General features: G+C 52.2%; 115 protein-coding genes, 2 rRNA genes and 4 pseudogenes (1 of these 121 running past the window's edge). 52 read left to right on the top strand and 69 right to left on the bottom strand.

What is annotated here, in order from left to right; all coding sequences use genetic code 11:
- Positions 1 to 370, top strand: partial view of a ribonuclease E activity regulator RraA gene (gene rraA / locus J4614_RS20135; RefSeq protein ID WP_000872918.1) — the 3' portion only. The gene continues 116 nt to the left of window position 1, outside the view; 370 of the gene's 486 nt are visible here — the last part of the coding sequence; the start codon falls outside the window, past its left edge; it ends in the stop codon at positions 368 to 370.
- 221 nt (positions 371 to 591) lie between these two features.
- Here the strand turns inward: rraA and zapB are convergent, their stop codons facing one another.
- The gene (gene zapB / locus J4614_RS20130) at positions 592 to 831 is read right to left on the bottom strand and encodes a septal ring assembly protein ZapB (RefSeq protein WP_000051370.1); all 240 of its coding nucleotides are present in this window, start codon (positions 829 to 831) and stop codon (positions 592 to 594) included.
- 398 nt (positions 832 to 1,229) lie between these two features.
- Between zapB and J4614_RS20125 the strand changes: the two genes are divergently transcribed.
- The 4 genes from J4614_RS20125 (at position 1,230) to fpr (ending at position 5,569) form a co-directional block, all read left to right on the top strand.
- Positions 1,230 to 2,075: an MIP/aquaporin family protein gene (locus J4614_RS20125; RefSeq protein WP_000084285.1), complete on the top strand. Its 846-nt coding sequence runs from the start codon at positions 1,230 to 1,232 to the stop codon at positions 2,073 to 2,075.
- 20 nt (positions 2,076 to 2,095) lie between these two features.
- Positions 2,096 to 3,604, top strand: coding sequence for a glycerol kinase GlpK (gene glpK, locus J4614_RS20120; RefSeq protein WP_001523753.1), 1,509 nt, complete (start codon positions 2,096 to 2,098; stop codon positions 3,602 to 3,604).
- Between the two features lie 111 nt (positions 3,605 to 3,715).
- Positions 3,716 to 4,726, top strand: a complete 1,011-nt coding sequence (gene glpX, locus J4614_RS20115) for a class II fructose-bisphosphatase (protein ID WP_001250624.1) — start codon at positions 3,716 to 3,718, stop codon at positions 4,724 to 4,726.
- A 96-nt stretch (positions 4,727 to 4,822) separates the two neighbouring features.
- Entirely contained in the window at positions 4,823 to 5,569 is a 747-nt protein-coding gene (gene fpr, locus J4614_RS20110; protein ID WP_208293297.1) for a ferredoxin--NADP(+) reductase, read from the top strand.
- 106 nt (positions 5,570 to 5,675) lie between these two features.
- Here fpr and J4614_RS20105 read toward each other — a convergent pair whose 3' ends face one another.
- Positions 5,676 to 6,104, bottom strand: a complete 429-nt coding sequence (locus J4614_RS20105) for a DUF805 domain-containing protein (RefSeq protein ID WP_000155237.1) — start codon at positions 6,102 to 6,104, stop codon at positions 5,676 to 5,678.
- A 100-nt stretch (positions 6,105 to 6,204) separates the two neighbouring features.
- Here J4614_RS20105 and J4614_RS20100 point away from each other — a divergent pair, with 100 nt between their 5' ends.
- Together J4614_RS20100 and tpiA are read left to right on the top strand one after the other, a co-directional pair.
- Positions 6,205 to 6,801 carry a YiiQ family protein gene (locus J4614_RS20100; RefSeq protein WP_000802241.1) on the top strand — a complete coding sequence of 199 codons (597 nt, stop codon included), beginning with the start codon at positions 6,205 to 6,207 and terminating at the stop codon, positions 6,799 to 6,801.
- A gap of 112 nt (positions 6,802 to 6,913) precedes the next feature.
- Positions 6,914 to 7,681, top strand: coding sequence for a triose-phosphate isomerase (tpiA, locus tag J4614_RS20095; protein WP_017441865.1), 768 nt, complete (start codon positions 6,914 to 6,916; stop codon positions 7,679 to 7,681).
- A gap of 109 nt (positions 7,682 to 7,790) precedes the next feature.
- Here the strand turns inward: tpiA and J4614_RS20090 are convergent.
- The 31 genes and pseudogenes from J4614_RS20090 to J4614_RS19940 all read right to left on the bottom strand — a co-directional run bounded on the left by J4614_RS20090 (position 7,791) and on the right by J4614_RS19940 (position 35,940).
- Positions 7,791 to 9,095 (bottom strand): annotated as a pseudogene (locus tag J4614_RS20090) (SLC13 family permease).
- A gap of 97 nt (positions 9,096 to 9,192) precedes the next feature.
- Positions 9,193 to 9,915: a GntR family transcriptional regulator gene (locus tag J4614_RS20085; protein ID WP_001535809.1), complete on the bottom strand. Its 723-nt coding sequence runs from the start codon at positions 9,913 to 9,915 to the stop codon at positions 9,193 to 9,195.
- 62 nt (positions 9,916 to 9,977) lie between these two features.
- The gene (locus J4614_RS20080; RefSeq protein WP_000557882.1) at positions 9,978 to 11,018 is read right to left on the bottom strand and encodes an ADP-ribosylglycohydrolase family protein; all 1,041 of its coding nucleotides are present in this window, start codon (positions 11,016 to 11,018) and stop codon (positions 9,978 to 9,980) included.
- A 9-nt stretch (positions 11,019 to 11,027) separates the two neighbouring features.
- Positions 11,028 to 11,987, bottom strand: a complete 960-nt coding sequence (locus tag J4614_RS20075; protein ID WP_000646494.1) for an aminoimidazole riboside kinase — start codon at positions 11,985 to 11,987, stop codon at positions 11,028 to 11,030.
- Positions 11,988 to 11,997: 10 nt separating this feature from the next.
- Positions 11,998 to 13,332 carry an MFS transporter gene (locus J4614_RS20070; protein WP_000777309.1) on the bottom strand — a complete coding sequence of 445 codons (1,335 nt, stop codon included), beginning with the start codon at positions 13,330 to 13,332 and terminating at the stop codon, positions 11,998 to 12,000.
- Positions 13,333 to 13,594: 262 nt separating this feature from the next.
- Positions 13,595 to 14,350, bottom strand: coding sequence for a CDP-diacylglycerol diphosphatase (locus J4614_RS20065; RefSeq protein WP_000750757.1), 756 nt, complete (start codon positions 14,348 to 14,350; stop codon positions 13,595 to 13,597).
- A gap of 100 nt (positions 14,351 to 14,450) precedes the next feature.
- Positions 14,451 to 15,440: a sulfate ABC transporter substrate-binding protein gene (locus J4614_RS20060; RefSeq protein WP_000758713.1), complete on the bottom strand. Its 990-nt coding sequence runs from the start codon at positions 15,438 to 15,440 to the stop codon at positions 14,451 to 14,453.
- A 203-nt stretch (positions 15,441 to 15,643) separates the two neighbouring features.
- Positions 15,644 to 16,606 (bottom strand): 6-phosphofructokinase, encoded by a 963-nt coding sequence (gene pfkA, locus J4614_RS20055; RefSeq protein WP_000591793.1) that lies wholly within the window; start codon positions 16,604 to 16,606, stop codon positions 15,644 to 15,646.
- A gap of 184 nt (positions 16,607 to 16,790) precedes the next feature.
- On the bottom strand, positions 16,791 to 17,693 hold the full coding sequence (gene fieF / locus J4614_RS20050; protein ID WP_001077326.1) for a CDF family cation-efflux transporter FieF: 903 nt from the start codon (positions 17,691 to 17,693) through the stop codon (positions 16,791 to 16,793).
- A 787-nt stretch (positions 17,694 to 18,480) separates the two neighbouring features.
- Positions 18,481 to 20,205: a hypothetical protein gene (locus J4614_RS20045; RefSeq protein ID WP_000802618.1), complete on the bottom strand. Its 1,725-nt coding sequence runs from the start codon at positions 20,203 to 20,205 to the stop codon at positions 18,481 to 18,483.
- Between the two features lie 7 nt (positions 20,206 to 20,212).
- Positions 20,213 to 20,755: a hypothetical protein gene (locus J4614_RS20040; protein ID WP_000083770.1), complete on the bottom strand. Its 543-nt coding sequence runs from the start codon at positions 20,753 to 20,755 to the stop codon at positions 20,213 to 20,215.
- Positions 20,727 to 21,449, bottom strand: a complete 723-nt coding sequence (locus J4614_RS20035) for a hypothetical protein (protein WP_023198655.1) — start codon at positions 21,447 to 21,449, stop codon at positions 20,727 to 20,729. The genes J4614_RS20040 and J4614_RS20035 overlap by 29 nt, the downstream gene beginning before the upstream one ends.
- Positions 21,439 to 22,026 carry a tail fiber assembly protein gene (locus J4614_RS20030; RefSeq protein WP_023198656.1) on the bottom strand — a complete coding sequence of 196 codons (588 nt, stop codon included), beginning with the start codon at positions 22,024 to 22,026 and terminating at the stop codon, positions 21,439 to 21,441. Before J4614_RS20030 ends, J4614_RS20035 begins: the two co-directional genes overlap by 11 nt.
- The gene (locus J4614_RS20025) at positions 22,026 to 23,972 is read right to left on the bottom strand and encodes a phage tail protein (protein ID WP_023198657.1); all 1,947 of its coding nucleotides are present in this window, start codon (positions 23,970 to 23,972) and stop codon (positions 22,026 to 22,028) included. Before J4614_RS20025 ends, J4614_RS20030 begins: the two co-directional genes overlap by 1 nt.
- A gap of 11 nt (positions 23,973 to 23,983) precedes the next feature.
- A complete protein-coding gene (locus J4614_RS20020) occupies positions 23,984 to 24,577 on the bottom strand; it encodes a phage tail protein (RefSeq protein WP_000134369.1) in 594 nt (197 codons plus the stop codon).
- On the bottom strand, positions 24,570 to 25,754 hold the full coding sequence (locus tag J4614_RS20015) for a baseplate J/gp47 family protein (protein ID WP_023198658.1): 1,185 nt from the start codon (positions 25,752 to 25,754) through the stop codon (positions 24,570 to 24,572). The genes J4614_RS20020 and J4614_RS20015 overlap by 8 nt, the downstream gene beginning before the upstream one ends.
- The gene (locus J4614_RS20010) at positions 25,747 to 26,082 is read right to left on the bottom strand and encodes a DUF2590 family protein (protein ID WP_000102748.1); all 336 of its coding nucleotides are present in this window, start codon (positions 26,080 to 26,082) and stop codon (positions 25,747 to 25,749) included. Before J4614_RS20010 ends, J4614_RS20015 begins: the two co-directional genes overlap by 8 nt.
- Complete coding sequence (locus tag J4614_RS20005; RefSeq protein ID WP_023198659.1) at positions 26,079 to 28,193, bottom strand: phage tail tape measure protein; 2,115 nt, start codon at positions 28,191 to 28,193, stop codon at positions 26,079 to 26,081. Before J4614_RS20005 ends, J4614_RS20010 begins: the two co-directional genes overlap by 4 nt.
- Before the next feature lies 1 nt (position 28,194).
- Positions 28,195 to 28,374, bottom strand: coding sequence for a hypothetical protein (locus J4614_RS20000; RefSeq protein ID WP_023198660.1), 180 nt, complete (start codon positions 28,372 to 28,374; stop codon positions 28,195 to 28,197).
- A gap of 8 nt (positions 28,375 to 28,382) precedes the next feature.
- On the bottom strand, positions 28,383 to 28,652 hold the full coding sequence (locus tag J4614_RS19995; protein ID WP_000042652.1) for a putative phage tail assembly chaperone: 270 nt from the start codon (positions 28,650 to 28,652) through the stop codon (positions 28,383 to 28,385).
- Positions 28,653 to 28,754: 102 nt separating this feature from the next.
- Positions 28,755 to 29,138: a hypothetical protein gene (locus tag J4614_RS19990; RefSeq protein WP_023198661.1), complete on the bottom strand. Its 384-nt coding sequence runs from the start codon at positions 29,136 to 29,138 to the stop codon at positions 28,755 to 28,757.
- Positions 29,138 to 29,476 carry a M15 family metallopeptidase gene (locus J4614_RS19985; protein ID WP_023198662.1) on the bottom strand — a complete coding sequence of 113 codons (339 nt, stop codon included), beginning with the start codon at positions 29,474 to 29,476 and terminating at the stop codon, positions 29,138 to 29,140. Before J4614_RS19985 ends, J4614_RS19990 begins: the two co-directional genes overlap by 1 nt.
- Positions 29,463 to 29,774, bottom strand: a complete 312-nt coding sequence (locus J4614_RS19980) for a phage holin (protein ID WP_023198663.1) — start codon at positions 29,772 to 29,774, stop codon at positions 29,463 to 29,465. Before J4614_RS19980 ends, J4614_RS19985 begins: the two co-directional genes overlap by 14 nt.
- A gap of 4 nt (positions 29,775 to 29,778) precedes the next feature.
- The gene (locus tag J4614_RS19975; RefSeq protein WP_000140062.1) at positions 29,779 to 30,234 is read right to left on the bottom strand and encodes a phage protein; all 456 of its coding nucleotides are present in this window, start codon (positions 30,232 to 30,234) and stop codon (positions 29,779 to 29,781) included.
- 3 nt (positions 30,235 to 30,237) lie between these two features.
- Positions 30,238 to 31,380, bottom strand: coding sequence for a DUF2586 domain-containing protein (locus J4614_RS19970; protein ID WP_023198664.1), 1,143 nt, complete (start codon positions 31,378 to 31,380; stop codon positions 30,238 to 30,240).
- A 2-nt stretch (positions 31,381 to 31,382) separates the two neighbouring features.
- The gene (locus J4614_RS19965; RefSeq protein ID WP_047020810.1) at positions 31,383 to 32,039 is read right to left on the bottom strand and encodes a phage protein; all 657 of its coding nucleotides are present in this window, start codon (positions 32,037 to 32,039) and stop codon (positions 31,383 to 31,385) included.
- A 35-nt stretch (positions 32,040 to 32,074) separates the two neighbouring features.
- Positions 32,075 to 32,551 carry a phage tail protein gene (locus J4614_RS19960; protein WP_000080428.1) on the bottom strand — a complete coding sequence of 159 codons (477 nt, stop codon included), beginning with the start codon at positions 32,549 to 32,551 and terminating at the stop codon, positions 32,075 to 32,077.
- Positions 32,548 to 33,021, bottom strand: coding sequence for a head completion/stabilization protein (locus J4614_RS19955; RefSeq protein ID WP_023198666.1), 474 nt, complete (start codon positions 33,019 to 33,021; stop codon positions 32,548 to 32,550). Before J4614_RS19955 ends, J4614_RS19960 begins: the two co-directional genes overlap by 4 nt.
- Positions 33,022 to 33,123: 102 nt before the next feature.
- Positions 33,124 to 33,825: a phage terminase small subunit gene (gene gpM / locus J4614_RS19950; protein ID WP_023198667.1), complete on the bottom strand. Its 702-nt coding sequence runs from the start codon at positions 33,823 to 33,825 to the stop codon at positions 33,124 to 33,126.
- Positions 33,826 to 33,827: 2 nt separating this feature from the next.
- On the bottom strand, positions 33,828 to 34,850 hold the full coding sequence (locus J4614_RS19945; RefSeq protein WP_023198668.1) for a phage major capsid protein, P2 family: 1,023 nt from the start codon (positions 34,848 to 34,850) through the stop codon (positions 33,828 to 33,830).
- 28 nt (positions 34,851 to 34,878) lie between these two features.
- Entirely contained in the window at positions 34,879 to 35,940 is a 1,062-nt protein-coding gene (locus J4614_RS19940; RefSeq protein WP_023198669.1) for a GPO family capsid scaffolding protein, read from the bottom strand.
- Between the two features lie 177 nt (positions 35,941 to 36,117).
- Between J4614_RS19940 and J4614_RS19935 the strand changes: the two genes are divergently transcribed.
- The 3 genes from J4614_RS19935 to J4614_RS19925 are packed head-to-tail and all read left to right on the top strand — an operon-like array spanning position 36,118 to position 39,301.
- Positions 36,118 to 37,929, top strand: a complete 1,812-nt coding sequence (locus J4614_RS19935) for a terminase family protein (RefSeq protein ID WP_023198670.1) — start codon at positions 36,118 to 36,120, stop codon at positions 37,927 to 37,929.
- On the top strand, positions 37,926 to 38,987 hold the full coding sequence (locus tag J4614_RS19930; protein WP_023198671.1) for a phage portal protein: 1,062 nt from the start codon (positions 37,926 to 37,928) through the stop codon (positions 38,985 to 38,987). The genes J4614_RS19935 and J4614_RS19930 overlap by 4 nt, the downstream gene beginning before the upstream one ends.
- A gap of 47 nt (positions 38,988 to 39,034) precedes the next feature.
- Positions 39,035 to 39,301, top strand: coding sequence for an ogr/Delta-like zinc finger family protein (locus tag J4614_RS19925; protein WP_052765805.1), 267 nt, complete (start codon positions 39,035 to 39,037; stop codon positions 39,299 to 39,301).
- A 30-nt stretch (positions 39,302 to 39,331) separates the two neighbouring features.
- Here J4614_RS19925 and J4614_RS19920 read toward each other — a convergent pair whose 3' ends face one another.
- From J4614_RS19920 to J4614_RS19895, 6 genes are all read right to left on the bottom strand, one after another.
- Positions 39,332 to 39,940 (bottom strand): MAE_28990/MAE_18760 family HEPN-like nuclease, encoded by a 609-nt coding sequence (locus tag J4614_RS19920; protein ID WP_126489749.1) that lies wholly within the window; start codon positions 39,938 to 39,940, stop codon positions 39,332 to 39,334.
- Positions 39,941 to 39,944: 4 nt separating this feature from the next.
- Positions 39,945 to 40,994, bottom strand: coding sequence for a DUF262 domain-containing protein (locus J4614_RS19915; protein ID WP_001656626.1), 1,050 nt, complete (start codon positions 40,992 to 40,994; stop codon positions 39,945 to 39,947).
- A 222-nt stretch (positions 40,995 to 41,216) separates the two neighbouring features.
- Complete coding sequence (locus J4614_RS19910) at positions 41,217 to 43,832, bottom strand: replication endonuclease (protein ID WP_023198675.1); 2,616 nt, start codon at positions 43,830 to 43,832, stop codon at positions 41,217 to 41,219.
- 14 nt (positions 43,833 to 43,846) lie between these two features.
- Positions 43,847 to 44,851 carry a Dam family site-specific DNA-(adenine-N6)-methyltransferase gene (locus J4614_RS19905; RefSeq protein WP_023198676.1) on the bottom strand — a complete coding sequence of 335 codons (1,005 nt, stop codon included), beginning with the start codon at positions 44,849 to 44,851 and terminating at the stop codon, positions 43,847 to 43,849.
- 70 nt (positions 44,852 to 44,921) lie between these two features.
- Positions 44,922 to 45,305: a hypothetical protein gene (locus J4614_RS19900; RefSeq protein ID WP_170317524.1), complete on the bottom strand. Its 384-nt coding sequence runs from the start codon at positions 45,303 to 45,305 to the stop codon at positions 44,922 to 44,924.
- 21 nt (positions 45,306 to 45,326) lie between these two features.
- Positions 45,327 to 45,548: a phage filamentation protein Fil family protein gene (locus tag J4614_RS19895; RefSeq protein WP_023198678.1), complete on the bottom strand. Its 222-nt coding sequence runs from the start codon at positions 45,546 to 45,548 to the stop codon at positions 45,327 to 45,329.
- 137 nt (positions 45,549 to 45,685) lie between these two features.
- Between J4614_RS19895 and J4614_RS19890 the strand changes: the two genes are divergently transcribed.
- A complete protein-coding gene (locus J4614_RS19890; protein WP_023198679.1) occupies positions 45,686 to 45,964 on the top strand; it encodes a hypothetical protein in 279 nt (92 codons plus the stop codon).
- A 220-nt stretch (positions 45,965 to 46,184) separates the two neighbouring features.
- Here the strand turns inward: J4614_RS19890 and J4614_RS19885 are convergent, their stop codons facing one another.
- Together J4614_RS19885 and J4614_RS19880 are read right to left on the bottom strand one after the other, a co-directional pair.
- Positions 46,185 to 46,655 carry a hypothetical protein gene (locus J4614_RS19885; protein ID WP_023198680.1) on the bottom strand — a complete coding sequence of 157 codons (471 nt, stop codon included), beginning with the start codon at positions 46,653 to 46,655 and terminating at the stop codon, positions 46,185 to 46,187.
- A 16-nt stretch (positions 46,656 to 46,671) separates the two neighbouring features.
- Positions 46,672 to 46,956 (bottom strand): Cox family DNA-binding protein, encoded by a 285-nt coding sequence (locus J4614_RS19880; protein WP_023198681.1) that lies wholly within the window; start codon positions 46,954 to 46,956, stop codon positions 46,672 to 46,674.
- An 81-nt stretch (positions 46,957 to 47,037) separates the two neighbouring features.
- Here J4614_RS19880 and J4614_RS19875 point away from each other — a divergent pair, with 81 nt between their 5' ends.
- Both J4614_RS19875 and J4614_RS19870 read left to right on the top strand, forming a co-directional pair.
- Entirely contained in the window at positions 47,038 to 47,391 is a 354-nt protein-coding gene (locus tag J4614_RS19875; protein WP_226302889.1) for a helix-turn-helix transcriptional regulator, read from the top strand.
- 84 nt (positions 47,392 to 47,475) lie between these two features.
- On the top strand, positions 47,476 to 48,459 hold the full coding sequence (locus J4614_RS19870; protein ID WP_023198683.1) for a tyrosine-type recombinase/integrase: 984 nt from the start codon (positions 47,476 to 47,478) through the stop codon (positions 48,457 to 48,459).
- A gap of 185 nt (positions 48,460 to 48,644) precedes the next feature.
- Here J4614_RS19870 and cpxP read toward each other — a convergent pair whose 3' ends face one another.
- A complete protein-coding gene (gene cpxP / locus J4614_RS19865; protein ID WP_001233463.1) occupies positions 48,645 to 49,145 on the bottom strand; it encodes a cell-envelope stress modulator CpxP in 501 nt (166 codons plus the stop codon).
- A 150-nt stretch (positions 49,146 to 49,295) separates the two neighbouring features.
- On the opposite strand from cpxP, the gene cpxR reads away from it, so the two are divergent.
- Positions 49,296 to 49,994: an envelope stress response regulator transcription factor CpxR gene (cpxR, locus tag J4614_RS19860; RefSeq protein ID WP_001033731.1), complete on the top strand. Its 699-nt coding sequence runs from the start codon at positions 49,296 to 49,298 to the stop codon at positions 49,992 to 49,994.
- Positions 49,991 to 51,364 carry an envelope stress sensor histidine kinase CpxA gene (gene cpxA / locus J4614_RS19855; protein WP_000580402.1) on the top strand — a complete coding sequence of 458 codons (1,374 nt, stop codon included), beginning with the start codon at positions 49,991 to 49,993 and terminating at the stop codon, positions 51,362 to 51,364. The genes cpxR and cpxA overlap by 4 nt, the downstream gene beginning before the upstream one ends.
- Before the next feature lie 50 nt (positions 51,365 to 51,414).
- On the opposite strand, the gene J4614_RS19850 is transcribed toward cpxA, so the two are convergent.
- The 3 genes from J4614_RS19850 to sodA all read right to left on the bottom strand — a co-directional run bounded on the left by J4614_RS19850 (position 51,415) and on the right by sodA (position 53,201).
- Entirely contained in the window at positions 51,415 to 51,810 is a 396-nt protein-coding gene (locus J4614_RS19850; protein ID WP_000133441.1) for a nuclear transport factor 2 family protein, read from the bottom strand.
- A gap of 11 nt (positions 51,811 to 51,821) precedes the next feature.
- Positions 51,822 to 52,511, bottom strand: coding sequence for a 6-hydroxyaminopurine reductase (yiiM, locus tag J4614_RS19845; RefSeq protein WP_165801002.1), 690 nt, complete (start codon positions 52,509 to 52,511; stop codon positions 51,822 to 51,824).
- A gap of 69 nt (positions 52,512 to 52,580) precedes the next feature.
- Positions 52,581 to 53,201: a superoxide dismutase [Mn] gene (sodA, locus tag J4614_RS19840; protein ID WP_000122632.1), complete on the bottom strand. Its 621-nt coding sequence runs from the start codon at positions 53,199 to 53,201 to the stop codon at positions 52,581 to 52,583.
- Between the two features lie 328 nt (positions 53,202 to 53,529).
- Here sodA and J4614_RS19835 point away from each other — a divergent pair, with 328 nt between their 5' ends.
- Genes J4614_RS19835 through J4614_RS19825 form a run of 3 tightly spaced genes read left to right on the top strand, consistent with a single transcriptional unit; the run spans position 53,530 to position 56,347 of the window.
- Complete coding sequence (locus J4614_RS19835) at positions 53,530 to 54,513, top strand: TRAP transporter substrate-binding protein (RefSeq protein WP_001661631.1); 984 nt, start codon at positions 53,530 to 53,532, stop codon at positions 54,511 to 54,513.
- 18 nt (positions 54,514 to 54,531) lie between these two features.
- Positions 54,532 to 55,047 (top strand): TRAP transporter small permease, encoded by a 516-nt coding sequence (locus J4614_RS19830; protein WP_001091413.1) that lies wholly within the window; start codon positions 54,532 to 54,534, stop codon positions 55,045 to 55,047.
- On the top strand, positions 55,040 to 56,347 hold the full coding sequence (locus J4614_RS19825) for a TRAP transporter large permease (protein ID WP_000566800.1): 1,308 nt from the start codon (positions 55,040 to 55,042) through the stop codon (positions 56,345 to 56,347). The genes J4614_RS19830 and J4614_RS19825 overlap by 8 nt, the downstream gene beginning before the upstream one ends.
- Before the next feature lie 157 nt (positions 56,348 to 56,504).
- Here J4614_RS19825 and J4614_RS19820 read toward each other — a convergent pair whose 3' ends face one another.
- A complete protein-coding gene (locus J4614_RS19820; protein WP_000378716.1) occupies positions 56,505 to 57,188 on the bottom strand; it encodes an oligogalacturonate-specific porin KdgM family protein in 684 nt (227 codons plus the stop codon).
- A gap of 618 nt (positions 57,189 to 57,806) precedes the next feature.
- Here J4614_RS19820 and rhaT point away from each other — a divergent pair.
- On the top strand, positions 57,807 to 58,841 hold the full coding sequence (gene rhaT, locus J4614_RS19815) for an L-rhamnose/proton symporter RhaT (protein WP_000063541.1): 1,035 nt from the start codon (positions 57,807 to 57,809) through the stop codon (positions 58,839 to 58,841).
- Here the strand turns inward: rhaT and rhaR are convergent.
- The gene (rhaR, locus tag J4614_RS19810) at positions 58,838 to 59,686 is read right to left on the bottom strand and encodes an HTH-type transcriptional activator RhaR (RefSeq protein WP_000013292.1); all 849 of its coding nucleotides are present in this window, start codon (positions 59,684 to 59,686) and stop codon (positions 58,838 to 58,840) included. The genes rhaT and rhaR overlap by 4 nt on opposite strands.
- Positions 59,687 to 59,838: 152 nt before the next feature.
- Positions 59,839 to 60,675 carry an HTH-type transcriptional activator RhaS gene (gene rhaS, locus J4614_RS19805; RefSeq protein ID WP_000217115.1) on the bottom strand — a complete coding sequence of 279 codons (837 nt, stop codon included), beginning with the start codon at positions 60,673 to 60,675 and terminating at the stop codon, positions 59,839 to 59,841.
- A gap of 287 nt (positions 60,676 to 60,962) precedes the next feature.
- Between rhaS and rhaB the strand changes: the two genes are divergently transcribed.
- The 5 genes from rhaB to rhaM all read left to right on the top strand — a co-directional run bounded on the left by rhaB (position 60,963) and on the right by rhaM (position 66,244).
- Entirely contained in the window at positions 60,963 to 62,432 is a 1,470-nt protein-coding gene (rhaB, locus tag J4614_RS19800) for a rhamnulokinase (protein ID WP_001631580.1), read from the top strand.
- On the top strand, positions 62,429 to 63,688 hold the full coding sequence (rhaA, locus tag J4614_RS19795; RefSeq protein WP_080086741.1) for an L-rhamnose isomerase: 1,260 nt from the start codon (positions 62,429 to 62,431) through the stop codon (positions 63,686 to 63,688). The genes rhaB and rhaA overlap by 4 nt, the downstream gene beginning before the upstream one ends.
- 142 nt (positions 63,689 to 63,830) lie before the next feature.
- Positions 63,831 to 64,658 carry a rhamnulose-1-phosphate aldolase gene (rhaD, locus tag J4614_RS19790; RefSeq protein ID WP_001179697.1) on the top strand — a complete coding sequence of 276 codons (828 nt, stop codon included), beginning with the start codon at positions 63,831 to 63,833 and terminating at the stop codon, positions 64,656 to 64,658.
- Between the two features lie 126 nt (positions 64,659 to 64,784).
- Positions 64,785 to 65,933: a lactaldehyde reductase gene (fucO, locus tag J4614_RS19785; RefSeq protein ID WP_000009253.1), complete on the top strand. Its 1,149-nt coding sequence runs from the start codon at positions 64,785 to 64,787 to the stop codon at positions 65,931 to 65,933.
- Entirely contained in the window at positions 65,930 to 66,244 is a 315-nt protein-coding gene (gene rhaM, locus J4614_RS19780) for an L-rhamnose mutarotase (RefSeq protein WP_000619478.1), read from the top strand. Before fucO ends, rhaM begins: the two co-directional genes overlap by 4 nt.
- An 88-nt stretch (positions 66,245 to 66,332) precedes the next feature.
- Here the strand turns inward: rhaM and J4614_RS19775 are convergent, their stop codons facing one another.
- A complete protein-coding gene (locus tag J4614_RS19775; protein ID WP_001517951.1) occupies positions 66,333 to 66,881 on the bottom strand; it encodes an XRE family transcriptional regulator in 549 nt (182 codons plus the stop codon).
- Between the two features lie 100 nt (positions 66,882 to 66,981).
- On the opposite strand from J4614_RS19775, the gene J4614_RS19770 reads away from it, so the two are divergent.
- Entirely contained in the window at positions 66,982 to 67,641 is a 660-nt protein-coding gene (locus tag J4614_RS19770; RefSeq protein ID WP_000683586.1) for an AzlC family ABC transporter permease, read from the top strand.
- Positions 67,641 to 67,964: an AzlD domain-containing protein gene (locus J4614_RS19765; RefSeq protein WP_000527675.1), complete on the top strand. Its 324-nt coding sequence runs from the start codon at positions 67,641 to 67,643 to the stop codon at positions 67,962 to 67,964. The genes J4614_RS19770 and J4614_RS19765 overlap by 1 nt, the downstream gene beginning before the upstream one ends.
- Positions 67,965 to 68,318: 354 nt before the next feature.
- Here J4614_RS19765 and J4614_RS19760 read toward each other — a convergent pair whose 3' ends face one another.
- Together J4614_RS19760 and fdhD are read right to left on the bottom strand one after the other, a co-directional pair.
- A complete protein-coding gene (locus tag J4614_RS19760) occupies positions 68,319 to 69,419 on the bottom strand; it encodes a YiiG family protein (RefSeq protein ID WP_000828036.1) in 1,101 nt (366 codons plus the stop codon).
- Between the two features lie 192 nt (positions 69,420 to 69,611).
- Positions 69,612 to 70,448: a formate dehydrogenase accessory sulfurtransferase FdhD gene (fdhD, locus tag J4614_RS19755; protein ID WP_001059742.1), complete on the bottom strand. Its 837-nt coding sequence runs from the start codon at positions 70,446 to 70,448 to the stop codon at positions 69,612 to 69,614.
- A gap of 194 nt (positions 70,449 to 70,642) precedes the next feature.
- Between fdhD and fdnG the strand changes: the two genes are divergently transcribed.
- Genes fdnG through fdhE form a run of 4 tightly spaced genes read left to right on the top strand, consistent with a single transcriptional unit; the run spans position 70,643 to position 76,166 of the window.
- Positions 70,643 to 73,693, top strand: coding sequence for a formate dehydrogenase-N subunit alpha (gene fdnG / locus J4614_RS19750; protein WP_077248424.1), 3,051 nt, complete (start codon positions 70,643 to 70,645; stop codon positions 73,691 to 73,693).
- 12 nt (positions 73,694 to 73,705) lie between these two features.
- Positions 73,706 to 74,608: a formate dehydrogenase subunit beta gene (gene fdxH / locus J4614_RS19745; RefSeq protein ID WP_000331364.1), complete on the top strand. Its 903-nt coding sequence runs from the start codon at positions 73,706 to 73,708 to the stop codon at positions 74,606 to 74,608.
- On the top strand, positions 74,605 to 75,240 hold the full coding sequence (gene fdoI, locus J4614_RS19740) for a formate dehydrogenase cytochrome b556 subunit (protein ID WP_000829025.1): 636 nt from the start codon (positions 74,605 to 74,607) through the stop codon (positions 75,238 to 75,240). Before fdxH ends, fdoI begins: the two co-directional genes overlap by 4 nt.
- Positions 75,237 to 76,166, top strand: coding sequence for a formate dehydrogenase accessory protein FdhE (gene fdhE, locus J4614_RS19735; protein ID WP_000027730.1), 930 nt, complete (start codon positions 75,237 to 75,239; stop codon positions 76,164 to 76,166). Before fdoI ends, fdhE begins: the two co-directional genes overlap by 4 nt.
- A 46-nt stretch (positions 76,167 to 76,212) precedes the next feature.
- Here fdhE and J4614_RS19730 read toward each other — a convergent pair whose 3' ends face one another.
- Positions 76,213 to 76,503: a DNA-binding transcriptional regulator gene (locus tag J4614_RS19730; RefSeq protein ID WP_000362052.1), complete on the bottom strand. Its 291-nt coding sequence runs from the start codon at positions 76,501 to 76,503 to the stop codon at positions 76,213 to 76,215.
- Entirely contained in the window at positions 76,504 to 76,815 is a 312-nt protein-coding gene (locus tag J4614_RS19725; RefSeq protein WP_001159630.1) for a cytotoxic translational repressor of toxin-antitoxin stability system, read from the bottom strand.
- A gap of 217 nt (positions 76,816 to 77,032) precedes the next feature.
- Between J4614_RS19725 and J4614_RS19720 the strand changes: the two are divergent.
- The 3 genes and pseudogenes from J4614_RS19720 to J4614_RS19710 all read left to right on the top strand — a co-directional run bounded on the left by J4614_RS19720 (position 77,033) and on the right by J4614_RS19710 (position 78,801).
- A pseudogene (locus J4614_RS19720) lies at positions 77,033 to 77,961 on the top strand (alpha/beta hydrolase).
- An 85-nt stretch (positions 77,962 to 78,046) separates the two neighbouring features.
- On the top strand, positions 78,047 to 78,358 hold the full coding sequence (locus tag J4614_RS19715) for a type II toxin-antitoxin system HigB family toxin (RefSeq protein ID WP_000558166.1): 312 nt from the start codon (positions 78,047 to 78,049) through the stop codon (positions 78,356 to 78,358).
- Positions 78,355 to 78,801 carry a type II toxin-antitoxin system HigA family antitoxin gene (locus tag J4614_RS19710; protein WP_001259009.1) on the top strand — a complete coding sequence of 149 codons (447 nt, stop codon included), beginning with the start codon at positions 78,355 to 78,357 and terminating at the stop codon, positions 78,799 to 78,801. Before J4614_RS19715 ends, J4614_RS19710 begins: the two co-directional genes overlap by 4 nt.
- A gap of 14 nt (positions 78,802 to 78,815) precedes the next feature.
- On the opposite strand, the gene fabY is transcribed toward J4614_RS19710, so the two are convergent.
- The 6 genes from fabY to J4614_RS19680 form a co-directional block, all read right to left on the bottom strand.
- Positions 78,816 to 79,757 (bottom strand): fatty acid biosynthesis protein FabY, encoded by a 942-nt coding sequence (gene fabY / locus J4614_RS19705; protein WP_001518251.1) that lies wholly within the window; start codon positions 79,755 to 79,757, stop codon positions 78,816 to 78,818.
- Between the two features lie 44 nt (positions 79,758 to 79,801).
- Entirely contained in the window at positions 79,802 to 80,239 is a 438-nt protein-coding gene (gene dtd, locus J4614_RS19700) for a D-aminoacyl-tRNA deacylase (RefSeq protein WP_000560969.1), read from the bottom strand.
- Positions 80,236 to 81,108: a virulence factor BrkB family protein gene (locus J4614_RS19695; protein ID WP_000921423.1), complete on the bottom strand. Its 873-nt coding sequence runs from the start codon at positions 81,106 to 81,108 to the stop codon at positions 80,236 to 80,238. The genes dtd and J4614_RS19695 overlap by 4 nt, the downstream gene beginning before the upstream one ends.
- The gene (gene yihX, locus J4614_RS19690; RefSeq protein WP_000965695.1) at positions 81,102 to 81,701 is read right to left on the bottom strand and encodes a glucose-1-phosphatase; all 600 of its coding nucleotides are present in this window, start codon (positions 81,699 to 81,701) and stop codon (positions 81,102 to 81,104) included. Before yihX ends, J4614_RS19695 begins: the two co-directional genes overlap by 7 nt.
- A 190-nt stretch (positions 81,702 to 81,891) precedes the next feature.
- Positions 81,892 to 82,695 carry a DeoR/GlpR family DNA-binding transcription regulator gene (locus tag J4614_RS19685; RefSeq protein ID WP_000059693.1) on the bottom strand — a complete coding sequence of 268 codons (804 nt, stop codon included), beginning with the start codon at positions 82,693 to 82,695 and terminating at the stop codon, positions 81,892 to 81,894.
- 33 nt (positions 82,696 to 82,728) lie between these two features.
- Positions 82,729 to 83,625 (bottom strand): sugar kinase, encoded by an 897-nt coding sequence (locus tag J4614_RS19680; RefSeq protein WP_001528888.1) that lies wholly within the window; start codon positions 83,623 to 83,625, stop codon positions 82,729 to 82,731.
- 164 nt (positions 83,626 to 83,789) lie between these two features.
- Between J4614_RS19680 and yihU the strand changes: the two genes are divergently transcribed.
- The 11 genes and pseudogenes from yihU to J4614_RS22210 all read left to right on the top strand — a co-directional run.
- Positions 83,790 to 84,686, top strand: coding sequence for a sulfolactaldehyde 3-reductase (gene yihU / locus J4614_RS19675; protein ID WP_000268257.1), 897 nt, complete (start codon positions 83,790 to 83,792; stop codon positions 84,684 to 84,686).
- 22 nt (positions 84,687 to 84,708) lie between these two features.
- Positions 84,709 to 85,587: a sulfofructosephosphate aldolase gene (yihT, locus tag J4614_RS19670; RefSeq protein WP_001067409.1), complete on the top strand. Its 879-nt coding sequence runs from the start codon at positions 84,709 to 84,711 to the stop codon at positions 85,585 to 85,587.
- A gap of 15 nt (positions 85,588 to 85,602) precedes the next feature.
- On the top strand, positions 85,603 to 86,844 hold the full coding sequence (gene yihS / locus J4614_RS19665) for a sulfoquinovose isomerase (protein WP_000870940.1): 1,242 nt from the start codon (positions 85,603 to 85,605) through the stop codon (positions 86,842 to 86,844).
- 71 nt (positions 86,845 to 86,915) lie between these two features.
- Entirely contained in the window at positions 86,916 to 87,818 is a 903-nt protein-coding gene (locus J4614_RS19660; protein ID WP_024131638.1) for an aldose-1-epimerase, read from the top strand.
- Between the two features lie 88 nt (positions 87,819 to 87,906).
- Positions 87,907 to 88,782 (top strand): sulfite exporter TauE/SafE family protein, encoded by an 876-nt coding sequence (locus J4614_RS19655; RefSeq protein ID WP_000345334.1) that lies wholly within the window; start codon positions 87,907 to 87,909, stop codon positions 88,780 to 88,782.
- A 123-nt stretch (positions 88,783 to 88,905) separates the two neighbouring features.
- The gene (locus J4614_RS19650) at positions 88,906 to 90,942 is read left to right on the top strand and encodes an alpha-glucosidase (protein WP_000107275.1); all 2,037 of its coding nucleotides are present in this window, start codon (positions 88,906 to 88,908) and stop codon (positions 90,940 to 90,942) included.
- A 45-nt stretch (positions 90,943 to 90,987) separates the two neighbouring features.
- Entirely contained in the window at positions 90,988 to 92,370 is a 1,383-nt protein-coding gene (locus J4614_RS19645) for an MFS transporter (protein WP_208293296.1), read from the top strand.
- A gap of 45 nt (positions 92,371 to 92,415) precedes the next feature.
- Entirely contained in the window at positions 92,416 to 93,834 is a 1,419-nt protein-coding gene (locus J4614_RS19640) for an MFS transporter (protein WP_001112785.1), read from the top strand.
- A gap of 67 nt (positions 93,835 to 93,901) precedes the next feature.
- Entirely contained in the window at positions 93,902 to 94,594 is a 693-nt protein-coding gene (gene ompL, locus J4614_RS19635; protein ID WP_000838828.1) for a porin OmpL, read from the top strand.
- A 156-nt stretch (positions 94,595 to 94,750) separates the two neighbouring features.
- Positions 94,751 to 94,858 (top strand): annotated as a pseudogene (locus J4614_RS19630) (cytoplasmic protein); the annotation flags it as partial.
- Positions 94,859 to 94,930 (top strand): annotated as a pseudogene (locus J4614_RS22210) (hypothetical protein); the annotation flags it as partial. It lies immediately after the preceding pseudogene.
- Between the two features lie 54 nt (positions 94,931 to 94,984).
- Here the strand turns inward: J4614_RS22210 and typA are convergent.
- Complete coding sequence (typA, locus tag J4614_RS19625) at positions 94,985 to 96,808, bottom strand: ribosome-dependent GTPase TypA (RefSeq protein ID WP_000572060.1); 1,824 nt, start codon at positions 96,806 to 96,808, stop codon at positions 94,985 to 94,987.
- 375 nt (positions 96,809 to 97,183) lie between these two features.
- Here typA and glnA point away from each other — a divergent pair, with 375 nt between their 5' ends.
- The 4 genes from glnA to J4614_RS19605 all read left to right on the top strand — a co-directional run bounded on the left by glnA (position 97,184) and on the right by J4614_RS19605 (position 101,558).
- Positions 97,184 to 98,593 carry a glutamate--ammonia ligase gene (gene glnA, locus J4614_RS19620; RefSeq protein ID WP_001271699.1) on the top strand — a complete coding sequence of 470 codons (1,410 nt, stop codon included), beginning with the start codon at positions 97,184 to 97,186 and terminating at the stop codon, positions 98,591 to 98,593.
- Between the two features lie 274 nt (positions 98,594 to 98,867).
- Complete coding sequence (gene glnL, locus J4614_RS19615) at positions 98,868 to 99,917, top strand: nitrogen regulation protein NR(II) (protein ID WP_000146194.1); 1,050 nt, start codon at positions 98,868 to 98,870, stop codon at positions 99,915 to 99,917.
- An 8-nt stretch (positions 99,918 to 99,925) separates the two neighbouring features.
- Positions 99,926 to 101,335, top strand: coding sequence for a nitrogen regulation protein NR(I) (gene glnG / locus J4614_RS19610; protein WP_001188781.1), 1,410 nt, complete (start codon positions 99,926 to 99,928; stop codon positions 101,333 to 101,335).
- A 112-nt stretch (positions 101,336 to 101,447) separates the two neighbouring features.
- Positions 101,448 to 101,558 (top strand): YshB family small membrane protein, encoded by a 111-nt coding sequence (locus J4614_RS19605; protein ID WP_001578131.1) that lies wholly within the window; start codon positions 101,448 to 101,450, stop codon positions 101,556 to 101,558.
- A gap of 89 nt (positions 101,559 to 101,647) precedes the next feature.
- On the opposite strand, the gene hemN is transcribed toward J4614_RS19605, so the two are convergent.
- From hemN to J4614_RS19590, 3 genes are all read right to left on the bottom strand, one after another.
- Positions 101,648 to 103,021, bottom strand: coding sequence for an oxygen-independent coproporphyrinogen III oxidase (gene hemN / locus J4614_RS19600; RefSeq protein WP_000003520.1), 1,374 nt, complete (start codon positions 103,019 to 103,021; stop codon positions 101,648 to 101,650).
- A gap of 188 nt (positions 103,022 to 103,209) precedes the next feature.
- Entirely contained in the window at positions 103,210 to 103,725 is a 516-nt protein-coding gene (yihI, locus tag J4614_RS19595; RefSeq protein ID WP_000743297.1) for a Der GTPase-activating protein YihI, read from the bottom strand.
- Positions 103,726 to 103,843: 118 nt separating this feature from the next.
- Positions 103,844 to 104,068 (bottom strand): hypothetical protein, encoded by a 225-nt coding sequence (locus J4614_RS19590; RefSeq protein ID WP_001541209.1) that lies wholly within the window; start codon positions 104,066 to 104,068, stop codon positions 103,844 to 103,846.
- A gap of 239 nt (positions 104,069 to 104,307) precedes the next feature.
- Here J4614_RS19590 and yihA point away from each other — a divergent pair, with 239 nt between their 5' ends.
- Complete coding sequence (yihA, locus tag J4614_RS19585) at positions 104,308 to 104,940, top strand: ribosome biogenesis GTP-binding protein YihA/YsxC (RefSeq protein WP_000183327.1); 633 nt, start codon at positions 104,308 to 104,310, stop codon at positions 104,938 to 104,940.
- Positions 104,941 to 105,273: 333 nt separating this feature from the next.
- On the opposite strand, the gene polA is transcribed toward yihA, so the two are convergent.
- A complete protein-coding gene (polA, locus tag J4614_RS19580) occupies positions 105,274 to 108,060 on the bottom strand; it encodes a DNA polymerase I (protein ID WP_138020039.1) in 2,787 nt (928 codons plus the stop codon).
- 387 nt (positions 108,061 to 108,447) lie between these two features.
- Here polA and J4614_RS19575 point away from each other — a divergent pair, with 387 nt between their 5' ends.
- Positions 108,448 to 109,356 carry an acyltransferase gene (locus tag J4614_RS19575; protein ID WP_000196900.1) on the top strand — a complete coding sequence of 303 codons (909 nt, stop codon included), beginning with the start codon at positions 108,448 to 108,450 and terminating at the stop codon, positions 109,354 to 109,356.
- A 12-nt stretch (positions 109,357 to 109,368) separates the two neighbouring features.
- Here the strand turns inward: J4614_RS19575 and dsbA are convergent, their stop codons facing one another.
- From dsbA to J4614_RS19560, 3 genes are all read right to left on the bottom strand, one after another.
- Positions 109,369 to 109,992, bottom strand: coding sequence for a thiol:disulfide interchange protein DsbA (gene dsbA, locus J4614_RS19570; protein ID WP_138020038.1), 624 nt, complete (start codon positions 109,990 to 109,992; stop codon positions 109,369 to 109,371).
- A 16-nt stretch (positions 109,993 to 110,008) separates the two neighbouring features.
- Positions 110,009 to 110,995, bottom strand: coding sequence for a serine/threonine protein kinase (locus J4614_RS19565; protein ID WP_000999260.1), 987 nt, complete (start codon positions 110,993 to 110,995; stop codon positions 110,009 to 110,011).
- A gap of 76 nt (positions 110,996 to 111,071) precedes the next feature.
- Positions 111,072 to 111,341 carry a YihD family protein gene (locus J4614_RS19560; protein ID WP_000649858.1) on the bottom strand — a complete coding sequence of 90 codons (270 nt, stop codon included), beginning with the start codon at positions 111,339 to 111,341 and terminating at the stop codon, positions 111,072 to 111,074.
- 69 nt (positions 111,342 to 111,410) lie between these two features.
- Here J4614_RS19560 and mobA point away from each other — a divergent pair, with 69 nt between their 5' ends.
- Positions 111,411 to 111,995, top strand: coding sequence for a molybdenum cofactor guanylyltransferase MobA (gene mobA / locus J4614_RS19555; protein ID WP_001046880.1), 585 nt, complete (start codon positions 111,411 to 111,413; stop codon positions 111,993 to 111,995).
- On the top strand, positions 111,992 to 112,507 hold the full coding sequence (gene mobB, locus J4614_RS19550; RefSeq protein ID WP_023892294.1) for a molybdopterin-guanine dinucleotide biosynthesis protein MobB: 516 nt from the start codon (positions 111,992 to 111,994) through the stop codon (positions 112,505 to 112,507). The genes mobA and mobB overlap by 4 nt, the downstream gene beginning before the upstream one ends.
- Before the next feature lie 302 nt (positions 112,508 to 112,809).
- Here mobB and rrf read toward each other — a convergent pair.
- Positions 112,810 to 112,925 (bottom strand): 5S ribosomal RNA (rrf, locus tag J4614_RS19545).
- 201 nt (positions 112,926 to 113,126) lie between these two features.
- A 23S ribosomal RNA gene (locus J4614_RS19540) occupies positions 113,127 to 113,219 on the bottom strand; the annotation flags it as partial.

The following is a 113,219-nucleotide window of genomic DNA, read 5'->3' as shown; positions in this document are numbered from 1 at the left end:
AAAATGTTTCGAGGACAACGGGTTGCTGTACGATCTGCTCGAACAAAATGGCCGTGGTCGGGTTCTGCTGGTCGATGGCGGCGGTTCTGTCCGTCGTGCATTAGTCGATGCGGAGCTGGCGCGTCTGGCTACGCAAAATGAATGGGAAGGGCTGGTTATCTATGGCGCGGTGCGTCAGGTGGACGATCTGGAAGAGCTGGATATCGGCATTCAGGCGATCGCCGCCATTCCGGTTGGCGCCGCAGGTGAAGGCATTGGGGAAAGCGATGTGCGCGTCAATTTCGGCGGCGTGACGTTCTTCTCCGGCGATCATCTCTATGCCGACAACACCGGGATTATCCTTTCCGAAGACCCGCTTGATATCGAGTGATCAAAAAAGGCGCCGTAAGGCGCCTTTTTTATGCGTTGTCGCTGATTGCCGGATGGCAGCTTACGCCTTATCCGACCCACCGGTATCCGCATTCTAAATCCTCTATAGATTTCGCGTCAGGGCAAGGCGGCAAGTAAGTGAATCCCCAGGAGCATAGGCCACTATGTGACTGGGGTGAACGCACGCAGCCAACGCCGCCATAACGTGAAATATGACGAGGATTAGACTTCTTCCATACGACCAAGCAGCGCCTGCAAACGTTCCTGCCAGCCGCTCTGCTGTTCCTTCAGAGAATTATTTTCACGCTCGAGTTCTTCACGCTGATGCTGTGCAGACTGCACTTCCTGCGTCAGGCTGTTGTTCTTTTCTTTCAGCTCTTCAATTTCCATCTGTAACAGGGTGATGGTGTCAATCGCCTGCTGTACTTTTGCTTCCAGTTTCTCAAACACTTCTAAAGACATGATCTTACCTCTCCTGAATTGCAAGGCGACGCTTCACGTAAACGCGCACAATATATAGTGTCGATTGTATGAAGCCCCGCTCTCGCTGTCCAGCGACATACCGCGTAGATCGCGGTTTGCAGCAATTTTCATCCATCTCCTGGTAACATTCATTCAATAACTTAAAAGTGTTAACATATTGGTTAATGAAATGATTCAATTCACTCTCTTCTGCTGTCTCAAAATGCGCCTCATGGCGCGATAACGCTCATTTTATTGACGCAGTACACACATTTTGATTTCGATATTTCTCGTTTTTGCTCGTTAACGATAAATTAACAGTGTGCCTACAGGGCATCGTGGATGTCCATGACCTCCTCGCATATCAATAATCATTACATACTCTTCAGGATCCGATTATGAGTCAAACATCAACCTTAAAAGGCCAGTGCATTGCTGAATTCCTCGGTACCGGGTTGTTGATTTTTTTCGGTGTGGGTTGTGTCGCTGCGCTTAAAGTTGCCGGAGCTACTTTTGGACAGTGGGAAATCAGCGTCATCTGGGGTCTGGGGGTGGCGATGGCTATCTACCTGACGGCAGGTGTTTCTGGCGCACACCTGAACCCGGCAGTGACCATCGCACTCTGGCTATTTGCCTGTTTCGACAAACGTAAAGTTGTTCCTTTTATTATTTCTCAAGTTGCCGGCGCCTTTTGCGCAGCGGCGTTAGTTTACGGGCTTTATTACAATCTTTTTGTGGACTTCGAACAAACCCACCATATCGTCCGTGGCAGCGTTGAAAGTCTCGATCTCGCAGGCATTTTCTCAACTTACCCGAATCCTCATATCAATTTTGTGCAGGCCTTCGCGGTTGAAATGGTGATTACCGCTATTCTGATGGGGCTGATTCTGGCGCTGACCGACGACGGCAACGGCGTACCTCGCGGTCCGCTTGCGCCACTGCTCATTGGTTTACTGATCGCCGTTATCGGTGCCTCTATGGGGCCGTTGACCGGATTTGCGATGAATCCGGCGCGTGACTTTGGCCCCAAAATGTTCGCCGGGCTTGCCGGCTGGGGTGAAATTGCATTTACCGGCGGTAGAGACATTCCTTACTTCCTGGTGCCGCTGTTTGGCCCCATCGTCGGCGCCATTCTGGGCGCGTTTGCTTATCGCAAATTTATTGGCCGTCATTTGCCGTGCGATACCTGCGTCGTGGAAGAGAAGGACTCCACCGCGACCACACAACAAAATGCTTCGCTGTAATCTGATTACGGGACAAAATTATGACTGAAAAAAAATATATCGTTGCGCTCGACCAGGGCACCACCAGCTCCCGCGCGGTCGTTATGGATCATGACGCGAATATCGTCAGCGTATCACAGCGCGAATTTGAGCAAATTTATCCTAAGCCAGGCTGGGTAGAACACGACCCGATGGAAATTTGGGCGTCCCAAAGCTCAACGCTGGTAGAAGTGCTGGCCAAGGCCGATATCAGTTCCGATCAGATTGCCGCTATCGGTATCACCAACCAACGTGAAACCGCGATCGTCTGGGAACGTGAAACCGGCAAACCGATATACAACGCTATTGTCTGGCAGTGCCGTCGTACCGCCGATATTTGCGAACAGCTTAAACGCGACGGCATGGAAGATTACATCCGCGACAATACCGGTCTGGTCGTCGACCCGTACTTCTCTGGCACTAAAGTGAAATGGATCCTTGACCATGTGGAAGGTTCGCGCGAACGCGCGAAGCGTGGCGAGCTGCTGTTCGGTACGGTGGATACCTGGCTTATCTGGAAGATGACGCAGGGCCGCGTCCACGTTACGGATTACACCAACGCCTCACGAACCATGCTGTTCAACATCCATGATTTGGACTGGGACGATAAGATGCTGGACGTGCTGGATATCCCACGCGCGATGCTGCCCCAGGTACGTAAGTCCTCCGAAGTCTACGGCCAGACCAATATTGGCGGTAAAGGCGGTACACGTATTCCTATCGCCGGGATTGCCGGGGATCAGCAGGCCGCGCTATTCGGCCAACTGTGCGTAAAGGAAGGAATGGCAAAGAACACCTACGGCACCGGCTGCTTTATGCTGATGAACACCGGCGAGAAAGCGGTAAAATCGGAAAACGGCCTGCTGACCACCATCGCCTGCGGCCCAAGCGGCGAAGTCAACTATGCGCTGGAAGGCGCGGTGTTTATGGCGGGAGCGTCCATTCAATGGCTGCGTGATGAAATGAAGCTCATCAGCGACGCGTTCGACTCCGAATATTTCGCCACGAAAGTGAAAGATACCAACGGCGTCTACGTGGTTCCGGCCTTCACCGGTCTGGGCGCGCCGTACTGGGACCCGTATGCCCGCGGCGCCATTTTTGGCCTGACTCGCGGCGTGAACTCTAATCACATTATCCGCGCGACGCTCGAATCTATCGCTTACCAGACCCGCGACGTACTGGAAGCGATGCAGGCCGACTCCGGTATCCGCCTGCATGCTTTGCGTGTGGACGGCGGCGCAGTGGCCAACAACTTCCTGATGCAGTTCCAGTCAGATATTCTCGGCACGCGGGTGGAACGCCCGGAAGTGCGCGAAGTGACCGCGCTGGGCGCCGCCTATCTGGCTGGTCTGGCCGTCGGTTACTGGCAGAACCTGGACGAGTTGCAGGAAAAAGCCGTCATTGAACGAGAATTCCGCCCCGGCATTGAAACCACCGAGCGTAACTACCGTTACAGCGGCTGGAAGAAAGCAGTTAAACGCGCAATGGCGTGGGAAGAGCACGACAAGTAAGGTCGCCATCCGGCAAAATCTTTGTGCGGGGGCAACTCCGCACACACATCAATTATTCCCTCCTTCCCCTGTGCTACACTGCGCGCCACTCCTTTTTGCTACGAGTTTTTTATGAGACGAGAACTTGCCATCGAATTTTCCCGTGTAACCGAAGCGGCGGCGCTGGCTGGCTACAAATGGCTGGGACGCGGCGATAAAAATACCGCGGACGGCGCGGCGGTCAACGCCATGCGTATCATGCTCAACCAGGTCAACATTGACGGCACCATCGTGATTGGCGAAGGCGAAATCGACGAGGCCCCGATGCTCTATATCGGCGAGAAAGTCGGTACCGGCCACGGCGATGCGGTAGATATCGCCGTCGATCCGATTGAGGGCACGCGCATGACGGCGATGGGTCAGGCGAACGCGCTGGCGGTGCTGGCGGTCGGCGATAAAGGCTGCTTCCTGAACGCGCCCGATATGTATATGGAAAAACTGATTGTCGGTCCGGGCGCCAAAGGGGCGATCGATCTCAATCTGCCGCTGGCGGATAACCTGCGCAACATCGCGGATGCGCTGGGTAAACCGCTTGGCGATCTGACCGTGACCATTCTGGCAAAACCGCGTCATGACGAGGTCATCGCAGAGATGGCCAAACTGGGCGTACGCGTGTTTGCCATTCCTGACGGCGACGTCGCGGCCTCAATTCTGACCTGTATGCCGGATAGCGAAGTCGACGTGCTGTACGGGATTGGCGGCGCACCAGAAGGCGTGGTATCCGCAGCGGTGATCCGCGCGCTGGACGGCGATATGCAGGGGCGTCTGCTGGCGCGCCATGACGTGAAAGGCGACAGCGAAGAAAACCGCCGCATTGGCGAACAGGAACTGGCGCGCTGCAAAGCAATGGGCATTGAAGCGGGCAAGGCGTTATGCCTGGGCGACATGGCGCGTAGCGATAACGTTATTTTCTCCGCGACCGGCATCACGAAAGGCGATCTGCTGGAAGGAATTAGCCGGAAAGGCCATATTGCCACGACGGAAACACTGCTGATCCGCGGCAAATCACGCACCATCCGCCGCATTCAGTCGATCCACTATCTTGATCGTAAAGATCCGGATGTACAGGCACATATCCTCTAGCGCATTTGTTAGTTAGAGCCTTCCAGCCTCGCGGGGCTGGAAATCTTTCTCCTGACGAACGAAGATAAGGTTAGCGATTCAGAACAGGAGAAAACCATGGCCGATTGGGTAACAGGTAAAGTCACTAAGGTGCAAAACTGGACTAACGCACTGTTCAGCCTGACCGTTCACGCCCCCATTAATCCTTTTACTGCAGGCCAATTTACCAAACTCGGACTGGAGATCGATGGCGAGCGCGTTCAGCGCGCGTATTCCTATGTGAATGCGCCTGACAATCCGAATTTAGAGTTTTATCTGGTGACGGTTCCGCAAGGAAAGCTCAGCCCACGGCTGGCGGCGCTAAAACCTGGCGATGAGGTACAAGTGGTCAGCGACGCGTCGGGTTTCTTTGTACTGGATGAAGTGCCTGACTGCGAGACGCTATGGATGCTGGCGACCGGAACCGCTATTGGCCCGTATTTGTCTATTCTGCAATATGGCCAGGATGTCGCGCGCTTTAAAAATCTGGTCTTAGTCCACGCCGCACGCTTCGCCGCCGATTTAAGCTATCTGCCGCTAATGCTGGAATTGCAACAGCGTTATGAAGGCAAGCTGCGCATCCAAACGGTGGTCAGCCGGGAGAGCGTGCCAGGCTCGCTTACCGGACGCGTGCCAGCGCTCATTGAAAACGGCGAGCTGGAAAAAGCCGTTGGGTTGCCGATGGATAAAGAGAGCAGCCACGTCATGCTGTGCGGTAACCCGCAGATGGTGCGCGATACGCAGCAACTGCTGAAAGAGACCCGACAGATGACTAAACATCTGCGCCGCCGACCGGGGCAGATGACGGCTGAACATTACTGGTGATGTTTTACCGAATGGCGGCTAGGGCTTATCCGGCCTGCAAATCATCACCAATCTGTAGGCCCGGTAAGCGTCAGCGCCACCGGGCAAATTACGGTTTACCGCCCGTTTACGGTTCTGCTTTAAACTTCACGTCCTGTGTCGCTTTCCCAAACTTATTTTCCCCCTGAACACCGACAAACGCGCCCAGATCGATAAGCATCATCACCAGGATCAGCGTCGGAATAAATCGCCCGACGACCCACTGCCACATCCCCGGCAGCATCACCCAGTTTCCGGCCAGCAGCATCCACGCCAGAATCATTAGCAACGCCCACGCGCCGGATCGCCCCCGGTCATGCAGACGTTTGACCATGACGGCGGCGGTCGGCCACAGCAGGCACACCAGGCAAAATGCCGCCGTTTGGATATCAAGCAGATTTTTCCCCGCCAGCGAAAATAGCGCCAGCATCCCGGCAAACCAGAGGCCGATCCAAATCCAGAAATCACGGCGTCCGATACGCCCTTTAAATGAGAATAACCATTGCTGTATGGTCATGTAAGTTCCTTATATTTTGCCTTCCGCTACAGTTTACCCTTTTGACAAGCCCGACAGTTATCGTTTTAATCGTGAGCAGTCCTAACGAAAGGTAAGATTGATGAAGCCAGGATGTACTCTGTTTCTACTGTTGTTTTCTGCTCTCACCGCCAGCATAACGGCGCACGCGCAGCTCTCTTCATCGACCACGACAGCGCCCTATCTGCTGGCGGGCTCGCCAACCTTTGATCTTTCTATTAGCCAGTTTCGTGAGAACTTTAACCGCCAGAATCCCGATCTGCCGCTCAATGAATTTCGCGCCATTGAGAATAGCCGCGATAAGGCGAATCTGACCCGCGCCGCCAGTAAGATTAACGAAAATCTGTATGCCTCCACGGCGTTGGAGCGCGGTACGCTCAAAGTGAAAAGTATGCAGATTACCTGGCTGCCCATTCAGGGGCCGGAACAGAAAGCGGCGAAAGCGAAAGCGCTGGAATATATGGCCGCCATTATTCGTACTGTCGCCCCGTTGCTGACAAAAGAGCAAAGCCAGAAAAAACTGCAAAAGATGCTTATCGCCGGTAAAGGTAAACACTATTACGCCGAGACCGAAGGCGCGGTACGTTATGTTGTCGCAGATAACGGCGAAAAGGGGCTGACCTTCGCGGTTGAACCGATTAAGCTGGCGTTATCTGAAAATCTGGAAGGGGCGAATTGATGACAAAAAGCAAAGCCTTTCCGGGGATGAATCTCTATACTGTTTCACAGACCATGCTGCTCTGACGAGCGGCCATCTTCCTTAATTCGCTGACTAAGCGTGGAGAAATGAAATGCGACATCCTTTAGTGATGGGTAACTGGAAACTGAACGGCAGCCGCCACATGGTAAACGAACTGGTGGCTAACCTGCGTAAAGAACTGACGGGCGTAGCAGGCTGCGACGTGGCAATCGCTCCGCCGGAAATGTATATCGATCTGGCGAAACGCGCTGCTGCCGGCAGCCACATCATGCTGGGCGCGCAGAACGTTGATCTGAATCTGTCTGGCGCATTCACCGGTGAAACTTCGGCTGAAATGCTGAAGGATATCGGCGCGCAGTACATTATTATCGGCCACTCCGAGCGTCGTACTTATCACAAAGAATCTGACGAGCTGATCGCCAAAAAATTCGCCGTACTGAAAGAACAAGGTCTGACGCCGGTACTGTGCATCGGTGAAACCGAAGCGGAAAACGAAGCGGGCAAAACAGAAGAAGTGTGCGCACGCCAGATCGACGCGGTACTGAAAACGCAGGGCGCGGCAGCCTTTGAAGGCGCGGTTATCGCTTACGAACCCGTATGGGCGATCGGTACCGGCAAATCTGCAACTCCTGCGCAGGCGCAGGCAGTGCACAAATTCATCCGTGACCACATTGCTAAAGCTGACGCGAAAATCGCTGAACAGGTCATTATCCAGTACGGCGGTTCTGTTAATGCCTCCAACGCAGCCGAACTGTTCGCGCAGCCGGACATCGACGGCGCACTGGTTGGCGGTGCATCCCTGAAAGCTGACGCTTTCGCGGTGATCGTGAAAGCAGCAGAAGCTGCTAAAAAAGCGTAATTCGCTTTAGCGGGTCTTTCCCCGGTCGCGCTTCGCAACCGGGGTTATCGCCTGGTAGCCCGGACAGGAGCGTAGCACCGCCTCCGGGAAAATCCCCAAGCGGAACAGGCTACAGTTTCCCCAACGCCTGATACCACAGGTAGTCCAGCGGCAGCAGAATCAAATAGCTCACCACCGCTAGCGCGATACATAACAGCATTCCCGCCCGCGCAGGAACTTTCCCTAGTCCCATCGCCACCACAATCGGTGACGCCTGATACGGCAGCAGCGGCGTGGAATACCCCAGTACTTGAATCATGATCGCGCTCAATAGTGGAAAACCGGTAGCGTCGGAAAAGCTCTGCGCGAAGGTGGTATACAGCGCCGGTACGCCATTAGCGGTCATAATAAAGTTCAGCGCGCTGGTAATTCCGGTCAGCGCGAGGAAGCTGGTAAACGGACTCTCTTTATCCAGCGGCATAATATGCAGCAGCGCATTTCCCACGACGCTGCCAATACCCGTGTGAGTGACGGTGATCGCCAGCCCCAGAATCCCGGCGACGTAAATACAGGTACGGATATTCACGCCGCTGGAAAACTCGTCGCCGTTGATAAAACCAACGCGCGGCAGAAGCGTTATCACCGCCGCCGCCAGCCCCGTCCAGGCTGGCCCCACGCCGTGCTAGCTTTCAGTCACCCAGAGCGTCAACACCACCGCCAGCAGCCATGCCAGGCGCTTCTCATCATGGCTCATCGGCGGCAGCGGCGTCATGTCGCGCGGCGGATGCGGTTTACCGGGAAACAGCCAGCATATCAGCGCAATCAGTACCGCCCCTTTTAGCCAACCGAGCACCGGCGTATGCAGAAGTAAATAAGGTACATAATTCAGATGGATGCCGTATGAACCTTCCGCCGCGCCGCTCATCACCAGATTCGGGACGTTAGCAGGCAAAATGGTGGCCGACAGCTGGAAAGTACCGAATCCCACCGCCAGCGCCAGCCCATACCAACCGCGTGTGCCATCCTCAATCCCCGCGCGTTTCGCCATGGCCGCCACAATCGGCATCAGCAGCGCAATGCGCCCCATATTTGAAGGCATAACAAAGGCCAGGGCATAGCTGAGCAGCACCACGCTGCCAACCATCAGCGGCCATGAGTCGGTGAGCCGCGACGAAAGCACCCGCGCCGCCCTGTCCGCCAGCCCGGTTTTGCGAATCGCGATCCCCAGCACAAAGCCGCTGAACACCAGCCAGAAGGCCGATGAAGCAAAGCCGCCGAAGATAACCTCCGGCGGCGCGATTTTGGCGATCATCGCCACAGCAAAAAATAGCAGTGCGGTCATAAACTCCGGCAGTAGCGAAGTCGCCCACAGAAGGATAGTAACGCCAACGATGATGGAAGGGAGGAAAAGAGGATGGGACAACCAGAGCGACATACCTGTCTCCTGTCGATTTTTTCAGCAAGAATACGACGGACAGTCAGGCAGGTAAACGCCAGATATAGTGAGGTTATCGCAGGATTAAGCGGACAGATCAGTGATAATGAATTTCACCAAAGTATTCAGACAGCACGTAATAGCGGCAATACTCAAAAGGGCTGTCCTTCCCGGCCTGAAACGTCTGTCTGGCGACAGATAACAGCGGTTTATTGGCGGCGATTTGCAATTTTTCGCACAGGTCAGCGGAAGGTAAAATCGCCTCAACTTTTTCTATCGCCGAGTCGCTTGTGACGTTTAATAACGAATAAAGCGACGTATGCTCCAGCGCCTGCGGTGTGAGTTGCAGATCGGGAAAGAAGCTAAGATCGAGATAAATTTTCTCATGGTTAAATGGACGGTTATTCAGGCAACGAATACGCGAAATATAGAGATAGTGATGCTGTGCGGGCAGGCTCAAGCCGTCTGCCTGAGCGTCGCGCGCGCGGCGCGGCGCGATTTCCAGAATACGGTTCTCAATCGCCACGCTGGCGTCCTGGAGATCGCGGGTAATACCGCGAAACGTGTGCCCGTAGCTCACGCCTTCCGGCACCGAGCACACCACCGAACCACTCCCGCGCTGCGACGAAATAATGCCCGCATTGATTAATTCGCTCCAGGCCTGTTTAACCACAATCAGCGAGACGTTGTAGGCTCTGGCGATCTCTTTTTGCGTCGGCAGTTGACTACCTAAAGGCAGGGATCCATTTTGGATCTGCTGACAGATGATAAAAAATAGTTGCTTATAAAGCGGAGTAAAGCTCGTTTTATCAACCTGCAAGCTGCGCACCTCACGTCTTCGCCAGCAGGGGACGTTTTACCGTCCCCGGCAGGGTGAATTCGCTACCCTGCGATTTGCCTGGCCAGTTCTGCCAAATCGAAATGATTCATACGATCCAAAGTCGTTAAATAATCGGCGGGAAAAGCCTCCACGCCATGGAATGCGCCGGAAATCGCCCCGACCATGGTGGCGACAGTATCAGTATCATTGCCGATATTAACGCCGGAGATAATAGCATCTACGGCAGAATTCGGACAACACGCGAACAGGCCAAAGGCCGCTGGCACCGCTTCACTCACGTGCAGCCCGGAGCCAATAATATCAGCAAGTTCCACCACCGCCGTTTCCCAATGGCGATGACGTTTACCGATATCTACGGCCAGCTCAATGCGTCGGGCAACGGAAGGACCTGCCACCATCATCGCACCTTGCTCCTGCGCCAGCAGATAGCCTCTTTGCGCACCGTAAATACCGGCGGCAATAATGCTGTCTGCGTTGGTCTGCGCTCTTAACGCCTCGCTGGTTGCCGCCGCCATCGCCGCTGCGCCGGACATCGCCAGCACGTTATTATGGGTAAAGCGGCAAATCTGCAGCGCGCAGTCAATCGCCGCGTCAATATCACCCGGATGCAGCACCGCCGCTGGCCAAATCTTCATGGCGGCGCCGTTCGTTGCCTCCGCGTTACCCTTATTAATAATCTGTACCGACTGTTTCTCGCCTTCCAGCTCACCCTGTAAAGAGGCACGGTTATCATTGAATATTGCCTTCATTGCCGCACGCGTCGTCGGGCCGGTAAAGTTGGCGTAGTACGGGTAATCCAGCCACTGCTGAAAAGCCTCGCGCATCGCCTCGTCGCTGACCTGGCGTTGATGGCGCAGCAGCGCGTCCATAATGTACTTCGCCTGAATAAAATCATCCGTGCACATCCCTGCTTCGTTGCAGCGGCCAAACGTGTCCGCAGGCGGTTTTTGAAAGGTCGTCACCCAGCCGCCAAAATAGTCTTTTATTTGCTGCTGGGTGCGTACTTCCGTCGCGGCTCCCATCGCGTCCGCGGCGGCGGCACCCACCAGGCATCCCAGTATTTTGTTTTGATCAACGTGCATGATGACTCCTTATTTCACGGTCATGGCTTGCGCCAGCGAATGGCTGGACAGAAAAGTGTTTAGCTGGTCGGGAAACGGTAAAGCGGTCATTGCGCCCTTTGCCGTTACCGCCATGGCGCCGCAGGCGTTGGCATTGCTGATGGCCTCCGCCAGCAGGGCATGGTTCCAGCAATTTGCGCGGGAAAGGGTGAACAGCAGGCCGCCGACAAAAGCATCACCTGCCCCGGTGGTATCGACGACATCGACGCGCGGTGCGGGGAAATGGAATTCCCCCTCGGCGGTAATCAACAGCGCGCCATCGGCCCCCAGCGAAATGATCGTGGTGTCACAGCCTAGATCGCGCAGGTAATAACGCGCATCCTGCCAGTGACTGGCCCCGCTGAGCTGGCACAGCTCATCTGCCGAGACTTTGCAGATAGAAGCCAGCCCGGCGGACCGGGCGATCAGTTCAGGGATTTCATCGGTATTGCGCCACATCTTGCTGCGTAAGTTGACGTCGAATAACACGTAGCCACCGGCTTCTCGCATGCGTCTCGCCCCTTCCAGACATGCTTCGCGAGCGGGACTGTCGGTGAGGCCAATTGAACTGAAGTAAAACCATTCGTACTGCCTGAACGGCGGCAGGTCCTGCGGCGAAACGTAGGTATCAGCCCCCGGATGCACCAGATAGGTAAAGCTGCGCTCCCCATCAGCAGTCAGGTTGACGATCAGCACCGCGCTGGTCAGGTCAGCATCCAGCCGCAGCGAAGAGACATCCACGCCGTTATCCTGGAAAACCTGGCGCAGGAAGCGACCGGCGTCATCGTCGCCAAGACAGCCAATAAAACCGCACTCTCCGCCCAGCCTGGCAACGCATACCCCCACGTTCGCCGACGCTCCGCCGGGACATTTCAGATAGCTGTTCTGCTTTTCCGGTACCAGGTCAACGGAGGCATCGCCGATAACCCAAACCTTATTCATGGCCTTCATTTGCGCCTCCTTATGCCTGTTTCTGCGCCAGGGCGAGCTGAATATCACGATAATATTCGTTGTTAATCAGATACTTTTTCATCAGCAGTCCAACCGCAAGGTGGAACAGAGCCGGAATGAGCGTCATCATCAGCGCAATACCGGTGAGCGAACGTGCGCTCTGTTCAACATCGGCCTGATAGCCAAAGTGGCTCAGCAGGAATCCAAGTATCCCGCCCGCGATCCCCATCCCAAACTTCTGGAAGAAGAGGATGCCGCCAAACGCCAACCCGGAAACGCGCAGACCGGTTTTCTTTTCGCCGTAATCCACCGCTTCGGCGATAGAGGACCAGAACACCGGCATTTGCATATCGCAGAAGAAATTAATAAGAAAATAAAACGCAAACGCCAGGACAAGATTTTCACGCCCGACGGAGAAATACATCAGCGCGCTCAGGATAAAGGTAATAATCTGGGTGTAGCGGAACATCTTAATTTTGTCCCAGAACTTGGTTATCCAGGTGGTGGCGATCATCGCTAAAATTGAAGCGATGACGCCGGTAGTCAGGAAGGGTGAAATCAGGCTATCTCCGCCGTTCAGATAATACTTAGCGTAATAAGCGGCAACGGAACCGCGAATAACATAACCGCACATCAGCAGCAGAATAACAACGCCGAGAATAATCCACTGATCGTTACGTAACAGATATTTAAACTGTTTCCCCACCGATAGCGAGGTAATTTCCGGCTCGCTGCGTTCACGCGTGGTAAGAAAACAGAAGATAAACAGCAGGGCGCCCATCGCCCCCATCAGCCCCATCGAAAACTGATAGCCCAGCGCCTTGTTGCCCTGCCCCAGCCAGACGGCAAGCATCGGTACGACGATAGTCACCAGGAAAGCGGCAATCTTGGTCATCACAAAACGATAACCGTTGGCGCTTAACCGTTCGACGGGGTCGCTGGTAATCACGCCAATCATCGAAATATAGGGAATGGTGATCGCGGTATAGACCAGGGTCATAAGAATATAGGTGCCATAGGCCCATGCCAGTTTGGCCATATAAGCCATATCAGGCGTAATAAACATCAAATAAACGGCGAAGCCAAAAGGAATGGCAAACCACAGCAGCCACGGGCGGTAACGCCCCCAGCGCGTGTTCAGTTTATCGGTCAGAACCCCCATGGCCGGATCGATAATGGCATCAATCATCCGCACAACCACAAACAGTACGCCAACATCAGCGGCGCTCAGGCCGTAGATATCGGTATAGAAATAGGCGAGGAGCAGCTGCATGGCGATAATCACAACGTTTATCGCCATATCTCCCGCGCCGAAGCCGATTTTTTCCACGATAGAAAGTTTCATGTTGATATTCCTTTACGCTTAACAGCGCAAATCTGGTGAACAATTAATGATGTCACTACATGAAATAAAAACGTTTTTATATAAGCCATCCACCAGACAATCTATGGAGGCTATGAAGAGAGTGTAACTAACCACAAAAAGATATAAAGGTATACCTTTATATCTTTTGATCGGTTTCACATATTTTTATAGACACGATCTTACCCCAGTTTTAAACCGGGATAAGAATCAATAAGATAATGAGCAGGGGGTGGAACGAAAATCAGCGGGAAGACAAAATGGCGCAACTATGGTCCTGAATCTCTTCCGCCGATGCGCGGTTGAAGGTCAGTAAATTACGCTCGGTCGCCAGCAGGACAAAAGAGCCATCGCTTTGGCGTACCACCGCCAGCCCATAGCGTCCCATATGATCGCGCGCTTCCGGCACCTCTTCCGCCAACATCATAAACGGACTACGCTGCGCCAGTTCGCTCTCGGTTACCCGGCGCGCCAGGTATTCATGCCCCATCAGGTCGCCCGGTAGCGGAAGCCAGCGAGTGCTGATGCGCGTGAGATCGTTATCCAGTTGTTCCCGAACGTCAGGACGGATGCAAGAAATATGGATATGCAAATGGTCCTGTGAACGACCAAGCCGCGAATTAATCGCCAGCGAGACTGCGCTATCCGGAATATCATGCCCGTATTTTTTACTCATATAGCCGCGAGCCTGCCAGGCCAGCCAGAAAAAGTTGGGCGTAGCGGGTTCCAGCAATAGCGGGCTTTCTGTACCGTTGATACGGTAGGTGGGCATCAATAAATATTGCAACGGACCGTGACGATCTTTAAAGACGACATAGCCGGCGCGAGGTTTGACTTCCGCGCAAGGCGCTGGATTTTGATGCTGTAACTGATCGGGCAGGCATTGTTCAAGCACGATTTCCCGTAATGCATCAGGATTGCCGGAAAATTTCCAGTAACCGACGCCCGCCGCGGCAACAATCACTATCACCGCCAGTAAAAAGTAACCTGTTTTTTTCATGTTATGCGTTCCCTGTGACCCATAGACGGGGAAGAGTAACGCAAAATTGTGGCAAAGAAAAAACCCGGTAACATAATACGTTACCGGGTTTATAAACGGTTTAGCGTTTGCTGATTTGGTCGAACGTACCACCATTAGCGAAGTGATCTTTTTGCGCCTTCGCCCAGCCGCCAAACACCTCGTCAATGGTGAAAAGCTTCAGCTTCGGAAACGCATCGTCGTATTTTTTCACCACGTCAGCATCGCGCGGACGGTAGAAGTTTTTCGCTGCTATCTCCTGCCCTTCCGGCGAGTAGAGATACTTGAGATACGCTTCCGCTACCGCTTTGGTGTCTTTCTTTTCCACCACTTTGTCGACCACGGAAACGGTCGGCTCTGCGAGAATAGATTCACTCGGGGTCACTATCTCGAATTTATCTTTACCCAGTTCATTCGTCGCCAGTAGCGCTTCGTTTTCCCAGGCGATCAGCACATCACCGATACCGCGTTCAACGAAAGTATTGGTTGAGCCACGCGCACCGGAGTCCAGCACTTCAACGTTTTTAAACAGGGCTTTGACAAAGTCCTGCGCTTTGGCCTGATCGTTATTGTTGTGGTGCAGGGCGTAGCCCCATGCTGCCAGATAGTTCCAGCGTGCGCCGCCGGAGCTTTTCGGGTTTGGCGTAATCACCGACACACCCGGTTTAATCAGATCGTTCCAGTCATGAATTTGTTTTGGATTGCCTTTACGGACCAGGAAAACGATGGTGGAGGTGTAAGGTGCTGAGTTATCCGGCAGACGCTTAATCCAGTTTTTATCGATACGACCACGTTCCGCAATAGCGTCCACATCGTAAGCCAGCGCCAGCGTCACGACATCGGCTTCAATGCCGTTAATAACGGAAGTCGCCTGTTTACCCGAACCGCCGTGCGATTGACGGATCACGACGTTGTCGCCGGTTTCCTGCTTCCAGTGCGCGCTAAACGCTTTGTTGTACTGCTCGTACAGCTCACGCGTTGGATCATACGATACGTTAAGTAGCTGAATATCCTTTGCCAGAATGCTGGTTGACGCCAGCAATAATGTGAACCCCACGCCCCACTTTTTCATCGCCCGACTCGCTTATGTTGTGTTGTGATGAGCAAAGCGTGCCAGAAAGAGATCCAAACATTAAAGAATAAAAAAAGATTGGCTATAACTTCGAGGAATAAATCTGAGGGATTGCCGGATGGCGGCTAGCGCCTAATCCGGCCTACACGTTTCTGCAACCTGTAGGCCTGATAAGCGTAGCGCCATCAGGCGCGCAAAAACAATCAGTACAGTTTTTTCGCGCACTCCATCCAGTCGCTTTTGAACGGACGCTTCATGTTTTCAATCGCATCGATGATGTCATGATGAACAAGCTGCTCGTTCTGGATACCGACACAACGACCGCCATGGCCTTCCAGCAGCAGGTCAATAGCATACGCGCCCATACGGGAAGCCAGAATGCGATCGTAAGGTACCGGGGAACCACCGCGCTGAATGTGGCCGAGCACCGTCGCACGCGTTTCACGGCCCGTTTCTTTTTCAATAAAGTGCGCCAGTTCGTCAACATCGCACATATGCTCAGTAATAGCGACGATAGCGTGTTTTTTCCCTTTCGCGATCCCGGCTTTGATTTCCGCCACCAGATCTTCGCGATTAAATTCAACTTCCGGCACCACGATAAACTCACAGCCGCCAGCAATAGCCGCCGCCAACGTCAGGTCGCCGCAATAACGGCCCATCACCTCAACGATAGAGATACGCTGGTGAGAAGAGGAGGTGTCACGCAGACGGTCAATCGCTTCCACTACAGTGCCGAGAGCAGTGAAGTAGCCGATAGTGTAGTCGGTGCCTTTGATGTCGTTATCGATAGTGCCTGGCAGACCGATGCACGGGAAGCCCATTTCAGTCAGACGTTTTGCACCCATATAAGAACCGTCGCCGCCAATAACTACCAGCGCATCGATACCGCGTTTTTTCAGGTTTTCGATCGCGACAGCGCGAATATTTTCGTCACGGAATTCCGGGAAACGGGCGGAACCGAGGAAAGTACCGCCACGGTTGATCATGTCAGATACGCTGTAACGGTCAAGCTGAACCATACGATCTTCATACAGGCCCAGATAGCCGTCATAAATGCCCATGACTTCCAGCCCTTCCGTCAACGCTGCGCGCACAACACCGCGGATTGCCGCGTTCATGCCCGGCGCATCACCGCCGCTTGTCAACACACCGATTTTCTTAATCATGACTACCTCTGAACTTTGGAATGCAAAATGAAATCTATTGCCGGAAGCCGATTTCGCACTTCGAAACGATCCAACGAATATACAGATAGTATAACAATCCCTTCCTGCTGAATTGATTCAGGTCAGGCCAAATGGCGGTAATTTATACACAAAATGCTGGCCTGGCTCACTTTTTAACAATCAATTATACAAGCTCAAACTTCTTGCCTTCCGTGGGGACGACTGAACAGGGATCCTGATGAATAATGACATCTGAACCCGGAAAACGCCGCAAAATCGCCTGCTCTACCTGTTCAGCCACTAAATGCGCCTGAACGAGCGGCAGATTATCTTCCATTTCCAAATGAATCTGAATAAAGCGGGTCGGCCCTGACTGCCGCGTGCGGAGATCGTGCGCGCCGCTGACTCCCGGCCATGACGTCACGATATCAATAATTTCCTGTCGTTCCGTATCGGGCAGCGCGCGATCCAATAATGACTGCACCGCCTCATACCCCATACGCAACGCGCTATACAAAATATAGATGCCGATACCTAACGCAAACAGAGCATCCGCACGATGCCAACCGTACCAGGATAATCCAAGCGCGATAAGAATCGCTCCGTTCATCATAACATCAGACTGATAATGAAGCATATCCGCCCGTACCGCCTGACTTTGGGTCTTGCGTACCACCCAGCGCTGAAACGTGACCAGTATAATAGTGCATATCAGAGCGATGACGGTAACGCCAATCCCCACGCCGGGGTCGTTCATTGGCGTCGGCTTAATCAGATTCTGGATACTGGTCAAAAACAGAAACAACGCCGAACCGGAAATAAACATACTTTGCGCCAGTGCCGCCAGCGACTCCGCTTTACCGTGACCAAACGTATGTTCATCATCTGCGGGTTGCAGCGAATAACGCACGACCAACAAATTCGTCAATGACGCGGCAATATCCACCAGCGAGTCCACCAACGCCGCCAGAATACTCACCGATCCCGTATACCACCACGCAAAAATTTTGATCAAAAGTAACACTGATGCCATCGCTGTTGCCGCGATAGCCGCCCGGCTAACCAGCCGTCCATAGGTTTGATTCATAAATACTCCCGCTATCTTCTGCCGGTAGTATAACGGATGGTTTAAAACAGTAAGCTAATAACAGAATGACAAACTGGAGATAAAAAAAACCCCCACATCATGTGGGGGAAGACAGGGATGGTGATTTCATTTTCCCTGTAATCATTAGAAACATAAGGATTTGTTTCTTTCAGTGTCCACAAAGCGTCCACACATCGAGGACCGCGTCTATCAAACGCACCCAAAAACCCCTGCTTTTTTGCGGGGTTTTTTTCATTCCGCATTAGATCTTTTTTTCATTCTGCTGCGCCATGTTTTGCAAGACCATGAATTGAAGCAATCAACCTCCATCCCGCGCCTCGTAAGGCTTTGACATATCCGCGCCAAAAAATCACCGGATGCACCCGAATCATTTTGATCGTCACGGAAACTAAAACGATCCTTTTAAAAACATCATGTTATCCAGTCGGTTAGCGCCTGGCGGCGCGGCGACTTTTGCAAAGAGCTGCAAATATTTGCGCAGCGTGCAAACGCCCGCAGGATGCAAAAGCCCAGCAGTGGCGCAGGCTGGCGGGGTGCTTTGCTCAAAATTTCTTTTGCAAAATTTTTTAGATCCAAATAGCGCAGGCGGGTGCGGTGTAGCGCCGTTTCCGTCCTGGATCCGCTTCCGTCTGCCTGCTGTCGCTTACGCTGTGGGCCGCTGTTGAACGAACGAAAGAAAGGCCGCACGGTGGCGGCCTTTAATATTTGCGCCTGCTGTGGCGCGTTCTGTGGTGTCTGGTTAGGTGTGCGGTTATGCCGCTTTTTGTCAGGCTATCAGGGGACCGTATTTGCTTTTCAATTTGTCGGTTTTAGTGGCCGTTGCGCTGAACTGCGCAGCCTGCCCGCTGGCCCCCGTATTGGGGTGAGTATGTGACGCGGCAGTCTCTGCCAGTTCCCTCACCACGTCCAAGGTGTCGGTGAGTAGTGTCAGGACGTTAATCTCTTCGCTTCCCAGTTTTACCACCGGGGCAATCAGCTGTTGCGCCTGGGCCACGCTTCGGCGGATGCCGCTGATTTTTTCAGTCAGTGCGCCACTGACGTTTGACGTGACATTCCCTTTAACGTCGTCTGTAACATTGCCCGCGACGTCCCGTTTCACGTTCCGGCCAACACTGACGGAATTGTCCTTGCTGCAGGTTACTGTCAGGTTGCCGGATGTGCCGACGCTGTAATCCCCCTCGCTGATATGAACGACCGCCCCGGCCAGAAGTGTGGCCGTGCCAAGCACGGTTGTTTTATCCGTTGCCTGGACCGTAGTTTCACGGACAACCACTTTGCGGATCTCTTCGTCGGTGGTGACTTCGCGAATCATGGAGTTTTCGCGGATTGTCTGGTCTGTCTGGCGTTCCCAGTCTCCGGCAACCGTCACGCGCTGAGATACACCATCGCGCTGTTGCTGCAACTGCTCGCCGGGTTTAACTGCTGGCAGGTTATGACCCTCCGCCATAATCTGGCGCACAAATGGCTTATCCTGCCGCCCCTCCGCGAATCCTACTTCAACCAGCGTGCCAGGGGGCGGAAACTGAAACATTCCCGACTCACTGCCCGCCATTGGCACAGGTAGTGGAACGGCAGAATAAACCGGCGTATTTGCGGCGGGCTTGCCGTCTTCGTCAAGCAGCTGGAGATCCACGGCATAGCGCGGGCGGAATGGATCGGCAATATTTCCCCGTGAAACATCCTCGCTTGGTGCTTCCACCCTGGCGAACTTTGGAAGATGCAGGCCGCTTGCCAGCTCCGGGAATGCGTTTTCAATCTGCCGCTGAATCGGTGATTTTTGCAACGGCTGGCCGTTGGCTTTGTTGCGGGGCTGCCAGGTGATTGCCATATCGTCGTTATTTAGCCGGACCTGGTTCAACCGCTGGCCGTTCACCTCAGCACCAGGGCGCAGGCTCTGAATCATCGGCACAACCATTGAATTGCCGCCTGCCGATGCCTGGCTAAATTCGTGCGGGATCTCTACTGGTTTACCCGCAAAAAGACTATGCTCCGCAGCGCCGACGAAGACATCCCCGTCCGGCAGCTGATACCAAAGATAATCCGTCACTGTAAATGCGCGGCCCAGACTGGCAAGAAGCTGATAGCCCGTGCCGCTATGCGTAAAGTGGGGGATCGGTTTATCTGCATAAGCAGCGCCGACCGGCGTTGTGACGGTCAGCCCGCTTTGCTCACTTATCCAGTCAGTAATCTGGCGAAGCGTTGGATGCTGGAAAGAACACGGCCACAATTTATCAAAGATGCCGACAAGCTCACGCACGAACAACCGGCATGTTCCATTATCAGCAGGCTGTGACCGTTCGACATACCCGGTAAACCAGCGCAGGACCAGACCATCATAGCCAACATCGATACGCACCATTTTGCCAGTGTAATCTGTCTCTGTCCCCGCAGTAATAAACCCCCGACCGCACGCGTTCAGCTCCAGCACGATATTGCAGTCAATCAGATGGACCGGATCAGTGGAAAGGTACAGGCGTTTAATTGGTTTCATCGTTTAATTACCCCAGCGCATCGTTGACCGGCTTTAAGACCTTTTCTTCAAACCAGCTCATTTTGTCGGCTGGCTCATCAGCACCGGCAGCCGAACCCGCGCCCTTTGACCCCGTTTGCTTCGTGCTGGCCGTCGCGTTACCTTTTCTGGCCTGTCGTTTTTCCGGGACGCTGCCTTTTTCACGCAGGGTGAAACTTACCTGCCAGGCAAGACGATCCTCCTGCGGTACGGCATCAATCTGACCGGTGAACGTGGCTTCACGAAGATTAATAGCCGTTGCCGTCGCATTGGCGACGCGGTACTTTTTCAGTGCTCCGCTGGCTTCGGTTGCGGATGCCAACTGGAAAAGCCGCTGTAAAACGGCTTCGTCGTCGAATGTCACCAGACCCGACACACGCAACTCTTTGGCCTTGATACCCTGTTCAGCATTGGCCGTGCTCGATGTCTGGCCCGACTGGTCCTTTTCCTGAAACTGCATGGAAGGTGAAACCAGCATGTTCTGCATGGCGATCCCTTCACCATCAAGCGCGAGTAATGCGGTCTGGCTCATGTAGCATCTTCCCTAAGTCAGATAACGAATCCCCGATAAACATCATCGCGGCGGTATGCACTGCCGTTGTTTGCGGGATGCCTTTCAACAATTCAGTGGCAGCAACGGCATAACTCCCGCTGTAACTGAATGAAAAAATATTCGCACTGGCGGCTTTCAAGTCTTCCAGTCCCTGGCTGAGTGAGGACAGCAAACCGGCCCGTTCCTGAATAAATCCCGTAATCTGATTTTTTAGATCTGTTGTGGTGGTACTGACTGCGGCGGCCAGCTGCGCGGCGGCAACACGCTGGGCATTCAGCGCCAGCCGGTTGGTTGAGACTGATAACGGCGCACTGGCAGGCAATACATCGTCTTTAACCGGCAACTGCATTTTTACCGTGCTGAGTTCTGCGGCGGCGGCTGCCATGCGGCTTACCTGCGTAAATGCGGGGGCCGGAAATACGGTGGACAGTTTATTCAGCCCCTGCATAAAAGCATCATGGGTATTCTCCGCCACCATCATGACGATAACATCACCGCGACCGCCAGCGAATAACAGCTTTTTAGCAAGGTATCCCATCGCATTGGCCGGACTGAGATAACCGCCTGAATCCGTGTTCTGTCCCAGCCCGTAAACCCAGGGATGCGCTGGCACAATGGAACAGGCCAGCGCCACCATATCGTCAGCAATCTTTACAACCGATTCACGCCACATCGCCCAGAACCTCCGGCCAGTTAATATCTGGCGCATCGGCAGGATTAATACGATTGATCAGAACGCGGTGTTTTTTCCACTCCAGCAAAAGCGCCGCTTCCGAATCTGTCGCAATACCCAAATCAACAGCATCCTGTAGCGGTCCAATCTTTGATGCAGCCAGCGTCAGAAGACCTTCTTTTTGCTGCGTCGCCTGAGTAACCTGCGCCACTTTTTCCGCCTCCGTGTCGTGTACCCATTTTTTCCCGTCCCATTTCACAAAATGGCCTTCGGGCGCAATGGAAACAACATCATCAGGTAGTGCGCCTAGCTGGTTAATTGTGATGGCTTCCCCCGTTTTGATGTTGTAGACAACTTTCCCTCGATGGTCTTCAACAAGTGACCATTTTTCTGACTCAGAATTAAATACAGCGACGAATCCATCCTTCGCTGCTGGCGGTGCAATATCTGTACTGTACGCGGGCAATCCTGTATTTGCCGGAATATATGCATCACCTGCCCCAATAAATTCGTTTGTATCTGAACGCAGATTGAAAATTTTAATTGTCTGCGCTTTGCTGCTCATTTTAAAAGTCATTATGCCAGCCTCACAATATAGTTAAACGCGATATTCTTCACTGTGGTTTCCGCATTACCGTCTGCGTCCACAATAACGACGTGTCCGTGTGGACCTATATACATCGTGTGCTCGTGTCCTCCGATATAAACTGTATGCGCATGGTCGCCAGCGGCCTGTGTCCACGCACCACCTCCAGGCTGAAATGAGGTGTGATTGGAATCTCCCCAGTATGAATTGATATAACCGCCGAACTGGTGAGTATGGTTGCCCGTGGTATTGGTCGATTTCGTACCGTAATCAAATGACGACGTGCCTTTCGTTCCCAGATCGGTATCCAGCGCCCGCGCGCCGTGGCTGTGCGATTTGTTACCGTCCATTTCCTGAGACAGTACAGCCCGCCCGCTGGCGGGCTTACCTTTGATTGTCCAGCCTCGCATGTCAGGGATGACACCGGACGGATACGCTATAGCCAGTAACGGGTAAGCAGATTTATCAAATGCTTGCCCCTGCATCAGGGCGTAACCGGCTGGAGTAGCATCAGACGGCCATGCAATCGCCGCCCCTACTGGATGCGAATCCGGTGGCGGGTTTAGTGTGGTGTAGAGCATTGCCCATTCGGACCACTCAGCCTCGGCGTTATCTCTGTGGCTGCGAATATATGCAGGCGCAGGAGCACCATTAACCCCGCTCCATCCGATCAATATCTCCCCGTCACCGGTTCCGGTCAGACGTAAAATATTCCCGTATTGTGTTGGATAGCCATTGTTGTAAACCTCGCCCATTATCAGGCCGCTATCGCTGCCTCTTGTCGCACCAGTCAGTGCCGGAAGCGCACCGCGTGATGCCAGTCTGTTCGCTGCAACAGCCGTACCGTTGGCAGGAAGTGCTCCGATATTACGCACAAATAAACTTTTGTCCGGAATGTCATCGCCGTTCTGGTCTTTAACCAGTCGCTTATCTGCGTTGTCATTAGCCGCTTTTACTGCCTTTGGCGTGGCGGCCAGCTTTTCGGAATCGCTGTCTATTGCACTGCTTAACTGCACAAATCCTTTTTCATCGGTTGATGCATCAGGGTGATTGCGCGATTTTTCATGCTCACTCAGCGCATTGCTGGCCGCCTGGTCGTTAAGCGTGCCTTTCGGGCGCAGGTCTGTGATATTTCCGGCAGCATCAATACTCGCCACCGCAAAGACATAATGCTGTACACCGCCCAGCACATAATCGGCAAGATCTGCGGCAACGATGATTTTGCTCTGTACTGCCCATTCGCTCGTTAACGTCCCGGTCCAGCTGACATCAAGCCAGACTTTTGTCGGCTTCGCAGATGCGTTGATGTTCAGGTCTGCGGGCAATTCAGTGCGTAACCCGGCGACGTATCCCACCCCTTTTGTGACAAAGAACTGATTACCGGACTTTGCGACCAGATAACCCGAATCAAAGAATGCCGCGGCACCATACAGATCGATATTTTCGCGGCGCTGGCGTTCATCCATTGCCGAAAGGCGGGCAGTGAAATCAATCTGCCATGTCTCTGCCGGGGTGGTAATTTCTGTTGCTTCCCTGGCTCCGCTGTATTCCATCAGCATGGAACGAACCAACACGTTTCCCTGCTGGCCGTTCGCATTTTTAATTTTGCGCTGAGTCGGGGCGTGAATAATCATCGCCAGTGTGCCGGTGGCTTTATTTGCCAGCCCGATCCAGTTGAAATTATAATCGCCCACATCCGCCCCCAGCGTGACGGAATAAACGACAGAATTTTCATTCACAACGCCGGTTTTACTTACCGGCAGGCGATCAACAATTTTATCCGCTGCGGGCATTGTCTCGGTATTATCAATCGGTTTATCAGCATCCAGTCCCGGAATATACGCGAAAATAAATTCATCCAGCGTGACGGGCTGATTATTAATTGCCTGCTGGGCTTTCCACTCTGTAAATGCTTTTGTAATAACAGCCTGTGACATAGGTCTTTCCTCTACTTCAAACTTGCGCTGTATGTTGCTTCTGGCTGGTTATTCACATCACCCAGGGTGGCAGGCCAGCAAATATATTCCCCCTGATACCAGCCAATATTGATATTCAGCGGCAGGGCGGTGATCACTTCAAACTGGTAACGGCGGCATGTGCGCCCGTATTTGCGGATGATTTCCAGCAGGAGATCGCCATTTTCCGCAATCTGGCTGTTTGTCACCCGAACGACGATCACGTCCCAGTCGAGTCCGTCCTGTCGTTCCAGTAATTCAACGTAACCAATCCCCAGTCGCTCAAAAATGGCAATAAAGCCCGCCACCTCTCCAGCCTGCTGCGCATTGATAAATGCGTAATTCACCCGTTTGCGAAAGATGTCGAGCGGTTCCCCCTTAAACCGATCGATGTCGCGTTCCCAGGCAATCAGGTTTAACAGCGGTTCTGGGCAGACCAGCGGGTCAAACTGCTTTAACGGCCAGGTGATCCACCCGTACACCTGCGACCAGAACTTCACGCAGGCCCGCAGCAGCCTGGTGGGGTCGCCTTTGTTCAGCCACGACGGCAATTTCAGACCGGCAAGCAACTTTGAAAACTCAGTCATTTTCAATCTCCACCGTTAACCCTGACAGGCGCGGGACTGACAGTTCGCTGACAATATCCGTCAGTGAAAAATGCAGTGAATCGACAACCGGAAAAGCCTTGTGGATCTCGCGGCCCAGATTCGAAAAGGAATAGCGCGAATAGGGCTGCGTCTTTTTAACGTCGTAATTGGCGTTCTCTCGAAACGCGCAACGAATCAGGTCGGTAATACCGGTTTTTAACGCGCTCAGGTCTTCCGCCTCCATGTTTTCCACGCTTTTGACGTAGACCGTAACCGCCAGGGTGTGGCTGGTTTCCGGCATGGCATAACACTGCAGATCATCACCGTGTCCGTGGTGGCCCTGGGTATTCACATAGTCGTTAACCGCATCAATAAAGGGCTGTGATATTTCGCCGCTGTCCAGTAACAGGTAAGCATTTGCCGTACCCGGCCCACGCGGGGCATCGTGCAAAAAGTAAATGCGATCAACGCTCAGGCCCAGCACGCTGGCAATCATGCTGCGGTAGATAGCGTCAGAATGGTAATTGCCTACCAGATTAAACTGGTTGCGGGTGCGGTCGCGCAGCTCGTCGTCGCTTTCCTCGTTAGCCCCTGGCGTAATCAGCCATTCGTCCTCATTGACCGCACTGGCGATCCCAGCCACCGCAACGGGTAAGATCCGGTAATAGCCGGGCGCAAGGTTATAGCCGCTGCCGGTGCCGGTCGCCGTGACGGGAACCAGCCCGCTTTCAACCCCGGCTGGCAGCGTCACGTCTTCATTCACCGCCAGCACGTAAACCACGCCGTTAATACGCTCGGTTTGCACCTGGGTTCCGGCAGGCACGACGACCACATCCGCCGCGTTCAGCTTGTAGAATCGCAGCACGCCAGCGGCAGCGCTGGCCGGTTTAGGCACAATATGGACCGCCCAGGCCAGCAGGCGCAGCATGGGACCGGTGGCCGTCGCGACAAACATATTGCGCAGAACCACATCGATCAGCGCCGCCCGCAGCCATAACACCGGCGTGGTGACAATTTTCGAAATCAGCCGCCAGAAAGGTGACATTCTCGACGTATTTGTGACGAACCCTTCCGCCTGCACGGTGGCTTTAAACGCTGCCGTAATTTCGGCCTCTGTCGCGGGCATCCCGCTGTCATTCAGTACCTTTTCAAAATCAACGTCGGGTTTCTCAGTCATAGTTAACCTCTGTACTGACAGGGCCGAAATCGTAGGTTTCCGCCGTGATATACAACCGCGAAAGGGTTTCTTCGGTGATCACTATGGTGCCGGGGACCAGACGTTCGTCGCTTTCCACCAGTAAGGACAGTTGCGTCAGCACGTCACCGCGCATTGTCGGGCTGCGTTCACCGATCAGGCGGGTGGTGATACCGCTTTCCAGAATGCTGTGAATAATGTCCTGGGTGATGCTGTCGCGGTTATCGCAACGGCGCGGCTCGTTGCCGCTGTCCAGCGTGAAATCACCGTCAGTGATCAAAAGGTCGATGTATAACGGTTCGGTACTCATCCTGCGTTAAGCTCCTGCCATTCAGCCAGCTGGGCCGGGGTGATTCCATTGGGGGCGTTGATGTAGGTATCGCCCCACGATTTACGGTTATCCACGGCGGTTTTGCTGTCGGTTTTAACCTGACTCATCAGGCCGCCGCGTGGGATGTCTGCATTAATTCGGTTCCCCGTCAGCACGGACGGGCTGTTCAGCTTCGACGAACCTGCAGCACTGTCAGGAATGACCGCGTTTGCCGGAACGGCAGCCGCTGCCGGTGGCGAAACGGTTTTCAGGTCGATATTGACGCCGGGGATCTTGTTTAACTTCTCAACAATCCAGTTATAGGTAGACGCAAAGGTATTTTTGAGGACGTCAAAAAGTTTGCTGAATACCCCGCCGATGGTCTGTGCGAACCCTTCAAAGGTGGCGAGCGGGGAAAGACCAGCAAAGAAATCAACCACCACGGCCCAGCCGTCAGTGATGGATTGCCAGACCTGCGCAAACACCTGGCCCACCTGTTCAGCGACGGACATCACCCAGGCAAAAGCCGCCGTATCCATGATCGCTGCCGCCAGTTCTTCCCAGTGGGTGACGACATACCAGACCCCCACGGCCAGAAGCGCCAGTCCGGCAATAATCAGGGTGATCGGACTCATCAGGAATTGCATTGCAGCCCCGGCAAACATGGTCGCCGCACCGTAAACCCGCATGGCAATGGCCCCGGCCTTTAACGCGATATTCCATGCAGCAAGCGCGATGCGGCAGACACCCGTCCACAGCGCCAGTAATTTTGACTGGATCCACAATGCGGCCAGACCAATGCGGGTTGTCAGCAGGGACGGACGCAACAGGTTGAGCGTCCATAACAGGAGTTTCCATGCACCGCCCAGCACCTTAGTGATTGCGGCCAGCCCCGTCATGGTGAAGCCAAAGACCCCCATCACGATATTGACCGCCGCCCCGGCCAGCCCGAAGGACAGCACGCCCAGGGTGATGTAACCCAGCCAGCGGGCAATATTCGGGAACATATCAAGCCAGCGGGCAAATTTTGCCCCCACGTCGGCAATACGGTTCATCAGCGGCGACAGGATAGGGATCAGCGTGTTACCAATCGCCACGCGAATGGCAAAGAATGTCGCTTTGATACGCTCCCACGGCTCGGCCATTCGTTCGGCCATTTCCTGGGCGCGTTTCATCCCGTCATTTCGGCCCAGCTCGGTAATGCTGCGGTTTAATTTATCCTGCTGGCCGTAAAGCTTTTTGATAACGTCAGCACCGCCACCGAACGCGGCGTCCAGCGCCTGCTGTGCCTTGACGTTCCCTTCAATGCTCTGCCCGTATTTGCTCTGGAGTTTTTGCAGAATGTCACCCATCGGCAGCATTTTGCCGGTGGCATCGACAAAGCTCATACCCAGCTTTTCAGCGGCAGCCGGGGCGCTGCGTAAAAACTGCTCGTAGATCCCGCTGGCCTCAGTACCCAGCGTGCGCGAAAGCGTACCCAGGACGGCGAACTGTTCATCCAGGCTGACGCCAAAGTCAGCACCGGCGCTTTTCGTCCCCTCGATAAGCTCCTGCATGGTCTGCATTTTCACGCCGAAGTTTTGCACCATGTACGCCGTTTTTCCTGCCAGTTCTTCGGCAAAACGCACATGGCCCAGACTGGACAACTCCGCGTTGAAACGTGACGCCATTGCGCCGATGTATTCGCCCGCCTCTTCGCCGCTGGCCTTGACGCCTGCCGCCAGGGTATTGGCCGCGATGGTGACGCGGGGCAGGTCCATATCGGACAGGCCCGCCATTGCGCCTTTCATCGCGTAACTTGACCGGACCACATCAACGGCCCCTTTGCCGTAGCGCATACTGAATCGCATGGCTTCGCCGGACAGACGTTTCAGCGCATCCTCTGCCACGCCTTTGGAACCCACTTCTGCAAGTGCGGCGTTCATCTCATACGCCGGACCCACCACGCCCGCGATGGACTGTGCCACGCCCCAGACAGCCGCCGCACCGATCCCGATTTTTGTAAAAGACGCCTGCGATTTTTCAGCAAAGCCGGACAGCGAAGACTGGGCCGTCTTTAACGGCCGCGTCAGCTTGTCAATCAGGCTCAGGGTAAAATCCAGGTGGCTCATATCAGTTTCCGTTAAATGCGATGGCTATCCCTTCCGCCGTCTTGCTGGCGCGGGTCTGGGCGAAATACTCGTCCAGCCACAGGGCGCGGGCGATGCTTTCTTCGTCGTCGGCTTCGTGCGGGAGGTAGTAGCGGCGCAGGGCAAGGTATTGCTCCAGGGCATTTGTGCGAATGGCCGCCACCCGCGCCGTCAGTTTTTTACTTCGATCTCAAGTTTTGGGGAGTAAATCTCGTTAACCTTCTCGACGATCTGCATTTCGCAACCCGGATAATCTTCCATCAGCTTGTTAAGCGCCTCTTTACACTCGGCATCAACAATGCGGCCCAGATACGTCACCATAGGGGCAACCTTATTGGTCATGGTCATTTCGTTAAGCAGGTTGTTAAACGCGGTTTTATTCGGCTCAAAGCTCAGATTTACGCCCGCCACGGTCATGGCGATTTTTTTCGGTTTACTCATTGTGCTAATTCCTTACGTTGTCGAATGATGCCCACCAGGGCGTTATGTCGGGCGGCGCAGTCGGTATACATCTGCCGGTAGGCTGTCAGCGCCGCGTCAAAGTCATTTCCGGTCGGTCCGGCCAGACGTGGCAACGTGACCGGGCAAAGTGTCAGCTGGTTTTCCTGATAATTTTCGTTCGGCTTGATCTGCACTTTCGTTGAACAACCGGACGTAATCATCAGAAGCACAAACATTGCTAAAAACCGGTTTAATGGTTTCCGTGCGGATAACCCGTTCCGTGTGAATTTCATTGGCCCTCAGCTCCGCGAGTTTTGCTTCCAGCGCTTCACCAGACTGTTGCGTCACCTCAACAACAATCTGGCGCGTTTGTTCTGCCGCTTCACTGGCAGCGAGTTTCAGCTTTGCGTCGTGCCAGTCATGCGCCTGCCAGCCCGCTGACATTGCAGCGACCAGAATCAGCAAAAGACCCAGCAAATTGCGCATCAGCGAACCCCGTTATGCTCAAGACTGAAATGGTTCCCGTCCGGCTTACTGAAACGGCCCCCCCACGATCCGCCGATAGATTCCCAGTATTCGCCCAGGGGGCGATAGGCGGCGCTGTTGGTCTGGTACTCGCCATTAACAAACAGGTTAAAATCCACCGCCAGGCGCTGGGTATGCAGGCTGTTAGCAATGCCGCTCCCTTTTTTTGCGTTAAGCGCGGCCTGTTCTGGCGTGCGGTACGCTTCGCCAAACGTCAGGCGATAGCCCTTTTCTTCGGCAAAATGAATCAGGTTGGCGATCATCACCGTGAAAAGTTGCTGTTTTTCACTCAGTTTCATTGCGCTTGTTCCCCCATCGCTTGATATACATGTCCAGGCAGCGCTTTAACCCCGCCTCAATAAACGCGCTTCCCAGAATGCCCAGGGCGCAGGCCAGCCCAATGACGACCAGTTCCGGCATATCGGGGAATTTCAGCAGCGGGATTGCGGCCAGCGGTGCGACCGCAGATCCCAGAATCATCCGCCCGACCAGCAGGCGGGTTGTGATTCGCTCATTGCTGACCATCAGTTGCCCCAGGCCAATCACGGCCCCGATAAGCAACAGCTTTTCAAGTAGTGACGTTTCTCCGTTCATCATCGTGTCAGCCTTTCAAATCGCGAGTGTCGCGGGCTGACAGGTACGGCACGCCGTCAATCGCGACAAAGTCCGGGCTTGTCACCATGAATTTAATTTTCTTCGTGGTTTTGCTGGCCTCGTTGGGGTTGATGTTGACGATGTCGGACAGCGTCGGAACGCAGCCAAACACCTCGATTTTTTCTTCGTCGTCCCCGGCGTTGGCGTAGAACAAAAAGTCCTTTGCCGGAATGGCTCGCCAGGAACCTGCGGCGCGGGCCACGGCGGTAAACTTTTTAAAGTTCTGGGAATCGACTTCGACTTCCACATCCGCCGAAACGGATCCTTTCGTGTGCCCGTTCGGGATGCCACGCGACTGCGCAACCGCGCTGTTGTCCGTAATGGTGACGGTGGCGTTTTCGACGTGAATCATGATGCTGTCGTAGTTCACATCGAACGATCCGCCGCTGATACGTTCAGTCATTGATTAGCTCTCCAGTGAGGTGTCCAGTTCGATGCTGACGCTGATTTCTTTCGCGCTCTCATATGGTCGAACCACAAGGTAAATCTGTACCGCTTCGCTACTGGTCCAGGTGATGGTGATGTCACCGTCCTTTGGCGGCTTCACTTCGCCCGGAAATTCGACGCCATTGATCTGGGTTGAAATCGCCATTTCACGCAGCGGCTTGCCGAAATAGGTTTCATGCGCGGCGATGCTGCCCGGTGTGCTGTTCAGCGAACGATCGGCAATTTTAGGGATTGCACGCAAACGGACACGGCGGGAGGCTTTATCAACCACGCGCACGTTTTCAATCACCTGATAATCACCGCCTTCAACGTCCAGGGTGCGACCGTCAGCCCAGTAGATGCCGTCATAATCGTGATACCACATCGGCACGCTGTAGCGGTTCGCCTGCAAAGACTGCAACACGGCCAGATCAATTTCTGCGCCCGTCCCGTCCACCGGCAGGCCATCGCGCCCCAGCGCGGTGACTGCGCCGGTTGCAACGCGGGCGGGGCTGTCTGCCACCGTCACCGAACGGTTACACAGGCGACCGACCAGGACGCCGGGTTCGTTGCCCCACAGACGCGGGACCAGTTGCACCCCAGGTGATGCAATACCGTCCTGGAGTGTTGCCAGGCGCGTCACATAGTCGCTCCATGCTTCGTCCTTTTCCGGCCCGCCCACAGCAAGAGCAAACCAGATAAAACGCCCAAAACTGGCCTGTAAGGTGACGCGCATTTCCGTTGCGCGGTTAATGGTGGCTGCGTCGGCGGTATCAAATGCCAGGACAACCCCTTCCACGGATGCCACGCTCTGGGCCTGTTTGACCGCGTTCATCCAGTCTTCGTCTGGTTTGTAGCCCTCGGCGCCCTTGTCTGGCTCTGCCAGCACATGCACGTAAGCAAACCAGTTCTGACCGGCGTTATTGGCCGCTGCGGCTACCATATTTTTTAACGGGCTGTCTTTGTCGCCCAGGGCTTTATCCAGATCGCTGCCGGTATTCAGCGACTGGGTTTTCCCGATGTTAGTGTCGCCGTAACCCACAAAGAGGATGACGCGCTCGACGTCGTTCGTTGTGCCGTTGAAGCGGTTTTTCTGACTGACGTTGACATTCGGCCAGGTCATTTTTACCCCCTGATTTGCTGCGCGTTGACGTCCCAGCCGAAGCCGATTGCCTGCATTTGCCGCGCAATAATTTGGTTAAATTCGTCGTTGCTCACCCCCAGAAAAACGCGCCCAGGAATATCAATGGTCCATGTGCGTTTTGAGGGTGTGCCTTTCAGTTTTCGAATCAGTAATCCCGCCTGGGCCATGCTCATGGTTTCCATGATTTGCTTGCTGGACGGCTTAACCCAGCGCTTACCCTTGCGGGTTTTGTAGCCAAGCGCCCGCAGGCGCTTGGCCTGTCTCGGTAGCGCTGGCTTGTCAGCCTGCGGCTTGCGCGGGGCGTTACTGGCTTTCATCTGGATCCTTGCACCGTCCTGCTGGACCGCACCGACCAGACCCGCCGCAATGGGCTTCGTCCCGTTCCGGTAGTTCCCGCCCTTGAGGTAAATTCTTACCCCCTGAATCTCCGGCATTTCACGCACGGCCAGCAGTTTTGGCAGCCCTTTTAACATCTTCCCTTTGCCACGCTTGCGCGGCTCCCACGGCGTACCGTCCGGGGCCGCCTGCTGGCGCTGGTGACGTTTTGCCGCTGTGACAATGCCCAGCTTTGCAATACGCCATAAAAGGCGCTGGCGCTTACGCGGGGGAAGGTCAGCTTTTGCCAGCGTTTCCCGCATCTGCTTTAGCTGTTGTTGGTTCAGCTCCCCACGGATCACGACGCGTCACCACGCTGGACAATAAATTCCAGTTGCGACGCCTCCCAGATTTCGGGATTTACGATGTCCCATTTCTTACCCTTGAAGGGGATCGGCCCTTTTTCCACTTCACGCAGGACCAGCGGATCAACCAGCGGGACAACCACATCCAGAATGCATGACCCTTCGTCGTCGAACTCCGGATCCACGGTGGGATCGGCTAACTTCAGCTCGTCGCGCAGCTCGTTGGCGAACTCATCCACCCAGGCCAGCACCAGGGCATAAATCAGCCCCGGCGAATATTTGCGGTAGGGGAAGTCATCCCACGACAAACGGGCGGTGTAAGTCAGCACTCCGATCCGGCGCTGGTTGTTCCCCAGCGCTTTGGCGTTGCGTACCAGCTCGCAATCCTCCATTGAACTGGAAAACATCTGCATGGCATCAGGCGGCAGATTTGCCGTAATAAACGCCGTCAGGCTTTCAAGCTGGCTCATATCAAATGCACCCCAACGCGTGGTTGTCGCAGCATGTTTCGCATCACGTTGGCCGCCTCGGCCAGCAGGCTGGCGCGGGTGTCCTGGCTTTCCTGCCCCGGATGCGATTCACGCCGCCCGATGGTGGCGAACTCCCCCAGTAAATCGGCCTTTGCGCGGGCGTAGACCGCTTTTTTGTACTGGGCTGTTAACTGGGTTTCGTTGCCCATCTTTGCACCCGGTACATCTGCGGCCCGCTCGCAGGCTTTCGCGCTCCAATACGTCACCACGTCGGCCAGCGCGTCGTTTACCTCCGCAATGGCGGCCAGCAGGGCCACGCCTGCCGTTTCTGGCGGCAGGTCAGCGGGCAGCGTGCGCACCTTCTGAAACTCGGCCAGATCCAGATCGGGCCAGAACGCCACGCCGTTGGTGATCGCTGTTGGCGTCACCGTCACCGGCTTGCCGCTGATACTGAAACTTGGGCCACTCATTGGCGTACCTCGGTTTTGCAATAGAAACGGGCTAACGGGTTCCACGGCCAACAACCGCATGGTTGATGCCTCCCCCGCGCCCGTCCCGGCTGGCGGGAGTCGTTAAAGCTGGGTCAGGCCGTTAATCCGGGCGCGGATTTTTTCGCGCATGGTCTTAACTCCGGCGTTTTTGTTGTACGCCGCCGCCTGGGCCAGCAGGGCGTCGGCCTGCTCCAGCGTATTCACATCATCCACGGCAGTGGCACGCGGCTGGCCCTTCTCGTCGCGCAGCAGGTAAAGACCGGCGAACTTGAACCACTTCGCGTTAATGTCTTCGTGCAAACGCCACTTTTCGCGGATGTTTTCAAACGTGCGGCTGAAATAGGGTTCGATGCTGTGACCGGCTTCCGCCTGCATGATCGCCCACTCCAGCACCGTGTCGGCCACAAAGGCTGGCAGGTTGCTTTTGAAGTTTTCCGGCGTGGCCTGGTTCTCACTGATAGCCACGTCAGCCCAGTCCAGCGCCTTGCCCATTTCCCCCGTATCGAACAGCCAGATCACGCAGTAAACCAGGGCCGGATTGGCAAAGCGGGCATCACCGGCAAGATATGTCTCAACGGTCGGCATCCAGCGCGGCAAAAGGACATCGCGCTTCATGTCCATGCGTTCTGCACGCGTCAGACTACGAAGCCGTTCAACATCCTTTTTCAGCTCCAGCATTTGAATGTGAAAGCTGACCGGCGATGCCGTCAGGGCTTCGCACTTATCCAGTGCCTTTGCGGCTTTCACGCGTGCTCGGTGTCGCTGACACGGGGTCATAGCCATTTTTACGCGCCCCCTCCTGGTGCAACTTCGCCGGTCGCAAGGGTGATTTTGTCGAATGCCGCGTACAGCTCGTCATGCTCGACGCCGTAACCTTCCATGCGCAGATAGTTATTCTCGAAGCGCTTGCGGTCGTCGTTCCATTCCGCTTTACGCTTACGTGTCCCCTGCTGGGTGTAGATATGCAGGTTGTCCAGCGTGGTGACGATAAGGCGGCCCTCCGGCATAAACGGTGGGGTGTACACGGTACGGCCAGCAATCTGGCGGCCAATAAGCTGCGCGGCGACTTTCTCAGTCGGGCGATCAATCTTATTCATCATCGTGGTGGCGTCGTTGCCGATAAGGTCAGCGGAAGCCAGCACAACCAGGCGCGGGTCATTGCGGAATGGCTCATAAATGCAGGTGTGTACCAGGTCAGTGACTGCCGCATCCAGACCAATAAAGTCAGCACCCGACGCGCCGATAGTGACGGCATCAGAAATAATCTGTTCAGACGAACGGGCCTTAACGATTTGGTGCCAGCCGATGTTAACGTCTTCGCCGTTCGGGTTGGTTTCCGGGTCGGTGTCGTCTGCAACACTTGTACCGTTAAACGCCACGCGCAGCATATCCAGCGCGAATGACTCGTTGCTGAATGCCTGAATACGCTGGAAGAATTCCTCTTCACTGCCCGCGTTAGCCCAGACAACCAACAGGGAGTAAGGCAGATACGAACCGGAATCCGTTTCTACAAGCTTGTATTCATTCCCGGTAACACCCAGGGGGCGAGAGAAACGACCATCCTTTTTGCGCCCGGTATAAATACCCGGCTTACCAGTACTGACCACCTGGCCGGTGATCTGATCCACATCCAGCACGTTAGGCAGCAGGCGCAGGAACTCAGATTGTTGCAGCAGAGCATTGCGCAGCTGGGTTTCTTTCGGATTGGTCAGCGAGAAGTAGCGCGACGTGTCCACCTGGCCGTTAGCTTTTGCCAGGCCAGCAGTAAACTTACGCAGCATCTGCTCTGCTTTTGGGGTTAATTGCATAATCTCTTATTCCTGAAAAAGTTGGCGATTACATGAATTCAAACGGTTCTTTGCTTCCGCCTGGCGCACTGCCGGGGCGGCGCGTATTACCGTTTTCCATCGCTGACAACTTGGTCAGGACGGTAGTCAGCTGCGTGGCAAGGTTGTCCATCTGGTTGCCAGCTGGCTGGCGACGGGCGGAAAAGTCACGGCGACGGCTGGCGCGTGGGCGCTTCGCTGGCGTCACATTGAATGACTTCATGACTTTTGCCAGGTTGGCTTTGGCGGCGCTGAATTCTTCCGCTTTGACTTCGTCTTCCGGGTTTTCGATAACGTCCTGTGCCAGCTCGGCCACCTCGTCGGCAGCATCAGCGATCTGGGCGGCAACATCTGCCACCACATCGGCGGCCTGTTCTGGCGTATCAACCGTGTCAGCGTCACCCGCTGCGGCGTCTTTACCGCTTTTAAGCAGATCCAGCATTTGCTGAATGAGCGCTTTTAATTCTTCCATTTTTTCTCCGTCGCCCTCGGTGGGCTTATCAGTGTTTGGCTCTGGCGTTGGCGTAAAATCTTTACTGGCCGAAAATAAACGCGACCAGAAAGAATCTTTTTTATCTGGTTTACTTGTCTGTAATTTCCCTAAGCTGAATGTTTCCAGACTCCCGCGCTCGGCGTCTTTTTCTTCACCGGCTAAAACAAATTTAAGTTTTTCCGTTCCCAGACTTGCCGGAATATCCGTCACAGCAAGCCCAAAAAGATATTCACGACCACTACCTGCAAAATCAGTGACAAATTCTGCTGACGTAAATAACTTTTGCCCCTGCCGATTGGCTTCAATTAAAAATTGATTCGGAATTAACTGGGCATATAACTTCGTGACATCACCTTCCGTTTCCACTTTCAGCGCGTCCACTTCCCCCAGATTGCAGGTAAACTCACGCTCGCTGATATCGTATTGCGGGTGGTGCGGCCAAATCATGGCGGTATAGGTTTTGCGGGTGTAGGTTTCTGCCGCATCAATCAACCATTGCGGTTCAATGGTGCGACCGTCCACAGCCTGTCCAGATGTGGCAATACATAGCCAATCCGTGCGGTAATGAGATTGCGGCATAACTGACCTTTAATAATGAATTTAAATAACAATGATTCGTTTGTGGTGGTCAGTATTGCGAATTGATTAAAACAGCGCGACCGCTTTATTTCTTATGTATTCGGTTATAACTGGATAACCACTTTTTACCGATAATTAATTATCAATTCCGCAAAATAATCCCGCCATAATAGCCGCATGGCTAAATATTCCGATGAATTAAAAGAAGCGGCCCGCACGCTTTATATAAAAAGCTGGACGCCGAAAGATATTGCGCAGGAACTGAATATTCCACCGCGTACAATTTACCACTGGGCTGACGTCGGGAAGTGGGCATCACTGCTGCCTGTTGAATCGGTGGAAAATGTCATCGCCCGCCGTATCGACCAGCTCTCCCGCCGCGAGAAAAAAACAGCACTGGAACTGGAAGAACTGCGCGATCTGATTGCTCACCATGTGAAACTCATGGCGCAGCGCAACAAGCACGCCGAAAAGCTGGCAGAAATTCAGGCTCAGAAAGCGGCTTATGATGGTGAAGGGTACTGCCTCAGCAGCGCAGGCGGGGAACCAGGGGAAAGAAAGCGCCGGTATAAGAAAAACGACGTTTCCGGTATTACAGCGGAAATGCTCGACACCTGGGCGCGGGAACATCTCTTCGAGTACCAGCTGCACTGCCGCGAACATAAAGGCGAAGACTGGCGATTCATTCTGAAAAGCCGCCAGGTGGGTATGACCTATTATTTCGCCTGGGAAGCATTCGAAGACGCCGTCATTACCGGTGATAACCAGGTCTTTTTCTCTGCAAGCCGCTCCCAGTCGGAAATCTTCCGCGAATACATCGTCCAGATCGCCCAGAACCATTTCGGCGTGACGCTGACGGGTAAAAATATCCGCCTCAGTAACGGCGCAATACTGCGCTTTTTGTCCACGAACGCCAGCACCGCGCAGGGCTTTAACGGCCACCTGTATGGGGATGAGGTTTTCTGGATCCCGAAATTCACGCGCCTGCACGAAGTTGCCAGCGCAATGGCGACGCATAACAAATACCGGACGACCTACTTTTCGACGCCCAGCGCGAAAACGCACCAGGCTTACCCGGTCTGGACTGGCGAAGCCTGGCGCGGGGACGACCCGAAACGCAAAGGTGTGAAGTTCCCGAACGAAAGCGAAATGCGCCAGGGCATTCTTTGCCCGGACCAGATCTGGCGCTACATCATCACGATGGAAGACGCTATCGAAGGCGGCCTCGGGGCGCTTGTCGATATTGAACGGTTGCGCAACAAATACAGCCCGACCGCGTTCGCCATGCTCTACATGTGCCAGTTTGTTGACAGTAAAGACGCGGTTTTCAAGTTCTCCGCGCTTGTTGGCTGTGAAGTGGACTGGGCCACATGGGGCGACTTTGATCTGACCGCTGCGCGGCCCTTCGGCAATCGCGAAGTATGGGCAGGTTTTGACCCGTCGCGCTCCGGCGACAACTCAACATTTGTGTTAATCGCGCCCCCTGTAGAGGACGGCGAGCGCTTCCGCGTGCTGGCCGTCTGGCAATGGCAGGGTTTTAACTTCAGCTGGCAGGCCGACCAGATAAAGCAGCTTATGCGCCGCTTTAACATCACTTACATCGGGATCGATACAACCGGCATAGGTAAAGGCGTTTATGACCTTGTCAGCAAATTTGCGCCACGCGAAGCCACACCAATTCTTTACAGCGTCGAAAGCAAAAACCGCCTGGTGATGAAGATGATCGATGTTGTCGAGCGTAAGCGCATCGAATGGGCAAAAGACGCCGTAGACGAAACGAACAAAGAGCGCGTCGAAATTCCGGCCAGCTTTATGGCTATCCGGCGCACGACAACCAACAGCGGCAACGCGCTGACGTTTGTTGCCGAACGTTCAGACGCGACCGGCCATGCAGATGTTTTCTTCGCTATCTCGCACGCCGTAATTAACGAACCTATCGATCACGAATATGACCGCCCATCGGGCTGGTACTTTGGGAAAGCAGCATGACAAAGAAACAGCGTAATAATAAAAAATTCAGGTCCATGACCGGCAGCAAGGTTGAAACCTTCACGCCAGGGCGCGGAAGCGTGATCACCTTTGGCGAACCAGAACCCATCCTGACGACCGGCACTGATTATCACAATATCTGGTATGACAATGAGTATGACCACTGGCGACTCCCGATTGATCGCCTGGCGCTGGCCCAGTTGCCGAACCTTAACGGCCAGCACGGCGGGGTACTGTATGCGCGGCGCAATATGGTGGCCGGTGGCTATATCGGCGGCGGCCTGACGCCTGACCAGGTCGAACAGGCTGTCTTTGATTACCTGCTGTTTGGTGACGTCGCAATCCTGAAAATTCGTAACGTATTCGGGGAAGTGATCGACCTGCTGCCGTTGCCGTCGCTGTATTTGCGTTGCCGGAAAGACGGCTCGTTTGCTGTTCTGCAGGAAGGGCCCGCGCTTATTTATGACCCGGAAGACATCGTCTTCTTTAAAATGTATGACCCGCGCCAACAGGTGTATGGCCTGCCTGACTATATCGGCGGCATCCATTCGGTGTTACTCAACAGTGAGGCAACCATCTTCCGGCGTCGTTACTACAACAACGGGGCGCACATGGGCTTTATTCTCTATACCAGCGATCCCAACCTCACGCTGGAAATGGAAAACGAAATCAAAGAGAAGATCGCCCAGTCCAAAGGGCTGGGTAACTTCCGAAATATGTTTATCAACATCCCGAAGGGCGACCCGGAAGGGGTTAAAATCATGCCAGTGGGCGAAGTCAGCGCAAAGGATGAATTTGCCAACATCAAAGGGATCACCGCGCAGGATATCTTTACCGCTCACCGCTTCCCTGCAGGTCTGGCAGGTATTATCCCGACCAACGGCGCGATAATGGGTAATCCTGAAACGGCCCGCGCAACCTATCGCAAGGATGAAGTTATCCCGTTACAGCGCAAACTAATGAACGGCGTCAACAATGACCCGGAGATCCCGCCACATTTGCACCTAGTTTTTGACGTGGATATCCCAGCAATTACCGCCGAAAAGGGCGAAAAATGAGCGCCGATAAGTTAAAATCATCCCCATTGTTAGCAATGGCGTGCGGGATGGTGAACATGCGAGTTTTTAAAATTAAATGTCCTGAATGCGGCTCACCGGCCATCATTCGTAAATCTGACTGGAAAGACAAAAAACTGGCTGATTTATACTGCGCCTGCACGGAAGTTGAATGCGGCCACACCTTTGTTTTTAATGCCCAGTTTTCACATACTCTCAGCCCCAGCGGGCTGACCGGCAACAAGCTGGTTAAATTTCTGATTGACCGGCTCAAGCCGGAAGAACGCCAGATAGCTTTGGAATTACTTCAACAATAAATACTCCGCCTTTAAGGCGGAGTATTTATTTTAGGCTTGCTGTTTATATAAATAACTTTCTTGCGTTAAAAATAAGTCAATTTCTTCTAACATGATATCAATTGCTGCTTTCACTGCATCGATGTATGACTCAATATTTTCCTGAGTTGGTAAAATCGAGTTTTCTCCATGTGCAATACAGTTTCTCACTTGAACAAGACGGTCTAGAGTAACAGTTACATCACTAAACTTTTCAAAATCAAAAGCAAACATTTGACATAGTTCTTTCAATACACCACTATGCAAATTCGATTTAGTTTCAATTTTCGTCTTAAATTGAATGGTATTTTTTAATAACTCATTAAATTTATCAGTGAACTCACATCGTTGTTCAAATGATTGCTTCCCACTTAAACTTCTATAGGTATCACCTAATCCAACTACAACTAATCTAGTAGGTATTTGTAATGGGGTTAGTTCTAATTTATTTAAATGCTTTAAAAGCATTTTTAACGAACTAACTACAAAACCCTCCCAGTTTGCATAAATCATCGGTACACACATCCGCCCCCATAAAACAGGGTCTACTTGATGGGGGTTGACTCTAAATTTAGCAAACTCCCCATCTCGCCAGGAGTTTGTTTCATAAATTTCAGTCACTAAACTATGCACTTTTGAAAATCTCTAAGGCTCGATCCATCCGATTACGAGTACGTGCAGTTGAAAACGTGAGCACGCTAATACTTTGATATTTTTCGTCAGTAAGCAATGTATTTATAGCTTCTGTAATTTTTTGCTCATTACCAATGACAGTATTGAATACTTTTGGCAAAGCGTATGATATAGAATCAAAAAGATGTAAGGCAAAAGGTCCATTAGGCCTAAATAACTCCTTACCACCATGAGCGATTAAGAAATCAATTAACTCAACAAATGATTTTTTTTCACCATCTAAATCAAAAGCAATGTCACCTTTCGACACGGAACGCATGAAGTCTGAAAGGAAATTAGGAACAGTTGTATTAAAATCACCATCAAAATGTTTAAAAGCAAAATAGCGAAGCACTAACTCTTCTAAAAACATTTCTTCTTTTTTAGCTGCTGAAGGGTTAATCAACTCAATGAAATTTGGCATAACTGCAATTTCACGCAATATTTTATTTAAATCAACAGGGTATGATCTAAAAATACAATTTCTTATCTCTTGATCAGATAACGGGCTAGCCCCTGTATTCAGTCGATTAAATAGCTCATATCTAATATCTTCGTTACTATCCCAGCGAACAATCTCAACTCTACAAACTGCTCTTTTAATGGTTGTTTTTAATCTGATTGGAAGAGCGTCAATAGTTATATTGTCTAACTCAGCAACCATTTCTCCTTTGCATAGTTTCAGGTTGTTTTTTTCTGGGAGATTCGTAAGAACACCAAAAAATGAAAAAATTGTTGATATACGCTGTAAGCCATCAACAACCTCCCATTTTCCCTTATCATCTTCTGCTACAAAAATCGGAGGAATGGGTATCCCCAATAAAACAGACTCAATAAACCTTGTTTGTTGAAAGTTAGACCAACGAAATGCCCTTTGATATTCAGGAGTGATGAATAAATCTCCGTCTTCAAACATATTCATCAATTCACCAAAAGACATATCTAAACGATCAGCCTTTAATGAATTTCTTTTCTTAGTAATAACTTCTTCTATATCAATCATTATTGCTCCATCAAAATCTGGCTTACCTGAAAGATAATCGGTAGTAGGTGAAATACCATAGCATTATTACAGTTTCTATCTAGCAGAAACAATACCTTTTGAGGCATATTGGACATAGCATTCCTTTCAAGTGGCTAAATTGACTACCGGGCTCTTTGCCGCCCGCCCCCGCAGAATCACGCCAACCGACGCAACCAGTTGCGATGGCCAGCGCGATTGCATTTATTCTTTTGAATGTCGATTTTCCACACCTGCCAGCATTTTTTGATACTCCCCGACTGGATCAAACCGCAGGCGCGTAGCATCAATGCCGTGGTTATCCCGCAGGCGTTCCCATAATTTATTCACCGTCCGTGACTCATCGGGTAATTGACGCGTTATCAACTGGCCGCCAGCACTGGCCCGATAAACTTTGCCGCCAATCTCCAGACGGCTCCCCATTAACAGCGAAACGGCCTGAATCTCCGAAATCTCAACCGAACACAACGCCGCATCAGCCAGCAGACTGGCAACCGCAGGGGCAAGCGCTGCCCGCCTGGCTTTATCAGCCGCCGATCTGGCCTCGGTTTTTTCAACGGCAGAACGCCAGGCAACATCTAATTCGCTCCCTGGCTCATAAGGTGATCCGCTTTGCTGCCTTTTGAATGGTGCTTCACTTAATCGCCGCATCAATTTGCGCCGCGTTGGCTGGTCCATATTTTCAAAATCGACGATTTCCTCTTCTGATTCTTCTGTCATACCCTCCACATCAGGCGAAAAATCGGTGATTTTTTCGTCTTCCGTAGAGTTATTGACAGAACTCCAAGCGTCGCCGGCTGGCGACGGCAAAAGGTCCCCCCCCAAACCGGGGCCGTTTTTGGCCCCGGTGGTAGCTTTGGATTTGGCGCGGATTTTCCACTTAACCAGACGGGTGCAAATACGGGAGGCATCACCCAGACGCGGCGACCAGACCCCGAAAACCTTTTCGGGGATCTCACAATAAGCATTCATTTCATCAGCTGGCTGATAGGCCAGACGGACGACATAGTTTTCACGCGGGATCAAAACACCACCCTGGCGGATGATGTAGGTAGCAAAGCACCCGACATCGGCAGCGGCGCAAACCGCATCCATTGCAGGATCCACAAGCAACGGCGCACCGCGCTTGAAGGTATTGTCAATTTTCTGGCGGGTCGTGATCTGATTGCTCAGTTTGCGCAGCTCGCGGTAAACCGATATGGGCGGCTGTCCGATGGGCTGAAACTGGCGGATGCGGTGAAGTGACGCCCAGGCCATTGCATATTTGGCTGTTTCATTCAGCGGCTTGCCGCTTTCGTCGTCCAGTTCACCGGCCAGCGCGTGACCGTCGATATTCTTCGAAATGTATTTGGCGATATACGCCGTTGCTGACCCTTTCCGTGGGTCCATTTTTTTTGACTTGAAACGAGCACCGGTATTGCGGCCCAGCTCGTCGCGGTCTTCCGCAATGAAGTAGGCGCGAAGGATCGCAACCGTGGCTTTAACCTGCTCTTGTGGCATAAATAGCAACGCGTGCCAGTGTGGTGTCCCATCGTGATGCGGTTCGGCGACGCGGAAGCCATAAGGGCGCAAATCTTCGCGTTTCAGTTTGGCGGTTGCCCGGTTCCATACACGGCATAAATAGCGTTGCGCCTGTGCAACCGTGTCGTAGTTCCATTTTGCGTTATGGTGGCCGGACGCAATATTGCCGTGATATTTCGACGGGCAAGTGATGGTCAGGAAGATGCCAACATCGCCACGACTCTGGGCGACAAGCTCCACGCCAGCCATACGGGCCATAAGCTCATGACGACGAATTGCAGGGTTAGACGTGGATTTGTTAATCATGTCCTCAAGCGACGAAACGTTGCCGTCTTCGTCTACCAGTTCATGACTTTTGAAGAAATTACGGTTTTTACGTCGCTGTTCCTGCCATTCCATCAGGCTTGATGCGCTGATATACGGATGCGCTTTTTTATTTACCGCACCAACAGCACGCAGCTGGTTTTCGCGCCAGTCACAACGCAGGCGCCAGATTTTGCGCCCCCACCAGTCAGGCGAAGCCATACGCAAAATGGCCGTGCATATGCGCTCGCGTTCCCACGGCGCATACCATGCAGGCGGCACAATGCGAAGCGCCAGCATTTCACGGCCCAGGTGGCAATAAAGCCAGTCCAGTTCTTCGACGTTCATGTCTGAAACATTCCGTCCCAGGGCTTCGCATTCCGTCCCCAGCATTTCAGCCATGCGGCTGGCGATCTCATTAGCGGCGCTTAGGGCTTCCCGCTTTGTGAAATCAGCCAGCCGTTGCCAGCGCCCGAACCAGTACGCGGCCAGTTCGCCGGTGATATCAGGCGAAACGCCTTGCCTTGTGCGCACAACATCAAGACGCAGCAATGATTTTTTCACGGTCCCCATAAGAAAATCATTGGTGTGTCTGGTTTCACGGTTGGCCCGTAACCATTCAATTTTTTTGCGCCAGACTTCGCGAATGAAGAACGGCTCAGACAACAAACGCGCTTCGACACCTTCCGGCGTATTGGCCCAGGCAGCCGCCGCTGCTTTGGCGGCTGCACTTTCCTGCCGGATGATATTTTGTTGGGCGGCCAGTGGCAGGCCGCACGGTTCGTACCTGTCCAGCGACTGGATCAGCGCGTCACGGTCGCGAACGTCGTCGGGGTTGTAACCGGCGCGTTTGAAGATGTGATCGATGTGTTTTTTTACGGCAGGATGATGCACCACCGCCCCGGCAAGCGGGGCGATTTTTTTCGGTTCGTAGGTGTACAGACCAACGGCTGGGCGCGGCGCGTTCCAGGGCCATGCAAAAGCGGCGTCAGACATTGGATGCCTCGCTATTACCACGTTCCCGGGTTATCGGACGGCTCGCAAATATCGCAATTGCCTCGACAATCAAACGACCATCCCTCCTCACATGCGGCGATACCTGGGCAACATTTCGCACAGTGACCACCTTCATAGCGCCCGCAGCCATCACAGACAGGCAGCACGCCTATCACTTCACTGGCGGCCCCTCTGGTAATGGCGTTCGCGCTGACAGAACGGTTAACGCTGATTTCCTGGAAGTTGAAAGAGTGATAAATCTCGCGGGTAGCTGGGGTGTCGCTGTTGGACAAGATCACCGGCGAACCAGTAAGGCGGTTAATATCCAGCAGGGCGGCAGCTAACTGGCGATGCTCTTTAATGCCAAACGGGGCGGTGTGGTATTGGGTGAAATTAGCGGTGTCGCTTGCTGGCAGGTATGGCGGATCGCAGTAGATAACCGCGTCACTACCAATCATGATTTTTAACGTGCTCTGGAAATCGCAGCACACGAAAATAGCTTTCGTGTCGTTAGCTTTTTCAGAGAATAAACGCATCTGTTCTTCCGGGAAGTAAGGCGGGGTTTTGTGTCGCCCAAAGGGAACGTTATATCCACCCTGTTGGTTGTAGCGTACTACGCCGTTATATCCGTGACGGTTCAGGTAAAGAAATTGTGCTGCACGAAGAATCTTGCCCGTGTCCGGTCCATCCTCAAACACATTGCGCGATGACAGAAGGTCATGGGCGCGGGCGTTGAAATCGCCGCGGATCCACTTATAGCCGTCTTTATCGCCATACACTTTAAACAGCTGGCGAGCAGCGTCGATCACCGCATCAGGCCAGCGGGTTATCTGGCGATACAGGTTAATTAAATCAGGGTTGATATCACCCAAGATATAACGGCGATATTCAGTATTGAGGAAAACAGAAGCACCGCCGACAAACGGTTCCACCAGACAATCGGCTTTCGGCAGAATCGGCAGCAAATCAGACATAACGCGGCCTTTACCACCGGGCCATTTAACGAGAGATCGAATCATTTTTACTTTCTCCAGGGTGCAAGAAGCCCGACGCGTTAGCGCCTGTTTCTTTTTTGTAGGTAGTTAATTGTTAATTGACTGCGTTATCTGGCGCGGGTGGTTTGTCGCGTATCGCCTGAATTTCGGCGCGTGGTGCGGCGTAGTCCTCAAATTCCCACGGCATTGATGCTGCAAATTCTGAAAGGCGCTTAATGCCCATCAAAAGGCACGTTTGCTCCTTTTCAGTTAGATTTTCATAAGTGCAACCCAACTGTTTGGCGGTCAGTTTCGGCATTCCGGCTATGTATCTGGACGCATCGTTTGCCAGGATGAAAATCACCTTTTTGCAGGCATCATCCAGGCGGTTAAAACGGGTTGCAGTGTCATTTACGCGTGAAGCGTTCAAACTGGCTTGCAGCCGCGCCCGTTGCTCTAAGAACTTGCGGCGGCCCGGCTGTTGTCCTGTCTTATCCATCAACATAACCACCTCCCCAAACTACGCGAAGATACCCATTAAGCGGGAAAACCAGCGGCGCTTATTACGCGGGCGCGACATAAACGGTAAACGACTGTTTTTAACAAATTGAACATCTGCCGCTTTAGGCTGGAAGAAACGCCCGTCCGGAGTTTCAATCCAGCCGCGTTGATGCTGACGGTGGGTGATCTGCTGGCCGTGGGTGAGCAGGCTGGCTAGTGAAGGGCATTGTGTTAAGTCCATGTTGATCTCCGTCAAATTGAAAAAGTGCCGGGATATAACCCCACGCCCGGCGCGTGTTTCCTGTGCTAACATCGCTATGCCTGTGAAACTTTGAGAGGTGAATCAGGCATAACAATCACCAACACAGAGGAAAGCGAATGAGTCGCGAAACTGAATTCGAAGATACCGACATCACTAATAACTTTATTGAAGTCCACGATGTCAAAGTCGCACCACTTGAAGCGCCGAACGGTGATAAAAGAATCATGTTTGTAATTGACTACGATCTTGAAAGTGGTGATGTATTACCCGCAGCTAATGAGATTTATCACTGCCTCGCACCGCAGCAAGCGCGTCAGATGATCGAATGTCTTCAACAATCTCTTGATGAACTCGATCACGGTGTTTCATCATTTCAAAAAATTCACAAACACTAGGTGTTAATTTCATCCTGAATCTTCCGCCAGAAGATGCTGGTACTCTGGCGGTGCTTCTTAGCAAACACTGCGAAACCCCATCAATCTCAAAGCGCATTTCAGTGGCGATACTTTCATTGCTTATTTTTGTGGTTAATTCGACTTCTTTTCCATTGATGATTCGTGTTTCTATTTTTTTCATAATTTTTTTCACCTTCTCCGCCAGATAATGACTTCAAACCTATTGGTAATTTTGTTTAAAAAACCGTTCCCACTCCGCTTTCTGCTCCTGTGTTAACTTTAATGAGTTATTTATTGTTATTGTTCCGAAACAAGAGCGGTGTTTTGGATGAAGTCGTGAAATAAGATCGTTAAGACAAGATTCAAAATCAGCCTTTAATTCCTCCGCCCAGCTTTTTACCCCTTCAAACGCTTCAATTCGGAAATAAATATTTCCCGCGTGAACACCATTGCGATAATAGGAGCGGCGAAAAACAGTGCCGGATTCTCCCTTTTTCGCGTTATTGACTGGGCTTTTTGCTTTTAACTGTTCCAGCAGGGAGTCGATAATCTCCTGTTGCTGACTTGCCGCGTCAACGAGATTGCATAAGGCTTTGTGAATGCCATTATCGATCAGGCGCTCCGGGTTGCTGTTACGCAAAAATTCATTCACAGCGGAAATAAGTTCGTTTACTGATTTGCTGTTTTTCATTTAATACCCCCCACCTCTATAAACCCAGCCATTCAAGCCACGCCCTAACTAATGGTTTTGGCTTGCTGTAATACGCCTTTTTAAGCCCTTCGTTATAGGCGGGGATATAAACGATTTTTTCACCCCTTGAGTTAGGTTTTGCCGGATCACGCATTTCAACAAACGGCAGCTTATTGTTCCTAATCATCATTTCGATAGCATTGGCAGACTTGCCAACCAGTTCCCCAAACTTTGCGGGCGTAACCCCGTCAATGGGGTACTGAACCAGCGTGTTTTCAATCGGGTTAAGTTCTTCCCGCATGTGTTATCCTCCAATTCGCAGACCCTTCTAGACGGCTCAAGACTCTTTGAGACGCTCCTTAGTGTTTGCAATGTTCCACATATGCCACATTTACAGATGGAGGATATTCTCAACATGGCACATATGTCAAGTATGGGTAAGAAGTTTCGCTTAATTCGCAAGGCCGAAGGGATGACACGGCAAGAGTTCGCGGATGCAATTGGTTTACCTTACGGAACCATAACCAACTATGAAACAAAGGGTATACAAGTAACGGAAGGCGCTTTCACGAAAGTTACCAAGCACCCCAGATTTAAAAAGTATGCTTATTGGTTGTCTACAGATGAAACGATGCCGGAGGTTGGTCAAATATCGCCCTCTCTCTCCCCTGATGGGTCCGAAAATTCGGAAGCTGCTCAGGTTTCAATCAAAACCACAGCAAAATCTCACCGTTAAGACCGGAGAACTGGTTAGACCTATATTTTATTTATGCTGAATGTCTGTGGTCGCAGGCAGGAAGCTACATCGGAGGGCTTCGCTATGGCGATTAAGAAGCTCGATGATGGACGTTATGAACTGGACACAAGAACTGGCGGGCGCGGAAGTAAGCGCGTGCGTAGGATTTTTAACAGGAAGGCTGACGCCGTAGCGTATGAAAAGTATATGCTCGGTAAGCTGGGGCGCAATGAATGGCAGGTTGTCTCTAAAGCTGACAGGCGGCCTCTTAGCGAAATACTTGAACTCTGGTATTTTTGCCACGGGCAAGCGCTGAAAAACGGTGAAATTGAAAACCGGCAACTACTCAAGACGATTAATGATCTGGGTAACCCAGGAGTTCATGAAGTGAACAAGCGAATGCTGATTATACATCGCAGCCGCAGACTCTCGCAGGGGATAAGCGCATCAACCATCAACCGCGATATGTACCGGTTGTCTGGAATGTTTACCGCCCTTATCAAACTCGACGAGTTTTCTGGTGAAAACCCGATGCGCGGTTTACCACCGTTACCGGAAAAGAACCCCGGAATGACGTTCCTGACCACGGAAGAAATCAGCGATCTGCTTGATGTTCTCAAAGGCGATTACCGTCTTGTTGCATTGCTAAGTCTCAGCACAGGGGGGCGGTGGAGTGAAGTCAGTACCCTGACCGCTGCACAGATAGCCCAGCGTCGTGTCATATTCCTTGAGACCAAGAACGGTAAAAAACGCGTGGTGCCTATTTCCGGCGAACTGGAAAAGGAGATCGCAGAAAATGCCAGCGCGTCATTGTTTAAGGTTGACTATGAGAACTTCTGCCGAAAGTTGCGTAAAGTTAAGCCTGACCTGCCGCGAGGGCAGGCTACACATGTACTGCGCCACACGTTTGCCAGCCACTTTATGATGAACGGCGGGAATATTATTGCGTTACAGCAAATTCTGGGGCACGCCACTATTCAGCAGACGATGGCCTATGCACATCTGGCACCTGATTACCTGCAAAATGCGGTGATGCTTAACCCGCTGAAAGGAGGAATCACGGTGTAATTTTTCCGTCCACAACCGTCCACCGATGCCAGTTTCGGGACGCCTTGAGACCCCTGTAAACTGAAATGTGGACAGTTGTGGACACTTTTAAGCGGTTGTTTTAGTTGTAAGTGATTGATAAAAAAAACCCCCACATCATGTGGGGGAAGACAGGGATGGTGTCTATGGCAAGGAAAACAGGGTTGTTACTGGGAACGTGAGTTGCTACTACTCAATAATTTCAACGATGAACTTTTTTGCCATTGCGCCACGTCGCGCAGTTGCTCCATTCGTTGCTGATGCTTTTCATTCAAAACCGCTTGCTGCTCCGGCGTTAACAGGCGATACATCTGGTTACGCACGCGGGCCATTTCGACCTGGCGGGCGACCTGCTCTTGCGCCATTTTTTCTGCCTGAGCGCGCACAGCGCTTTCATCAAATTTTTCTGCGGTGACAAGCCGATGCATTGTCTCCATTTCGCTAACATTAACAGGAGGCTGTTCGTGCCTTGCCTGTTGCATAAGATCTCGCATCTGCTGACGCTGATGTTCGGTTAAACTTATGCCGTCAAACATATGATTTTGCGCGCTACGCTGCGTGGCCCCGTCACCGGGGTGCCAGTTATCGCTTGTAACAACTTCAGCTGCGTGGCTTAAAAAACTGAATGCCAGCGTTGAGGCCATAACAGCAGCGGTAACTTTGCGCATCGCTTGCTCCCAAAATCTTTTCTGTCGCGATTCAACGAGAGACAGTTTACGATTCGGGCTGCAAACATGCGTCAGGGGGTGTAAAACAACGTAAAGTCATGGATTAGCGACGCCTGATGACGTAATTTCTGCCTCGGAGGTACGTAAACAATGAATAAAATCCTGTTAGTTGATGATGACCGAGAGCTGACTTCCCTGTTAAAAGAGCTCCTCGAAATGGAAGGTTTTAATGTCCTGGTGGCCCACGACGGCGAGCAGGCGCTTGAGCTTTTGGATGACAGCATCGATTTACTTTTGCTTGACGTCATGATGCCGAAGAAAAACGGTATCGATACGTTGAAAGCGCTTCGCCAGACACACCAGACGCCTGTCATTATGCTGACCGCGCGCGGCAGCGAGCTGGATCGCGTTCTCGGCCTTGAGCTGGGCGCGGACGACTATTTGCCCAAACCGTTTAACGACCGCGAGCTGGTAGCGCGCATCAGGGCTATTTTGCGCCGTTCCCACTGGAGCGAACAGCAGCAGAGCAGCGACAACGGCTCGCCGACGCTGGAAGTCGATGCGCTAAGCCTTAATCCGGGCCGCCAGGAAGCCAGTTTCGATGGCCAAACGCTGGAGCTGACCGGTACGGAGTTCACCCTGCTCTATTTGCTGGCGCAACACCTCGGCCAGGTGGTTTCCCGTGAACATTTAAGTCAGGAAGTGCTGGGCAAGCGCCTGACGCCGTTCGATCGCGCTATTGATATGCATATTTCTAACCTGCGCCGCAAACTGCCGGAACGCAAAGACGGTCACCCGTGGTTTAAAACATTGCGTGGTCGCGGCTATCTGATGGTTTCCGCTTCATGATAGGAAGTTTAACCGCGCGCATCTTCGCCATCTTCTGGTTGACGCTGGCGCTGGTGCTAATGCTGGTACTGATGTTGCCCAAGCTCGATTCACGCCAGATGACCGAGCTGCTGGACAGCGAACAGCGCCAGGGATTGATGATAGAGCAACATGTAGAAGCTGAACTTGCGAACGATCCGCCCAACGACCTGATGTGGTGGCGTCGCCTGTTCCGCGCGATCGATAAGTGGGCGCCGCCTGGACAGCGGTTATTACTGGTGACCTCTGAAGGACGCGTGATCGGCGCTGAACGCAGCGAAATGCAGATCATTCGTAACTTCATTGGTCAGGCGGATAACGCCGATCATCCGCAGAAGAAAAAATATGGCCGCGTAGAGATGGTGGGGCCGTTCTCCGTTCGCGACGGAGAGGATAATTACCAGCTTTACCTGATTCGACCGGCCAGCAGTTCGCAATCCGATTTTATTAATCTGCTGTTTGACCGCCCGCTCCTGTTGCTCATTGTCACGATGCTGGTCAGTTCGCCGCTCTTGCTATGGCTGGCATGGAGTCTGGCGAAACCGGCGCGTAAGTTGAAAAACGCGGCTGATGAAGTGGCGCAAGGCAACCTGCGTCAGCATCCGGAGCTGGAGGCGGGTCCGCAGGAGTTCCTCGCCGCTGGCGCCAGTTTTAACCAGATGGTGACGGCGCTGGAACGGATGATGACCTCGCAGCAGCGTTTGCTGTCAGATATCTCCCATGAGCTGCGAACGCCCCTTACGCGCCTGCAACTGGGTACCGCGCTGCTGCGTCGTCGTGGCGGCGAAAGCAAAGAGCTGGAGCGTATTGAAACCGAAGCGCAGCGTCTGGACAGCATGATCAATGACCTGCTGGTGATGTCGCGTAACCAACAGAAAAACGCGCTGGTCAGCGAAACGATGAAAGCCAATCAGCTATGGGGCGAAGTGCTGGATAACGCCGCCTTTGAAGCCGAACAGATGGGCAAGTCGTTAACGGTAAATTATCCGCCGGGGCCGTGGCCGCTTTATGGCAACCCAAACGCGCTGGAAAGCGCGCTGGAAAATATTGTTCGTAATGCGCTGCGCTATTCACATACGAAGATTGAAGTCGGCTTCTCGGTGGATAAAGACGGTATTACGATCACGGTCGATGACGACGGGCCGGGCGTCAGCCCTGAAGACCGTGAGCAGATCTTCCGTCCGTTCTATCGCACTGATGAGGCGCGCGACCGCGAGTCTGGCGGCACCGGGCTGGGGCTGGCGATTGTTGAAAGCGCCATGCAGCAGCACCGCGGCTGGGTTAAGGCTGACGATAGCCCGCTCGGCGGGTTGCGGCTCACGCTGTGGCTACCGCTGTACAAGCGAACCTAAAAACCATCGGCCTGCGAATGCAGGCCGATTTTTTATCTCGCCGTCGAGATTTACCGGGAAATGTCTGGCGCCAGAATCCACTCAGCGCTGTCATTCCACACGTCCATCCGGGTAATTTTGCCATCGCGCACTTCGAAGCGGTCGATAAAGCGGTTATCGGCAAACGGGCGACCGTCGGGCCATTCGCCATACAACGTACCGTTGGAATAAATCACAACGTAATCATCATGCTGCACCGCATCAAACTCGCCCAGCGCCTTCTTCACCCACTTGTAGCGAGCGCCGTTAAACTGCGCGATATCTGCCGCGCCCGCCATCGCCCGGCCTCCGGTGAAGGTAATTTTCACCTCCGGGTGCATATACGTTGCGGCGCGTTCAGCATCAGGAATCATCGAGGCCACCAAAAATTCTTTTACGATCGCCACCGCATTTTCAGCTTCAGTCATAACCCTTCCTTTCATTTTGGCGGAGTTTTATCACCCCACAGCCGTCTGGCGCTATCTTCAATTTTGCCGCTCAAACGACGCTTCTGCATGGTGCGGCTCCAGCTCGCCGACAGCCCGGCGGCGCTCAGCAGCCGATGATATTGTTCGTCATCAAACGGCATAGACCAGGCGATAACACCCGCTTCATGAATCGAGACATCGCTCAGACGCGACGCCAGTTCCAGCGGCGCATCGCTGGAGACTTTACCTGGCGCAATGACCCGATACAGCCAGCCGGTTTTTCCGCTGTTCTGCATAAGGAGGGCCATGTCGCTGATGGCAAAGTGGAAATTAAGTTTAAAGCATGGAGAGCGCGGCTGAGTGACCTGGATCAACGCCTCGCCCCAGCGGTAGATATCGCCAATAAACACGTTGTATTCGGTCATTCCGTCCGTCGACAGATTCTCGCCAAACGCCGGGGCGCAAAACAGCGTCGCCTGCTCGGGGAACTGGCGAATCCAATCAGCATAGTGTTCGCGGGGGTAATGGCATAGCGCGCGGTCGGGGCCGCCATGGATTTTCTTTTCGGCCTGCTGATCGCCTGCCAGACCCAGCTCGGTCAGCATAAGTTCGCCGTCGATTTGCACCTTGGCGATAGCGCTCGGGCGGCTGCCGTCATAGTCACGAATTTTGCCAATAAACACGTCAACCGGATAATGCATCTGCTGCTCCTTACGCGGATACAAAAAAAGCGAGTCATCAGACTCGCTTCTACAGACGTGCAATGCAAATTATTTTTTAGCGGCGAAACGCGCTGCTGCTTCGTCCCAGTTCACCACGTTCCAGAACTCTTTGATGTAGTCCGGGCGGCGGTTTTGGAATTTCAGATAGTAAGCGTGTTCCCACACGTCCAGACCCAGGATCGGGAAGCCGGAAGCGCCGGAAATGGCTTCACCCATCAGCGGGGAATCCTGGTTTGCGGTAGAAACCACAGCCAGTTTGTCGCCTTTCAGCACCAGCCACGCCCAGCCGGAGCCGAAACGGGTTGCTGCTGCTTTTTCGAATTCAGCTTTGAAGTTGTCAACGGAACCGAAGTCACGCTCGATAGCCGCTTTCAGGTCGCCCTGCAGAGTGGTGCCTTTTTTCAGCCCTTTCCAGAACAGGCTGTGGTTAGCGTGGCCGCCGGCGTTGTTACGCAGCACGGTTTTTTTGTCCGCTGGCACCTGGTCCAGTTTAGTAATCAGTTCTTCAACCGGCAGGTCAGCAAACTCAGGCAGGTTTTCCAGCGCCGCGTTAGCGTTGTTGACATAGGTTTGATGGTGTTTGGTGTGGTGAATCTCCATCGTCTGCTTATCGAAGTGCGGTTCCAGTGCATCATAAGCGTACGGCAGGGATGGCAGTGTATAACTCATAATCATCTCCATTATTGTCGAGCGGCACAGTGTTAACGCCGCGTAAGCAGTTGGTTCATTATAGTTAATTAAATGATATTGAAAATGATTATCAATGCCGCACTTTTTCCAGGGTTATAAACGTTACGGCATCCGCTGAAAAAAACCGTTTTTTACGCCTCCAACCGAAACCGCCTGTTGATGAATTCCTGGAAATCAGGAAATGTGAAACAGGGTTTCAAAATCTTTCTTTTGGTGCCAAATTTTGTCATCGGTGGCAAAATCAAGAAGGTTATAATTTCACCATGCAATTACATTCCCGGTAAATTATTACAATTGCGAGGGAATTATGAAGCAACCTGGTTTTATACGTCTGGCTACGTTGGCCTTACTCTCCACACTCTCTTTCTTCTCCCACGGCGAAACCATTTTGCGCCTGGCCTACGCTGAAAATAGCCAGCCGGTAAAAGATGCGTTGCACTTCCTGGGGCAGCAAGTTGAAGAGAAAACGGGCGGCGATATCAAAGTACAGTACTTCCCGGACGGACAGCTTGGCGGCGAGCGCGAACTGGTGGAGTTGACGCAGGTCGGCGTCGTCGACATCACTAAAGTGTCGTCCGGGCTGATGGAGAGTTTTTCGCCTGAGTACGGCGTGTTCTCACTTCCCTACCTGTTTGCCAACGTCGAGGAATACTACCGCGTAATGGATAACCCACAGGTGATGGAGCCTGTCTATCAGTCCACCGCCGCGCAGGGGTTTGTCGGCGTAGGCTGGTATGATTCCGGCGCGCGTAATTTTTATATGAGCAAAGCGCCGGTTAAACGCATTGAGGATTTACGCGGGAAGAAGATCCGCGTCATGCAGAGTGAGACGGCGATCCAAACTCTCAAACTGCTGGGCGCTTCGCCTATCGCCATGAGCCAGGCGGAGGTCTATACCTCGTTACAACAAGGCATACTCGACGGCGCGGAAAACAATGAGTTCGCTCTCACCATCGCCCGCCACGGTGAAGTCGCCCGTTATTACACCTACGATATGCACACCCGCATTCCCGATATCCTGTTAATGAGTACCCTCACGCTGGAAAAGCTGACGCCGGAACAGCAGCGCATCGTCGAAGCCGCCATCAAGGCGTCGATCGAATTTGAGAAAGCCGCATGGGACAAGGAAATAGAGAAAACCAGGCTGGCGGCGGTAAAAGATTTCAACGTTGAATTCTACGAGATCGACAAAAAGCCCTTCCAGAAGGCAGTACAGCCTATTTACGACGGTCTGAAAAACAAGCCGCGGCTTTACGGGCTGTATCAACGTATCCAGACAGCAAAAAATTAATCTAATCAGGAAATTAAGATGAACACATTCAGAAAAGGACTTGATTTATTGCTGGGCGCTATCTGTTGCCTGGTGCTGGCGATAATGGTTGGCATCGCCTGCTGGCAGGTGGTGAGCCGCTACATTCTGGGCGTTCCCAGCACCCTTACCGAAGAGATGCTGCGATTTCTCCTGGTGTGGGTATCAATGCTGGGCATGGCTTTTGTCGCCGGTCAAAAACAGCATATCAGCCTGACTCTCTTACTGGATAAGGTGTCGCCGACGATTCGCGGCTGGTGGGATATTATTCTGCAGGTCATTTTTATCGCGTTTTCCATTTGGGTATTGATTATCGGCGGCTTAAAGATTTCTGCGATTTCTATGCTGCAAATCTCCCCTGCGCTGGGCATTCCGATGGGGAAAATTTATTACGCGCTCCCCTGCGCGGGCGTACTGATCATCCTCTATGGGCTGCTGAATATCGTTGACGCCCTGAAAGCTATCCATTCCGCCACGGATACCACTGAGCACACTCTGGAGAAATCACATGATTGACCCTATTTTTGCGTCCTGTACGCTAATTGCCGTCTTTGTTGTTTTACTGGCCATGGGCGCGCCTATCGGGATCTGCATCGTCATCGCCTCTTTCAGCACCATGATGCTGGTACTGCCTTTCGATATTTCGATGTTCGCCACCGCGCAAAAAATGTTCTCCAGCCTGGACAGTTTTGCCTTGCTGGCCGTGCCGTTCTTCGTTTTGTCCGGGGTGATCATGAATAGCGGGGGAATTGCCGCCCGACTGGTCAATTTTGCCAAACTGTTTACTGGCAAACTGCCCGGCTCGCTCTCTTACACCAACATCGTCGGCAATATGATGTTTGGTGCAATTTCCGGATCGGCAATTGCCGCCTCAACCTCCATCGGCGGCGTGATGGTGCCGATGAGCGCGCGCGAAGGTTACGATCGCGGCTTTGCGGCCGCGGTGAATATCGCCTCCGCGCCGACGGGAATGTTAATTCCGCCCACCACGGCTTTTATCCTTTATGCGCTGGCAAGCGGGGGAACATCGATTGCCGCTCTGTTCGCCGGCGGTCTGGTTGCGGGTGTGCTGTGGGGCGTTGGCTGTATGCTGGTCACGCTGGTGGTCGCTAAGCGTCGAAATTATCGGGTTTTCTTCACCGTCCAAAAAGGCATGGCGCTAAAAGTTGCCGTTGAGGCCATTCCCAGCCTGCTGCTGATCGTGATTATCGTCGGCGGCATTGTGCAGGGGATTTTCACCGCCATTGAAGCCTCCGCGATTGCCGTGGTGTATACGTTATTGCTGACGATGGTGTTTTACCGCACGCTGAAAATTAAGGATTTGCCTTCGATTTTGCTCCAGACAGTGGTAATGACCGGGGTCATCATGTTCCTGCTGGCAACCTCTTCGGCGATGTCCTTCTCGATGTCGATCACCAATATTCCTGCGGCGCTGAGCGATATGATCCTCGGTATTTCCGCCAATAAACTGGTTATCCTGTTAGTCATTACCGTTTTTTTGTTGATTATCGGCGCATTTATGGATATCGGTCCGGCCATTCTGATTTTTACGCCAATTCTGCTGCCGATCATGGCTAAACTGGGCGTCGATCCGGTGCATTTCGGCATTATCATGATCTATAACCTGGCGATTGGCACCATTACGCCGCCAGTTGGCAGTGGTTTATATGTCGGGGCGAGCGTCGGTAAGGTCAAAGTTGAGGAAGTGATTAAACCGTTGCTGCCTTTTTACGGCGCGATTATCGGCGTTCTGTTATTAATTACCTACATTCCGGAAATCACACTGTTCTTACCCCGTCTACTGGGCATCATGTAAGCGCATAGTTTCCTGCACATCTCGTTGCCGGATGGCGATTCGCGTCTTATCCGGCCAACGCACGATAATAATTATCCGCAGGTCATCACCAGGTAAAAAAAACCGGCTACCTATAAAGTAGCCGGAAAAGGGAATAAATAATAAACAGGGATAATGATTAGAATGTGTAGCCTATACCCACGCGGAAACGGGTTTGTCTTTCATCGCTGTTGCTATTGACGGAAACATTACCTACCTCAACGAATGGCGACCATTGATCAATAATATAGGCAGTTCTGAAGTTATATTCATAGTTATCTTTGCCGCCATCGTAAAGATCATATTTATCAGCTTTCTTATAAATTCCTTCGATTGTCCAGTCAAAGTTGTTCCATTTATAACCCGCCCAGACATCCATACGATTGATGGTATCATCATCACGGATATCAGAAGAACGGCGTACATATTCAAAACGATAGCGCGCACCAACCCACCAGCTTTCATTTAATGTCCACGTCGCGCGGAAGTAAGGCTTATAGGTAGAGTAACCATTGCCGGTTTCCAGCACAAAACCCGGTTGCCAGGCGACATCACCGGTTTTAAATTGGTAGCTTATCGTATATTCGTTGCCCTGTGTTTCCAGGTCATTAAACGCTTTATTGGTGTCATCCCCGCCTGATTTTGAGATAGCTTCTATCGCAAAACCAAAACCATTCGCAAACCGATGAGAAATATACGCACGGTCATAGTTAGCTTTACTGTCGTCAAGATATTCATGACGAACATCGACATATACTGCATGCGCATTTGTTACAACAAGAGGTAATAGTAAGAAAAGAGATTTTCTCATAACAGAATCCATTTAATTTAAAATTAAAACGTTGTTTTATGTCAGGCCGTTACAACCATAATACGCAATGTGAATGGCGACAATATAGGCAAAGATCTTTAATTTAAAATTGGGATAATGTTCAAAAAGCAAAATAAAATAAATGAAATTTATATTCGCCATATAACATAAAAATCAAAACACCATCAACAAAGCCAATATAGGGATTTCCCTATATTTATATTTCATTGATTCCTAACGTTAATTTCAATATATTTAAATTGTAAATACAAATAAAACAACTAAATAATTACTGTATAACTACCTTTTTATCAAACGGTAAGTCAGACTATTCCCATTATGTGAGCTCACGCAGCGTTTTCTTTGCATTGCTGCCAGCTAAGTCGTTTCGTGTCGTTATGATGAAGGTATTTTAGAAAACCAATATTACCCACTGATTTAAATAACATCCAGACGGTCATGATGCGCTCCGACTTTTTTAAAACGTGAAGTTAATCACTTCATTAACGTGCTGATTGCCAGAATACACCCAACGGCGGCAATCGTTATAAGGTTACCAGGCGGCGTAATTTTTAAACTCATGCAAACGGAAGGGGTATCCCGTCCATAAAAAATAATGAGGAACATGTCATGAGTAACGCGATTACGATGGGTATTTTCTGGCATTTGATAGGGGCGGCCAGTGCAGCCTGCTTCTATGCTCCGTTCAAGCAAGTGAAACAGTGGTCATGGGAAACCATGTGGTCAGTGGGCGGCATCGTCTCCTGGCTTATTCTGCCGTGGACAATTAGCGCTCTGTTACTGCCTGATTTCTGGGCCTATTATGGACAGTTTAACCTCTCCACCCTTTTACCGGTTTTTCTGTTCGGCGCCATGTGGGGCATCGGCAATATTAACTACGGTCTGACTATGCGTTATCTCGGGATGTCGATGGGTATCGGCATCGCTATTGGCATTACGCTTATCGTCGGCACGCTGATGACGCCTATCATCAACGGTAACTTCGATGTGTTAATCCATACCGAAGGGGGACGCATGACGCTACTTGGCGTTTTTGTCGCGCTGATCGGCGTCGGGATTGTGACGCGCGCCGGACAGTTAAAAGAACGCAAAATGGGCATTAAAGCGGAGGAGTTCAATCTGAAGAAAGGGCTTCTGCTGGCAGTGATGTGCGGTATTTTCTCGGCGGGGATGTCTTTTGCCATGAACGCCGCGAAACCGATGCATGAAGCTGCTGCCGCGCTTGGCGTTGACCCGCTCTATGTCGCGCTGCCGAGTTACGTGGTGATTATGGGCGGCGGCGCGCTGGTTAACCTCGGTTTCTGTTTTATCCGCCTGGCAAAAGTACAAAATCTGTCGATAAAAGCCGACTTCTCGCTGGCAAGACCGTTGATTATCAGCAATATTCTGCTGTCCGCGCTTGGCGGTCTGATGTGGTATTTACAGTTCTTTTTCTATGCCTGGGGTCACGCGCGCATTCCCGCGCAATATGACTACATGAGCTGGATGCTGCACATGAGCTTCTATGTGCTGTGCGGGGGGCTTGTCGGTCTGGTGCTAAAAGAGTGGAAAAATGCTGGCCGCCGTCCCGTTGCCGTATTAAGCCTCGGCTGCGTGGTAATTATTATCGCGGCGAATATTGTCGGTTTAGGCATGGCCAGTTAATCGCTTTGATTACTGAGATGACGCCATTGGCTCGGCGTCATCCCGGTTTCCCGCGTGAACACCACTGAAAAATAATTACTATCTTCAAAACCGCACTGCATCGAAATCTCGCTAATCATCAGCGGGCTATGCTGAAGCAGATACTGCGCGTGGCAAATACGGACCTGGCGTAAATATTGATTAATCGTCATCCCGGTTTGGGCGCGAAACTGCTGCCGCAGCACCCGTTCGCTGCATTGTTCCTGCTGGCAAAACGCATCCAGCGCAAAGGGACGCTCAAGGCTATTAGCCAAAGCGGTAATTAATTTATCCAACAGCGTTTCTCTGGAGGTTGCCGGAAGATCGTCGGTCGCGTAGCGATGCCGTTTTAACGTCATCACCAGTTGACCAAACAGCAATTCCGCCATCTCATTCGCCAGCGGATCGCGCCCATTACTCTCATGTTCAAGCTGGTTAATGACCTGCCGCGCCTGATTCATTCCCATACTGCCCAGCCGCCAGTGAGGATGCCACTGCGCTCCCTGAAAGCCGGGAATCATCGCCTGCCAGTTTACATTGAGTTTCAAACGCTCCGGGCAGTAAATGATATTTTGCAGCACCAGATCGTTAACGGAGGTATAGGAGTGTTTGTCTTCAGCACGAATGTAAAACAGATCGCCGCGGGTAATTCTGTATGGGCGCTCATTAAGAACGTGTAGGCCATTGCCCCGCCAGACCATCACCAGTTCACAAAACTCATGCGTATGTTCCGCAAAAACATCCTGTGGATAGCGATCGGCAACCGTAACGGCCTGCTGCTCATCAGTAAAAAAATCTTTTTTCAAAAGGATTAACTGATTTGCCACCGCAGCACCTCATGTTGAATGCTTGCCGGATGGCGCTACGCTTATTCTGTCTACCGCTCGCCGCCGTAGGCCAGGTAAGGCGCAGACGCCATCCGGTATTAAAGGGTATAATTATCAGCATATTGGCGACGAAAACGTTGATAGCGTTCGCGTTACTGGATTATCGCATCGCGTCCCTGACGGATATCCCGCGGCGACCAGTTAAATTCTCGGCGAAACAGAGTCGAAAAGTGGTTACTGTCGCCAAAACCGCAGCGGTACGCGATTTCTGTCACGCTATGATCGCTATGGCGTAATAAATGCCGGGCTTTGATCAAACGCAGGCGATTAAGGTAACGTTGCGGCGTCAGCCCGGTATGCTGTTTAAGCTGACGATGCAGCGTGCGTAGCGACAGCGAAAACTGTTCAGCTACCGCCTCCCAGCAGACCTCCTCCGCAAAATGGTCTTCCAGCCATGCCATCAGTTGGTTGAGTTTGGCGTCGTTATTGGTTGCGCCTTCCATCAGGCTACTGCGGCGCAACAACACCAGTAGTTGCATAAACAAAATTTCGCAATTCGCCACGGCAGGCGCATCCATGCTGTCTCCGGCGCGCTCCATCAGACCGACCAACTGGCGCACCTGCTGCAACACACTCTGATTCACCCGCCAGTGCGAAGGATAGTAACCATCCTGCTCCTGCGGCAGCAATTGATCCAGCCCCGCCAGGAATTGGAAAGCGTCCGGCGAACGCCACAGTACATTCGTCAGGCATAGGTTGTCGGTATGTTCATATAAATGCCGGTCGTGATCGCGAACAAAACACACGGTACCGCCGCTGATGGTATACGGCTGCCCGTTGAATACATGAATGCCCGTACCGTGTTCCACAATCACGATTTCATGAAAATCATGATGATGTTCAGGGAAAGCGGCTTGCGGCAGACGGGGTTCAATCGCCACGGGCGCTTTACCTGATGGAAAAAAATCCACGCTATGCAGTACGGTCATGGTTGCTTCCTCCTGAATTCAACATGTCCGAATAGTAATTAAGGGCTATCGGCCTCACCTTAAATTTTTGACGCTAAAGCGCGCAAACATGGTCTTTTTTTCAAGAAAAGGCGGGAAAAAGCGGGAAATGCGGACGACATCACACCGGCCTATTAGTAGAAACTGTGAACGCTATCACGTTCATCTTTGCCTTGTTGCCAGCGGCTCATTTTCCTGTCAGTAACGAGAAGGTAGGTCTTTGAGGGCTTTTTTAGACTGTGCGCAATGACTCTAAGAAGGACCTGATTATGACTTTTCGCCATTGTGTCGCGGTTGATCTCGGCGCATCCAGCGGGCGCGTGATGCTGGCGCGTTACGACAGCAAACACCGTACCCTGACGCTACGTGAAATTCACCGTTTTGTGAACTGCCTACAAAAAACAGACGGGTTTGACACCTGGGACATCGACAGTCTGGAAAAGGATATCCGTCTTGGTCTGAAGAAAGTCTGCAATGAAGGCATTCTTATCGACAGCATCGGCATCGACACCTGGGGCGTCGATTATGTCCTGCTGGATAAACAAGGTCAGCGTGTCGGCCTGCCGGTCTCCTACCGCGATAACCGTACCACGGGCATCATGTCGCAAGCGCTGGTCCAGATCGGCAAAAGCGAAATCTATCGCCGCAGCGGGATTCAGTTTCTGCCGTTTAACACCATCTATCAGCTACGCGCGCTGACGAAACAACAGCCTGAGTTAACAGCGCAGGTCGCTCATGCGCTGCTGATGCCTGATTATTTCAGCTACCGCCTGACCGGTGAAATGAACTGGGAATATACCAACGCCACGACCACTCAATTGGTCAATATCAATACCGATGACTGGGACGATACCCTGCTGGCGTGGACTGGCGCGAAAAAGAGCTGGTTCGGTCGCCCCTCGCACCCTGGCAATGTTATCGGCGACTGGATTTGCCCGCAGGGCAACCGTATTCCGGTGGTAGCCGTCGCCAGCCACGATACTGCCAGCGCCGTTATTGCCTCTCCGCTGGCAAATAAACATAGCGCTTACCTGTCTTCAGGCACCTGGTCGTTGATAGGTTTTGAAAGCAAAATGCCCTACACCACCGACAACGCGCTGACTGCCAATATCACCAACGAAGGCGGCGCGGAAGGGCGTTATCGGGTACTGAAAAACATTATGGGTTTGTGGCTGCTCCAGCGTGTGCTGAAAGAACGGCGCATTACCGATCTGCCTGCGCTTATTGCCCAAACAGAAGCGCTGCCGGCCTGCCGTTTCCTGATTAACCCGAATGACGATCGCTTTATCAATCCTGACGATATGCGCGCCGAAATCCAGGCCGCCTGTCGCGAGACCGACCAGCCCGTTCCCGTCAGCGATGCCGAACTGGCGCGCTGCATTTTCGACAGTCTGGCGCTGTTGTATGCCGACATTCTGCACGAACTGGCAAATCTGCGCGGCGAAAAATTTACCCAACTGCATATTGTCGGCGGCGGATGCCAAAACGCGCTACTCAACCAGTTGTGCGCCGATGCATGTGGTATTCGCGTGATGGCCGGGCCGGTTGAAGCCTCCACCCTTGGCAATATTGGTATTCAGCTTATGACCCTCGACGAATTAAACAACGTCGATGACTTCCGTCAGGTCGTCAGCGCTAACTACGACCTGACAACCTATATCCCTAATCCTGATAGTGAAATTGCCCGCCACGTTGCGCAGTTTCAACCCAAACGACAGACAAAGGAGCTTTGCGCATGACCACTCAACTGGAACAAGCCTGGGAACTGGCAAAACAACGTTTCGCCGCAGTAGGTATTGATGTCGAGGAGGCGCTGCGCCAGCTCGATCGCCTGCCGGTTTCCATGCACTGCTGGCAGGGCGACGATGTTGCCGGATTCGAGAACCCGGAAGGTTCGTTGACGGGCGGAATTCAGTCAACCGGCAACTATCCGGGCAAAGCGCGTAACGCCACCGAACTGCGCGCCGATCTGGAACAGGCGCTGCGCCTGATCCCAGGCCCAAAACGGCTGAACCTGCACGCTATCTACCTTGAGTCGGATACGCCGGTTGCCCGCGACCAGATCAAACCGGAGCATTTTAAAAACTGGGTGGAGTGGGCGAAAGCGAACCGGCTGGGGCTGGATTTCAACCCCACCTGTTTTTCTCATCCACTGAGCGCTGACGGTTTTACCCTCTCTCATCCAGACGCGAAAATTCGCCAGTTCTGGATCGATCACTGCAAGGCCAGCCGCCGCGTCTCGGCATACTTTGGTGAGCAGCTCGGTACGCCGTCGGTGATGAACATCTGGATCCCGGACGGCATGAAAGACATTACCGTCGACCGTTTAGCCCCGCGCCAGCGCCTGCTGGAAGCGCTGGATGAGGTCATTAGCGAGAAATTCGACCCGGCGCACCACATCGACGCCGTCGAAAGCAAACTGTTTGGCATCGGCGCGGAAAGCTACACCGTCGGCTCCAATGAGTTCTACATGGGCTACGCCACCAGCCGTCAGACCGCGCTGTGCCTGGATGCGGGCCACTTCCATCCCACTGAAGTGATTTCCGACAAAATTTCCGCCGCCATGCTCTACGTGCCACGGCTGCTGCTGCACGTCAGCCGCCCGGTACGCTGGGATAGCGACCACGTGGTGCTCCTGGACGATGAAACCCAGGCAATTGCCAGCGAGATCGTCCGTCATAACCTGTTCGACCGTGTGCATATCGGCCTGGATTTCTTCGACGCCTCTATCAACCGTGTCGCCGCGTGGGTTATCGGTACCCGCAACATGAAAAAAGCGCTGCTGCGCGCTCTGCTGGAACCCACAGATCAACTGCGTCAGCTTGAAGCCAGCGGCGATTACACCGCGCGTCTGGCGCTGCTGGAAGAGCAGAAATCTCTGCCGTGGCAGGCCGTCTGGGAAATGTATTGCCAGCGTCACGGCACGCCGGCTGGCAGCCAGTGGCTGGACAGCGTTCGCACCTACGAAAAAGAGATCCTGAGCAAACGTAGCTGACAGCGACACCTGATCTGTAGGCCGGATAAGACGCCCGCGTCGCTACCCGGCAATAAATGAAACACGATTGCCGGATGGCACTGCGCTTATCCGGCCTACGTAAGACCCGAATAACCTTCGGGCAATGAATGGGAACACGAACATGCAAAATATTACCGATTCCTGGTTTGTCCAGGGCATGATTAAAGCCACGTCTGATGCGTGGCTGAAAGGGTGGGACGAACGTAATGGCGGTAACCTGACGCTGCGTCTGGATGAAACCGATATCGCGCCTTTTGCGGCTAATTTCCACGAAAAACCGCGCTATATCGCGCTAAGTCAACCCATGCCGCTGCTGGCGAATACGCCGTTTATCGTTACCGGTTCCGGCAAATTCTTCCGCAACGTGCAGCTCGATCCGGCAGCCAATTTAGGCGTGGTCAAAATCGACAGCGACGGCGCAGGCTACCACATTCTGTGGGGCTTAACCCACGACGCGGTACCCACCTCTGAACTCCCGGCGCATTTCCTCTCCCACTGCGAACGCATCAAAGCCACCCACGGCAAAGACCGCGTCATTATGCATTGCCATGCGACTAACCTGATCGCCCTCACCTACGTACTGGAAAACAACACTGCGCTGATCACCCGCAAACTGTGGGAAGGCAGCACCGAATGTCTGGTGGTATTCCCGGACGGTGTCGGCATTCTGCCGTGGATGGTGCCAGGCACCGATGAAATCGGCCAGGCCACCGCGCAAGAAATGCAGAAACATTCGCTGGTACTGTGGCCGTTCCACGGCGTGTTCGGAAGCGGACCTACGCTGGATGAAACCTTCGGTTTGATAGATACCGCAGAGAAATCCGCTGAGGTATTAGTCAAAATCTATTCGATGGGCGGTATGAAGCAGACCATCACGCGCGAAGAACTGGTCGCACTCGGCAAACGTTTTGGTGTGACACCGCTGGCCAGCGCCGTAGATCTGTACTGATACCTCCCAACTCAACGCCGGATGCGGCTTTGCCTTATCCGGCCTACAGGACGGTGCGCATTTTACCGTAGGCCCGATAAGCGTAGCGCCATCGGGCAACAGGGAATTTTTTTAAGGAGAATAGTGATGAGCTTTATGTTGGCACTGCCAAAAATTAGCCTGCATGGCGCTGGAGCGATTGCCGATATGGTGAACCTCGTGGCGAATAAGCAATGGGGCAAAGCGCTGATCGTTACCGATGGTCAACTGGTAAAGCTGGGCCTGCTGGATAGCCTGTTTAGCGCACTGGATGAACATCAAATGTCTTACCACCTGTTTGATGAGGTGTTCCCAAATCCGACAGAAGAGCTGGTGCAGAAAGGTTTTGCGGCGTATCAGAGCGCAGAATGTGACTACATTATCGCCTTCGGCGGCGGCAGCCCGATCGATACCGCAAAAGCGGTGAAAATTCTGACCGCCAACCCAGGTCCATCTACCGCCTACTCCGGCGTCGGCAAAGTGAAAAACGCCGGCGTACCGCTGGTAGCGATTAATACTACGGCAGGTACCGCGGCCGAGATGACCAGCAACGCGGTGATTATCGACTCTGCCCGTAAGGTCAAAGAGGTGATCATCGACCCGAATATCATCCCGGATATTGCCGTGGATGACGCCAGCGTCATGCTGGAAATCCCGGCTTCTGTGACCGCCGCAACCGGCATGGATGCCCTGACCCATGCGGTGGAAGCCTATGTCTCCGTTGGCGCGCATCCGCTCACCGACGCTAACGCGCTGGAAGCGATTCGCTTAATCAATGTGTGGCTACCGAAAGCGGTTGACGATGGTCATAACCTCGAAGCCCGTGAGCAAATGGCATTCGGCCAGTACCTGGCAGGCATGGCGTTCAACAGCGCCGGTTTGGGGCTGGTTCACGCGCTGGCGCACCAGCCGGGCGCAACTCATAACCTGCCGCACGGCGTCTGCAACGCTATCCTGCTGCCAATTGTCGAGAACTTTAACCGTCCGAACGCCGTCGCGCGTTTTGCCCGCATCGCACAGGCGATGGGCGTGGAGACGCGCGGTATGTCTGACGAAGCCGCAAGTCAGGAAGCGATTAACGCTATCCGTACGCTGAGCAAACGCGTCGGCATTCCAGAAGGTTTCAGCAAGCTGGGCGTCACAAAAGAAGATATCGAAGGCTGGCTGGATAAAGCCCTCGCCGACCCGTGCGCGCCGTGTAACCCGCGCACCGCCAGCCGCGATGAAGTTCGCGAGCTGTACCTGGAGGCGTTATGATCCGCAAAGCCTTTGTGATGCAGGTAAATGCCGACGCGCACGAGGAGTATCAGCGTCGTCATAACCCAATCTGGCCGGAGCTGGAAGCCGTATTAAAATCTCACGGCGCGCATCACTACGCGATTTATCTCGATCAGGAGCGCAATCTGCTGTTCGCCACCGTTGAGATTGAATCCGAGGAGCGCTGGAATGCCGTTGCCAGCACCGACGTTTGCCAGCGTTGGTGGAAACATATGCGTGACGTTATGCCCGCGAATCCGGATAACAGCCCGGTCAGCGCAGAGCTAAAAGAGGTGTTCTATCTGCAGTAAGTCGTGTGCCCGGTGGCGCAAGCTTACCGGGCCTACGGTTTTATTTTTTGTCGGCCGGATAAGGCGGTTACGCCGCCATCCGGCAATTTCAATTCTGCTCCGCTACCAGGATAGCCTGAGTATCCGGTTCCAGCGCTTTAAAGATATGCGCCTGGTCGCCGGGATAACAAATGTAATCGCCCTCCGCCAGCTCTTCCGGCGCCTCGGTTAAGCCGACGAGGGCTTTTCCCTGCGTAACAATAATATGTTCCACCGACCCCGGCGGATGCGGGTGAGAGATCCGGTCGGCCCCCGGCTGCGTCAACAGCAGATAGATATCACGCCGCGCGCCGGGCGGACACGCCGCCAGTAATATCGCCTGATAATGCGCCTGCTCCGCCACGACTTTGGTGCCCTCTCCGCGGCGAATCACCTGCGTTTTTTGTACCTGCGGCTCCAGCAGCCTGGCAAAGGGAATGTCGAGCGCGACGCATAGCGACCATAACGTCTCCAGACTGGGGTTGCCGTTCCCTGCTTCCAGTTGTGAAAGCGTAGATTTAGCGATGCCTGCGCGCCGCGCAATCTCCGCCAGCGACAGTCCGGTTCGCTGGCGTTCGCGTACCAGGCTTCTGGCAATGACGCTAATAGGTTGTGTCATAAAGCATCCAACGTTCACTATAACGAACGAAATGTTCGTCTTGTAAAGCAAATCTGTTCCGTTCATTATAATGAAAATTCGTTCGATATGACTAAAGAAGATGAAACACTATTTTTCCTGTCTCAAGGGAGACACGATAAAAGCGATATTTTTAGTGTGCCTGGCCGTGGGCGTCGTCGGCATGTCCTATGGCTCACTGGCGATGGCCTACGGTTTCCCACTGTGGGTGCCGTTTGTCCTCTCTATTTTTGTGCTGGCGGGCGCGTCCGAATTTATGTTTATCGGCATTGTTGCCAGCGGCGGCAATCCGTTAGCGGCGGCGGCGGCAGGACTACTGGTGAATGCGCGCCACGTGCCGTTTGGCGTAACGGTGCGCGATTTGGTTGGCACCCGCGCCGCCAGCTTTTTCGGCTGCCATATCATGAATGATGAGAGCGTGGTGTTCGGCCTGTCGCAAAAAACACCCGAACAACGTAAAGCCGCCTACTGGCTATGCGGTCTGGGCGTCGCCCTATTCTGGCCGATTGGCACACTGATTGGCGCAGGTGTCGGCAAACTGCTCCCGGCCCCAGAAACCATTGGTCTGGATGCCGTATTCCCGGCAATCTTACTGGCGCTGGTGATCCCGGCGTTTAAAAACCGCACCACATTGATTCGTGGTTGCAGCGGCGCCGCGCTGTCGCTTGCCGCCGTTCCCTTTGTGGCTGCCGGATTGCCGGTGTTGCTTTCGCTGCTTGGCCTACTGGCGAGGAAAAAATAATGGGCAATATGACGCTATTTATTATCGGTATTGCTCTTTTATCTGCGGGAACCTATTTGATGCGCCTCGGCGGCGCGAAACTTGGCAGCCGTCTGGCGCTGTCTGAGCGCTCACAGGCTCTGCTCTCGGATGCGGCAACGGTGCTGCTATTCTCCGTCGCGCTGGCGACCACCTTTTACGAAGGCGAACATTTTGCCGGAATGGCGCGCGTTCTTGGGGTTGGCTTCGCCGTATTTTTAGCCTGGCGTAAAATGCCGCTTATTGTGGTGATTATCGCCGCCGCGCTGGTGACCGCACTGCTGCGGCTGGCGGGTATTAATTAACGTCTTACAGAACAGTTGGGCGTGACACCCTATAAGTGATGAAGGCTGGGCCGCCCTATGCTGAAGAGGCCCAGAATTTTCGCATCAGGCGGGATAAATGCTTTCCATATAAATGCCGATCCTCAATTACACTACCAGTGTCTTCCAGCGTGACGTCAACATCTTGTGATAGCTTCAGATTACTGGTTTTCCTAATAACTCTCCTTAGTTAATGTTACGTCAGCTATTTTTACGGATATTGCCTGACGAAGAACACATGAACGAAAAAAGCGCCTGATCGGCGCTTTTTATTGGCGTTATAGCGTAATTTTATAGGCGCTTGCGCCAGCCTGCACGCAGTTAATGTGCCGTCACTCAACGCAGGCGATTATAATCATCCACCATCTCGTTATAACTTCTCAACGACGCCGGATAAGAATCCGCAACCATCCATCCTGTTGCAGGGTCCTGCACCCGTTTCTTTTCAAAATCAGAATACTGAACATTGTCCCTGATGCGACGAATATATTTTTTAGCTTTTAGCTGATAATCCGCCGCAGAATTAACGAAAGGAAAATTCCGTCCATCAGTATCCGACTGTTTCAATTGCGCAATCATTGTTTCCAGTTCCGCGACTTTTTTCATCATCGCTTCGGCATCAAAGGTATCGGCAGAAATAACCTTGTTGATCTGCTTTGCCGAAATCATGACAGCCAGAGAATAATAGTTAAATGTTTTACCTTCCGATTCTTCTATTTTCTTCAACTGTGTCAATTGCCGTTTGTCATTTATTTCCTGAATAGCCTCATGATATTTTTCCGAGACGGGTTTAAAATCCTCAATATTCTTCAGTAATGTCTGATGCAGCGCCTTACCTTTAGCAAAGGCATCATCTTTATAGTTTTCCTGGGTATAATATTTTTCCATTTCGTTAATGGTATTACCCAGCGCGGCGGCGCTATCAATATAGCTAACGGCAACGCCATCAATAGGCTCAAGCAATGGCGTTAAGGCGGCCACCTGTTTCATCTCTTTCTGGCAATTCGTTATGTAAGACTCCGTAATACCATAAATGCCATAAACCAGGCTCTCTTTCCCTGTCGGACCTTTTTTAAAGTCTTTCACCCAATCCGCGTAACGCGCCAGACTGTGCTGAACGGGCAATTGAAGTTTATTAAAACAATCGATATAGACATCCATTTTTTCACTATAAACTTCTTCAGCGTCAACCTCCGGCTGAGCTGGCGTTTCTGGCTTCGCCGCCGGGGGCTGAGTTGCCGTTTCTGGCTTCGCTGCTGAGGGCTGCGCTGGACTTTCGTCAGATTGCGTTTCCGGCGTCTGAGAAGGCGCTGGCGTCGCAGGCTGACTGCTGGCGGCCGGCGTCGCCTCGGTTTTAACATTATTGTCATCACATCCTGTTGCGCCCAGGGTCATTAGCGCAATGATTATCGCTGAGGATAATAAATTCCTTTTCATTTAATTGCCTTTTGTATATTTACATTGGGGTTCTCTTATTTTAACGAAAATATGGCCTCGCCACTATACGTCATTCCGTTATTAAGAGAGGCTGTAAAATCCAGAAAATATATATTTCATACACCATCATTCTACATAAAATATATATTAAATTAATAATATATATTTTACGCAAATGTAGAGGGTACTATTTTAGTCTGCGATTAACCGCTGCGGATGGGTATAAATCGTCGCCCGACCCGGCTTACAGAACCCCACCAGCGTAAGATTACACCGTTCAGCGACGTCAACCGCGAGCGTGGTGGCAGCAGAAACCGCAAACAAAATTTCCACACCGCACATCGCCGACTTCTGCACCATTTCGTAACTCGCGCGACTGGAAACCAGCGCCGCGCCTTGCCGCCATTCCTCACCCTCCGTGGCGCGGCGGCCGAGCAGTTTATCCAGCGCAACGTGGCGTCCGACATCTTCATGGCCCCCCGCCAGTTCACCCGACGGCAAGACCCACGCCGCAGCGTGCGTACAACCCGTCAGCTTACCCGTCGGTTGAAAATCATTCAGATGTTTTAACGCGCGATCAAGGTTACCGAGATTAAACGTTTGGCTAAACGGCAGGGGTTGCACCGGCTTACCGATGTCATTGAGCTGTTCCACGCCACACACGCCGCAACCGGTGCGTCCGGCCAGCGCGCGACGACGCGCTTTCAGCCCCATAAATCGACGGCTGGAAAGATCAATCTGCACTTCAAGTCCGTTACAGGACGGTACAACGTCCATGCCATAGATTTCACGCGGGCTGTCAATGATCCCTTCCGACAGAGAAAACCCCATTGCAAAATGCGTCAGATCTTTTGGAGAGGCCATCATAACGACATGCGAAATACCGTTATACACCAGTGCCACAGGCACTTCCTCGGCAACATCATCAAGTTGGGGGGACTGCAAATCCTCGCGTTTCCAGAGAGTCAACTGGCGTGAGGTTGTGAAATCAGTCACATTTAGGACTTCTTCAGACAGTATATTGTTCACTTTCTTTTAACCATATAAGAACACACACACCAACATTATGGTATTCTGTTACAACTCCTCCCGGATGGAGGAAAATTTATCCAATTCTGAACCTTTGCGGGCCCGTCCGCAAAGAAAAATAACAACCACTCCCTGAGCGTTTCGGATAGAGAAATGTGAAAGAGAAGTGACAATGTCGAAACAAGGAGCAAACCATGCAGGTCAGCAGAAGGCAGTTCTTTAAGATCTGCGCTGGCGGTATGGCAGGCACCACGGCGGCGGCACTGGGCTTCGCGCCCGGCGTAGCGCTAGCGGAAACACGGCAATATAAACTGCTGCGCACCCGCGAAACCCGTAACACCTGCACCTACTGTTCCGTTGGCTGCGGGCTGTTGATGTACAGCCTCGGCGACGGTGCGAAAAACGCCAAAGCATCTATTTTCCATATCGAAGGGGACCCGGATCATCCGGTAAGCCGTGGCGCGCTGTGCCCGAAAGGGGCCGGTCTGGTGGACTTTATCCACTCTGAAAGCCGCCTGAAATTCCCGCAATACCGCGCGCCGGGTTCAGATAAGTGGCAACAGATCAGTTGGGAAGAAGCGTTTGACCGCATCGCTAAACTGATGAAGGAAGATCGCGACGCCAACTATCAGGCGCAGAACGCCGAAGGCGTTACCGTTAACCGCTGGCTCACCACCGGGATGCTGTGCGCTTCCGCATCCAGTAACGAGACGGGTTATTTAACGCAAAAATTCTCCCGCGCGCTGGGTATGCTCGCGGTCGACAACCAGGCGCGTGTCTGACACGGACCAACGGTAGCAAGTCTTGCTCCAACATTTGGTCGCGGTGCGATGACCAACCACTGGGTCGACATCAAGAACGCCAACCTCGTCGTGGTGATGGGCGGTAACGCCGCAGAAGCTCACCCGGTCGGGTTCCGCTGGGCGATGGAAGCCAAAATTCACAACGGCGCGAAGCTGATTGTGATCGATCCGCGCTTTACGCGTACCGCGTCGGTGGCCGATTTCTATGCGCCAATACGCTCTGGTACTGACATTGCCTTCTTGTCAGGCGTGATGCTGTATCTGCTGACTAACGAAAAATACAACCGTGAATACACCGAGGCCTATACCAATGCCAGCCTGATCGTGCGTGAAGATTTTGGCTTCGATGATGGTCTGTTCACCGGCTACGACGCAGACAAGCGGCAGTACGATAAAACCAGTTGGCACTATGAGCTGGACGAAAACGGTTTTGCCAAACGCGATACGACACTGCAACACCCGCGCTGTGTCTGGAATCTGTTGAAACAGCATGTCTCACGCTACACGCCGGACGTGGTAGAAAATATCTGCGGTACGCCGAAAGCGGACTTCCTGAAAGTGTGCGAGTACATTGCAGAAACCAGCGCAAAAGATAAAACCGCGTCGTTCCTGTACGCGCTGGGCTGGACGCAGCATTCCATCGGCGCGCAGAACATCCGTACTATGGCGATGATCCAGCTTCTGCTCGGTAACATGGGGATGGCGGGCGGCGGCGTTAACGCCCTGCGCGGTCACTCCAATATTCAGGGACTGACCGACTTAGGACTGCTGTCGCAAAGTCTGCCGGGCTACCTGACGCTGCCGAGCGAAAAACAGACCGACCTGCAAACCTATCTGGCTGCCAATACGCCGAAGCCATTGTTGAAGGATCAGGTCAACTACTGGGGTAACTATCCGAAATTCTTCGTCTCAATGATGAAGGCCTTCTTTGGTGATAAAGCGACAGCGGAAAATAGCTGGGGCTTCGACTGGCTACCGAAGTGGGACAAAGGCTACGACGTGTTGCAGTACTTCGAGATGATGAAACAGGGCAAGGTCAACGGCTATATCTGCCAGGGCTTTAACCCGGTGGCCTCATTCCCGAACAAAAACAAAGTGGTCGCGTCGCTTTCCAAACTGAAGTACCTGGTGACTATCGATCCGCTCAACACCGAAACGTCCACCTTCTGGCAAAACCACGGTGAGTCGAACGACGTTGATCCCGCGAAAATCCAGACCGAAGTGTTCCGTCTGCCTTCCACCTGTTTTGCCGAGGAAAATGGTTCCATCGTTAACTCCGGTCGCTGGTTACAGTGGCACTGGAAGGGCGCGGACGCCCCGGGAATTGCCATGACCGACGGCGAAATCCTCGCCGGTATCTTCTTACGCCTGCGTAAGATGTACTCTGAACAGGGCGGCGCCAACCCGGAACAGGTGTTGAATATGACCTGGAACTACACCAAACCATACGAACCCGCCTCTGAAGAAGTGGCGATGGAAAGTAACGGTAAAGCGCTGGCCGATCTTATCGACCCGGCAACCGGCGCGGTGGTGGTGAAGAAAGGTCAACAGCTCAGTTCGTTCGCGCAACTGCGCGATGACGGTACGACGTCCAGCGGCTGCTGGATTTTCGCCGGTAGCTGGACGCCGGAAGGCAACATGATGGCGCGTCGTGATAACGCCGACCCGTCTGGTCTCGGCAACACGCTGGGCTGGGCATGGGCATGGCCGCTTAACCGCCGTATTCTGTATAACCGCGCCTCCGCCGATCCGCAGGGTAATCCCTGGGACCCGAAACGTCAGCTACTGAAATGGGAAGGTGGAAAATGGGCCGGATGGGATATTCCGGACTACAGCGCCGCCGCGCCCGGCAGCGACGTCGGACCGTTTATCATGCAGCCGGAAGGGATGGGTCGCCTGTTTGCTATCGATAAGATGGCGGAAGGGCCGTTCCCGGAACACTACGAGCCGTTTGAAACGCCGCTGGGCACTAACCCGCTGCACCCGAACGTTATCTCTAACCCTGCCGCCCGTATCTTTAAAGACGATGCCGACGCGCTGGGTAAAGCGGATAAGTTCCCGTATGTCGGAACCACTTACCGTCTGACCGAGCACTTCCACTACTGGACCAAGCACGCGTTGCTTAACGCTATCGCCCAGCCGGAACAGTTTGTGGAAATTGGCGAGAAGCTGGCGAATAAGCTCGGCATCGCGCATGGCGATACCGTGAAGGTCTCCTCGAACCGCGGCTATATCAAAGCCAAAGCGGTGGTGACCAAGCGTATTCGCACGCTGAAAGCGGACGGCAAGGATATCGATACCATCGGTATTCCTATTCACTGGGGCTACGAAGGCGTGGCGAAAAAAGGTTTTATAGCCAATACGTTAACGCCTTTCGTCGGCGATGCGAACACGCAAACGCCGGAGTTTAAATCCTTCCTTGTGAACGTGGAAAAGGTGTAACGGAGACGACCTATGGCTTATCAATCGCAAGACATCATTCGTCGTTCCGCCACTAACGGTTTCACCCCCGCGCCCCAGGCGCGGGACCACCAGGAAGAGGTGGCGAAACTCATCGACGTCACCACCTGTATCGGCTGTAAAGCGTGTCAGGTGGCGTGCTCCGAGTGGAACGACATCCGTGATGAAGTGGGCAATAACGTCGGGGTGTATGACAACCCGGCGGACTTAACCGCGAAATCCTGGACGGTGATGCGCTTCTCGGAAGTGGAACAGAACGACAAACTGGAGTGGCTGATCCGTAAGGATGGCTGTATGCACTGCGCCGATCCAGGCTGCCTGAAAGCCTGTCCGGCGGAAGGGGCGATCATTCAGTACGCTAACGGTATTGTCGACTTCCAGTCCGAGCAGTGTATCGGCTGCGGCTACTGTATCGCTGGCTGCCCGTTCAACGTGCCGCGCCTCAACCCGGAAGACAACCGCGTCTATAAATGTACGCTGTGCGTTGACCGTGTGGTGGTCGGCCAGGAGCCGGCCTGCGTGAAGACCTGTCCAACCGGCGCCATTCATTTTGGCTCGAAAGAGGATATGAAAACGCTGGCGGGCGAGCGGGTGGCGGAACTAAAAACCCGTGGTTATGACAATGCGGGTCTGTACGATCCGGCGGGCGTAGGCGGTACGCATGTCATGTACGTGCTGCATCATGCCGACAAGCCGAATCTGTATCACGGTCTGCCGGAAAACCCGGAAATCAGCGAAACCGTTAAGTTCTGGAAAGGCGTCTGGAAACCGCTCGCCGCGTTCGGTTTTGCCGCGACCTTTGCCGCCAGCGTCTTCCACTATGTCGGCGTCGGTCCGAACCGCGCGGAAGAGGAAGATGACAACCTGCATGAAGAGAAAGACGAGGTGCGCAAATGAAACGACGTGACACCATCGTGCGCTATACGGCGCCGGAACGCATCAACCACTGGATCGTCGCCTTCTGCTTCGTGCTGGCGGCGGTGAGTGGGCTGGGCTTTTTATTCCCATCCTTCAACTGGTTGATGCATATCCTGGGCACCCCACAACTGGCGCGAATTCTGCACCCGTTTGTGGGCGTGGTTATGTTTGCCTCGTTCATCATCATGTTTTTCCGTTATTGGCACCACAATCTAATCAATCGGGATGATATCTTTTGGGCGAAGAATATTCGTAAGATCGTCGTCAACGAGGAAGTGGGTGACACCGGGCGTTATAACTTCGGTCAGAAATGCGTATTCTGGGCGGCGATTATCTTCCTGGTGCTGCTGCTGGTGAGCGGGGTAATTATCTGGCGTCCGTACTTTGCGCCTGCTTTCTCAATCCCGGTGATCCGATTCGCGTTAATGTTGCATTCTTTTGCCGCAGTAGCGTTAATTGTGGTTATCATGGTGCATATCTACGCCGCCCTTTGGGTGAAAGGCACCATTACCGCGATGGTGGAAGGCTGGGTAACCCGGTCGTGGGCGAAGAAACATCACCCGCGCTGGTACCGAGAAGTCCGCAAGACAACGGAAAAAGAAACTGAATGAGTATTCGCATAATCCCGCAAGATGAGCTGGGGTCGAGCGAGAAACGTACGGCGGATATGATTCCGCCGTTATTGTTCCCCCGACTCAAAAACGTCTACAACCGCCGCGCCGAACGTCTGCGCGAGCTGGCTGAAAATAACCCGCTGGGCGATTACCTGCGCTTTGCCGCGCTTATCGCGCACGCGCAGGAAGTGGTACTGTACGACCATCCGCTGGAGATGGATCTGACCGCACGTATTAAAGAAGCGAACGACCAGGGCAAGCCGCCGCTGGATATCCACGTGCTGCCGCGTGATAAGCACTGGCAAAAACTGCTGCATTCGTTAATTGCCGAGCTAAAACCCGAGATGAGCGGCCCGGCGCTGGCAGTGATCGAGAACCTGGAGAAAGCCTCAGAGCAGGAGCTGGAGCAGATGGCCAGCGCGCTGTTTGCCTCGGATTTTGCCTCCGTCAGCAGCGATAAAGCCCCGTTTATCTGGGCCGCGCTCTCCCTTTACTGGGCGCAAATGGCCAGCTTGATTCCAGGCAAAGCCCGCGCGGAATACGGTGAAGCGCGCCAGTATTGCCCGGTGTGCGGTTCGATGCCGGTCTCCAGCATGGTGCAGATCGGCACCACGCAGGGGCTGCGTTATCTGCACTGTAACCTGTGCGAAACCGAATGGCATGTCGTGCGCGTAAAATGCAGTAACTGCGAACAGAGCCGCGACTTACACTACTGGTCGCTGGAAAATGAGCAGGCTGCGGTGAAAGCCGAAAGCTGCGGCGATTGCGGGACTTACCTGAAGATTCTGTATCAGGAAAAGGACCCGAAAGTAGAAGCAGTGGCCGACGACCTCGCCTCGCTGGTGCTGGACGCACGCATGGAACAGGAGGGCTTCGCCCGCAGTTCCATCAACCCGTTCCTGTTCCCGGGGGAAGGGGAATAAGTTCTCTGGTATACCGGCTAGCAATCTACGTTAGCCGGATCATTGCTCAATAACGCAATGCTTGTATAACGTTTCTCGGGTCGTTGGCAATGGCGCGAAGTAATGCTTTGGCTGGCCCTGTCGGTGAGCGTCTTCCTTGCTCCCAGTTGCGCAGCGTATCCACGTTGACCGAAATCAGTTCTGCAAACTTAGATTGCGACAACCCAGATGCCTGCCGTATTTCTTTAATCTTCATTGCATCAATATGAAAGGTACGAGAAGGCTTACGGGTCCCTTCAATGATTTCATTCATTTGAGACATACTTTGAGTTAATCGCTCAAATAACACTTTATCCATCTACCACCTCTCATTCAGCATACGAAGCACCGCTTTTTCCTGCGGCGTGAGATCATCTTTAATGCCTTTTTGATAAATCAGAAGCAAGCGAATCTCATACCGTTGACTACGGTGAAAATAGATAATTCGCACGCCACTACGCTTTCCTTTGCCTCGCGCTCCCCAGCGCATTTTTCTCAGGCCGCCCGTTTCCTGAATGACATCACCACAATCTGGATGCTGAGCCATAAAAACCTGAAGCTTATGGTATTCATCATCATCGAGCAGTTTTTTAACATCTTCAGTAAAGAGTTCCGTTTCTATAAATTGCATATTCCATACGCCATTGGCTTATAGTAGTGAAAATAATCTATACGTCAATGGCGTATAGCATCATCGTTTCACAGTACAAAAATTAAAAACCCAGCGCCAACCGCATTCCATTTTTTGCGAACCTCTATCCAGAATCATCATCCCCTCGTTTCACCACTTTCCATCCCCAACGAACCAGGTTATAAACTGTACATACATACAGTCAAAGGAGCGTTATATGCCACTGGAAAAAGGAATTGCCGAACTGGTCGCTGGGTTTATCGCCGCGGGCCGTCCCTCTTCACGAGAGCAGAATATTGATGACCGGAGAGCGGGTTATATTGCCAGCACGTCGCTGGCGGGTGAGAAAGAAATTCGGGTGAGTTCGGAAGATATCGTGCTGGAAGGGATGACATTTCGCGTCGTTTCGCCGCCAAACGCATCCGGTTCTCTACCCTGTATCCTCTACTATCACGGCGGCTGTTTTGTTAGCGGCGGCTTTCTGACTCATGACCCCAGCTACGGCAACTGGCCTGGAAAAGCGGCTGTAGAGTGATTGCCATTCAGTATCGCCTTGCGCCAGAACACACCTTCCCTGCGGCTCATGACGACGCTGAACGCGGGGCCAATATCGTCCATCAATACGCGGAGCAGTTAGGCATCGATCGTGAACGTATCACGCTTGCTGGCGACAGCGCAGGCGGGCACTTGGCATTGGTCAGCGCGCTACGCCTGAAATCCACCGCCCACTGGTCTCCGGCGAAGCTGCTGTTGATCTACCCGATGCTTGACGCTACTGCCAGTTTCCCCAGCTATGCCAGCAACGGGCAAGACTACATCATCACCCGCGATACGCTGTTATCGGGTTTCGAAATGTATCTCCAGGATACCGACCTCCGCCACCCGGAAGCCAGTCCGATATGGCGTGAAGATTTTGCCGGTTTACCGCCGGTGCATATCCTCACCGCAGAGTTCGACCCACTGCGTGATGAAGGCGAAGCGCTATATCACCGTCTGAACGACCAGGGCGTGGCGTGTACTTGCCAGCGCTATCTCGGCGTTATCCACGGTTTTTTCCAATTGGGCGGCGTGAGCAAGACGGCACGAAGCGCCATGCGAGATGTGGCCTGGCGTGTTGTAAGTCCATCAACAGGCAAAATGACCTAAAATTCAATTTTGTTTTCAACTTGAAAACTGGATAACGTTGCGCTAAATTGTTTTCAGGTTGAAAACTTTGTAATGGAACTACATTGTGCATGTTATCAGCCGAAAACCGTTCAATGAAGCGATGCTCATGTATCCAAACCATGAGCTTGCCCTCACTGAGTTGCTGAATGTTCTTGAGAAAAAAACATTCACTCAGCCTGAAGAGATGAAGCGGTATATTCCTTCACTGGATAATTTTAAGTACAGAGATAAATGGTGGGTGATTGATGTTTCTGGTAACAGCCTGAGACTCATTTCCTACATAGATTTCAGGTTACATAAGATATTTGTGAAACATATCGTTTCCCATGCCGAATATGACAAACTGACCGCATATTATCGGGGTAATAAAGAATGAGAACTCATCGTCAGATGGATGCAACCAGCGCAAAAAAGATCGTTGATACCTTCAGCGATGCGGTAAAAAGCGTCCCACTGATGGGGGAAGACCGAAATGACAATGAGTATCGCAGGGCACTAGCGCTAGTGGAGTTTCTGGTCGACCACGACGATCTTGAAAACCCACTATTTGAATTGCTCTGTGCCCGAATCAGTGAATACGAAAAACATGCGCCGGAATTCAAAGCACTCAACCAACACCTGGAGAAAACGCCCCCTGGCGTTTCAGTATTGCGAACGCTCATGGATCAATACGGTCTCAAAGCAGCAGATCTTGCCAACGAACTTGGTTCTAAATCGAACGTCAGCAACATCTTAAATGGCCGCAGAGCACTAACGGTTAATCATATTAAAGCGCTTACACAACGCTTTAAACTACCAGCGGATGCCTTCATCGAGTAGTTGGATATGTCCAGCTACTCCTCCTCGTTGCCGCCCTCTTCATACGGGCCGAACGGTTTCGCAGGTAGTACGATATAAATGCCTTCGAAAATTGCCCCAGCGGTCTCGCCGCCCAACAGTTCAACCTGCAGCTGGACACGCGCTTTTTTACCCCGCGCCAGCCTGTCCAAATCACCGCTTAGCGACCCCAAATCAGCCACGGCGTTTGGCTTTCCGCTAATGGGTTTACTGTAGCGAATATGAGCGTCAGCAAGAATAATCGTCCCGCCCAGGTGGCGTTCACGGAGCATCAGCCAGATAAGTCCCCATCCGGTCAGCGTCGCCAGGGAGAACAGGCTGCCGGCAAACACCGTGTGATGCGGATTTTGATTACCGGTTTCCGGCATCGTGGTAATAAATTTTTGCCCGGTGTACTGCTGAATGCGCACCCCCATCTTTTCACTCAATGGAATGTGCTCATACCAGGCCTGCTGAAGCTGCCCGCACCAGTCGCCGCGATGCAGGATATCATCCAGCGATGCTACCGGTTTAATCATCAGAAAATGGCGGATTGGCGTGGTTGTGGGCGTAGTAATCTCCCCCTGATTGACAAACCCGAGTTTGGCAAAGAACTCAACCGCATCTTCGCGCGCGCTGCAGGTGACGCGCTTAACGCCTTCCTGGCGGGCGACAGACTCCAGAGTCATCGCCATTAATGTCCCCAGCCCTTTATCCTGTACCGAGGGATGTACAGCCATAAAACGGATAGACGCCTCGTTATCTGCATTGATATACAGGCGGCCCACTGCAACTAAGTTTCCTTCTTCGTCCACCACCATTTGATGGTGCGCCAACGCATCCCAGCCATCCCGTTCCGACCCTTTCGGCTGGTGCAGCGGTTTACGCAGCATCTCCCAGCGAAACTGGTAGTAACGTTCTAATTCTTCTTCTGTTTGCGGAACTCGAAGGTGATACATAGCCGTACTCTCTCTTGTTATCCGCGGCCACGCCGGAAGCTGACTCATACCTGGAGCCAGAATGTCACGGGACCGTCATTAACCAGCTCAACCTGCATATCGGCAGCGAAGCGTCCGGTTTGCGTGTTTATCGCCTGCTGGCGGCAGCGTTCGACAAAATATTCATAAAGCGCCTGCGCGCGATCCGGCGCAGCCCCGCCGGAAAAGCTTGGTCGCATACCGCGCTCGGTATCTGCCGCCAGCGTAAACTGCGACACCACCAGCACGCTGCCGCCAGCCTGTTGTACATTCAGATTCATCTTGCCGTCAGCATCGCTGAAGATACGGTATCCCAGCACGCGCTCGCACAGACGATTCGCTTTTTGTTCGTCATCTTCTTTTTCGACACCCAATAACACCAAAAGTCCTGGGCCGATTTCACCCGTCACCTCATCCTCCACGGTGACGCTGGCACGGGTTACGCGTTGAATTAATGCAATCATGGTTGGTCAGCTTCTTCTTGTTCTGCGGCTTGTTTGAGTTTTCGGTATTCCCCGAGAGTGACAGTTATTTCTGCGCCAAGCAAGACTATACACCAGGTCCAGTATACCCAGACAAACAGGATAGGGATCACTGCCAGTACGCCATAAATGAGCTGATATGACGGGAACATGGTGATATAAAGCGCGAAACCTTTCTTTCCGGCCTCGAACAGCAACGCTGCGACAAACGCGCCGACAAGGGCGTCACGGTTCGGTACGCGAGTTGTTGGGACAATACTGTAAAGTAACCAGAATGAGATCCACGAGAGCAGCAGCGGAAGGATGCGCAATACATTGTCGATGACCGTATTCAGATCGCTGGCCCAGCGTAAAGAAAGCAGGTAGGAGCTGATCGCCAGGCTGGCGCCAGCGAGAAGCGGGCCGAGCGTGAGGATCATCCAGTACACCGCAAAAGAGTACACTTTTGGCCGTGTGCGTTTGCTGCGCCAGATAGTGTTTAAGGCGCTATCAATGGCGTACATCAACAGCAATGCCGTCACAATCAGTCCACAGGCGCCCACCGCCGTCATTTTGTTGGAGTTAGCGACAAACTGCTCAATATAGCGCTGAATCACGTCTCCGGTGGCTGGCATAAAGTTAGCAAAAATAAAATGGCGTAACTGAATGCTGACATCAGAAAACATCGGAAAAGCAGCGAAAAGGGCAAAAACGACGGCAATAAGCGGTACTAAGGAGAGTAATGAGACATAGGCGAGATTTCCCGCCAGAGTCGTCATATTATCCTCATCGATACGCTGCCATAATAGCTTGAGCCAGGCCCGAACAGGGCGCGTATGGCGTCCAGCTTTTTGGTGAACGGTTTTTAGCATAACAGCTTCGCGAAGTAGTCAGGGATGGTGGCTTTATCCTTCACCAGAATGCTGGTGATCCCCAACTGGTTGGCCCCTTCTATATTATCGGCATTGTCGTCGAAAAAGACCGCATCGGCAGCGGAAAAACCTTCTTTCTGCAGGACGTGCTGATAAATACGCGCTTCCGGCTTACGCATTCCCAAATCCTGCGATAAATAGATATGGTCGGCGGCAGCGCGCACCTCCGGGTATTCCTCCGGCCAGAAGTGGGTATGCAGTCGGTTAGTATTGGATAGCACCACCACGCGATGCCCCTGCTCGCGCAGTTTATGCATGATAGCAATCACTTCGGGCCGTAATCCGACAAATACCGCCTGCCAGCCGTGCGCAAATTGTTCATAACTGAGCGATAACGCCATTTCATGACAGAAAGCTTCAGCAAACGCTTCGTCCGTTATCTCACCGCGTTCATGTTGGTGAAAAGTCTCGCCCATCGTAAATTTTTGCTTCAGCGAAGCCAGCGGTACTCGACTCAGATCGCTCCACACACCTAATACGCGGTTAAAGTCGATGTCGACAATCACATTACCTAAATCAAAGATGTAGAGCATGTCATTCTCCTTGCTAACCGGGGATGAATAACTGTAGCGGGAAAGGAGAAGTTTGACTATGTATCCCTTTATAAATCAATTAACAAAAAGACAATAGAAACGCAGACGATGTTCAATATCGCCTGCATCACAGCGCCGTTTTATTGGCCGGATAAAGCGCTGACGCGACCCTCCGGCGCAAGGGCGCTTGTCACGCTGAAACGGCGTCGTCCAGCGAAGGACTCACCTGAACCACTTCGATTTGCTGGGATTGAAGTAAATTCTGTAATGCCGGACCGGGATACTCGTCCGTAAACAGAGCGGTAATCTGTGACACATTGCCGATCTCAACCGCCGCAGAAGCATGGTATTTCGTATGATCGGCGGCCAGCAAAATATGTCGCGAGTGAGCCATCATGGTTTTCACTACGCTGGCTTCGTTGACATCAAACTCCAGTAACGCGCCATCGCTCTCTATCGCGCCTACGCTGGTGACGAGATAGTCAGCCCGGAACCCCGCCACAAACGCCGCCGCGGATGGCCCGATAATGCCGCTATTATGCGGGCGCAGCGTGCCGCCAGGCACCATCACTTCAAAACGAGGGTTATTATAAAGAATGTGCGCGACGCGCAGGCTATTGGTGATAATGCGCAGATGATTATGGTTGAGCAGCGCGCGCGCCACCTGCTCAACCGTCGTTCCAATCGTGATAAATATCGTGGAGCCATCCGGAATATAGTCAGCCACGGCTTCCGCAATGGCTTTTTTCTCTTGCGTCCAGGAGACCTCTCGCTGCTCAAAGGCGGTATTGACCACACTGGACGCTCTGCCGGCGCCGCCGTGATGACGCGTAATCAGCCCCTGCTCGCTTAATTTACGAATATCGCGGCGAACCGTCTGGGTAGAGACCTCCAACAAACTGGCTAACTCATCGATATTCATATAGCCGCGCTCATCAATAAGCATTAACAGCCGATCGTGTCGCGGATTACCGGTCAGTTCGGTAAGACTCATGAGCATTCCTCTAAAAGCTTCCTACTGCTCATATTATACAAAAAGTGACAAGAAAGATCGGGTTTGCTCACAATCAGGGATACCCGCCCGGCCACCTGGGCGCGTACACTTCAGCGCGGCAACGCCGCTGGCGAATCTGACAGCCTCTTCGATGGCGTATCCGCTTGCCAGGCCAAATGCCAGTGCGCCATGAAAAACATCGCCCGCGCCGGTAGTATCCACCACCTCCACGGTAAAACCCGGTTGGTGGCGTACCGCCGCTTTTTCCAACCAGTTGCAGCCTTCACTGCCTCGCGTGACATAGACATGTCCATTTGTGAGCATTTGTGCTTTTTTTAGCGCATCAATGGCTTCGCTCATCCCCGTCAGGCGTGCCAGCCCTGGCTCGGAGAAGGCGGCGTGGTCGCTTAACGCCACCAGCTCGCTAATATCCTGCGGCGTAATATCGCCATCAAGAACAGTCATGACGCCAGCCTGACGCGCCAGCGTAAACGCCTGTTTTGCGCCGTCATGCCAGCGCACATCCGCCAACACCACATCCCACTGCGAAAAATCGATGTCGTTAAGCCAGCCGGCGTCAGGCAATAAATCCGGGCTGGGATAATTAACGATAATCCGCTCTCCTTTGGCATCCACCATAATCGCTGACTGCGACGACATGGCCTGCGTGTAGCGGCGGGTATAGCGGGTATTTACCCCCAGGGATTCCAGTTCCGCCAGCAGGCTGTTTCCGGTGTCGTCATCGCCCACACGGCCAATAAAGTCCACCTGCGCGCCCAATTTCGCCGCAGCCACGGCAGCGGTCGCTGCAGGCCCGCCGCCCACTTCCGTATAGCGCTTCGCCACATATTTACCCCCTTCTGTCGGTAATCCTTCCACGTAATAGATGCGATCCATCACGGTAATACCTACACAAGCAATACGAACCATGGTCATTCCTCAAGCATTTTCGATGTGCTCATTTTAATTTCACGAAATGTTTAAAAAGTGACGGCTGTCAATTTTTTGACTATAAATTACAAATACGATCACAAACAGACAGAAAAAGGCTCATTAATGACAAAAAATGACACCACCGTGTTCAGGAGAACGATATGGCAGTTATAGCATTTATCGGGTTGGGACAGATGGGCTCTCCTATGACGAGCAATCTGCTAAAGCAGGGCCATCAACTCAGCGTCTTCGATGTTAATCCCGACGCCGTACAGCGTCTGGTAGACAAAGGCGCGCAACCTGCAAGCAGCCCGGCTCAGGCAACCATCGGCGCTGAATTTGTTATCACCATGCTCCCGAACGGCGATCTGGTTCGTTCCGTTTTGTTTGGCGAGCAAGGCGTTTGTGAAACTCTTTCCCGTGAAGCGCTGGTCATTGATATGTCCACTATTCATCCGTTGCAAACCGATAAGCTGATTGCCGACATGCAGAGCAAAGGGTTCAGCATGATGGATGTGCCGGTAGGCCGGACATCCGACAACGCGATTACCGGCACATTGTTGCTGCTGGCAGGCGGTACGGCGGAGCAAGTAGAACGCGCTACCCCTGTTCTGATGGCGATGGGTAATGAGCTGGTCAACACCGGCGGCCCGGGAATGGGTATTCGCGTAAAACTGATCAACAACTACATGAGTATTGCGCTAAATGCGCTCTCCGCCGAAGCCGCCGTGCTGTGTGAAGCGCTGAGGCTTTCCTTCGACGTGGCTTTAAAAGTGATGAGCGGCACTGCCGCAGGCAAAGGGCATTTCACCACCACCTGGCCGAATAAAGTGATGAAAGGGGATCTGTCTCCCGCCTTCATGATCGATCTGGCGCACAAAGATCTTGGCATCGCGTTGGATGTCGCCAATCAACTGCACGTACCGATGCCGCTCGGTGCCGCCTCCCGGGAAGTTTATAACCTGGCGCGGGCCGCAGGCCGCGGTCGGGAAGACTGGAGCGCCATCCTGGAACAGGTGCGCATCAGCGCCGGGCTGACCGCCAACGTAAAAAAGTAACGACTGTATAAAGGAAAATTGAATGAACAACTACACCATCAAAGACATTACGCGAGCGTCCGGCGGGTTTGCCATGCTGGCTGTCGATCAGCGCGAGGCGATGCGTTTAATGTTTGCTGCTGCTGGTGCGAAAACACCCGTTGCCGATAGCGTGCTGACGGATTTCAAAGTGAATGCGGCGAAAATTCTTTCCCCGTATGCCTCTGCCGTTCTGCTGGATCAGCAGTTCTGTTATCGCCAGGCCGTAGAACAAAACGCGGTCGCTAAAAGCTGCGCCATGATCGTCGCGGCAGATGATTTCATCCCGGGCAACGGTATTCCCGTTGATAACGTGATCATTGATAAAAAAATTAATGCGCAAGCGGTAAAACGGGATGGCGCGAAAGCCTTAAAACTGTTGGTGCTGTGGCGCAGCGACGAAGACGCGCAGCAGCGTCTGGATATGGTCAAAGAATTCAATGAATTATGCCACTCCAATGGTTTGCTGAGCATTATCGAACCGGTTGTACGTCCGCCGCGCTGCGGCGACAAGTTCGATCGCGAGCAGGCGATTATCGATGCGGCCAAAGAGCTGGGCGACAGCGGCGCCGATCTTTACAAAGTTGAAATGCCGCTCTACGGCAAAGGCGCGCGTTCCGATCTTCTTACCGCCTCACAACGCCTGAATGGGCATATCAATATGCCGTGGGTCATCCTCTCTTCCGGTGTGGACGAAAAACTGTTCCCTCGCGCGGTCAGGGTCGCCATGGAAGCTGGCGCATCCGGGTTCCTGGCGGGACGCGCGGTCTGGTCATCAGTGATTGGTTTACCGGATACCGAGCTGATGCTACGTGATGTTTCCGCGCCTAAATTGCAACGTTTAGGTGACATTGTCGATGAAATGATGGCTTGTCGCCGCTAATACGAGGATGAAAGAATGAAATGGTTTAACACATTGAGCCACAACCGCTGGCTGGAGCAGGAAACCGACCGCATCTTTAATTTCGGTAAAAACGCCGTGGTGCCGACAGGCTTCGGCTGGCTGGGAAATAAAGGGCAAATTAAAGAAGAGATGGGCACCCATCTTTGGATCACGGCGCGTATGTTGCACGTTTATTCCGTGGCGGCGTCGATGGGCCGACCAGGCGCTTATGATCTGGTCGATCATGGCATCAAAGCCATGAACGGCGCGCTGCGCGATAAAAAATACGGCGGCTGGTATGCCTGCGTTAACGATCAGGGCGTGGTAGATGCCTCTAAACAGGGTTATCAACACTTCTTCGCCTTGCTGGGCGCGGCCAGCGCCGTCACGACCGGTCATCCTGAAGCCAGGAAATTGCTGGATTACACCATAGAAGTGATTGAGAAATACTTCTGGAGTGAAGAAGAGCAGATGTGCCTGGAGTCCTGGGACGAAGCCTTTAGCAAAACCGAAGATTACCGTGGCGGTAACGCCAATATGCACGCCGTCGAAGCGTTCCTGATTGTTTATGACGTTACCCATGACAAAAAATGGCTGGATCGCGCTATCAGAATCGCATCAGTCATTATTCATGATGTAGCCAGAAATAATCATTACCGTGTTAATGAACATTTCGATTCACAGTGGAATCCTATCCGCGACTATAACAAAGAAAATCCAGCACACCGTTTCCGTGCATTTGGCGGTACTCCAGGTCATTGGATCGAATGGGGTCGTTTAATGCTGCATATCCACGCAGCACTGGAAGCCAGATGCGAACAACCCCCTGCATGGCTGCTGGAAGACGCGAAAGGTTTGTTCCACGCTACGGTACGTGATGCCTGGGCTCCGGATGGAGCAGACGGCATTGTGTATACCGTTGATTGGGAAGGGAAACCCGTTGTACGTGAACGTGTACGCTGGCCAATTGTAGAAGCGATGGGGACAGCCTATGCCCTCTATACCGTAACAGGGGATCGTCAATACGAAACCTGGTATCAAACATGGTGGGATTACTGCATTAAATACCTGATGGACTATGAAAATGGTTCCTGGTGGCAAGAATTGGATGCTGACAACAAGGTGACCACTAAAGTCTGGGACGGTAAGCAGGATATATATCATCTTCTGCACTGTCTGGTAATTCCACGCATCCCGCTCGCTCCAGGGCTGGCACCAGCCGTAGCAGCAGGTTTGTTAGATATCAATGCGAAATAAATAAGCCTGGTAACGACGGCATATCAGCAAATGAACGTTGCATATGCCGTTGTTTAGTAAGGGTATCTAATATTAAGGTGATATGTATGCATAGTGGTGGGAATACGATATTACTCGCTGCAGGTGATTACCGGGCGCAAATAGTTTCAGTGGGTGCCGGTCTTGCCGAATTAACCTGGCAGGGCAAGCATCTGGTTATACCTCATAAACCAGAAGAGATGCCTCTTGCTCATCTGGGTAAGGTATTAATCCCTTGGCCAAATCGTATTGCCAATGGTATCTATCAGCATGATGGGCATGAGTATCAGTTGCCGATTAATGAACATGGCTCTAACGCCGCTATTCACGGCTTGCTTGCATGGAGAGACTGGCAAGTTGATGAATTAACAGCCACAAAAGCCTCGTTCTCCATATTTTTACCGCCAAGCTATGGCTACCCATTCGCATTGATTTCGCAGGTTATTTACTCACTGGACGCAACAACAGGGCTGTCCGTTGAAATAATTAGCCAAAATATCGGCGATAAACCAGCACCTTATGGCGTCGGTGTTCACCCCTACTTAACCTGTGACTTAGCACCTGTTGATGATTATACGCTGCAACTTCCTGCAAAAGAGGTTTTTGCTTTCGATACACAGTCTAACTCATCAACGTTACTACGCGTCGATGAGCTGAATCTGGACTATTCCATCCAACAAAAAATTGGTGATAAACGGATTGATCATACTTTCAAAACTTACAGCGAGCGATGGGAGGCGAAAATTATTAACCATCAACAGGAACTGGCTGTTAGTTTATGTTCCGATCAACCGTGGCTTCAGGTCTATAGTGGCGAAAAGTTGAATCGCCGGGGATTAGCTATCGAACCGATGAGTTGTCCGCCGAATGCCTTTAATTCTGGGATCGACTTACTATTACTTAAACCAAAACAACAGCATATATTGTTTTTTAATATTTGTGGTGAATGCATATAGTTCATGTATTTATTTGTGCAGGATACCTATTACCCTGACTTAAAACAGTCAAAGTAATATTTTAGAATTTGATAATGAAGGAATTATAATGGATTTCTTTAATTTATTTACACCTGATGGCGTGATGTTGGAACCTGGTGTTATATACACCGTTATCGCCTTAATGTTTCTTTATACATTCGTAGGAATATGTGCTGGCTTTGGTGGTGGATTGACTACCATGCCGCTCATAACCCTAATGCTACCTGTAAAAATGGCAACACCACTTTCTGTTATTGTCGGAACAGCGACCGCCATTTATGCCACATGGTTATCTCGTAAAGAAACGGACTGGCGATCGGCTGCCGTTCTTATCGGCTTCTCTTTTCTTGGCATTCCGGTAGGTTTATATGCACTTTCCTATCTACCTGATCACATAATGAAAATAGGATTGGGTGGTTTTCTTATTCTCTACTCATTCTACAGTATGTTTATTCCCCGTCTACCCATCTATGACAGACGTTGGATTGCTGCACCGTTAGGGGCGATAGCTGGGGCGCTAGGAGCGGCCTTTTCCACAAATGGACCGCCAGTTGTGATGTATGGAATGCTACGTAACCTTGGCCCAGCCGCTTTTCGCGGTACGCTGAATGCATTCTTTACGGCAAACAACATTGCAGTTGTCGGCGGCCTGGCAACCAGTGGAATATTAACAATTTCAACATTTAAACTGGTTATTTTCTGTATCCCTACCATGATACTCGGTTCCTTAGTCGGGCAATATGTTCATAAGCGTATTTCGGTAAAAGTATTCCGCGTTTTAGTATTTTTATTATTAATTGCTTCGGGTGCAATGTTAATAAAAGGTGCATTAGGTGTTTCAGCGGCTACTGCGCTTCTACCACCATTTGTACTGTTGGCAATATTACAAATACTTTTAGGCAAAAAAATTGCTGAGATTCGTAAAGTGGATGCCAGCAAATAATAAGTGCTTGCTTTGTTCAGGCGCTACTTCAAGAGTAGCGCATAACTATTTAAGGCTAATGAATAATAACGAATCATAAACAATCAGTATGCTCGCGTTCCTCAATTTCATGGAGAATATTTTATGAGCACGCAAAGTAAGCATTTATCCTCTGTCCTGATAGAAAAGAACATTGAGGGCTTTACGCTGACGTACCACCAGCGCCTGATTTTACGTCACAGCGCCGAAAATCCCTGTCTGTGGATTGGCGCGGGCGTTGCCGACATTGACATGTTTCGCGGCAACTTTAGCATCAAAGACAAACTTAACGAGAAGATTGCATTAACGGAGGCCACGGTCAGCGAGCTACCCGACGGCTGGCTGGTACAATTCAGCTGTGGCGCAACAATTAGCGCCACCCTTCGCATCTCCACCGATGAGGCGGGACGCCTGACGTTGGATCTGCAAAACGACGACCTGCACCATAACCGTATCTGGTTACGCCTCGCAGCTAATCCAGATGACCATATCTACGGCTGCGGCGAACAGTTCTCTTATTTCGATTTGCGCGGCAAGCCGTTCCCGCTGTGGACCAGCGAACAGGGCGTTGGCCGTAATAAAACCAGCTATGTCACCTGGCAGGCAGACTGTAAAGAGAACGCCGGCGGCGACTATTACTGGACCTTCTTCCCGCAACCGACCTTTGTCAGCACGCAGAAGTATTACTGCCACGTCGATAATAGCTGCTATATGAATTTCGACTTCAGCGCGCCGGAGTATCACGAACTGGCGCTGTGGGAAGATAAAACTACGCTGCGTTTTGAGTGTGCCGACACCTACATCGCCCTGCTGGAAAAACTGACTGCGCTGTTAGGCCGCCAGCCGGAGCTGCCGGACTGGGTTTATGACGGCGTCACGCTAGGCATTCAGGGCGGTACGGAAGTTTGCCAGCAAAAACTGGATACCATGCGCAACGCAGGCGTAAAAGTGAACGGTATTTGGGCGCAGGACTGGTCCGGTATCCGCATGACCTCTTTCGGCAAGCGCGTGATGTGGAACTGGAAGTGGAATAGCGACAACTATCCACAGCTGGATAGCCGGATCAAACAGTGGAAAGAAGAAGGCGTCCAGTTCCTCTCTTATATCAACCCATACGTCGCCAGTGATAAAGACCTCTGCGCCGAGGCAGCGAAACACGGCTATCTGGCGAAAGACGCCACGGGCGGCGACTATCTGGTCGAGTTTGGCGAATTCTATGGCGGCGTGGTCGATCTGACCAATCCTGAAGCTTACGACTGGTTCAAAGACGTCATCAAAAAGAACATGATCGCGCTCGGCTGCAGCGGCTGGATGGCGGATTTCGGCGAATATCTGCCGACCGACACGTATCTGCACAACGGCGTCAGCGCCGAGATCATGCATAACGCCTGGCCTGCGCTGTGGGCGAAATGTAACTACGAAGCGCTACAGGAGACCGGCAAACTCGGCGAGATCCTGTTCTTTATGCGTGCGGGTTACACCGGCAGTCAGAAATATTCCACCATGATGTGGGCAGGTGACCAGAACGTTGACTGGAGCCTTGATGATGGTCTGGCCTCTGTAGTGCCTGCGGCATTGTCGCTGGCGATGACCGGCCATGGTCTGCATCACAGCGATATCGGCGGCTACACCACCCTGTTTGACATGAAACGCAGCAAAGAGTTGCTGCTGCGCTGGTGCGATTTCAGCGCCTTTACGCCGATGATGCGCACCCATGAAGGCAACCGCCCCGGCGATAACTGGCAGTTCGACGGCGACGCGGAAACTATTGCCCACTTTGCCCGCATGACCACCGTCTTTACCACGCTGAAACCGTATCTCAAGCAGGCGGTGGCGCAAAACGCGGCTACCGGTCTGCCGGTCATGCGTCCGCTATTCCTGCACTACGAGAACGATGCCGCAACCTACACCCTGAAATATCAATATCTGCTCGGTCAGGATCTGCTGGTCGCGCCGGTTCACGAGCAGGGGCGTTGCGACTGGACGCTGTATCTGCCGGAAGATCACTGGGTGAATATCTGGACCGGCGAAGCTCACCACGGCGGTGAAATTACCGTGGATGCGCCCATTGGCAAACCGCCGGTCTTCTATCGCGCGAAGAGCGAGTGGGCTTCACTTTTTGCTTCTTTACGGAATATCTAATACGACTCGCCCGCAGGGAAACCTGCGGGCAGATGGAGAAAAATAATGAGTCAGACCTCTGCTGATCCGGCAACGCTACGCCTGCCGCTTAAAGAAAAAATAGCTTATGGCATAGGCGATCTGGGTTCCAATATTCTGCTGGATATTGGCACACTCTATTTGTTGAAATTCTACACAGATGTCCTCGGTCTTCCGGGAACCTATGGTGGGATTATTTTCTTAATCGCTAAATTCTTTACCGCATTTGCCGATATGGGCACTGGTATTGTGCTCGACTCGCGGCGAAAAATAGGACCGAAAGGTAAATTTCGCCCGTTCGTTCTGTATGGCTCATTCCCAGTAGCACTGCTGGCTACAGCCAACTTTATAGGAACACCGTTAGAAATTACGGGCAAAACGGTCGTCGCAACGCTGCTGTTTATGCTGTATGGATTATGCTACAGCCTAATGAACTGCTCTTATGGCGCGATGGTGCCAGCTATAACCAAAAATCCAAATGAACGTGCCTCGCTGGCAGCCTGGCGCCAGGGCGGATCCACCTTAGGCCTTCTCATTGGCACCGTTGCTTTTGTACCAGTAATGAATTTGATTGAAGGCAATCAACAATTGCAATATGGCGTAACCGCTGCTCTTTTCTCGTTATGCGGGCTGCTATTTATGTGGCTTTGCTATGCGGGTGTCAAAGAGCGTTATGTCGAGGTCAAACAGGCTGATTCCGCACAAAAAGCAGGAATTTTGCAATCCTTTCGCGCCATCGCCGGTAACCGCCCGTTGTTTATTCTGTGCGTCGCCAACCTTTGCACCCTTGCGGCATTTAATGTCAAACTGGCGATTCAGGTCTACTACACCCAGTACGTGCTGAGCGATCCGATTCTGTTGTCCTATATGGGATTCTTCAGTATGGGTTGTATCTTCATCGGCGTATTTTTAATGCCTACCGCTGTACGCCGTTTTGGTAAGAAAAAAGTCTATATCGGCGGACTGCTAATTTGGGCCGTGGGTGATTTGCTTAACTACAGCTTCGGCGACAGTTCGGTGAGCTTCGTGGCCTTCTCCTGTCTGGCATTCTTTGGTTCAGCATTCGTCAACAGCCTGAACTGGGCGCTAGTCTCGGACACAGTGGAATATGGTGAATGGCGTACAGGTGTTCGTTCCGAAGGGACGGTCTATACCGGGCTCACCTTCTTTCGCAAAATGTCCCAAGCGTTGGCTGGATTTTTTCCCGGATGGATGCTTACTCAAATTGGCTACATACCCAACGTGGTGCAATCAACCAGCACTGTTGAAGGATTACGTCAGTTGATCTTCATATATCCTTGTGCCCTCGCAGTGTTGGCCATGATTACAATGGGCTGTTTTTACAACCTCAACGAGAAAATGTACATACGTATCGTTGAGGAAATAGAAGCACGTAAACGTACTGCTTAACAATAATAATGACTGATGCCCTTCGGGGCGTTGTAAGGAGTGGTTATGCCTGACCATGATCCGCTAACGCTAAAACTAAGCTTGAGAGAAAAACTCGCTTACGGTGCGGGTGATATTGGCTCTAATCTAATGCTAAGCATTGGCACATTATATTTGCTCAAGTTTTACACAGATGAGCTAGGAATGCCTGCATATTATGGCGGGGTTATTTTCCTCATAGCAAAATTCTTTACTGCATTTACAGATATGCTAACCGGATTTCTTCTCGATTCTCAAAAAAACATTGGAATCAGAGGGAAATTTAGACCTTTCATTCTGTATGCAGCAGTACCATCAGCAATTATTGCGACAGTTCAGTTTATTGCTACAACATTTAGTCTGCCGATAAAGACCGCTATTGCTACCGGTCTATTTATGTTATTCGGACTGTTTTACAGTCTAATGAACTGTTCATATGGCGCTATGATCCCAGCAATAACAAAAAATCCAAATGAACGCGCACAACTGGCAGCTTTTCGGCAGGGAGGGGCAACAATAGGATTATTAATCTGTACGGTTGCTTTTATTCCACTTCAATCTTTATTCTCTACAACTACCATTGGTTATGGTTATGCAGCCTTAACTTTCTCTATCTTTGGTTTCATTTTTATTATGCTATGTTATAAAGGAACCAAAGAACATTACATTGAGCCCCCATCGCCGGGACATAAGGCAAGCATCATCAAATCATTTTGTGCAATTTTTCACAACCCACCACTATTAGTTCTATGCATTGCAAATTTGTGTACACTAGCAGCATTTAATATCAAGCTCGCTATTCAAGTTTATTATACCCAATATGTACTAAATGACATTAACCTATTATCCTGGATGGGTTTTTTTAGTATGGGCTGTGTAATTATTGGTGTTTTGTTAGTTCCCTGGACCGTAAAATGCTTTGGCAAGAAACGCGTGTATTTAGCAGGTATGCTTTTATGGGCCGCGGGCGATGTTTTAAATTATTTTTGGGGTTATAACTCCTTTTATTTTGTCATTTTCTCTTGTATCGCCTTCTTCGGTACCGCTTTCGTCAACAGCCTGAACTGGGCACTGGTTCCGGATACGGTTGACTACGGTGAATGGAAAACGGGTATTCGCGCTGAAGGCTCGGTGTACACGGGTTATACCTTTTCCCGCAAAATTTCCGCTGCGCTTGCTGGCTTTTTGCCAGGTATTATGCTGACGCAAATCGGTTATATCCCCAACATAGCTCAAAGTGACACCACGTTGCTTGGTTTGCGTCAGCTCATTTTTTTATGGCCTTGCGGTCTTGCCATTATCGCAGCACTAACGATGGGCTTTTTTTATAAGCTCAATGAACAACGTTTCGCTTTTATTATCGAGGAAATTGCCCAACGAAAGAAAACAGGTAATCAAATTGTCGCGACTAATAATAAACAAAGTATTTCTACTGTAAATAATTAAACGACGCTTGCCGCTTTATCCATCCCGATGGATGGCGGCTTCCCTATATTTGAAAAATGGATTTATTATGAAATCTCTGAATACTCTAGTGATATTAACTTCAGTAATATCCACCTCTGTTTTTGCTGGCGCTTATGTAGAAAACCGTGAGGCCTATAACCTGGCGTCTGACCAAATGGAGTTTATGCTGCGCGTCGGCTATAACTCCGATATGGGTGCCGGAATTATGTTGACCAATACCTATACGCTACAGCGTGATGATGAATTAAAGCACGGTTATAATGAGATTGAGGGCTGGTATCCGTTATTTAAACCTACAGATAAATTAACCATCCAGCCTGGTGGGTTAATAAACGACAAAAGCATTGGTTCCGGCGGCGCCGTCTATCTGGATGTTAACTATAAATTTACCCCGTGGTTTAATCTTACGGTACGTAACCGATATAATCACAATAATTATAGTTCAACCGATTTGAATGGCGAACTGGATAATAATGACAGCTATGAAATCGGTAACTATTGGAATTTTATCATTACCGATAAATTTTCTTATACCTTTGAACCACACTATTTTTATAACGTTAATGATTTTAATAGTAGTAATGGTACGAAGCATCATTGGGAAATCACTAATACCTTCCGTTATCGTATCAATGAACACTGGTTGCCCTATTTTGAATTACGCTGGTTAGATCGTAACGTGGGCCCCTACCATAGAGAGCAAAACCAGATTCGTATCGGGGCGAAGTATTTCTTCTGATATTATCGCCTCTATTTTCCGAATCTGCATCACAGCGGGTAGTTGTTCTGCCCGCTCATTCATCCTGAATCAGACTCCCGATATCCCGCCCCTAAGCGCCATGATAATATTCGTAAAGCGTTTTACCATATTCATGCTTATAGAGAAGGGAAACAAATGAATAAGCGATTTAATATTGATTGGGACAATGAATTAACCCAGGAACAGCTCATTAATTTGATGTTAACCGATGAAGATCTGCCAAAGCTTCGCTCGCTGACCATTGTCATTGGTCGGCATAATACGCCAGCGATTGCTGATTTTTTGGCAACCTTATCCCTTTATCAATGTGAATAAAAAAACCCCGCCGAGTTTTCATTTCGGCAGGGTTTTTATCCGTAAGAGCGTTAATTACTCTTCTTTCTGACCACGGTTCGCACGGCGGCGATCGTTTTCCGTCAGGTGACGTTTACGGATACGGATAGAGGTAGGGGTGACTTCTACCAGTTCGTCGTCATCAATGAACTCCAGCGCTTGCTCAAGGCTCATTTTAATTGGCGGAACCAGAATCACCGCTTCATCCGTACCGGACGCACGCATGTTGGTCAGTTTCTTACCGGTCAGGCAGTTTACCGTCAGGTCGTTGGAGCGACTGTGAATACCAATAATCTGGCCTTCGTAAACTTCCGCGCCGTGACCCAGGAACAGCTTACCGCGATCCTGCAAACCGAACAGCGCAAACGCCACCGCTTTACCCTGACCGTTGGAGATCAGTACGCCGTTCTGACGCTGGCCCACTTCACCCGGACGAATATCGTCGTAATGGCTGAAGGTGGAGTACAGCAGACCCGTACCGGAAGTCATGGTCATAAATTCTGAACGGAAACCAATCAGCCCACGGCTTGGGATCACGTAGTCGAGACGTACGCGGCCTTTACCGTCCGGATTCATGTTTTTCAGGTCGCCTTTACGCTCGCCCAGCGCCTGCATGACAGACCCCTGGTGCTGCTCTTCGACGTCCAGCGTCACGTTTTCGTACGGCTCTTGTTTACGACCGTCGATTTCACGGAAGATAACTTTCGGACGGGAAACCGCCAGTTCGAAACCTTCACGACGCATATTTTCAATCAGCACGGACAGGTGCAGTTCGCCACGACCGGATACACGGAACGCATCCGCATCTTCGGTTTCTTCAACGCGCAGCGCCACGTTATGCACCAGCTCTTTGTTCAGACGGTCAAGAATCTGACGAGAAGTCACAAACTTACCTTCTTTACCGCAGAACGGCGAGGTGTTAACGCAGAAGAACATAGACACGGTCGGCTCATCAACGGACAGCGCCGGCAGCGCTTCAACGTTCTGCGGGTCGCAGATGGTGTCGGAAATGTTCAGCTCGCCCAGACCGGTGATCGCAATGATATCGCCCGCTTCGGCGATATCGCTGTCGATACGCTCCAGACCCAGATGCGTCAGCACTTTACCTACTTTCGCGTTACGGGTTTTCCCTTCACTATCGATGATAGTGACCTGCTGGTTCGGCTTCACTTTGCCGCGTTTGATACGGCCGATGCCGATAACGCCAACGTAGTTGTTGTAGTCCAGCTGGGAGATCTGCATCTGCAACGGACCATCGAGGTCAACGTCCGGCGCCGGAACATGATCAATGATCGCCTGATACAGCGGGGTCATGTCTTCCGCCATATCTTCGTGGTCCAGACCCGCGATACCGTTCAGCGCCGAAGCGTAGATGATCGGGAAGTCCAGCTGTTCGTCGGTCGCGTCGAGGTTAACAAACAGGTCGAATACCTGGTCAACAACCCAGTCAGGGCGCGCGCCAGGACGGTCAACCTTGTTGATAACCACAATAGGTTTCAGGCCATGAGCAAAGGCTTTTTTGGTCACGAAGCGCGTTTGCGGCATCGGGCCGTCAAATGCGTCAACCACCAGCAGCACAGAGTCAACCATGGACATGACGCGCTCTACTTCACCACCGAAGTCAGCGTGCCCGGGAGTATCAACGATGTTGATACGGTAATCATTCCATTTAATAGCGGTGTTTTTAGCGAGGATAGTAATACCACGCTCTTTCTCCAAATCGTTGGAGTCCATCACTCGCTCTTGAGTTTCGGCACGCGCGTCGAACGTACCGGATTGCTGGAGCAGCTTATCAACCAGGGTAGTTTTACCATGGTCAACGTGCGCGATGATGGCGATGTTACGCAAATTTTCGATCACAACTTTGCCTCAGGCATTAGAAATAGCGCGTTATTGTACACGGATTAATCGCACTACAAAACAGGATCACAAACATCCTCCGCAAACAAGTATTGCAGAGTCTCTTTGTGATCGCTTTCACGGAGCGTTAAAAGGGTGGCTTGCGTTCTATTGCACCAATGTGGTGCTTAATGTTCACATTGAAGCACTATTTTGGTGCAACATAGTCACCGTGGTGCAGCCCTTTTGCACGATGGTGCGCATGATAACGCCTTTTGGGGGCAATGTGAAAGTTGGCACAGATTTCGCTTTATATTTTTACGGCGACACGGCCAGCAGAATTGAAGATCTCGTTACCACGACGACCGACCATGACCAATCCGGGAGAGTACAAGTATGTCCGCTGAACACGTTTTGACGATGCTGAACGAGCACGAAGTGAAGTTTGTCGATCTGCGCTTCACCGATACCAAAGGCAAAGAACAGCACGTCACGATTCCTGCTCATCAGGTAAATGCCGAATTCTTTGAAGAAGGCAAAATGTTTGACGGCTCCTCTATCGGCGGCTGGAAAGGCATTAACGAATCCGACATGGTGCTGATGCCCGATGCGTCCACTGCGGTTATCGACCCGTTCTTCGCCGACTCCACCCTGATTATCCGTTGCGACATCCTGGAGCCCGGCACTCTGCAAGGTTATGACCGTGACCCACGTTCCATCGCAAAACGTGCGGAAGACTACCTGCGCGCGACCGGTATCGCCGATACCGTCCTGTTTGGGCCGGAACCTGAATTCTTCCTGTTCGACGACATCCGCTTCGGCGCATCTATCTCCGGCTCACATGTGGCGATTGACGATATTGAAGGCGCCTGGAACTCCTCTACCAAGTACGAAGGCGGCAACAAAGGCCATCGTCCGGGCGTGAAAGGCGGTTATTTCCCGGTTCCGCCAGTTGACTCCGCGCAGGATATCCGTTCTGAAATGTGTCTGGTCATGGAGCAGATGGGCCTGGTCGTTGAAGCGCACCACCACGAAGTAGCGACCGCAGGTCAGAACGAAGTGGCGACCCGCTTTAACACCATGACCAAAAAAGCCGACGAAATTCAGATTTACAAATATGTCGTGCATAACGTGGCTCACCGCTTCGGTAAGACCGCGACCTTTATGCCAAAACCGATGTTCGGCGATAACGGTTCCGGTATGCACTGCCACATGTCGCTGGCGAAGAACGGTACCAACCTGTTCTCTGGCGACAAATATGCCGGTCTGTCTGAGCAGGCGCTGTACTACATCGGCGGCGTCATCAAACACGCCAAAGCCATCAACGCCCTGGCGAACCCGACCACCAACTCCTACAAGCGTCTGGTCCCGGGTTACGAAGCGCCGGTGATGCTGGCCTACTCCGCCCGTAACCGTTCCGCCTCCATCCGTATTCCGGTGGTGGCGTCTCCGAAAGCGCGCCGTATCGAAGTTCGCTTCCCGGACCCGGCGGCTAACCCATATCTGTGCTTTGCCGCCCTGCTGATGGCCGGTCTGGACGGGATTAAGAATAAGATTCACCCGGGCGAAGCCATGGACAAAAACCTGTATGACCTGCCGCCGGAAGAAGCGAAAGAGATCCCACAGGTAGCGGGTTCTCTGGAAGAAGCGCTGAACGCGCTGGACCTGGACCGCGAGTTCCTGAAAGCAGGCGGCGTGTTCACGGATGAAGCGATCGATGCGTATATTGCGCTGCGTCGCGAAGAAGATGACCGCGTGCGTATGACCCCGCACCCGGTAGAGTTTGAGCTGTACTACAGCGTTTAATCGTATATTAAAAATCCGACGAATTTCGCGTTGCTGCAAGGCGGCAACTGAGCACATCCCCAGGAGCATAGATAGCGATGAGACTGGGGTAAGCGAAGGCAGCCAACGCAGCAGCAGCGTGAAAGGCGTCAGGAGTTTTTGAGTTGCCGTGGAAACTTTCAGCCCATCCCAGGATGGGCTTTTTTCTCCACCAACAATCTGATCTCACGCGCTTTTTAGTGGTAAAAAGCTATAATGCACTAAAATGGTGCAACCTTTTCCAGGAGACTGCTGAATGGCAAGCGGCATACAGCCCGATGCTGGGCAGATCCTCAATTCGTTAATCAACAGCGTGCTGGTGGTCGACGACGCGCTGGCAATCCATTACGCCAACCCTGCCGCGCAGCAGTTGCTCGCGCAAAGCTCACGCAAACTGTTCGGGACGCCGTTACCTGAACTGTTGAGCTATTTTTCGTTAAACATTGACCTGATGCGCGAAAGTTTAGCGGCAGGGCAAGGCTTTACCGATAACGAAGTGACGCTGGTGATTGATAGTCGCTCGCATATTCTCTCTTTGACCGCCCAACGTCTGCCCGACGATTTTATACTGCTCGAAATGGCGCCGATGGATAACCAGCGTCGTCTGAGTCAGGAGCAGTTGCAGCACGCGCAGCAAATCGCCGCCCGCGATCTGGTGCGCGGTCTGGCGCACGAAATCAAAAATCCGCTCGGCGGCCTGCGCGGCGCGGCGCAGCTACTCAGCAAGGCGCTGCCCGACCCGGCGCTAACGGAATATACCAAAGTCATCATTGAACAGGCCGACAGGCTACGCAACCTTGTCGATCGTTTGCTGGGGCCGCAGCACCCGGGAATGCACATTACCGAGAGCATACATAAAGTCGCGGAGCGCGTGGTGGCGCTGGTGTCGATGGAACTGCCGGATAATGTCCGGCTTATCCGCGATTACGACCCCAGTCTGCCAGAACTGCCGCATGACCCGGAACAAATTGAGCAAGTACTGCTGAATATTGTCCGCAATGCCTTGCAGGCGCTGGGGCCGGAAGGCGGCGAAATTACGCTGCGTACCCGTACCGCCTTCCAGTTAACGCTGCATGGCGAACGCTATCGCCTGGCGGCGCGTATAGACGTTGAAGACAATGGGCCGGGCATTCCTCCCCATTTACAGGATACGCTGTTCTACCCGATGGTCAGCGGTCGCGAAGGCGGCACCGGGCTTGGGTTATCTATCGCCCGCAATCTTATCGATCAACACGCCGGCAAAATTGAATTTACCAGTTGGCCGGGGCATACCGAGTTTTCGGTTTACCTGCCGATTCGGAAATAGAGGTGTTTATGCAACGAGGAATAGTCTGGGTCGTCGATGATGATAGTTCCATCCGTTGGGTGCTTGAACGTGCTCTCGCCGGGGCAGGGTTGACCTGTACCACCTTTGAGAATGGTAATGAAGTACTGGCTGCGCTGGCCAGTAAAACGCCGGACGTCTTGCTGTCGGATATCCGAATGCCGGGAATGGACGGGCTGGCGCTATTAAAGCAGATTAAACAGCGTCACCCGATGCTTCCGGTCATCATTATGACCGCGCATTCCGATTTAGATGCCGCCGTGAGCGCCTATCAGCAGGGGGCGTTTGATTATCTGCCTAAACCGTTTGATATTGATGAAGCCGTCGCTCTGGTCGAGCGCGCGATTAGCCACTATCAGGAGCAGCAGCAACCGCGTAATATCGAGGTTAACGGCCCGACAACAGACATGATAGGCGAAGCGCCCGCCATGCAGGATGTGTTTCGCATTATTGGTCGGCTGTCGCGTTCTTCGATTAGCGTGTTGATTAACGGCGAATCAGGAACTGGTAAAGAACTGGTCGCCCATGCGCTTCACCGCCATAGCCCACGCGCCAAAGCGCCGTTTATCGCGCTCAATATGGCGGCCATCCCGAAAGATTTGATTGAATCCGAACTGTTTGGCCATGAGAAAGGCGCTTTTACCGGGGCGAATACCATCCGGCAGGGCCGTTTCGAGCAGGCTGACGGCGGCACGCTGTTTCTGGACGAAATTGGCGATATGCCGCTGGATGTCCAGACTCGTCTGTTACGCGTGCTGGCTGACGGACAGTTCTACCGCGTGGGCGGGTACGCGCCGGTAAAAGTGGATGTGCGCATTATCGCCGCCACCCACCAGAACCTCGAACGACGCGTTCAGGAAGGGAAATTCCGCGAAGACCTGTTCCACCGCCTGAACGTGATTCGTATCCATCTTCCGCCGTTGCGCGAGCGCCGTGAGGATATTCCGCGCCTGGCGCACCATTTTTTGCAGGTCGCCGCCCGTGAATTAGGCGTGGAAGCCAAATTATTACATCCGGAAACCGAAACGGCGTTAACGCGCCTGGCATGGCCTGGTAACGTGCGTCAGTTAGAAAATACCTGCCGCTGGCTCACCGTCATGGCCGCCGGACAGGAGGTATTGATCCAGGATTTACCTGGCGACCTGTTTGAAGCCTCGGCGCCGGATAGCCCGTCCCACCTGCCACCGGATAGCTGGGCTACATTACTGGCACAATGGGCGGACCGCGCCTTGCGATCCGGTCATCAAAACCTGCTTTCTGAAGCGCAGCCAGAACTGGAGAGAACGCTACTGACCACGGCGTTACGCCATACGCAGGGTCATAAACAGGAAGCCGCCAGGCTGCTCGGTTGGGGGCGAAACACCCTAACGCGGAAGTTGAAAGAGCTGGGAATGGAGTAAACATTACCCGCGAGTGTAAAGATTAATAATTGAGCGCAAAACGCTGCTATTTTGCGCTTTACTGTTCCGATGAGTTCAGTATGATCATGCCCGGCAAACGGGGGGATTCATTATGTTAGAATCTATTATTAATCTGGTATCGAGTGGAGCGGTCGACAGCCACACGCCACAAACTGCGCTAGCCGCCGTATTGTGTGCCGCGCTGGTGGGACTGTTCAGCTGACAATGTGCCGGATGGCGCTAATGCTTATCCGGCCTACAGGTTGTCGCAACGTGTAGGCCCGGTAAGCGCAGCGCCACCGGGCAACCCGGCTAAATGACGCGCGAGAACTGCTGCATCCGCGCTTTCTGGCGCAGATACGCGTCAAAGCACATGCAGATATTGCGGATCAGCAAACGACCTTTCGCCGTCACCTGAATTCCCTTCTCGCTAATATCCACCAGCCCATCTTTTGCCAGCGGCGACAGTAACTGCAAATCTTCGGCAAAATACTCAGCGAAATGCAAACCCCACTGTTGTTCGACAGCGTTAAAATCCAGGCGGAAGTTACAAATCAGCGCTTTGATAACATCGCGACGAATGCAATCATCACGGGTCAGCGTAATACCACGCCATAGCGCATTGCCCCGCTCATCCACTTGCTGGTAATAACGCTTCAGCTCTTTCTGGTTCTGCATGTAGCCATCGCCAATCATGCTGATAGCAGAAACCCCCATCCCCAGCAGATCGGTATCGCCCTGGGTCGTATAGCCCTGAAAATTACGGTGCAGCACGCCTTCGCGCTGCGCGACGGCCAGTTCGTCGTCCGGACGGGCAAAATGGTCCATCCCGATAAACTGATAACCGGCCTGAGTAAGCGATACGATCGTCTCCTGCAAAATATCCAGTTTCTGCTGCGCGCTGGGTAAATCGGCATCTTTAATTTTACGCTGGGCGGCAAAAAGCGTTGGCAGATGCGCATAGTTAAAGACGCTCAAACGATCGGGGTTCAGTTCCGTCACACGCTTCAGCGTGAAAGCGAAGCTTTCCGGCGTCTGTTTCGGTAGACCGTAGATCAAATCGATATTGGTCGAGGTAAAGCCGATATCGCGGGCGTGATTAAGCAACGCAAAGATGAATTCTTCATCCTGCTCGCGGTTAACCAAGCGCTGCACCTCTTTATTAAAGTCCTGCACCCCCATACTCAGGCGGTTAAAACCTTCCGCACGTAAATGATCGAGCACATCCAGCTCAATTTCACGGGGATCGACTTCGATCGAGATTTCCGCGTCGGTATTAAAGTGGAAATTTTCACGCAACAGCGTCATTAAGCGGCTGATTTGCGCTTTATTCAGGTAAGTAGGCGTACCGCCGCCCCAGTGAAGCTGGCTGACATGACGGTCTGCAAACAGCGGCGCGCGATGACGAATTTCCTGCTCAAGCGCGTCAAGGTACTGGTCAGCTTTATGCTGTTGGCGGGTGACAATCTTGTTGCAGCCGCAGAAATAACACAACTTGTGACAAAACGGGATATGCACATACAGCGAGAGCGGACGTTCAGGATAACGCGCCACAGCCTGCAAGAATGCGGCGTCCTCGAAGTCTTCAGAAAACTCCAGCGCGGTTGGGTACGAGGTATATCGTGGCCCGGAATAGTTATATTTCTGGATCAGGGCCAGATCCCAGTCTATTTGCTGTTCAGACATGCTCACTCCTTCCGATGGCGTCTCTGGCGGGTACGGCGTACCGGCTTCACGCCATAACGGGCGGCAAGCCGGCTGCGCAGCCATTTCTGTCGCCGCGACAATCGCTGTAGTTTAACGAATAACCACACCAGATAACATATAACCGGAAGGGTTATAAGCAGGACGGGCAAGCCCACGGTGTAAACCCGTTAGTTGCCGCCTCTTAGCAGGCGCATCATATCTTCCTGCTTCTCGTCCTCTTCGTCGTCTTCTTCGTCGTCATCGTAAGACAGACCAAGCTTCTGCATCAGTTCATCAATACGATCCAGTTTGGCATCTACCCAGGCTTGATCTTCCGCACTCAGGGTTTCGCCCGCTTCCAAACGTTCTAACAGCGCATCCAGGCGCTCATCCGTTTCCAGTAAATCCAACTCCGCCTGCGGTGAAAGCATAGGTTTCTCACTTTTCGGTTTATGCTGTTGGGTCACTTTTTCAGTCACGCCCAATGGAACAGGTGTTTTACTGCCAATGCGTGGATCTTTTTGTTGATTCTGATTGCCGCCGCCCGAAACGGAATTGCCGCCCGCCGCGCGACTTCCCGGCGCATGACCGCGATGTTTTTTCAGGCGTTTACGGTCGCGCGCCTCCTGGTTTAACTCTTCACGCGTTTTACGACGCTGTTTGCCAAAGGCTTTACTGCGCGGTGCAGAGGTTGGTTTTTTCATGATGTCAGATCTTTAAGCCGTTTTATTCAGTATAGAATTGAGGCGGAATCTAGCAGAAAGCAAGCAAAGAAAAAAGGCGACAGAGTAATCTGCCGCCTTTTTTCTTGACTCACGACCCTTAACGGGTTCCACCATCCCTGTTGGCTATCAACACGCCCTGTTTTTCCCTTAGCCTGGAACATTCCATGTTGTTTCCATTTCCTTTTACTAACGTCTCCGGACGTTTGTCTTCCTGACAATCCTGTGTCTTCGCCTCCTGGCGCTCCTGACCCTCATCCTGAGTCGTTGATCCTGTTAGCGTCCTCGCTATGTGCATTACTTTACTCTTTTGGGGTAAACTCACAAGATACCGACACGGCAAATCCCTTTTTTTCAGACAATTACCTTTCTATAAATTCATGATTTAACTATATTAACTGGCTTTGAGCCTGACAACGACTCTGTCATGTCGCATAAGTGCAATGGACAATGTCTCACAAAGCGTATGGCTTTTACTTACAGCACCGCCGCGCCGAAAAATCCGTCTTTTGCTGGCGTTCAGGTATAATCGCCACAATGCTTTGACTGACGGAGACGACCGCTTTGACTAACCTGAATTATCAACAGACGCATTTTGTGATGAGTGCGCCTGATATTCGCCATTTACCTTCCGATTGCGGAATTGAAGTGGCTTTTGCTGGCCGTTCCAATGCAGGCAAATCCAGCGCCCTGAACACGTTGACCAACCAAAAAAGCCTTGCGCGCACCTCTAAAACGCCGGGCCGTACCCAATTGATTAACCTGTTTGAAGTCGTAGATGGCAAACGGTTGGTCGACCTGCCGGGCTATGGCTACGCGGAAGTCCCGGAAGAGATGAAACGCAAGTGGCAACGCGCGCTGGGGGAATATCTGGAGAAACGTCAAAGCCTACAGGGCTTAGTCGTTTTAATGGATATCCGCCATCCGTTGAAAGACCTCGACCAGCAGATGATCCAGTGGGCTGTAGAGAGCAATATCCAGGTTCTGGTTCTGCTGACCAAAGCGGACAAACTGGCCAGCGGCGCGCGCAAGGCGCAGTTGAATATGGTACGTGAAGCCGTGCTGGCTTTTAATGGCGATGTGCAGGTAGAAGCGTTTTCCTCGCTGAAAAAGCAGGGCGTGGATAAGTTACGTCAGAAGCTGGATAGCTGGTTTAGCGAACTGGCACCGGTCGAAGAGATTCAGGACGGGGAATAATCATCCGCTATGCCGGATGGCGCCGCTGCGCGTCTTATCCGGCCTACGGTGCGAGCGAAACTTTTCTTACGCCCAATAAAAAACGCCCCAGTCATAACTGACTGGGGCGGCTAAAATATTCAGCCAAATCCGATTACGTGAAGTAAAAGGTCTGAAAGATAGAACATCTTACCTCTGTACCCTACGTGAATAACTTTACTCTTTTTTGAGCAACACAGAAAGACCTTTTCGTAATTTTTTTTCATTCTTTACATAGGGAATTCTAATACCCATCACAAAACCCCCGTGCTTATGTTGCTTAATTACGAAAAAAGCGCGTTATTCCTTAAATGCTTAGTGCGCTTGATCCCAATTTTCTCCGCTACCGACTTCCACCAGCAACGGCACATCAATACGCGTGCAGTTTTCCATCAACTGATGGATACGTTTTGCTACCGCATCTAAGTCGTCTTTATGCACCTCGAACACTAATTCATCGTGTACCTGCATAATCATCCGCACGCGCGGCTGCTCGGCCTGTAGCCAGGCATCGACGGCAATCATGGCGCGCTTGATGATATCGGCAGCCGTTCCTTGCATGGGAGCATTGATCGCCGCGCGTTCCGCCCCCGCGCGCCGCGCCGCGTTGCTGGATTTAATATCCGGCAGGTAAAGGCGGCGTCCCTCCAGCGTTTCCACATAACCTTGTTCTTTTGCCTGAGCGCGTGTGCGCTCCATATATTCCAGCACGCCAGGGTAGCGTTCGAAGTAGAGATCCATATACTTCTGCGCCTCTTTACGCGGAATATTAAGCTGGCGAGAAAGACCGAAGGCGCTCATCCCGTAAATCAGGCCAAAGTTAATGGCTTTCGCACTTCGGCGCTGTTCCCCGGTCACGCTATCCAGCGGCAAGCCAAAGACTTCCGCCGCCGTTGCGCGGTGAATATCCTTCCCTTCGGCGAACGCCGTAAGCAGTCCTTTATCACGGGAAAGATGCGCCATAATACGCAGCTCAATCTGTGAATAGTCCGCAGATACGATGAGATAATCCTCAGGCGCAATAAATGCCTGACGAATGCGGCGGCCTTCCTCATTGCGCACCGGAATATTTTGCAGGTTCGGATCGGTGGACGATAAACGTCCCGTCGCCGTTACCGCCTGATGATAGGAGGTGTGGACGCGCCCGGTTTTCGGGTTAATCATCAGCGGCAGCTTATCGGTATAGGTGGATTTTAGCTTCGCCAGACCACGATACTCCAGAATCACTTTCGGCAGCGGATAGACCAGCGCTAGCTCCTCCAGCACCTCTTCCGACGTTGACGGCGCGCCGCCAGGCGTTTTCTTCAGCGGCTTAATACCCTGCTTTTCAAACAGGATGGTCTGCAACTGCTTCGTTGAGGACAGGTTGAACGCCTCGCCCGCAATGTCATGCGCTTTCTTTTCCAGTTCCGCCAGACGTAGTGTGATTTCTTCCGAATGTTTGTGCAGGACGGCAGGATCGATTTTTACGCCATTGCGCTCAACGCGTGACAGCACCGGCACCAGCGGCATTTCGATGTTTTCGAAAACATTCAGCGGGCCTTTGTGCTGCTGGAGCTCTGGCCACATTTTGAGATGCAACTGTAACGTGACATCCGCATCTTCTGCCGCATAGCGCCCCGCTTCCTCCAGTGCGATCTGGTTAAAGGTGAGCTGGTTTTTACCTTTACCGGCAATGTCTTCAAAGGTGATAGTTTTGTGCTTCAGCCAACGATCGGACAAGCTGTCCATATCATGGCGTCCGGCGACGCTGTTCAGAATGTAAGACTCAAGCATGGTATCGAAGGCGATACCGCGCAGCTCAATACCGTAATTTTGCAAGACGCCGCGATCGTACTTGAGGTTTTGCCCCACTTTGCGCACTTTTTCATCTTCCAGCAGCGGCTTCAGCAGTTCCAGAGCACGCTGGCGGGAAATTTGATCCGGAGCGTCCAGATAATCATGCGCGACAGGTACATACGCGGCAACGCCAGGTTCGATGGCAAACGAGAGGCCCACCAGGTTGGCGGCGATATTATCCAGGCTGTCGGTCTCCGTGTCGAAAGCAAAAACTGGCGCTTTTTTCAGCTTTTCAATCCAGCTTTCCAGCGTAACGTCGTCCAGAATAGTGACATAATTTTCATAAGAGAGCGCCGCTGCCGGTTCGCTGGGCGATTCATCAATAACGACCGTTTCCTGCGGTTTGGCCGCCGGTTTCGCGCCCTTTGCCTGTAGCCATTTGCCGGACTCAACGTCCGCCGTCCAGCGCTTAAACTCATATTTTTTAAACAGGCCCAGCAGTTCATCCGCAATCGGCTGCTGTACTTCAAGCTGTTCGCAGGTCAGCTCCAGTTCAACATCCGTTTTAATGGTGGCGAGTTTATAAGACAGGTACGCTACGTCTTTATTCTGCGCTAATTTAGCGGCCATCGTTTTGGCGCCGCGGAAAGTGAGACCGGCAATTTTTTCCGGCTCGGCGTACAGCGTATCCAGGCCGCCCAATCCCTGAAGCAAAGCTTGCGCCGTCTTCTCACCCACGCCAGGTACGCCTGGAATATTATCCGAGGAGTCCCCCATCAGCGCCAGAAAGTCGATAATCAGCTCAGGCGGCACGCCGTACTTATTAACGACTTCATCCGGGCCGAGGATGGTGTTAGTCATGGTGTTGATCAGCGTAATATTCGGCGTCACCAACTGTGCCATATCTTTATCGCCGGTGCTGATTAATACCGGACGCCCCACCTTCTCCGCCTCTCGCGCCAGTGTACCGATAACGTCATCCGCTTCTACGCCAGAGACCGCCAGCAGAGGTAACCCCATGGCTTTAACCATGGCATGTAACGGCTCTATTTGCGCACGCAGATCATCCGGCATCGGAGGGCGATGCGATTTGTAATGTTCAAAGAGCTCATCACGGAAGGTTTTTCCTTTGGCGTCAAACACCACCGCAGCATGCGTCGGCTGATACTGCATGATCAGGCTGCGCAACATGTTGAGGACACCATACATTGCGCCCGTAGGTTCTCCCGCGCTGTTGGTTAACGGCGGAAACGCATGATAGGCGCGATAGAGATAGGATGAGCCATCTACGAGAATAAGTGGGTTTTCTGGGATCTGAACCATAATGTCCGTGCCTGTTTAACAGATTATGGTTAAAGGATGCCACATACAGGAGGAAAACTTGAGTTTTTCGCCGCATTTGCGGAGAAGTTTTGTCGATCTTCAGGATCGCTCGCAAAAAAACCTGTGGATAACTTTGTGTGTAAATTCTTACCATTACTTTAAAATCAGCGCGATAGCCTTCTCCTCTTAATAATTACCCATTATTTTCAATGAGTTGTTAACATCACGTTTTTCTGATTATCTGATTCATGCCGTTATCATAATGTGGATAGTTGTTACGAGTGTTTCTATTTCACTCAGCGCCATCATTAGCATCGTTTTCTGATAGAATCAGCCTCTTGCGCCCTTTTCGCGCACCGTTTATGGCTAACTTTTGAATAATTTATTATGACGAGAATACTCGCGGCTATCACGCTCCCATTGAGTATCGTATTGACCATCCTGGTCACTATTGTTTGCTCAGTACCGATCATCGTTGCCGGTATGGTAAAGCTCCTTTTGCCTGTTCCCGGTATCTGGCGCAAGGTCTCCATTTTCTGCAATTTCATGATGTATTGCTGGTGTGCTGGTCTTGCAGCGCTGTTACGCCTTAATCCGCACTTGCAATGGGATGTAGAAGGGTTAGAAGGGCTGAGCAAGAAAAATTGGTATTTACTGATTTGTAATCATCGCAGCTGGGCCGATATCGTTGTGCTTTGCGTTCTGTTCCGCAAGCATATCCCAATGAATAAGTACTTTCTTAAACAGCAATTGGCCTGGGTGCCGTTCATCGGCCTGGCGTGCTGGGCATTAGATATGCCGTTTATGAAGCGCTACTCCCGTAGCTACCTGCTCCGACACCCCGATCGACGCGGCAAAGATGTTGAAACAACTCGTCGCTCTTGCGAAAAGTTTCGTCGGTATCCCACCACTATCGTTAACTTTGTTGAAGGCTCGCGATTTACGCATGAGAAACGTCAGCAAACGCATTCACCTTATCAACATCTGTTGCCGCCAAAAGCAGCCGGTATTGCAATGGCGATTAATGTTTTAGGCTCACAGTTCGATAAGCTGCTTAATATTACGTTGTGTTACCCAAACAACGATCGTCACCCCTTCTACGATATGCTAAGCGGTAGGCTGACGCGTATTATTGTTCGGGTGCAACTGGAACCCATAAATGAAGAACTGCACGGCGATTACGTGAACGACAAAACATTCAAACGCCGTTTTCAACGTTGGCTTAATACGCTGTGGGATAAGAAAGATATACAGATAGAAGAGATTAAAACATCTTATAAAAACGCCGGTCAGTGACCGGCGTTCTTTTTATTTTTTATCAACCAAATATTTAACGGTATCAGCATACTGCTGAACAAAAACATCCATGCTGCTGGTATCCATGCCTTGTGGGTTAATCTGGTATTTGCCATTGACGAACATCGCCGGAACGCCCTGCAGTTGCAGGTCAGCCGCGGCTTTCTCCTGTTGCGCAACCAGTGATTTCACCACGAAGCTGTTCCATGCCGCATCGTAATCTTCGCCTTTGACGCCCGCATCAACGAACACTTTACGGATATCCGCGGCAGATTGTACTGTCTGGGTTTTCTGTACGGCTTCAAACAGCGGGACCGTGACTTTATCTTCTACACCCAACGCCATCGCCACCGCCCATGCCTGGGTGAGCTCCTTGCCCAACGGCCCCAGGAACTCAACGTGGTACTTGGTCATTTTGGTGCCTTCCGGCAGCTTTTTCTTCACATTGTCAGACACATGAAGCACTTCTTCAAACTGATAACAATGTGGGCAGTAGAAGGAGAAAAACTCCAGTACCAGGGGTTCGCCAGCGACCGGTTTATCCAGCGTGATATACTGTTTACCGTCGCTGATCTGTGCTGCCGAGGCGCTAAAAGCTAAAACCATACCAGCCAGCGCCAGCCAAATCTTTTTCATGATCAACTCTCTCCGATTAATACATTGGCGTTAATTGTAAAGGGGGTTCGTGCAAAATTTTAGTCTGCTCAATAAAAGTCGTTGTCTGTCGCTGCCAGTAATCTTCCCCTGTTAACCAGGGAAAGTTTTTTGGAAACGCAGGATCGCCCCAACGACGAATCAACCAGGCAAGATAATAAACTAAACGCATGGCGCGTAAAGGTTCAATGAGACCAATTTCAGCCGTATCGAACTCACTAACTTCTTCATAAGCTTCAATAATGGTTTCAAGCTGCATTCGCTGTTCGGCTTTGTCGCCGTTCAGCAGCATCCATAAATCCTGTATCGCCGGGCCGTTACGGGCATCATCTAAATCGACAAACAGCGGTCCATCACGCCATAGAATGTTGCCGGCATGACAATCGCCGTGCAATCGCAGCGTGGCGAAATCGGGGCGCCAGCATTCGGTAACTGCAGACAGTAGAGTATCAGTGGCTTTCAGGAAAGCCGCTTTTTGCCCGGAGGGAATCAGTGCGGCATCTTCGAATACCTGGCGAGGTTCAAAAAGATACTCTGCAAGCCCAATGTCAGGCCGGAAAGTGAAAGGACGTTTTCGCCCCGTCTGATGCAATCGGCCAAGATAACGCCCTACCGCCTCCATCTGATCAATATTGTCTGCTTCAAACTGACGACCGCCTACGCTGGGGAAAATGGCATAATGATAGCCCTGATGCGCTAACAGCGTCTGGCCATTAAACGCGAGCGGAGCAGCAACCGGAACCTCATCCTTCACCAGTTCAAGCGCGAATTGGTGTTCTTCCCGAATTTGATCAACAGACCAGCGTTCAGGACGATAAAACTTAACGACAAAACGTCGACGGTCTTCATCCTGAAACTGATAGACGCGGTTTTCATAACTGTTTAGTGGAGTCAGCCCGGAATCCACCCTGATCCCCTGTTCAAACAGCGCATCCATGATGGTTTCCGGGTGTAGCGTCTGGAAAGTAAAAGCGTTGTCGTTCATCCCATCATCCGGAAAATACTACGAATGATTCAGGATATCATTTCGTGACGATTTCGGTGGCGCCGCTTACAAGGTTTTACTCTTTAATAACGCCGCGGGCGCGTAAAAGCGCCGTTTTAAAGTCCTCTTCATAGTCTTTTTGAATCCCTGGAATGGCGGCGTCTTTGGCGGAATCGCGCATTTTCAGATGGTAGATCAGGATATCATCAGTTAAATCTTCCAGTTTGCCGTCAAAACCTGACTCTTTCGCCAGTTTCTGCAAAAATTGCGTCAGATTAAGATCAGGCTCTTTCTGCCAGGCTGGCTGGAGGAGTTCAATGACTTCATTCAGGCGTTTACATTTCATAGCTGTGCTCCTTATTCTTGATACAGACACGGTAGCAGGGTCAATCCCACAATAAAAGAGGCGATATCGGTGAATCTGGATGAAGTAATAACCGGCGTGGTGCTGGCAGGCGGTAAAGCCCGGCGGATGGGAGGTGCGGATAAAGGTCTGCTTGAACTGGACGGGAAACCGCTCTGGCGACACGTTGCCGACGCGCTCGCGCCACAACTTGCTACGGTCGTCATTAGTGCTAATCGCCATCTGGATATCTACCAGGCCAGCGGCCTGAAAGTCATTCCGGATTCAATCGCTGACTTTCCCGGTCCGCTGGCGGGTATGCTTTCCGTTTTTCAGCAGGTAGCAGGCGACTGGTTTCTGTTTTGTCCCTGTGACAATCCCTGTATCCCCCACAACCTGGTCGATCGTTTAGCAGCGCAGCGTCATGGCGCACCCGTGGTTTGGGTTTATGATGGAGAACGCGATCATCCAACGATCGCGTTGATTAATCGTGCCGTTGAGCCCCAGTTGACAGCTTATTTGCAAGCAGGCGAACGGCGAGTAATGATTTTTATGCGCCAGGTAGGAGGACACGCCGTTGATTTCAGCGATTGTAAGGAGGCATTTGTGAACGTCAACACGCCGGAGGAACTCGCGCAATGGCAAAAGAGACCATGATACCGCTACTCGCCATTGCCGCGTGGAGCGGCACGGGAAAAACAACACTGCTGAAAAAACTGATCCCAGCACTTTGTGCGCACGGTATTCGGCCAGGGCTGATTAAGCATACCCATCATGATATGGATGTCGATAAGCCGGGTAAAGATAGCTACGAGCTGCGTAAAGCCGGGGCGGCACAGACGCTGGTTGCCAGTCAGCAGCGCTGGGCGTTAATGACGGAAACGCCGGAGCAAGAAGAGTTGGATCTGGCATGGCTGGTGAGCCGGATGGATGCATCAAAACTGGATCTGGTGCTGGTAGAAGGGTTTAAACACGAAGCAGTTGCGAAGATCTTACTTTTTCGTCAGGGATGTGGGAACAGCGAGGAAGAATTAATTCTTGATGAGCATGTTATTGCGGTTGCCAGTGATATTCCACTTGCCGTAGCGGTACCCGTTTTGGATCTTAATGATGTATCGCAGATTTCTGCCTTCATTTTGCGGTGGTTAGAGAAAGCACGCACCTTGTAGGCCGGATAAGGCGAAGCTGCCATCCGGCGGTGCAGATTGCCTGATGGCGCTGTGCTTATCAGGCCTGCATTTTTACAGTTACCACACACGCAAAGAAGCCCGTCCTGACGGACGGGCTTCTTCACTTATTTGATGCCTGGCAGTTTATGGCGGGCGTCCTGCCCGCCACCCTCCGGGCCGTTGCTGCGCAACGTTCAAATCCGCTCCCGGCGGATTTGTCCTCCTCAGGAGAGTGCTCACCGACAGACTACAGATAAAACAAAAGGCCCTGTCTTCCGACAGGGCCCTTCGTTTTATTTGATGCCTGGCAGTTCCCTACTCTCGCATGGGGAGACCCCACACTACCATCGGCGCTACGGCGTTTCACTTCTGAGTTCGGCATGGGGTCAGGTGGGACCACCGCGCTAATGCCGCCAGGCAAATTCTTTTATGCTCAGTACGCAATTCTTTATCACATCAGCGGCGTTGCCTGCGCTCGCAAAGTCAGTCACATACTTCTGTATGCTCCTTCCTTTCCTTCGCTTGCCGCCTTGCTGCTGCGCAAATTATTGCGTACTCAACTCTGAATCAGTGCTGAAAATTGTTGTCTTCTCAACCGCCAAAACATCTTCGGCGTTGTAAGGTTAAGCCTCACGGTTCATTAGTACCGGTTAGCTCAACGCATCGCTGCGCTTACACACCCGGCCTATCAACGTCGTCGTCTTCAACGTTC

Source organism: Salmonella sp. 32031103-2018-00083-FB-01-SM-01, assembly GCF_017571995.1.
In the GTDB taxonomy this organism is placed as follows: Bacteria; Pseudomonadota; Gammaproteobacteria; order Enterobacterales; family Enterobacteriaceae; genus Salmonella; species Salmonella enterica.
This window is presented reverse-complemented; position numbering and strand designations above follow the sequence as displayed.

What these genes read in the sequence shown, in the direction of transcription:
- zapB (WP_000051370.1), bottom strand. Translation starts at nt 831, where the DNA reads ATGTCTTTAGAAGTGTTTGAGAAACTGGAAGCAAAAGTACAGCAGGCG.
- J4614_RS20125 (WP_000084285.1), top strand. Translation starts at nt 1,230, where the DNA reads ATGAGTCAAACATCAACCTTAAAAGGCCAGTGCATTGCTGAATTCCTC.
- glpK (WP_001523753.1), top strand. Translation starts at nt 2,096, where the DNA reads ATGACTGAAAAAAAATATATCGTTGCGCTCGACCAGGGCACCACCAGC.
- glpX (WP_001250624.1), top strand. Translation starts at nt 3,716, where the DNA reads ATGAGACGAGAACTTGCCATCGAATTTTCCCGTGTAACCGAAGCGGCG.
- fpr (WP_208293297.1), top strand. Translation starts at nt 4,823, where the DNA reads ATGGCCGATTGGGTAACAGGTAAAGTCACTAAGGTGCAAAACTGGACT.
- J4614_RS20105 (WP_000155237.1), bottom strand. Translation starts at nt 6,104, where the DNA reads ATGACCATACAGCAATGGTTATTCTCATTTAAAGGGCGTATCGGACGC.
- J4614_RS20100 (WP_000802241.1), top strand. Translation starts at nt 6,205, where the DNA reads ATGAAGCCAGGATGTACTCTGTTTCTACTGTTGTTTTCTGCTCTCACC.
- tpiA (WP_017441865.1), top strand. Translation starts at nt 6,914, where the DNA reads ATGCGACATCCTTTAGTGATGGGTAACTGGAAACTGAACGGCAGCCGC.
- J4614_RS20080 (WP_000557882.1), bottom strand. Translation starts at nt 11,018, where the DNA reads ATGCACGTTGATCAAAACAAAATACTGGGATGCCTGGTGGGTGCCGCC.
- J4614_RS20075 (WP_000646494.1), bottom strand. Translation starts at nt 11,987, where the DNA reads ATGAAGGCCATGAATAAGGTTTGGGTTATCGGCGATGCCTCCGTTGAC.
- J4614_RS20070 (WP_000777309.1), bottom strand. Translation starts at nt 13,332, where the DNA reads ATGAAACTTTCTATCGTGGAAAAAATCGGCTTCGGCGCGGGAGATATG.
- J4614_RS20065 (WP_000750757.1), bottom strand. Translation starts at nt 14,350, where the DNA reads ATGAAAAAAACAGGTTACTTTTTACTGGCGGTGATAGTGATTGTTGCC.
- J4614_RS20060 (WP_000758713.1), bottom strand. Translation starts at nt 15,440, where the DNA reads ATGAAAAAGTGGGGCGTGGGGTTCACATTATTGCTGGCGTCAACCAGC.
- pfkA (WP_000591793.1), bottom strand. Translation starts at nt 16,606, where the DNA reads ATGATTAAGAAAATCGGTGTGTTGACAAGCGGCGGTGATGCGCCGGGC.
- fieF (WP_001077326.1), bottom strand. Translation starts at nt 17,693, where the DNA reads ATGAATCAAACCTATGGACGGCTGGTTAGCCGGGCGGCTATCGCGGCA.
- J4614_RS20045 (WP_000802618.1), bottom strand. Translation starts at nt 20,205, where the DNA reads ATGAAACCAATTAAACGCCTGTACCTTTCCACTGATCCGGTCCATCTG.
- J4614_RS20040 (WP_000083770.1), bottom strand. Translation starts at nt 20,755, where the DNA reads ATGAGCCAGACCGCATTACTCGCGCTTGATGGTGAAGGGATCGCCATG.
- J4614_RS20035 (WP_023198655.1), bottom strand. Translation starts at nt 21,449, where the DNA reads ATGTGGCGTGAATCGGTTGTAAAGATTGCTGACGATATGGTGGCGCTG.
- J4614_RS20030 (WP_023198656.1), bottom strand. Translation starts at nt 22,026, where the DNA reads ATGACTTTTAAAATGAGCAGCAAAGCGCAGACAATTAAAATTTTCAAT.
- J4614_RS20025 (WP_023198657.1), bottom strand. Translation starts at nt 23,972, where the DNA reads ATGTCACAGGCTGTTATTACAAAAGCATTTACAGAGTGGAAAGCCCAG.
- J4614_RS20020 (WP_000134369.1), bottom strand. Translation starts at nt 24,577, where the DNA reads ATGACTGAGTTTTCAAAGTTGCTTGCCGGTCTGAAATTGCCGTCGTGG.
- J4614_RS20015 (WP_023198658.1), bottom strand. Translation starts at nt 25,754, where the DNA reads ATGACTGAGAAACCCGACGTTGATTTTGAAAAGGTACTGAATGACAGC.
- J4614_RS20010 (WP_000102748.1), bottom strand. Translation starts at nt 26,082, where the DNA reads ATGAGTACCGAACCGTTATACATCGACCTTTTGATCACTGACGGTGAT.
- J4614_RS20005 (WP_023198659.1), bottom strand. Translation starts at nt 28,193, where the DNA reads ATGAGCCACCTGGATTTTACCCTGAGCCTGATTGACAAGCTGACGCGG.
- J4614_RS19995 (WP_000042652.1), bottom strand. Translation starts at nt 28,652, where the DNA reads ATGAGTAAACCGAAAAAAATCGCCATGACCGTGGCGGGCGTAAATCTG.
- J4614_RS19990 (WP_023198661.1), bottom strand. Translation starts at nt 29,138, where the DNA reads ATGCGCAATTTGCTGGGTCTTTTGCTGATTCTGGTCGCTGCAATGTCA.
- J4614_RS19985 (WP_023198662.1), bottom strand. Translation starts at nt 29,476, where the DNA reads ATGAAACTGAGTGAAAAACAGCAACTTTTCACGGTGATGATCGCCAAC.
- J4614_RS19980 (WP_023198663.1), bottom strand. Translation starts at nt 29,774, where the DNA reads ATGATGAACGGAGAAACGTCACTACTTGAAAAGCTGTTGCTTATCGGG.
- J4614_RS19975 (WP_000140062.1), bottom strand. Translation starts at nt 30,234, where the DNA reads ATGACTGAACGTATCAGCGGCGGATCGTTCGATGTGAACTACGACAGC.
- J4614_RS19970 (WP_023198664.1), bottom strand. Translation starts at nt 31,380, where the DNA reads ATGACCTGGCCGAATGTCAACGTCAGTCAGAAAAACCGCTTCAACGGC.
- J4614_RS19965 (WP_047020810.1), bottom strand. Translation starts at nt 32,039, where the DNA reads ATGCGGGAAACGCTGGCAAAAGCTGACCTTCCCCCGCGTAAGCGCCAG.
- J4614_RS19960 (WP_000080428.1), bottom strand. Translation starts at nt 32,551, where the DNA reads ATGAGCCAGCTTGAAAGCCTGACGGCGTTTATTACGGCAAATCTGCCG.
- J4614_RS19955 (WP_023198666.1), bottom strand. Translation starts at nt 33,021, where the DNA reads ATGAGTGGCCCAAGTTTCAGTATCAGCGGCAAGCCGGTGACGGTGACG.
- gpM (WP_023198667.1), bottom strand. Translation starts at nt 33,825, where the DNA reads ATGGCTATGACCCCGTGTCAGCGACACCGAGCACGCGTGAAAGCCGCA.
- J4614_RS19945 (WP_023198668.1), bottom strand. Translation starts at nt 34,850, where the DNA reads ATGCAATTAACCCCAAAAGCAGAGCAGATGCTGCGTAAGTTTACTGCT.
- J4614_RS19940 (WP_023198669.1), bottom strand. Translation starts at nt 35,940, where the DNA reads ATGCCGCAATCTCATTACCGCACGGATTGGCTATGTATTGCCACATCT.
- J4614_RS19935 (WP_023198670.1), top strand. Translation starts at nt 36,118, where the DNA reads ATGGCTAAATATTCCGATGAATTAAAAGAAGCGGCCCGCACGCTTTAT.
- J4614_RS19930 (WP_023198671.1), top strand. Translation starts at nt 37,926, where the DNA reads ATGACAAAGAAACAGCGTAATAATAAAAAATTCAGGTCCATGACCGGC.
- J4614_RS19925 (WP_052765805.1), top strand. Translation starts at nt 39,035, where the DNA reads ATGGTGAACATGCGAGTTTTTAAAATTAAATGTCCTGAATGCGGCTCA.
- J4614_RS19915 (WP_001656626.1), bottom strand. Translation starts at nt 40,994, where the DNA reads ATGATTGATATAGAAGAAGTTATTACTAAGAAAAGAAATTCATTAAAG.
- J4614_RS19910 (WP_023198675.1), bottom strand. Translation starts at nt 43,832, where the DNA reads ATGTCTGACGCCGCTTTTGCATGGCCCTGGAACGCGCCGCGCCCAGCC.
- J4614_RS19905 (WP_023198676.1), bottom strand. Translation starts at nt 44,851, where the DNA reads ATGATTCGATCTCTCGTTAAATGGCCCGGTGGTAAAGGCCGCGTTATG.
- J4614_RS19900 (WP_170317524.1), bottom strand. Translation starts at nt 45,305, where the DNA reads ATGGATAAGACAGGACAACAGCCGGGCCGCCGCAAGTTCTTAGAGCAA.
- J4614_RS19895 (WP_023198678.1), bottom strand. Translation starts at nt 45,548, where the DNA reads ATGGACTTAACACAATGCCCTTCACTAGCCAGCCTGCTCACCCACGGC.
- J4614_RS19890 (WP_023198679.1), top strand. Translation starts at nt 45,686, where the DNA reads ATGAGTCGCGAAACTGAATTCGAAGATACCGACATCACTAATAACTTT.
- J4614_RS19885 (WP_023198680.1), bottom strand. Translation starts at nt 46,655, where the DNA reads ATGAAAAACAGCAAATCAGTAAACGAACTTATTTCCGCTGTGAATGAA.
- J4614_RS19880 (WP_023198681.1), bottom strand. Translation starts at nt 46,956, where the DNA reads ATGCGGGAAGAACTTAACCCGATTGAAAACACGCTGGTTCAGTACCCC.
- J4614_RS19875 (WP_226302889.1), top strand. Translation starts at nt 47,038, where the DNA reads ATGCCACATTTACAGATGGAGGATATTCTCAACATGGCACATATGTCA.
- J4614_RS19870 (WP_023198683.1), top strand. Translation starts at nt 47,476, where the DNA reads ATGGCGATTAAGAAGCTCGATGATGGACGTTATGAACTGGACACAAGA.
- cpxP (WP_001233463.1), bottom strand. Translation starts at nt 49,145, where the DNA reads ATGCGCAAAGTTACCGCTGCTGTTATGGCCTCAACGCTGGCATTCAGT.
- cpxR (WP_001033731.1), top strand. Translation starts at nt 49,296, where the DNA reads ATGAATAAAATCCTGTTAGTTGATGATGACCGAGAGCTGACTTCCCTG.
- cpxA (WP_000580402.1), top strand. Translation starts at nt 49,991, where the DNA reads ATGATAGGAAGTTTAACCGCGCGCATCTTCGCCATCTTCTGGTTGACG.
- J4614_RS19850 (WP_000133441.1), bottom strand. Translation starts at nt 51,810, where the DNA reads ATGACTGAAGCTGAAAATGCGGTGGCGATCGTAAAAGAATTTTTGGTG.
- yiiM (WP_165801002.1), bottom strand. Translation starts at nt 52,511, where the DNA reads ATGCATTATCCGGTTGACGTGTTTATTGGCAAAATTCGTGACTATGAC.
- sodA (WP_000122632.1), bottom strand. Translation starts at nt 53,201, where the DNA reads ATGAGTTATACACTGCCATCCCTGCCGTACGCTTATGATGCACTGGAA.
- J4614_RS19835 (WP_001661631.1), top strand. Translation starts at nt 53,530, where the DNA reads ATGAAGCAACCTGGTTTTATACGTCTGGCTACGTTGGCCTTACTCTCC.
- J4614_RS19830 (WP_001091413.1), top strand. Translation starts at nt 54,532, where the DNA reads ATGAACACATTCAGAAAAGGACTTGATTTATTGCTGGGCGCTATCTGT.
- J4614_RS19825 (WP_000566800.1), top strand. Translation starts at nt 55,040, where the DNA reads ATGATTGACCCTATTTTTGCGTCCTGTACGCTAATTGCCGTCTTTGTT.
- J4614_RS19820 (WP_000378716.1), bottom strand. Translation starts at nt 57,188, where the DNA reads ATGGATTCTGTTATGAGAAAATCTCTTTTCTTACTATTACCTCTTGTT.
- rhaT (WP_000063541.1), top strand. Translation starts at nt 57,807, where the DNA reads ATGAGTAACGCGATTACGATGGGTATTTTCTGGCATTTGATAGGGGCG.
- rhaS (WP_000217115.1), bottom strand. Translation starts at nt 60,675, where the DNA reads ATGACCGTACTGCATAGCGTGGATTTTTTTCCATCAGGTAAAGCGCCC.
- rhaB (WP_001631580.1), top strand. Translation starts at nt 60,963, where the DNA reads ATGACTTTTCGCCATTGTGTCGCGGTTGATCTCGGCGCATCCAGCGGG.
- rhaA (WP_080086741.1), top strand. Translation starts at nt 62,429, where the DNA reads ATGACCACTCAACTGGAACAAGCCTGGGAACTGGCAAAACAACGTTTC.
- rhaD (WP_001179697.1), top strand. Translation starts at nt 63,831, where the DNA reads ATGCAAAATATTACCGATTCCTGGTTTGTCCAGGGCATGATTAAAGCC.
- fucO (WP_000009253.1), top strand. Translation starts at nt 64,785, where the DNA reads ATGAGCTTTATGTTGGCACTGCCAAAAATTAGCCTGCATGGCGCTGGA.
- rhaM (WP_000619478.1), top strand. Translation starts at nt 65,930, where the DNA reads ATGATCCGCAAAGCCTTTGTGATGCAGGTAAATGCCGACGCGCACGAG.
- J4614_RS19775 (WP_001517951.1), bottom strand. Translation starts at nt 66,881, where the DNA reads ATGACACAACCTATTAGCGTCATTGCCAGAAGCCTGGTACGCGAACGC.
- J4614_RS19770 (WP_000683586.1), top strand. Translation starts at nt 66,982, where the DNA reads ATGAAACACTATTTTTCCTGTCTCAAGGGAGACACGATAAAAGCGATA.
- J4614_RS19765 (WP_000527675.1), top strand. Translation starts at nt 67,641, where the DNA reads ATGGGCAATATGACGCTATTTATTATCGGTATTGCTCTTTTATCTGCG.
- J4614_RS19760 (WP_000828036.1), bottom strand. Translation starts at nt 69,419, where the DNA reads ATGAAAAGGAATTTATTATCCTCAGCGATAATCATTGCGCTAATGACC.
- fdxH (WP_000331364.1), top strand. Translation starts at nt 73,706, where the DNA reads ATGGCTTATCAATCGCAAGACATCATTCGTCGTTCCGCCACTAACGGT.
- fdoI (WP_000829025.1), top strand. Translation starts at nt 74,605, where the DNA reads ATGAAACGACGTGACACCATCGTGCGCTATACGGCGCCGGAACGCATC.
- fdhE (WP_000027730.1), top strand. Translation starts at nt 75,237, where the DNA reads ATGAGTATTCGCATAATCCCGCAAGATGAGCTGGGGTCGAGCGAGAAA.
- J4614_RS19730 (WP_000362052.1), bottom strand. Translation starts at nt 76,503, where the DNA reads ATGGATAAAGTGTTATTTGAGCGATTAACTCAAAGTATGTCTCAAATG.
- J4614_RS19725 (WP_001159630.1), bottom strand. Translation starts at nt 76,815, where the DNA reads ATGCAATTTATAGAAACGGAACTCTTTACTGAAGATGTTAAAAAACTG.
- J4614_RS19710 (WP_001259009.1), top strand. Translation starts at nt 78,355, where the DNA reads ATGAGAACTCATCGTCAGATGGATGCAACCAGCGCAAAAAAGATCGTT.
- fabY (WP_001518251.1), bottom strand. Translation starts at nt 79,757, where the DNA reads ATGTATCACCTTCGAGTTCCGCAAACAGAAGAAGAATTAGAACGTTAC.
- dtd (WP_000560969.1), bottom strand. Translation starts at nt 80,239, where the DNA reads ATGATTGCATTAATTCAACGCGTAACCCGTGCCAGCGTCACCGTGGAG.
- J4614_RS19695 (WP_000921423.1), bottom strand. Translation starts at nt 81,108, where the DNA reads ATGCTAAAAACCGTTCACCAAAAAGCTGGACGCCATACGCGCCCTGTT.
- yihX (WP_000965695.1), bottom strand. Translation starts at nt 81,701, where the DNA reads ATGCTCTACATCTTTGATTTAGGTAATGTGATTGTCGACATCGACTTT.
- J4614_RS19685 (WP_000059693.1), bottom strand. Translation starts at nt 82,695, where the DNA reads ATGAGTCTTACCGAACTGACCGGTAATCCGCGACACGATCGGCTGTTA.
- J4614_RS19680 (WP_001528888.1), bottom strand. Translation starts at nt 83,625, where the DNA reads ATGGTTCGTATTGCTTGTGTAGGTATTACCGTGATGGATCGCATCTAT.
- yihU (WP_000268257.1), top strand. Translation starts at nt 83,790, where the DNA reads ATGGCAGTTATAGCATTTATCGGGTTGGGACAGATGGGCTCTCCTATG.
- yihT (WP_001067409.1), top strand. Translation starts at nt 84,709, where the DNA reads ATGAACAACTACACCATCAAAGACATTACGCGAGCGTCCGGCGGGTTT.
- yihS (WP_000870940.1), top strand. Translation starts at nt 85,603, where the DNA reads ATGAAATGGTTTAACACATTGAGCCACAACCGCTGGCTGGAGCAGGAA.
- J4614_RS19655 (WP_000345334.1), top strand. Translation starts at nt 87,907, where the DNA reads ATGGATTTCTTTAATTTATTTACACCTGATGGCGTGATGTTGGAACCT.
- J4614_RS19650 (WP_000107275.1), top strand. Translation starts at nt 88,906, where the DNA reads ATGAGCACGCAAAGTAAGCATTTATCCTCTGTCCTGATAGAAAAGAAC.
- J4614_RS19645 (WP_208293296.1), top strand. Translation starts at nt 90,988, where the DNA reads ATGAGTCAGACCTCTGCTGATCCGGCAACGCTACGCCTGCCGCTTAAA.
- J4614_RS19640 (WP_001112785.1), top strand. Translation starts at nt 92,416, where the DNA reads ATGCCTGACCATGATCCGCTAACGCTAAAACTAAGCTTGAGAGAAAAA.
- ompL (WP_000838828.1), top strand. Translation starts at nt 93,902, where the DNA reads ATGAAATCTCTGAATACTCTAGTGATATTAACTTCAGTAATATCCACC.
- glnA (WP_001271699.1), top strand. Translation starts at nt 97,184, where the DNA reads ATGTCCGCTGAACACGTTTTGACGATGCTGAACGAGCACGAAGTGAAG.
- glnL (WP_000146194.1), top strand. Translation starts at nt 98,868, where the DNA reads ATGGCAAGCGGCATACAGCCCGATGCTGGGCAGATCCTCAATTCGTTA.
- glnG (WP_001188781.1), top strand. Translation starts at nt 99,926, where the DNA reads ATGCAACGAGGAATAGTCTGGGTCGTCGATGATGATAGTTCCATCCGT.
- J4614_RS19605 (WP_001578131.1), top strand. Translation starts at nt 101,448, where the DNA reads ATGTTAGAATCTATTATTAATCTGGTATCGAGTGGAGCGGTCGACAGC.
- hemN (WP_000003520.1), bottom strand. Translation starts at nt 103,021, where the DNA reads ATGTCTGAACAGCAAATAGACTGGGATCTGGCCCTGATCCAGAAATAT.
- yihI (WP_000743297.1), bottom strand. Translation starts at nt 103,725, where the DNA reads ATGAAAAAACCAACCTCTGCACCGCGCAGTAAAGCCTTTGGCAAACAG.
- polA (WP_138020039.1), bottom strand. Translation starts at nt 108,060, where the DNA reads ATGGTTCAGATCCCAGAAAACCCACTTATTCTCGTAGATGGCTCATCC.
- J4614_RS19575 (WP_000196900.1), top strand. Translation starts at nt 108,448, where the DNA reads ATGACGAGAATACTCGCGGCTATCACGCTCCCATTGAGTATCGTATTG.
- dsbA (WP_138020038.1), bottom strand. Translation starts at nt 109,992, where the DNA reads ATGAAAAAGATTTGGCTGGCGCTGGCTGGTATGGTTTTAGCTTTTAGC.
- J4614_RS19565 (WP_000999260.1), bottom strand. Translation starts at nt 110,995, where the DNA reads ATGAACGACAACGCTTTTACTTTCCAGACGCTACACCCGGAAACCATC.
- J4614_RS19560 (WP_000649858.1), bottom strand. Translation starts at nt 111,341, where the DNA reads ATGAAATGTAAACGCCTGAATGAAGTCATTGAACTCCTCCAGCCAGCC.
- mobB (WP_023892294.1), top strand. Translation starts at nt 111,992, where the DNA reads ATGATACCGCTACTCGCCATTGCCGCGTGGAGCGGCACGGGAAAAACA.